The sequence below is a fragment of the Acinetobacter legionensis genome, assembly GCF_057165765.1.
Genome location: NZ_CM169896.1, coordinates 2,133,846 through 2,249,188 on the forward strand (window position 1 = coordinate 2,133,846; position 115,343 = coordinate 2,249,188).

The 115,343-nt window shown below is 35.8% G+C and carries 113 protein-coding genes and 3 pseudogenes (2 of these 116 cut by a window edge); 53 read left to right on the forward strand and 63 right to left on the reverse strand.

The annotated features are described in order from the left end of the window. Positions 1–620, forward strand: partial view of an alpha/beta hydrolase gene (locus tag AC2G3J_RS09740; protein WP_483771023.1) — the 3' portion only. It extends 298 nt beyond the left edge of the window; only the last 620 of its 918 coding nucleotides appear in the window; its start codon lies beyond the left edge, outside the window; the stop codon is at positions 618–620. Between the two features lie 428 nt (positions 621–1,048). On the opposite strand, the gene AC2G3J_RS09745 is transcribed toward AC2G3J_RS09740, so the two are convergent. The 4 genes from AC2G3J_RS09745 to AC2G3J_RS09760 form a co-directional block, all read right to left on the reverse strand. Continuing rightward, positions 1,049–2,254, reverse strand: coding sequence for an NAD(P)/FAD-dependent oxidoreductase (locus AC2G3J_RS09745; protein ID WP_336951123.1), 1,206 nt, complete (start codon positions 2,252–2,254; stop codon positions 1,049–1,051). A gap of 158 nt (positions 2,255–2,412) precedes the next feature. Further along, positions 2,413–2,961: an RrF2 family transcriptional regulator gene (locus AC2G3J_RS09750; protein ID WP_483771024.1), complete on the reverse strand. Its 549-nt coding sequence runs from the start codon at positions 2,959–2,961 to the stop codon at positions 2,413–2,415. A 196-nt stretch (positions 2,962–3,157) separates the two neighbouring features. Beyond that, the gene (locus AC2G3J_RS09755; RefSeq protein ID WP_419328901.1) at positions 3,158–4,177 is read right to left on the reverse strand and encodes an MBL fold metallo-hydrolase; all 1,020 of its coding nucleotides are present in this window, start codon (positions 4,175–4,177) and stop codon (positions 3,158–3,160) included. Positions 4,178–4,321: 144 nt separating this feature from the next. Next, positions 4,322–4,891: a TetR/AcrR family transcriptional regulator gene (locus tag AC2G3J_RS09760; protein ID WP_483771025.1), complete on the reverse strand. Its 570-nt coding sequence runs from the start codon at positions 4,889–4,891 to the stop codon at positions 4,322–4,324. 414 nt (positions 4,892–5,305) lie between these two features. On the opposite strand from AC2G3J_RS09760, the gene AC2G3J_RS09765 reads away from it, so the two are divergent. Further along, complete coding sequence (locus AC2G3J_RS09765; protein WP_483771026.1) at positions 5,306–5,644, forward strand: hypothetical protein; 339 nt, start codon at positions 5,306–5,308, stop codon at positions 5,642–5,644. 300 nt (positions 5,645–5,944) lie between these two features. Here AC2G3J_RS09765 and AC2G3J_RS09770 read toward each other — a convergent pair. The 5 genes and pseudogenes from AC2G3J_RS09770 to AC2G3J_RS09790 form a co-directional block, all read right to left on the reverse strand. Beyond that, positions 5,945–6,055: pseudogene (locus AC2G3J_RS09770) on the reverse strand (CysB family transcriptional regulator); the annotation flags it as partial. 67 nt (positions 6,056–6,122) lie between these two features. Further along, on the reverse strand, positions 6,123–7,475 hold the full coding sequence (gene gorA, locus AC2G3J_RS09775; RefSeq protein ID WP_483771027.1) for a glutathione-disulfide reductase: 1,353 nt from the start codon (positions 7,473–7,475) through the stop codon (positions 6,123–6,125). A gap of 40 nt (positions 7,476–7,515) precedes the next feature. Further along, on the reverse strand, positions 7,516–8,523 hold the full coding sequence (locus tag AC2G3J_RS09780; protein ID WP_483771028.1) for an alcohol dehydrogenase catalytic domain-containing protein: 1,008 nt from the start codon (positions 8,521–8,523) through the stop codon (positions 7,516–7,518). Positions 8,524–8,938: 415 nt separating this feature from the next. Next, entirely contained in the window at positions 8,939–9,937 is a 999-nt protein-coding gene (locus AC2G3J_RS09785) for an NADP-dependent oxidoreductase (protein ID WP_483771029.1), read from the reverse strand. Positions 9,938–9,986: 49 nt separating this feature from the next. After that, entirely contained in the window at positions 9,987–10,790 is an 804-nt protein-coding gene (locus AC2G3J_RS09790) for an oxidoreductase (protein ID WP_483771030.1), read from the reverse strand. Between the two features lie 228 nt (positions 10,791–11,018). Between AC2G3J_RS09790 and AC2G3J_RS09795 the strand changes: the two genes are divergently transcribed. From AC2G3J_RS09795 to AC2G3J_RS09810, 4 genes are read left to right on the forward strand one after another with little or no spacing between them, the layout of a single operon-like run. Then, complete coding sequence (locus tag AC2G3J_RS09795) at positions 11,019–12,032, forward strand: alpha/beta fold hydrolase (protein WP_483771031.1); 1,014 nt, start codon at positions 11,019–11,021, stop codon at positions 12,030–12,032. Positions 12,033–12,069: 37 nt separating this feature from the next. Beyond that, positions 12,070–12,933 carry an alpha/beta fold hydrolase gene (locus AC2G3J_RS09800; protein ID WP_136143774.1) on the forward strand — a complete coding sequence of 288 codons (864 nt, stop codon included), beginning with the start codon at positions 12,070–12,072 and terminating at the stop codon, positions 12,931–12,933. Between the two features lie 51 nt (positions 12,934–12,984). After that, the gene (locus AC2G3J_RS09805; protein ID WP_136143775.1) at positions 12,985–13,371 is read left to right on the forward strand and encodes a helicase; all 387 of its coding nucleotides are present in this window, start codon (positions 12,985–12,987) and stop codon (positions 13,369–13,371) included. A gap of 8 nt (positions 13,372–13,379) precedes the next feature. Continuing rightward, a complete protein-coding gene (locus AC2G3J_RS09810; RefSeq protein WP_483771032.1) occupies positions 13,380–14,633 on the forward strand; it encodes an NADH:flavin oxidoreductase/NADH oxidase family protein in 1,254 nt (417 codons plus the stop codon). Between the two features lie 50 nt (positions 14,634–14,683). Here the strand turns inward: AC2G3J_RS09810 and AC2G3J_RS09815 are convergent, their stop codons facing one another. The 3 genes from AC2G3J_RS09815 to AC2G3J_RS09825 all read right to left on the reverse strand — a co-directional run bounded on the left by AC2G3J_RS09815 (position 14,684) and on the right by AC2G3J_RS09825 (position 17,460). Further along, entirely contained in the window at positions 14,684–15,124 is a 441-nt protein-coding gene (locus AC2G3J_RS09815) for a winged helix-turn-helix transcriptional regulator (RefSeq protein ID WP_346312865.1), read from the reverse strand. Positions 15,125–15,406: 282 nt separating this feature from the next. Then, the gene (locus tag AC2G3J_RS09820; protein ID WP_483771071.1) at positions 15,407–16,792 is read right to left on the reverse strand and encodes a heavy metal sensor histidine kinase; all 1,386 of its coding nucleotides are present in this window, start codon (positions 16,790–16,792) and stop codon (positions 15,407–15,409) included. Then, the gene (locus tag AC2G3J_RS09825; RefSeq protein WP_087012929.1) at positions 16,789–17,460 is read right to left on the reverse strand and encodes a heavy metal response regulator transcription factor; all 672 of its coding nucleotides are present in this window, start codon (positions 17,458–17,460) and stop codon (positions 16,789–16,791) included. The genes AC2G3J_RS09820 and AC2G3J_RS09825 overlap by 4 nt, the downstream gene beginning before the upstream one ends. A gap of 106 nt (positions 17,461–17,566) precedes the next feature. Between AC2G3J_RS09825 and AC2G3J_RS09830 the strand changes: the two genes are divergently transcribed. The 3 genes from AC2G3J_RS09830 to AC2G3J_RS09840 all read left to right on the forward strand — a co-directional run bounded on the left by AC2G3J_RS09830 (position 17,567) and on the right by AC2G3J_RS09840 (position 18,880). Next, positions 17,567–18,055 (forward strand): GlcG/HbpS family heme-binding protein, encoded by a 489-nt coding sequence (locus AC2G3J_RS09830; protein WP_171304210.1) that lies wholly within the window; start codon positions 17,567–17,569, stop codon positions 18,053–18,055. A 10-nt stretch (positions 18,056–18,065) separates the two neighbouring features. Further along, the gene (gene uraH / locus AC2G3J_RS09835; protein ID WP_087012925.1) at positions 18,066–18,467 is read left to right on the forward strand and encodes a hydroxyisourate hydrolase; all 402 of its coding nucleotides are present in this window, start codon (positions 18,066–18,068) and stop codon (positions 18,465–18,467) included. A gap of 158 nt (positions 18,468–18,625) precedes the next feature. Then, positions 18,626–18,880 (forward strand): TIGR03643 family protein, encoded by a 255-nt coding sequence (locus AC2G3J_RS09840; protein WP_087013149.1) that lies wholly within the window; start codon positions 18,626–18,628, stop codon positions 18,878–18,880. A gap of 32 nt (positions 18,881–18,912) precedes the next feature. Here the strand turns inward: AC2G3J_RS09840 and AC2G3J_RS09845 are convergent, their stop codons facing one another. Then, positions 18,913–19,020 (reverse strand): DUF2256 domain-containing protein, encoded by a 108-nt coding sequence (locus tag AC2G3J_RS09845; protein WP_087013147.1) that lies wholly within the window; start codon positions 19,018–19,020, stop codon positions 18,913–18,915. Between the two features lie 399 nt (positions 19,021–19,419). On the opposite strand from AC2G3J_RS09845, the gene AC2G3J_RS09850 reads away from it, so the two are divergent. From AC2G3J_RS09850 to AC2G3J_RS09885, 8 genes are all read left to right on the forward strand, one after another. After that, positions 19,420–19,968, forward strand: coding sequence for a lipocalin family protein (locus AC2G3J_RS09850; protein WP_087012923.1), 549 nt, complete (start codon positions 19,420–19,422; stop codon positions 19,966–19,968). A gap of 134 nt (positions 19,969–20,102) precedes the next feature. Continuing rightward, positions 20,103–21,089 carry an acyl-CoA desaturase gene (locus tag AC2G3J_RS09855; RefSeq protein WP_483771033.1) on the forward strand — a complete coding sequence of 329 codons (987 nt, stop codon included), beginning with the start codon at positions 20,103–20,105 and terminating at the stop codon, positions 21,087–21,089. Further along, a complete protein-coding gene (locus tag AC2G3J_RS09860) occupies positions 21,086–22,369 on the forward strand; it encodes an NAD(P)/FAD-dependent oxidoreductase (protein WP_483771034.1) in 1,284 nt (427 codons plus the stop codon). Before AC2G3J_RS09855 ends, AC2G3J_RS09860 begins: the two co-directional genes overlap by 4 nt. A gap of 9 nt (positions 22,370–22,378) precedes the next feature. Then, the gene (locus AC2G3J_RS09865) at positions 22,379–23,167 is read left to right on the forward strand and encodes a DUF1365 domain-containing protein (RefSeq protein WP_483771035.1); all 789 of its coding nucleotides are present in this window, start codon (positions 22,379–22,381) and stop codon (positions 23,165–23,167) included. Beyond that, positions 23,164–24,369, forward strand: coding sequence for an SAM-dependent methyltransferase (locus tag AC2G3J_RS09870; protein ID WP_004981573.1), 1,206 nt, complete (start codon positions 23,164–23,166; stop codon positions 24,367–24,369). Before AC2G3J_RS09865 ends, AC2G3J_RS09870 begins: the two co-directional genes overlap by 4 nt. 24 nt (positions 24,370–24,393) lie before the next feature. Further along, positions 24,394–25,173, forward strand: coding sequence for a DUF1295 domain-containing protein (locus AC2G3J_RS09875; RefSeq protein WP_346312868.1), 780 nt, complete (start codon positions 24,394–24,396; stop codon positions 25,171–25,173). An 8-nt stretch (positions 25,174–25,181) separates the two neighbouring features. After that, positions 25,182–26,231 carry an SAM-dependent methyltransferase gene (locus AC2G3J_RS09880; protein WP_483771036.1) on the forward strand — a complete coding sequence of 350 codons (1,050 nt, stop codon included), beginning with the start codon at positions 25,182–25,184 and terminating at the stop codon, positions 26,229–26,231. Between the two features lie 35 nt (positions 26,232–26,266). Further along, complete coding sequence (locus AC2G3J_RS09885) at positions 26,267–27,589, forward strand: sensor histidine kinase (protein ID WP_483771072.1); 1,323 nt, start codon at positions 26,267–26,269, stop codon at positions 27,587–27,589. Between the two features lie 17 nt (positions 27,590–27,606). On the opposite strand, the gene AC2G3J_RS09890 is transcribed toward AC2G3J_RS09885, so the two are convergent. From AC2G3J_RS09890 to ribA, 4 genes are all read right to left on the reverse strand, one after another. Continuing rightward, entirely contained in the window at positions 27,607–28,293 is a 687-nt protein-coding gene (locus tag AC2G3J_RS09890; RefSeq protein WP_004981566.1) for a response regulator transcription factor, read from the reverse strand. Positions 28,294–28,304: 11 nt separating this feature from the next. Continuing rightward, positions 28,305–28,802 (reverse strand): chalcone isomerase family protein, encoded by a 498-nt coding sequence (locus tag AC2G3J_RS09895; RefSeq protein WP_483771037.1) that lies wholly within the window; start codon positions 28,800–28,802, stop codon positions 28,305–28,307. Beyond that, complete coding sequence (locus tag AC2G3J_RS09900; RefSeq protein ID WP_483771038.1) at positions 28,778–29,350, reverse strand: nuclear transport factor 2-like protein; 573 nt, start codon at positions 29,348–29,350, stop codon at positions 28,778–28,780. Before AC2G3J_RS09900 ends, AC2G3J_RS09895 begins: the two co-directional genes overlap by 25 nt. Before the next feature lie 138 nt (positions 29,351–29,488). Then, positions 29,489–30,088 carry a GTP cyclohydrolase II gene (ribA, locus tag AC2G3J_RS09905; RefSeq protein WP_483771039.1) on the reverse strand — a complete coding sequence of 200 codons (600 nt, stop codon included), beginning with the start codon at positions 30,086–30,088 and terminating at the stop codon, positions 29,489–29,491. Between the two features lie 153 nt (positions 30,089–30,241). On the opposite strand from ribA, the pseudogene AC2G3J_RS09910 reads away from it, so the two are divergent. Next, a pseudogene (locus tag AC2G3J_RS09910) lies at positions 30,242–31,058 on the forward strand (IS3 family transposase); the annotation flags it as partial. Between the two features lie 54 nt (positions 31,059–31,112). Here the strand turns inward: AC2G3J_RS09910 and AC2G3J_RS09915 are convergent. After that, positions 31,113–31,349: a VF530 family protein gene (locus AC2G3J_RS09915; RefSeq protein WP_004720475.1), complete on the reverse strand. Its 237-nt coding sequence runs from the start codon at positions 31,347–31,349 to the stop codon at positions 31,113–31,115. Between the two features lie 622 nt (positions 31,350–31,971). On the opposite strand from AC2G3J_RS09915, the gene AC2G3J_RS09920 reads away from it, so the two are divergent. From AC2G3J_RS09920 to AC2G3J_RS09935, 4 genes are all read left to right on the forward strand, one after another. Continuing rightward, positions 31,972–32,358 (forward strand): RidA family protein, encoded by a 387-nt coding sequence (locus tag AC2G3J_RS09920; RefSeq protein ID WP_336951128.1) that lies wholly within the window; start codon positions 31,972–31,974, stop codon positions 32,356–32,358. A gap of 45 nt (positions 32,359–32,403) precedes the next feature. Then, positions 32,404–33,585, forward strand: coding sequence for a diaminopropionate ammonia-lyase (dpaL, locus tag AC2G3J_RS09925; RefSeq protein ID WP_483771040.1), 1,182 nt, complete (start codon positions 32,404–32,406; stop codon positions 33,583–33,585). A 52-nt stretch (positions 33,586–33,637) separates the two neighbouring features. Next, complete coding sequence (locus AC2G3J_RS09930; RefSeq protein ID WP_483771041.1) at positions 33,638–34,798, forward strand: M20 aminoacylase family protein; 1,161 nt, start codon at positions 33,638–33,640, stop codon at positions 34,796–34,798. 229 nt (positions 34,799–35,027) lie between these two features. Continuing rightward, on the forward strand, positions 35,028–36,308 hold the full coding sequence (locus AC2G3J_RS09935) for an aromatic amino acid transport family protein (RefSeq protein WP_483771042.1): 1,281 nt from the start codon (positions 35,028–35,030) through the stop codon (positions 36,306–36,308). Positions 36,309–36,349: 41 nt separating this feature from the next. On the opposite strand, the gene AC2G3J_RS09940 is transcribed toward AC2G3J_RS09935, so the two are convergent. Next, a complete protein-coding gene (locus tag AC2G3J_RS09940) occupies positions 36,350–36,817 on the reverse strand; it encodes an Lrp/AsnC family transcriptional regulator (protein ID WP_002065492.1) in 468 nt (155 codons plus the stop codon). Positions 36,818–37,545: 728 nt separating this feature from the next. Between AC2G3J_RS09940 and AC2G3J_RS09945 the strand changes: the two genes are divergently transcribed. Then, the gene (locus AC2G3J_RS09945) at positions 37,546–41,754 is read left to right on the forward strand and encodes an NACHT domain-containing protein (protein ID WP_483771043.1); all 4,209 of its coding nucleotides are present in this window, start codon (positions 37,546–37,548) and stop codon (positions 41,752–41,754) included. A 161-nt stretch (positions 41,755–41,915) separates the two neighbouring features. On the opposite strand, the gene AC2G3J_RS09950 is transcribed toward AC2G3J_RS09945, so the two are convergent. After that, complete coding sequence (locus tag AC2G3J_RS09950; RefSeq protein WP_483771044.1) at positions 41,916–45,668, reverse strand: CHAT domain-containing protein; 3,753 nt, start codon at positions 45,666–45,668, stop codon at positions 41,916–41,918. Positions 45,669–45,747: 79 nt separating this feature from the next. After that, positions 45,748–46,248 (reverse strand): hypothetical protein, encoded by a 501-nt coding sequence (locus tag AC2G3J_RS09955; protein ID WP_348924760.1) that lies wholly within the window; start codon positions 46,246–46,248, stop codon positions 45,748–45,750. A gap of 85 nt (positions 46,249–46,333) precedes the next feature. Between AC2G3J_RS09955 and AC2G3J_RS09960 the strand changes: the two genes are divergently transcribed. Next, positions 46,334–46,543: a helix-turn-helix domain-containing protein gene (locus AC2G3J_RS09960; protein WP_483771045.1), complete on the forward strand. Its 210-nt coding sequence runs from the start codon at positions 46,334–46,336 to the stop codon at positions 46,541–46,543. On the opposite strand, the gene AC2G3J_RS09965 is transcribed toward AC2G3J_RS09960, so the two are convergent. From AC2G3J_RS09965 to AC2G3J_RS09985, 5 genes and pseudogenes are all read right to left on the reverse strand, one after another. Beyond that, entirely contained in the window at positions 46,532–46,969 is a 438-nt protein-coding gene (locus AC2G3J_RS09965; RefSeq protein WP_348924759.1) for a hypothetical protein, read from the reverse strand. The genes AC2G3J_RS09960 and AC2G3J_RS09965 overlap by 12 nt on opposite strands. Position 46,970: 1 nt before the next feature. After that, positions 46,971–49,288, reverse strand: a pseudogene (locus AC2G3J_RS09970) (hypothetical protein). Continuing rightward, entirely contained in the window at positions 49,278–50,858 is a 1,581-nt protein-coding gene (locus tag AC2G3J_RS09975; protein ID WP_483771046.1) for a tyrosine-type recombinase/integrase, read from the reverse strand. Before AC2G3J_RS09975 ends, AC2G3J_RS09970 begins: the two are co-directional and overlap by 11 nt. 11 nt (positions 50,859–50,869) lie before the next feature. Then, positions 50,870–52,216: a site-specific integrase gene (locus AC2G3J_RS09980; RefSeq protein ID WP_483771047.1), complete on the reverse strand. Its 1,347-nt coding sequence runs from the start codon at positions 52,214–52,216 to the stop codon at positions 50,870–50,872. 184 nt (positions 52,217–52,400) lie between these two features. Next, positions 52,401–53,300, reverse strand: a complete 900-nt coding sequence (locus AC2G3J_RS09985; protein ID WP_336951132.1) for a LysR family transcriptional regulator — start codon at positions 53,298–53,300, stop codon at positions 52,401–52,403. 99 nt (positions 53,301–53,399) lie between these two features. Between AC2G3J_RS09985 and AC2G3J_RS09990 the strand changes: the two genes are divergently transcribed. Beyond that, on the forward strand, positions 53,400–53,840 hold the full coding sequence (locus tag AC2G3J_RS09990; RefSeq protein ID WP_419328894.1) for a CidA/LrgA family protein: 441 nt from the start codon (positions 53,400–53,402) through the stop codon (positions 53,838–53,840). Then, complete coding sequence (locus AC2G3J_RS09995; RefSeq protein WP_419328893.1) at positions 53,840–54,535, forward strand: LrgB family protein; 696 nt, start codon at positions 53,840–53,842, stop codon at positions 54,533–54,535. The genes AC2G3J_RS09990 and AC2G3J_RS09995 overlap by 1 nt, the downstream gene beginning before the upstream one ends. A 54-nt stretch (positions 54,536–54,589) precedes the next feature. On the opposite strand, the gene AC2G3J_RS10000 is transcribed toward AC2G3J_RS09995, so the two are convergent. Both AC2G3J_RS10000 and AC2G3J_RS10005 read right to left on the reverse strand, forming a co-directional pair. Next, positions 54,590–55,753 (reverse strand): MFS transporter, encoded by a 1,164-nt coding sequence (locus tag AC2G3J_RS10000; RefSeq protein WP_483771048.1) that lies wholly within the window; start codon positions 55,751–55,753, stop codon positions 54,590–54,592. Positions 55,754–56,325: 572 nt separating this feature from the next. Continuing rightward, positions 56,326–56,727 (reverse strand): copper chaperone, encoded by a 402-nt coding sequence (locus AC2G3J_RS10005; RefSeq protein WP_483771049.1) that lies wholly within the window; start codon positions 56,725–56,727, stop codon positions 56,326–56,328. Positions 56,728–56,860: 133 nt separating this feature from the next. Between AC2G3J_RS10005 and AC2G3J_RS10010 the strand changes: the two genes are divergently transcribed. Beyond that, positions 56,861–57,433, forward strand: a complete 573-nt coding sequence (locus AC2G3J_RS10010; protein WP_483771050.1) for a multicopper oxidase domain-containing protein — start codon at positions 56,861–56,863, stop codon at positions 57,431–57,433. A gap of 386 nt (positions 57,434–57,819) precedes the next feature. Continuing rightward, positions 57,820–59,007 carry a benzoate/H(+) symporter BenE family transporter gene (locus AC2G3J_RS10015; RefSeq protein WP_483771051.1) on the forward strand — a complete coding sequence of 396 codons (1,188 nt, stop codon included), beginning with the start codon at positions 57,820–57,822 and terminating at the stop codon, positions 59,005–59,007. 101 nt (positions 59,008–59,108) lie between these two features. Here AC2G3J_RS10015 and AC2G3J_RS10020 read toward each other — a convergent pair whose 3' ends face one another. After that, positions 59,109–59,879, reverse strand: a complete 771-nt coding sequence (locus AC2G3J_RS10020; protein ID WP_483771052.1) for an alpha/beta fold hydrolase — start codon at positions 59,877–59,879, stop codon at positions 59,109–59,111. A gap of 347 nt (positions 59,880–60,226) precedes the next feature. On the opposite strand from AC2G3J_RS10020, the gene AC2G3J_RS10025 reads away from it, so the two are divergent. Together AC2G3J_RS10025 and AC2G3J_RS10030 are read left to right on the forward strand one after the other, a co-directional pair. Further along, on the forward strand, positions 60,227–61,432 hold the full coding sequence (locus AC2G3J_RS10025; RefSeq protein ID WP_336951245.1) for an amino acid aminotransferase: 1,206 nt from the start codon (positions 60,227–60,229) through the stop codon (positions 61,430–61,432). Positions 61,433–61,790: 358 nt separating this feature from the next. Then, positions 61,791–63,359 (forward strand): ATP-binding cassette domain-containing protein, encoded by a 1,569-nt coding sequence (locus tag AC2G3J_RS10030; RefSeq protein WP_419820440.1) that lies wholly within the window; start codon positions 61,791–61,793, stop codon positions 63,357–63,359. Positions 63,360–63,418: 59 nt separating this feature from the next. Here AC2G3J_RS10030 and AC2G3J_RS10035 read toward each other — a convergent pair whose 3' ends face one another. Together AC2G3J_RS10035 and AC2G3J_RS10040 are read right to left on the reverse strand one after the other, a co-directional pair. Continuing rightward, positions 63,419–63,727 carry an I78 family peptidase inhibitor gene (locus AC2G3J_RS10035; protein ID WP_336951249.1) on the reverse strand — a complete coding sequence of 103 codons (309 nt, stop codon included), beginning with the start codon at positions 63,725–63,727 and terminating at the stop codon, positions 63,419–63,421. A 157-nt stretch (positions 63,728–63,884) separates the two neighbouring features. Further along, positions 63,885–64,994, reverse strand: coding sequence for an S-(hydroxymethyl)glutathione dehydrogenase/class III alcohol dehydrogenase (locus AC2G3J_RS10040; protein ID WP_483769926.1), 1,110 nt, complete (start codon positions 64,992–64,994; stop codon positions 63,885–63,887). Positions 64,995–65,185: 191 nt separating this feature from the next. Here AC2G3J_RS10040 and AC2G3J_RS10045 point away from each other — a divergent pair, with 191 nt between their 5' ends. Further along, positions 65,186–66,664: a phospholipase D family protein gene (locus tag AC2G3J_RS10045; RefSeq protein WP_419820441.1), complete on the forward strand. Its 1,479-nt coding sequence runs from the start codon at positions 65,186–65,188 to the stop codon at positions 66,662–66,664. A 48-nt stretch (positions 66,665–66,712) separates the two neighbouring features. Here the strand turns inward: AC2G3J_RS10045 and AC2G3J_RS10050 are convergent, their stop codons facing one another. Then, positions 66,713–67,363 (reverse strand): class I SAM-dependent methyltransferase, encoded by a 651-nt coding sequence (locus tag AC2G3J_RS10050; RefSeq protein WP_419328884.1) that lies wholly within the window; start codon positions 67,361–67,363, stop codon positions 66,713–66,715. A gap of 79 nt (positions 67,364–67,442) precedes the next feature. Next, the gene (locus AC2G3J_RS10055) at positions 67,443–68,840 is read right to left on the reverse strand and encodes an aminotransferase-like domain-containing protein (RefSeq protein ID WP_483769927.1); all 1,398 of its coding nucleotides are present in this window, start codon (positions 68,838–68,840) and stop codon (positions 67,443–67,445) included. Positions 68,841–69,008: 168 nt separating this feature from the next. Between AC2G3J_RS10055 and AC2G3J_RS10060 the strand changes: the two genes are divergently transcribed. The 3 genes from AC2G3J_RS10060 (at position 69,009) to AC2G3J_RS10070 (ending at position 70,430) form a co-directional block, all read left to right on the forward strand. After that, positions 69,009–69,872: a DMT family transporter gene (locus tag AC2G3J_RS10060; protein ID WP_419328920.1), complete on the forward strand. Its 864-nt coding sequence runs from the start codon at positions 69,009–69,011 to the stop codon at positions 69,870–69,872. 159 nt (positions 69,873–70,031) lie between these two features. Then, positions 70,032–70,166 carry a hypothetical protein gene (locus AC2G3J_RS10065; protein ID WP_419328882.1) on the forward strand — a complete coding sequence of 45 codons (135 nt, stop codon included), beginning with the start codon at positions 70,032–70,034 and terminating at the stop codon, positions 70,164–70,166. Positions 70,167–70,286: 120 nt separating this feature from the next. Beyond that, positions 70,287–70,430, forward strand: coding sequence for a hypothetical protein (locus tag AC2G3J_RS10070; protein ID WP_483769928.1), 144 nt, complete (start codon positions 70,287–70,289; stop codon positions 70,428–70,430). 98 nt (positions 70,431–70,528) lie between these two features. Here the strand turns inward: AC2G3J_RS10070 and AC2G3J_RS10075 are convergent, their stop codons facing one another. Beyond that, positions 70,529–71,119 carry a uracil-DNA glycosylase family protein gene (locus tag AC2G3J_RS10075; protein WP_483769929.1) on the reverse strand — a complete coding sequence of 197 codons (591 nt, stop codon included), beginning with the start codon at positions 71,117–71,119 and terminating at the stop codon, positions 70,529–70,531. Positions 71,120–71,323: 204 nt separating this feature from the next. Beyond that, a complete protein-coding gene (locus AC2G3J_RS10080; RefSeq protein WP_419328880.1) occupies positions 71,324–72,025 on the reverse strand; it encodes a hypothetical protein in 702 nt (233 codons plus the stop codon). A 526-nt stretch (positions 72,026–72,551) separates the two neighbouring features. On the opposite strand from AC2G3J_RS10080, the gene AC2G3J_RS10085 reads away from it, so the two are divergent. Then, on the forward strand, positions 72,552–72,911 hold the full coding sequence (locus AC2G3J_RS10085; RefSeq protein ID WP_483769930.1) for a hypothetical protein: 360 nt from the start codon (positions 72,552–72,554) through the stop codon (positions 72,909–72,911). A 128-nt stretch (positions 72,912–73,039) separates the two neighbouring features. Here AC2G3J_RS10085 and AC2G3J_RS10090 read toward each other — a convergent pair whose 3' ends face one another. The 7 genes from AC2G3J_RS10090 to AC2G3J_RS10120 form a co-directional block, all read right to left on the reverse strand. After that, positions 73,040–73,354: a hypothetical protein gene (locus AC2G3J_RS10090; RefSeq protein WP_419820444.1), complete on the reverse strand. Its 315-nt coding sequence runs from the start codon at positions 73,352–73,354 to the stop codon at positions 73,040–73,042. Between the two features lie 88 nt (positions 73,355–73,442). Then, positions 73,443–74,156, reverse strand: a complete 714-nt coding sequence (locus AC2G3J_RS10095) for an SGNH/GDSL hydrolase family protein (protein ID WP_096734084.1) — start codon at positions 74,154–74,156, stop codon at positions 73,443–73,445. Between the two features lie 117 nt (positions 74,157–74,273). After that, positions 74,274–74,546, reverse strand: coding sequence for a hypothetical protein (locus tag AC2G3J_RS10100; protein ID WP_336951264.1), 273 nt, complete (start codon positions 74,544–74,546; stop codon positions 74,274–74,276). Between the two features lie 101 nt (positions 74,547–74,647). Further along, positions 74,648–75,391: an SDR family oxidoreductase gene (locus tag AC2G3J_RS10105; protein ID WP_483769931.1), complete on the reverse strand. Its 744-nt coding sequence runs from the start codon at positions 75,389–75,391 to the stop codon at positions 74,648–74,650. Between the two features lie 43 nt (positions 75,392–75,434). Further along, positions 75,435–76,133, reverse strand: coding sequence for a histidine phosphatase family protein (locus tag AC2G3J_RS10110; protein ID WP_483769932.1), 699 nt, complete (start codon positions 76,131–76,133; stop codon positions 75,435–75,437). Next, positions 76,130–77,251, reverse strand: a complete 1,122-nt coding sequence (locus tag AC2G3J_RS10115) for a phosphotransferase family protein (RefSeq protein WP_483769933.1) — start codon at positions 77,249–77,251, stop codon at positions 76,130–76,132. Before AC2G3J_RS10115 ends, AC2G3J_RS10110 begins: the two co-directional genes overlap by 4 nt. Positions 77,252–77,384: 133 nt before the next feature. After that, the gene (locus AC2G3J_RS10120) at positions 77,385–78,623 is read right to left on the reverse strand and encodes an acyl-CoA dehydrogenase family protein (RefSeq protein WP_483769934.1); all 1,239 of its coding nucleotides are present in this window, start codon (positions 78,621–78,623) and stop codon (positions 77,385–77,387) included. 106 nt (positions 78,624–78,729) lie between these two features. Here AC2G3J_RS10120 and AC2G3J_RS10125 point away from each other — a divergent pair, with 106 nt between their 5' ends. The 3 genes from AC2G3J_RS10125 (at position 78,730) to AC2G3J_RS10135 (ending at position 81,459) form a co-directional block, all read left to right on the forward strand. After that, positions 78,730–79,647, forward strand: a complete 918-nt coding sequence (locus AC2G3J_RS10125; protein WP_105712666.1) for a LysR family transcriptional regulator — start codon at positions 78,730–78,732, stop codon at positions 79,645–79,647. 218 nt (positions 79,648–79,865) lie between these two features. After that, entirely contained in the window at positions 79,866–80,207 is a 342-nt protein-coding gene (locus tag AC2G3J_RS10130; RefSeq protein ID WP_419329127.1) for a helix-turn-helix transcriptional regulator, read from the forward strand. A 13-nt stretch (positions 80,208–80,220) separates the two neighbouring features. Next, the gene (locus AC2G3J_RS10135; protein ID WP_483769935.1) at positions 80,221–81,459 is read left to right on the forward strand and encodes a type II toxin-antitoxin system HipA family toxin; all 1,239 of its coding nucleotides are present in this window, start codon (positions 80,221–80,223) and stop codon (positions 81,457–81,459) included. 327 nt (positions 81,460–81,786) lie between these two features. Here the strand turns inward: AC2G3J_RS10135 and AC2G3J_RS10140 are convergent, their stop codons facing one another. From AC2G3J_RS10140 to AC2G3J_RS10175, 8 genes are all read right to left on the reverse strand, one after another. After that, complete coding sequence (locus AC2G3J_RS10140; protein ID WP_004720571.1) at positions 81,787–81,894, reverse strand: hypothetical protein; 108 nt, start codon at positions 81,892–81,894, stop codon at positions 81,787–81,789. A 107-nt stretch (positions 81,895–82,001) separates the two neighbouring features. Beyond that, on the reverse strand, positions 82,002–83,006 hold the full coding sequence (gene cydB, locus AC2G3J_RS10145) for a cytochrome d ubiquinol oxidase subunit II (RefSeq protein ID WP_483769936.1): 1,005 nt from the start codon (positions 83,004–83,006) through the stop codon (positions 82,002–82,004). Next, complete coding sequence (locus AC2G3J_RS10150; RefSeq protein WP_419329125.1) at positions 83,006–84,442, reverse strand: cytochrome ubiquinol oxidase subunit I; 1,437 nt, start codon at positions 84,440–84,442, stop codon at positions 83,006–83,008. Before AC2G3J_RS10150 ends, cydB begins: the two co-directional genes overlap by 1 nt. Beyond that, a complete protein-coding gene (locus tag AC2G3J_RS10155) occupies positions 84,433–84,651 on the reverse strand; it encodes a hypothetical protein (protein ID WP_483769937.1) in 219 nt (72 codons plus the stop codon). Before AC2G3J_RS10155 ends, AC2G3J_RS10150 begins: the two co-directional genes overlap by 10 nt. Positions 84,652–84,741: 90 nt before the next feature. Next, on the reverse strand, positions 84,742–85,179 hold the full coding sequence (locus AC2G3J_RS10160; protein ID WP_419329124.1) for a DUF2946 domain-containing protein: 438 nt from the start codon (positions 85,177–85,179) through the stop codon (positions 84,742–84,744). A 683-nt stretch (positions 85,180–85,862) separates the two neighbouring features. Then, entirely contained in the window at positions 85,863–86,465 is a 603-nt protein-coding gene (locus AC2G3J_RS10165) for a nitroreductase family protein (RefSeq protein ID WP_483769938.1), read from the reverse strand. Positions 86,466–87,161: 696 nt separating this feature from the next. Next, positions 87,162–87,653 (reverse strand): hypothetical protein, encoded by a 492-nt coding sequence (locus tag AC2G3J_RS10170; RefSeq protein WP_004821426.1) that lies wholly within the window; start codon positions 87,651–87,653, stop codon positions 87,162–87,164. A gap of 200 nt (positions 87,654–87,853) precedes the next feature. After that, positions 87,854–88,750 carry a LysR substrate-binding domain-containing protein gene (locus tag AC2G3J_RS10175; protein WP_056511052.1) on the reverse strand — a complete coding sequence of 299 codons (897 nt, stop codon included), beginning with the start codon at positions 88,748–88,750 and terminating at the stop codon, positions 87,854–87,856. Between the two features lie 128 nt (positions 88,751–88,878). Here AC2G3J_RS10175 and AC2G3J_RS10180 point away from each other — a divergent pair, with 128 nt between their 5' ends. After that, on the forward strand, positions 88,879–89,559 hold the full coding sequence (locus AC2G3J_RS10180) for a hydrolase (protein ID WP_056511050.1): 681 nt from the start codon (positions 88,879–88,881) through the stop codon (positions 89,557–89,559). A 129-nt stretch (positions 89,560–89,688) separates the two neighbouring features. Here AC2G3J_RS10180 and cpaB read toward each other — a convergent pair whose 3' ends face one another. After that, positions 89,689–90,396 carry a metalloprotease secretion chaperone CpaB gene (gene cpaB, locus AC2G3J_RS10185; RefSeq protein ID WP_224965454.1) on the reverse strand — a complete coding sequence of 236 codons (708 nt, stop codon included), beginning with the start codon at positions 90,394–90,396 and terminating at the stop codon, positions 89,689–89,691. After that, positions 90,396–92,192: a metalloendopeptidase CpaA gene (gene cpaA / locus AC2G3J_RS10190; RefSeq protein ID WP_419360432.1), complete on the reverse strand. Its 1,797-nt coding sequence runs from the start codon at positions 92,190–92,192 to the stop codon at positions 90,396–90,398. The genes cpaB and cpaA overlap by 1 nt, the downstream gene beginning before the upstream one ends. A gap of 578 nt (positions 92,193–92,770) precedes the next feature. Here cpaA and AC2G3J_RS10195 point away from each other — a divergent pair. Then, positions 92,771–93,694 (forward strand): metal-dependent hydrolase, encoded by a 924-nt coding sequence (locus AC2G3J_RS10195; RefSeq protein ID WP_483769939.1) that lies wholly within the window; start codon positions 92,771–92,773, stop codon positions 93,692–93,694. Positions 93,695–93,853: 159 nt separating this feature from the next. Here AC2G3J_RS10195 and fumC read toward each other — a convergent pair whose 3' ends face one another. Both fumC and AC2G3J_RS10205 read right to left on the reverse strand, forming a co-directional pair. After that, a complete protein-coding gene (fumC, locus tag AC2G3J_RS10200; protein ID WP_483769940.1) occupies positions 93,854–95,248 on the reverse strand; it encodes a class II fumarate hydratase in 1,395 nt (464 codons plus the stop codon). A 156-nt stretch (positions 95,249–95,404) separates the two neighbouring features. After that, entirely contained in the window at positions 95,405–96,409 is a 1,005-nt protein-coding gene (locus AC2G3J_RS10205; protein ID WP_419820451.1) for an SDR family NAD(P)-dependent oxidoreductase, read from the reverse strand. A gap of 69 nt (positions 96,410–96,478) precedes the next feature. Here AC2G3J_RS10205 and tusD point away from each other — a divergent pair, with 69 nt between their 5' ends. From tusD to AC2G3J_RS10225, 4 genes are all read left to right on the forward strand, one after another. Beyond that, entirely contained in the window at positions 96,479–96,847 is a 369-nt protein-coding gene (gene tusD / locus AC2G3J_RS10210; protein ID WP_004720599.1) for a sulfurtransferase complex subunit TusD, read from the forward strand. 43 nt (positions 96,848–96,890) lie between these two features. Continuing rightward, positions 96,891–97,241, forward strand: a complete 351-nt coding sequence (locus AC2G3J_RS10215; RefSeq protein WP_336951300.1) for a hypothetical protein — start codon at positions 96,891–96,893, stop codon at positions 97,239–97,241. Between the two features lie 20 nt (positions 97,242–97,261). Beyond that, positions 97,262–97,546 (forward strand): DsrH/TusB family sulfur metabolism protein, encoded by a 285-nt coding sequence (locus AC2G3J_RS10220; protein WP_419820452.1) that lies wholly within the window; start codon positions 97,262–97,264, stop codon positions 97,544–97,546. Positions 97,547–97,647: 101 nt separating this feature from the next. Further along, a complete protein-coding gene (locus AC2G3J_RS10225) occupies positions 97,648–97,959 on the forward strand; it encodes a TusE/DsrC/DsvC family sulfur relay protein (protein WP_483769941.1) in 312 nt (103 codons plus the stop codon). Positions 97,960–98,048: 89 nt separating this feature from the next. Here the strand turns inward: AC2G3J_RS10225 and AC2G3J_RS10230 are convergent, their stop codons facing one another. The 3 genes from AC2G3J_RS10230 to AC2G3J_RS10240 form a co-directional block, all read right to left on the reverse strand. Next, the gene (locus AC2G3J_RS10230) at positions 98,049–99,347 is read right to left on the reverse strand and encodes a hypothetical protein (protein WP_483769942.1); all 1,299 of its coding nucleotides are present in this window, start codon (positions 99,345–99,347) and stop codon (positions 98,049–98,051) included. A gap of 418 nt (positions 99,348–99,765) precedes the next feature. Then, positions 99,766–100,245, reverse strand: coding sequence for a winged helix-turn-helix transcriptional regulator (locus AC2G3J_RS10235; RefSeq protein WP_336951305.1), 480 nt, complete (start codon positions 100,243–100,245; stop codon positions 99,766–99,768). 250 nt (positions 100,246–100,495) lie between these two features. Further along, positions 100,496–101,713, reverse strand: a complete 1,218-nt coding sequence (locus AC2G3J_RS10240) for an alkane 1-monooxygenase (protein WP_336951307.1) — start codon at positions 101,711–101,713, stop codon at positions 100,496–100,498. Between the two features lie 191 nt (positions 101,714–101,904). Here AC2G3J_RS10240 and AC2G3J_RS10245 point away from each other — a divergent pair, with 191 nt between their 5' ends. Next, positions 101,905–102,825: an AraC family transcriptional regulator gene (locus AC2G3J_RS10245; RefSeq protein ID WP_336951309.1), complete on the forward strand. Its 921-nt coding sequence runs from the start codon at positions 101,905–101,907 to the stop codon at positions 102,823–102,825. 116 nt (positions 102,826–102,941) lie between these two features. Here AC2G3J_RS10245 and AC2G3J_RS10250 read toward each other — a convergent pair whose 3' ends face one another. The 3 genes from AC2G3J_RS10250 to AC2G3J_RS10260 all read right to left on the reverse strand — a co-directional run bounded on the left by AC2G3J_RS10250 (position 102,942) and on the right by AC2G3J_RS10260 (position 105,864). Further along, positions 102,942–104,816, reverse strand: coding sequence for a SurA N-terminal domain-containing protein (locus AC2G3J_RS10250; protein ID WP_483769943.1), 1,875 nt, complete (start codon positions 104,814–104,816; stop codon positions 102,942–102,944). Between the two features lie 129 nt (positions 104,817–104,945). Beyond that, positions 104,946–105,218, reverse strand: coding sequence for a non-specific DNA-binding protein Hbs (locus AC2G3J_RS10255; RefSeq protein ID WP_004720620.1), 273 nt, complete (start codon positions 105,216–105,218; stop codon positions 104,946–104,948). 160 nt (positions 105,219–105,378) lie between these two features. After that, positions 105,379–105,864 carry a phasin family protein gene (locus AC2G3J_RS10260; RefSeq protein WP_419327510.1) on the reverse strand — a complete coding sequence of 162 codons (486 nt, stop codon included), beginning with the start codon at positions 105,862–105,864 and terminating at the stop codon, positions 105,379–105,381. 267 nt (positions 105,865–106,131) lie between these two features. Here AC2G3J_RS10260 and AC2G3J_RS10265 point away from each other — a divergent pair, with 267 nt between their 5' ends. The 8 genes from AC2G3J_RS10265 (at position 106,132) to fdx (ending at position 112,386) form a co-directional block, all read left to right on the forward strand. Then, positions 106,132–106,785 (forward strand): hypothetical protein, encoded by a 654-nt coding sequence (locus tag AC2G3J_RS10265; RefSeq protein ID WP_336951315.1) that lies wholly within the window; start codon positions 106,132–106,134, stop codon positions 106,783–106,785. Between the two features lie 150 nt (positions 106,786–106,935). Continuing rightward, positions 106,936–107,409 (forward strand): Rrf2 family transcriptional regulator, encoded by a 474-nt coding sequence (locus tag AC2G3J_RS10270; RefSeq protein WP_336951317.1) that lies wholly within the window; start codon positions 106,936–106,938, stop codon positions 107,407–107,409. A gap of 1 nt (position 107,410) precedes the next feature. After that, positions 107,411–108,628 (forward strand): IscS subfamily cysteine desulfurase, encoded by a 1,218-nt coding sequence (locus AC2G3J_RS10275; RefSeq protein ID WP_336951319.1) that lies wholly within the window; start codon positions 107,411–107,413, stop codon positions 108,626–108,628. 110 nt (positions 108,629–108,738) lie between these two features. Further along, a complete protein-coding gene (gene iscU / locus AC2G3J_RS10280; protein ID WP_004720629.1) occupies positions 108,739–109,125 on the forward strand; it encodes a Fe-S cluster assembly scaffold IscU in 387 nt (128 codons plus the stop codon). Between the two features lie 45 nt (positions 109,126–109,170). Beyond that, on the forward strand, positions 109,171–109,491 hold the full coding sequence (iscA, locus tag AC2G3J_RS10285) for an iron-sulfur cluster assembly protein IscA (RefSeq protein ID WP_034610390.1): 321 nt from the start codon (positions 109,171–109,173) through the stop codon (positions 109,489–109,491). Positions 109,492–109,591: 100 nt separating this feature from the next. Continuing rightward, entirely contained in the window at positions 109,592–110,107 is a 516-nt protein-coding gene (gene hscB / locus AC2G3J_RS10290) for a Fe-S protein assembly co-chaperone HscB (protein ID WP_336951322.1), read from the forward strand. A gap of 65 nt (positions 110,108–110,172) precedes the next feature. Then, positions 110,173–112,032, forward strand: a complete 1,860-nt coding sequence (hscA, locus tag AC2G3J_RS10295; RefSeq protein ID WP_419327508.1) for a Fe-S protein assembly chaperone HscA — start codon at positions 110,173–110,175, stop codon at positions 112,030–112,032. 15 nt (positions 112,033–112,047) lie between these two features. Then, complete coding sequence (gene fdx, locus AC2G3J_RS10300; RefSeq protein ID WP_336951326.1) at positions 112,048–112,386, forward strand: ISC system 2Fe-2S type ferredoxin; 339 nt, start codon at positions 112,048–112,050, stop codon at positions 112,384–112,386. 100 nt (positions 112,387–112,486) lie between these two features. Here the strand turns inward: fdx and AC2G3J_RS10305 are convergent, their stop codons facing one another. The 3 genes from AC2G3J_RS10305 to mfd form a co-directional block, all read right to left on the reverse strand. Next, positions 112,487–113,935: an adenylate/guanylate cyclase domain-containing protein gene (locus AC2G3J_RS10305; protein ID WP_336951328.1), complete on the reverse strand. Its 1,449-nt coding sequence runs from the start codon at positions 113,933–113,935 to the stop codon at positions 112,487–112,489. A 53-nt stretch (positions 113,936–113,988) separates the two neighbouring features. Further along, positions 113,989–114,423, reverse strand: coding sequence for an HIT domain-containing protein (locus tag AC2G3J_RS10310; RefSeq protein ID WP_336951330.1), 435 nt, complete (start codon positions 114,421–114,423; stop codon positions 113,989–113,991). Between the two features lie 229 nt (positions 114,424–114,652). Further along, positions 114,653–115,343: the final stretch of a transcription-repair coupling factor gene (gene mfd, locus AC2G3J_RS10315; protein WP_336951475.1), read on the reverse strand. 2,771 nt of this gene lie beyond the right edge of the window; only the last 691 of its 3,462 coding nucleotides appear in the window; its start codon lies off the right edge, out of view; it ends in the stop codon at positions 114,653–114,655.

The window sequence follows — 115,343 nt, forward strand, 5'->3', positions numbered from 1 at the left end:
CAACATTACCTTATGTCGACAATAACCGTATTGGTGCGATGGGGATTTGTGCAGGTGCCGGTTATACCGCAAATGCAGCAATCAATGATCGTCGTATCAAAGCTGTAGGTATGGTGAGTGCAGTCAACATTGGCCAAATGTTCCGTAACGGATGGGAGAACAATGTCAAAGACGCAGATGCAATTCCCTATATCCAAGCAGGTACAGATGCTCGAACTTCAGATGCGAGTGGTGCAGAGATTGTAACTATTCCGCTTGCTCCATTGAAAGAAGAAGATGCACCGAACGAAGAATTGCGTGAAGCTTGGGAGTATTACCATACTCCACGAGCAGAACATCCAAATGCACCGGGTTTTGCAACAGCACGTAGTTTAACCCAAATCATTACTTATGATGCATACAACAAAGCAGAAGCCTTCTTTACTCAACCTTTACTCGCAATTGCAGGGAGTAACGCGGGCAGTAAGTGGATGAGTGAAGATCTAATTAATCGTGCAGCGAGTACAGATAAACAGCTCTATGTCGTTGTAGGGGCAAACCATATGTCACTGTATGACAAATTGAATTTTGTTGATGAGGCAATTGGTCAACTTGTTCCATTCTTTACGACAAAACTTTAATTACTCTGCATTTAAAGTAATTCAATAGGTCACTTTAAAGTGGCCTGTTTTTTATTGAATGTTTAGAGTAACGCAAGGAAACGTGTTTGGTTTGTGATAAATACAACGCGCGGAAAGGGTGTTGAAATTGTGAAAGCAGCGGTTCAGCAAGGGGACTCTGTAATTGCTAGAGGTCAAAGTTAACGTCCCAGTGATCATATTGAACTTGATATTTGCGTTGAACAGCAGTAGATATTTGGATAAAACGTTTCAGGTGCATTGATATTTTACAGGATAAAACACATTTTCTGCTAAAAAAACGGCTTTAGCGATAATAAAAGAGTTTAAAAACTCATAACTTAATGTCTCAAAAAAACTAAAAGCAAAACCATCACTAGTTTTGCTTTTGGGAGAGTTAAATAAAATGATCTGCTTTAATAAAACTAATTTTAAGGAACAATTACAAAATCAGGATTTGCTATAGCAAAAACAGCTTCACGATCTGCAACTGGCGGATAAATCCATACCGTATTAATTTCTTGTTTAATTTTTTTCGCCTCATGGCGCACAAATTGAACTTTTCGATCCCATCCTTCAGTGTAAAGTGCTCCCCATGGGCCTAAGTCGACACAAGTCACATACTTTGGTTGGCTATACGCATGTAATGGCAAATCAACCAATTCTGCTGCAGCATTGTAACCCGCTACACGGCCTAGGCTCATGGCATGCTGACATGACATCACGTTAAAATTACCTATATTGTCGGTTGGAACTTTTACAGTATCACCCGTCACAAAAATATTTTTTGCCTCTGGTGCATGTAAATAAGCATCACCTAAAATACGACCTAAATTATCTTTTTCACCTACAATTTGAGAGGTCAGCGAGTTCGCTCGCATGCCCGCAGTCCAAATGACAGTTTCTGCTTCAATTCTTTCACCGTTAGAAAGTGTTACCCCAAAAGCATCAAGTGCAGTAACCCGTAGTCCAGCTTTACCTTCAATGCCAAGTTCGCTCAGCGCTTCTCGAATTACCGCCGCAGCTTCGTCACCCAATGTTGCACCAATTTCTGCTGATGAATCGACTAAAACCACACGAATATCAGTTTCACCTAAAATGCTACGTAGGCGCTCAGGCATTTCGGTCACTGTTTCAAGCCCAGTCAGTCCACCGCCTGCAACCACGACGGTATTACGTGCTGCATTTGCAGGTTTATTGGCTAAGCTTTTAAGATGTTGGTCAAGTTTTTCAGCATCTTCTAATGTACTTACGCTAAATCCAAATTCAGTCAGCCCCAGTATAGGTGGCATAAAAGTAGTACTTCCAGTTGCCAGAATAAAACGCTCATAGCTTAAAGTCTGTTTATCGCCGTGAGTTGTGGTAATTACAAGATTTTGGGCAGTAGTATCAATTTCATTTACCCAGCCAGCCACATATTTAACGTCTACTATACTTAATAACTCTGAAATATCAGGGTACATATTTTCAAGTACAGCTTCATAAAGTCGAGGACGAATATCCACATTTGGACTAGGGGAAACCATCATCACTTCAATGTTTTGTTGTTGAGAAGTCAAGTAAATTGCTCGTTGTGCGGCAAGTGCTGCCCATAACCCAGCAAAGCCAGAACCTGCAATAATAATACGCTTACTCATTTGATTATCCTTTTGATAGATTTTTCGGACATACAAATTCCTGCTCATCCCAAAATTTTGGGTGAGTGAATCCTTTCTCTGACTGTCCGAAAAATCTGAGAAGGCATTTAAAACGTTTAGAGAAGTTTTACCTTAGGAATGAAAGCCCTATAAGCTCATTAGTCGGGAGTATCCCGTGATATTTTACTTTTCCGCATTTTTGCTGTTCTTCCTTCTATGCGTTTATTAATCCAGCCATTTACATCACTAAAAAAAACGTCGGGTGCATAACGACCAAAACGGTCTGCAATATCACCAAGTGTGTGAGCACCTAAAGCATCTCGCATGGCTTTTTCAGCCTGTAACATAACTGCATGTACTGCACATACACCACTGGTTGCCCAATCGGGTGGGGCATTGTTAAAGACCGCACATTTACCACGAACTTCTTGGCACTCAAAAAGCGATTTTTCACCTTCGATTGCATTCACTATATCTAAAAAAGTAATTTCTTGAGCAGATCGAGCGAGTAAATATCCGCCGCGAATACCTTCTTGAGCAACAACAAGACCTGCCTTTTCAAGTTTAGGAAAAATCTTGGCCATAAAACTCGGAGAAACTCCTTGTAATTCAGCAAGATCCTTACTACTTAAAGGTTTATCTTCATTGTTCACAAGAAAAAGAAGACAGTGAATCGCATACTCGACGCTACTAGTAATATAAGCCATTTAATTTCATAATTGATCAATTACAAACACAGACTAATGTAGTCTGTGTTTTAAGTCAACAATAAAACTAAGACAAAGTTAGTCCTAGTTTTATGAAAAGAAAATATAGATTAAAATAATAAGGCTATATCACTGAATATAAATACATTTAAAAGAGAATTAAAGGACGTAAATAATTTAAAAATGATCGAAAAAATTATGAACGCCACCAATAATTTTCGACATTTGGCTCGTTTAAGTTCAATACTTCACCCATTTGAGGCGTACTAATCGCTAATTGGTTTTGATGAGCCAAAGCCACAATCCGTTCAAATGGATCATCCCAAGCATGAAGCGCCAAGTCAAAAGTCCCATTATGTACAGGCAACAAATGACGTCCTTTTAAATCGATATGTGCTTGTAACGTTTGCTCAGGTTGCATGTGAACATCTGGCCATTCTGGATCATAGGCCCCAGTTTCTAGCATGGTAAGATCGAAAGGACCATAACGATTTCCAATCTCTTTAAACCCATCGAAATAACCAGTATCACCACTAAAAAACACCCGTAAATCATTATCAATAATTACCCACGATGCCCAAAGCGTTGCATTGCTATCACTCATACCACGGCCTGAAAAATGATGGGCAGGGGTGGCGATTAGCTCAAGACCATCCACATGGATTGTTTCCCACCAGTCAAGTTGCTGGACCTTTTCTGCTGGCACCCCCCATTTAATCAGTGCGTCACCGACGCCAAGTGGTGTTAAGAAGTGTTCAACTTTGTCTTTGAGTTGGATTACTGCATGGTAGTCGAGATGGTCATAGTGGTTATGCGACAAAATCACACCTTTAATGGCAGGTAAGTCCGCAATACTAATTGGTGGTTGGTGAAAACGCTTAGGGCCAATCCACTGAAAAGGCGAGGCACGCTCAGAAAAAACAGGATCGGTTAACCAAAATTCATTACGCAATTTTAATAAAATTGTCGAATGCCCAAGACGAAATAGAGAACGGTCTGGGGCACTCATCAGTTGTTCTTTTGATAAACTTAACACAGGAATTTCTCGATTTGGCACCGTATTTTTGGGTTTGTTAAATAAAAATTTCCACATTAAGCCTAGCGTTTTTCCGAAAGAATGTGTGTGCAAATTCGGCTGTGTATTGCTAAATTTCCCATTGTGTTGCTGTGATGACATGAAGGGAGAAGGCAAGTCTGTTGCATTTGAAATTGTCATTTTATTTTCCTTGAGTGGAATAACTTATGTCTGTAAATAAGAACTTGAGATAAGTACTTATTTTGATTTACTTAAATGAGTATTTAATCACTCATTAATTAATTTAAAAATAAGAATGTTGCACATTCTTATTTTAGTCTTTATCTAGATTGAAACTGCATGCCAAAACGCTTCAAAACCGGACTTCCGATAAAGATCAGCTTGAGAAGTGTCTTGGGCAATAAAGTTGAGTGTGACTTCAGCAAGTGCACCCAAAATCGAACCGATAAACAAAGGTGGATAATCTCTTAATTTGCCATTATCAATATGTTCTTGAATAGTCTTCGTAAAATCACAAAAAGTTTGCATACCAATGTGTTTACTCTGTTCTGTAATTTGTTCTGAAGTCGACAACTGCGCCATCACTTTACGTTTGAGTGGGGCATCTAAACTCCAGTCCAGATAGCTTTGCCATATATAAAACATTTGGGTTTGTAGGCCTGAGTTGTTCGGATAATTCAGCATTATGACCTGACGCAGCTCGGCCTTTAGCGAAAGGTATAATTGGTTGAGTAATTCCTCTTTATTACTGAAATAAGTAAATAAAGTACCTTCTGCCACACCAGCAACTTTGGCTATTTTTGAAGTAGATGCACGCTCTCCAAGTTCTGCCAATGTTTCAATAGCAGCATTTAAAATCGCATTACGTTTATCTTCACTACGAGGACGGGCCATAGACAAATATATTAATTGAGTGATTACTCAATCATACATAAAAATAGATAAAGCGCAAGATATATATTTTAAAAGGGATGGGCTTTTTCAAGATCATAAGCTATAGCATCACATATACGGATCCACTCAGCAAAGTTAGAACTATAACGAGTATTCATAATTATAGTTTCCGCAACCGATAAGACACGAGAAATTATTGATCAGTGTAGGGGAACAGATGGTCAGTTAATGCTTCTATTGAATAAAGCTATTTTTAAGTCGTTGATCTATATCTTAAAATTTAAATCACGGGTAACTTTTCTGAGATATGTTTAATCCTGAATATCTGCTGTTACAGCATGTGTAAATCGCTAGATTCTCTCATTAGATTGTTTCAATATAGATCCAGACACTCAAATTTACAGGACAATCATCATGATATTGAGATATCGTATATTTTTAAAATATCTTGCTATTTTAGGTTTTATGGCAAGTTCTGCTGTAACTAGAGTAGCTTTCGGAAGTTCCGAGAAGGCATGGAACAAGCATGATCAGGAAATAAAAGCGGCTTGTATAAAAGCCAGTCAACTTAAAAGTGCCAAAACAGTGAGTAATATCATGCTTTTTGATGATCGTGTTGGATATTCGGCACTCTTGATTCAAGGAAAATATCCGCAAGCACATATGAAAAACAAAACAGGACAAGAACTGTGTTTATGGAATAAGACATCGAAGAAAGCTTATTTAACTGAAGCAAGCATGAAAGTACATTGAAGTCATAACTATACAAAGTCGAGTAGCGATCTGATTTCTGCATATCTTAAATTATGTTGCTTAAAATAGTCAGCAACGTGAATAAAATTATCTAGATTCACGTTGCTGAGCTGTGGCAACAATATCGACAGATGACACATAAGTTGTCATTTCTGATTAAATAATATCAATGAGTTATAGAATTTAGTGACAATCAATGACATTAGTTAGTGACACATAAGCTGTCATTTATTTTATTTTGTTATTCAATATCTTAAAGTAAATATTTCAGAAAAATAAAAAGATATAATAATGAAAGAAGACTTTTTTACTTAAACCAGATTGAGATGTTTTTAGAGCATGTGCTGTTTGTGATAAATTGAGATTATGTTGAGCGAGTTCTCTAATAATTCTAAGTTGTTGAAAGTTCATAATTTGGATATAGAATATAAAAATAAGAGCAAATATATAAATAAATGCTCTTTTAGATGATCAATGATTAACGCATTGTGACGAATTCTTCAGCAGAAGTCGGATGAATTGCTAAAGTGTTATCGAAGTCTTTTTTAGTTGCTCCCATTTTTAAAGCAACAGCAAAGCCTTGCAGAATTTCATCCATACCGTATCCAATACCATGAATTCCGACCACTTTCTCATCAGTTCCTACACAAATTAATTTCATTTTTGTGAGTTGTCGATGTTCTGTTATCGCTGTATACATGGATGTAAAGGAAGAACTATAAATTTTGATGGCATCTTTACCAAATTTTTCTATCGCTTGATCTTCGGTTAATCCAACTGTTCCAATAGGTGGGTGACTAAACACCACAGTCGGAATATTTTCATAATCTAAATGTTCATTTGGCTTATTGTTAAATAAACGTTCAGACAGTCTTCGACCCGCTGCCACAGCAACTGGAGTTAACTCGACTTTACCTGTAATATCACCCACTGCATAAATGCCAGACTGTGTTGTATTTTGATATGCATCAACATGAATAAAGTGATTCTCGTTCAATTGAACTTGAGTCTTATTAAGATTGATCGCTTCAGTTGCAGGTTTTCTACCAATTGCCCAAATCAAGCAATCTACGGTATGTTCTATACCATCTTCTAGGTGTAATACAAGTGAGTTGTCTTCAACTTTAGTCACTTTGTTAATCTGACTATGAGTATGCACGTTAATATTTTCACTGCGCATATTCTCTAATAGTGTTTTACCAAGGAAATGATCTAATCCACGCAAAGGCTGATGTTTACGAATAAATAATTGTACATCCGAACCCAATGCATAAAGAACACCTGCCAACTCCACAGCAATATAGCCAGAACCAACAATAGCAGTCCGCTTCGGTAAGTGCTCTAATTCGAAGAAACCATTGGAATCAATACCATATTCAGCACCGTCAATTTCAGGTTTGAATGCTTGAGTCCCCGTAGCAATTAAAATATGGTCAGCTGTGTACGTTTCACCATTTACTTCAATTGTTTGAGCATCTAAAAATTTTGCAAAACCTCGAATGACATCAACATTATTTTTAGCTAGTCCTGTGTCATACGATGTATGTATTCGGCTGATATAGGCTTGTCTGTTTTCAACTAATTTCTTCCAGTTAAAGGATTTCAATTCTGTATTAAAGCCATAGTCAGGACCATATTTATGAATCGCATCGGCAATTTGAGCTGAATACCACATCACTTTTTTAGGAACACAACCTACGTTGACACAGGTTCCACCAATATCACCCATTTCTATCAGTGCACATTTCTTACCATACATGGCAGCACGATTGACTGATGCAATACCGCCACTGCCTCCGCCAATCGCAATATAATCATAGTGTTTAGACATAAATGAAATTCCTGTTTTTTAGATTTAAAAAGTTAAAGACTTAAGCATTCATTTGAATGACAAATCTAAACTTAACATCTCCTGCTCTTAAACGTTGTAAAGCATCATTAACACCTACTAACGGTACAGTTTCTATTTCAGGAAGAATATTTGCTAATAGACTAAAATCGAGCGTTTTTTCTGAATCGTGAGGTGTTCCTGTTAAAGAGCCTTGAATAATATTCTCTCCAACGACTAATTTCCCAGAAGATAGTGAAAGAGGATCTTTTCCTGCACCTAATAGAATGAGTTTTCCTTTAGGTTCTAATCCAGCCATTAAAGGAGATACAACAACTGACGCATTACCAACGGTTGTTAAAATGAGCTTAGCACCTCCTAGTTTCTGTAATTCGGCGATAGTATCTTGGGTATTGGTATCAATATAAATATGTGCACCAAGTTTTTTGACATCATCTGAGATGTCATCACCACGTCCGATTGCAACAACTCTAAATCCCATTTTATGGGCATATTGCAGTGCCAAATGACCTAGACCACCGATACCTTGAATTGCAACTAAATCGCCAGCTTGAGCACCAGATTTTTTTAAAGCATTGAATGTTGCCAGACCAGCACAGAGTAGGGGGGCAGCATCAACAGAATCTAGACCTTCAGGAATTGCAACTAATCCTGTTGCTTTTGCAAGCATTAACTCTGCATAACCACCATCTTGATTGCTACCAATATACGTTTGATTTGTACAGTGGACAAAAGCACCTTGACGGCATTGATCACATTCATTGCAATGTCCACCTAATCGGCCAACACCGACACGCTGTCCCATTTTCCAAATCGTTGGTACATTTTCGCCTAATGCAATAATGCGTCCAATAACTTCATGACCAGGTACACGCAATAATTGATTTTCACCTGAAATATCAGATAGATCTGCGCCACACATACCACAAGCTTCAACTTTAATAAGAACTTGATCTTTTAATGGCATAGATATTTCTTTCTTTACCAGCTCTAGCTGTCCAGTTTCAGAAACTTGTAAGGCTTTATACATATTTAATGTGCTCAGAATATAAGTGATATCTAAAATAGACTTGAGCCATTTTGTAAACAAAGCATATTTTCTTTTTAGATTAGAAAGAAAATGTTTCGATGAAAAAGCAAGGCATTGACTAATGCGAAAGCGCAAAATGCTGTAGCAACAACAGTGTTGTGTAGGCTACAGTCTTAGATATCTTACTTAACTTATGTTCACCTGAGTTCTAGTTCATAATAAATTATTAAAATTTATCTTTTAGTTTCAATTGTTTATTTGGATAAATTAATTTACTTAAAAGAAGATGGTTCATGAACCTAAAATTTTTATTAAAAATAAGCTTAAAACCATAAGTTCTTTCATTCGATTGAGGCCTACTCTCGTTTATTGAGGAAAAAGCATCAAAAGATGCCTTTTTCTCTTTTCCCTGAATTTATTCTGCAATTTTTAAGACAACTTTACCTTTTGCTCGTCCAGTATTCACATATTGGAAAGCATCTTTAATCTCTGTAAATGTATATGTCTTATCAACGATTGGATTTATTTTCCCAAACTCTACTAATTTTGAAATTTCAGATAGCTGCTGACCATTCGGCTGCATAAACAAAAATGAGTAAGTAATTCCTCTCTTTTTGGCTTTATTCCGGATTGACCAACTTAAAAGAGGAATAATACATTTTAATAACCAATTTGCATGAATTGCTTCTACGAAATCACGATCAGGTGGACCAGAGATACTGATAATTCGACCACCACGTTTAAGAACATTTAGAGATTTCTCTAAAATTTTTCCACCTTGTGTATCTAAGACTACGTCATAGTCTTTAAGCACTTGTTCAAAATCAGTTGTTTTGTAATCAATGATAATATCTGCTCCTAATGCTTTGACCCATTGTGCATTTTTACCACTCGTCGTTGTTGCAACACTTGCACCTAAGTGTTTCGCAAGCTGAATAGCAATTGAGCCAACACCGCCTGAACCAGCATGAATCAATACTTTTTGTCCTGCTCGAACTTTCGCAATTTCGACCAAAGCCTGCCATGCAGTCAAAGAAACAAGGGGAAGAGAAGCCGCGAGTTCCATAGAAATATTTTTAGGTTTTAGCGCAAGTGACGATTGATGTACGACCGTATATTCGGAAAAAGCACCATTCAGATCTGTCTTGGCATACACTTCATCACCGACTTTGAACTGAGTAACATTTGCTCCAACTTCAACCACCGTACCTGCAAAATCATTGCCTAAAATAAAAGGAAATTGAACGGGCAGAATTGCCTTAAATTCACCTTCTAAAACTCTTAAGTCAAGTGGGTTAATACTTGCGGCATGAACTTTAATGCGTACATCATTTTCTGTTAGAACTGGTTTGGATTGTTCATCCAGTTGTACATCATTGATATTGCCGTAGCGGTTAATGTAGGCTGCTTTCATATTAGGACCTCTGTTTTTTGAATTTTGTTTTAACGTTTTATAAGCATCATTAAACTTTCAAGCTGCGTTGAATTAATGTGTCAAAGATCTTTACTGGGGCAAATTTTCGTAAATTTTTCAAATGTTTTGCTGCCTTGCCTGAAGTATAGCGGGGTAATATGTTTTGACTGTTGATAACCGTTAAAATGGTCTTAGCAACAACACTCGGATCATCTGACTTATAAATTGATTTTATCATTTGTTGATGTAACTTCTCACGAATGTGGTCATACGCTGAGACTTTTGCATCTGCTTCAAGTAAGTTTATTCCTAATGAGGTTTTGGTGTAAGCAGGTTCAATAAGAGAAACACGAATGCCTTGAGACCTTAACTCATGATCTAAAGACTCTGAATAACCCTCAAGTGCATGTTTTGAAGCAGAATAAAGCGCACCAAACGGTGTTGGTAAAAGCCCTAAAATTGAACTGATATTGAGAATAAGTCCAGATTTCTGTTCACGCATCACAGGAAGTACTGCACGGGTCATTCGGACAGCACCAAAAAAATTGGTATCAAAAATAGCTTGAGCTTGTTGCATCGAACTTTCTTCAGCGCCAGCTGGTGCAATGGCAAATCCTGCATTATTGATCAAAACATCAATTCGACCTTCATTCTGAATTACTTTTTCTATTGCATGATTCACCGAATCATCATTATTTACATCTAGCTCAATCAGATGGAATTTATATTTCGATGCACTATTTGCACGTCGACTCGTACCATAAACAATAAATCCTGCCTCATGTAAAAGCTCTGCTGTTGCTAAACCAATACCAGAAGATGCACCTGTAATTAGAACTACTTTACTCGTCATACCAAATTTCTCACTTGTAATATATTGGTGATTGGATAACCAATTTCACCTTGATGTTTTGATCATAATCTAAAATTAAAATAGTTACTACTAAAAAGATAGTGACAGTGTAATTTTTGGGGAGTATATTAAGTACTAAATAAGTACTGACTGTAAATATATGCCGTTAATCTCAATAGATTGCTCATAAAAAACAGTTAAATGAATAGAATGTGAGGAACAAAACAAATGAAATTTCTATTAAATACAATTGCGATAGGATTAACGGTGGTCTCTATCTTTAGTTCCCCATTAACTCAGGCAGAGACGGTGGCATCTATTTCTTTTCGTGACCCCGTGACTCAGGCAAATAAAGTGTCATCTAACCTCGTTGTCAATCAGCAAGCTGCTCAGAACCCTCAGCAAGATACAAATTGGAAGAATGTACCGACCCAAATTATTAATGCAGGCGGAGTTAACTTCGCTTACCGAGAATATGGTCAACAAAATGGTGGAACGCCTATAATTTTTCTCAATCATTTAGCTGCTGTCTTAGACAATTGGGATCCAAGAATCATTGATGGAATTGCCGCGAAACATCACGTGGTGGTTTTTGATAATCGTGGTGTTGGTGCTTCTACGGGTGAACCCGCAAAGTCAATTGAACAAATGGCAGATGATGCTATTACTTTTATTCAAGCGAAAGGATTCAAAAAAGTCGATTTATTTGGTTTTTCAATGGGCGGCATGATTTCGCAAGAGATTGTTTTAAAACAGCCGCAATTGATCCGAAAAATGATCCTATCGGGAACTGGCCCCGCTGGTGGAACAGGAATCAGTACAGTCGGGCGAGTTTCTAATTGGGATTTAGTTCGTGGTATGGCGACTCGCCAAGACCCTAAAGTCTATTTATTTTTTACTCGGACAGAAAATGGTAAAGCTGCTGCAAAAGCATTTGTGCAACGTATAAATGAACGTACTGAAAATCGTGATAAAGAAATAATGCTTTCTGCCTATCGTGCCCAGCTTAAAGTCTTAAAAAAATGGGGAAGTAAAAAACCTGCTGACCTTTCAGTTATTCAACAACCCGTCTTAGTGGCGAATGGTGATCATGATCGGATGGTTCCAACGGTGAATACCTATGACTTGGCAAAACGCCTTCCAAATAGCTCGCTCATCATTTATCCAGATGCAGGACATGGTGGAATCTTTCAGTTTCATCAAGATTTCGTCAAGCAATCGCTCACTTTCTTAGCGAAATAGATTCCAACTTAACCATGTATAAAAAAGGATAAAGACGATGACTACGATTACACACCAAACAGCCGAGACTCAATTCATTGAAGTCGATGGAGCAACTTTTGCATATCGTCGCTGGGGGAATCCAGATACTCAACAACCACCTTTATTTTTTCTGCAACATTTCCGTGGTGGTTTGGACAATTGGGATCCGTTAATTACTGATGGGTTAGCAGCAGGGCGAGAAATCATTTTATTCAATGGTCGTGGTGTTGCTTCATCCACTGGTCAGCCACGTAACCGCATTGAGGATATGGCTGATGATGCTGCCGCAGTGATTCGTGCATTGAATTTAAATCAAGTCGATCTACTCGGTTTTTCACTAGGAGGATTTCAGGCACAGGATTTGGTACGTCGTCACCCTGCACTGGTTAGAAAATTAATGCTTTTGGGTACAGGCCCAAGAGGAGGAAAACCACGTGGTGATGATCCAGATGTACCAGCGTTGGTCTTGAAGCATGCAACCAGTGCTGTACCTTCTGAAGAAGACTTTCTATTTTTATTTTTTGGTCGATCGCCAAAAGCAATTCAAGCAGGTCGTGATTTTTGGCAACGTCGCCATCTGCGTAAAGATCAGGATCCCGCAAGTTCAGTCGATGTGATGCAGGCTCAGATTGAAGCCAATATGCACTTTTTACCGAAGCTTGATGAACAAGATCCATTTGCGCATTTGCGTGAGATTAAACAGCCGACTTTTATTCTGAATGGTGTGGATGATGTAATGATTCCGACGATTAATGCCTATCAGATGGCACTAAATATTCCAAATGCACAGCTATTCATTTACCCAGATGCTGGGCATGGCGCACAGTTTCAGTATCCAGAACGATTCGTTAAGCATGCCATACAGTTTTTAGATGAGTAATCGATCAGAATTTCCTTAGAGTTTTTATATATTGATGAACTGAGAAATAAAGTGATGAAATTTAAATTATTACTGTGGATGTTGACTAAGCTATTACAACGAGCTGTGAAAACCAATCCAAGATGTGCTGCATACGTGAAAGATAAAAATGTCACATTCCAAATCCAAACGACAAGTGGTGAAGGGCGTTATTTTGAAGTCAAAAATGGCAAGATAAAGTCTTATGCTGGACAAACTAAATCTCCAAGTTTTACTTTTACCTTTAAAACAGGTAGTAAGGGTTTTACAGTGTTGTCAGCTAAAGATAGTGTGAATACATTTTTAACAGCGCTTAGAACACAGGATCTTGTGATTACTGGAAACTTTGTAGATGTGATGTGGTTTCAAAGTCTAGTGGACTTTATTCAACCTCATTCTAAATTATCTTCAACTGTGTGAGCGAAGCTATGACTCATTTGCCATTAAAAACGAATCTCCTAAATCAGCCTTTAACTTTACCGAATGGTGTGGTGATTCCAAATCGTTTGGCTAAAGCAGCAACCAGTGAAACCTTAGCCACCTATTCCAATAATCCAACTGAAAAGCATATACGTTTATATCAACGCTGGGCGTCTTCAGGGATTGGCATGATTATCACGGGTAATATTATGATTGATCGACGTGCCTTAGGTGAACCAGGGAACGTTGTGATTGAAGATGAGCGTGATTTCGAAATTTTGAAGAAGTGGGCGAAAACTGTTACAGAGCAAGGTTCACAATTGTGGGCACAATTGAATCATCCGGGGAAACAATCACCAAAAGGATTAAATGCTCGTAATATTTCTGCATCAGCAGTGCCATTTGGTACTGAAATGCAGTCTTTATTTGCTACCCCAGATGAAGCAACTCATGACGAGATCATAGAGATCATTCAACGCTTTGGTCGTAGTGCTGTGATATGCAAAAATGCTGGATTTAGTGGTGTTGAAATCCATGCTGCACATGGCTATTTGATTAATCAGTTTTTATCTCCATTACACAATTTAAGAACTGACGAGTGGGGTGGTACACCTGAAAAACGTCGTAAGTTTCTAATGGACGTTTATACAGAAATACGAAAACAGGTCGGTGCAGATTTTCCTATAGCCATAAAACTTAATTCAGCTGATTTCCAAAAGGGTGGATTTACTGAAGAGGATTCTTTAGAGGTTATTAAGGCATTAGCAGCCGCAGGGATTGATCTGATTGAAATTTCAGGTGGCACCTATGAGTCTGGTGTAGCTAAAGCACCACAAAAATCTTCAACGATTATACGTGAAGCATTTTTTATTGATTTTGCAGAAAAGGTTAGAGCACATGTAAAAACTCCCTTGATGGTGACAGGAGGTTTTAGAAGTGCGGAGGGGATGAGTCAAGCGTTAGAATCTAATGCATTTGATGTTGTTGGAATTGCAAGACTCATGGCGATAGACCCTGATGCTCCCAAATATTTGTTAGCAGGAACCAATAGCAAACAAGCGGTTCAACCGATTAAGACTGGCATTAAAAAAATCGATAGTCTTGGGATTATGGAAGTGCTGTGGTATACCCAACAACTTAGCCGTATTGCTCAAGGTAAAGCACCAAAACCTAAAGAAAGCGGTTTATGGGCATTTATTAAATCTGTTTTACGTAGTGGTTGGGGAACGTATGCGACACAACGGACCCGGATAAAATCATAAACCACTCGTTGAACCTATAAAAAAGCACCCAGAAAGGGTGCTTGTTAGCATTATTCACCTTGTTGGCGAATAAGTCGTGTACCAATTTCCGCACCAGTTACCTGATCAATTACGATTGGTTCAATTTCAGTACCATTTTCAGCATCAAGAAACTTAACCATTTCTTCAGGATGCTCATAAGGTTTGTGTTTACGTCCCCATGCTCCAATTACAAATAGGACTGGTAGAAAATCTTGGCCTGCTTGAGTGAGTACATATTCTTCACGTGGAGGATGTTCTGAATATTGTCTTTTTTCAAGCAATCCTTCATCAACCAAAACGGATAAGCGTTTAGTTAGCATTGTAGGCGCAATACCTAAGCTTTTACGAAATTGATCAAATCGAGTAAAACCAGCATGTGCATCACGCAAAATTAACATGCTCCAAGCATCGCCAAGAACTGAAAGACTTCTTGCGATTGGACAGACTTCAAGATTGGTATTTTTACTCATAAGAATTAATAAATTTGAAAGTTACTACTAAAACAATAGTAACATACTCTGACTTATTCAACTATGCTTTACTTTTTAAAGAAAAGTTATTCATCAATAACTTCTGTTTTTGCTTTATAAGTTCTCATAAATTTTATTATGTAAAACTTGATATAAAAAGGAATAAAACCCACCATATCAGTATTAATGAACTAAATTGCAAGTGTTATCTATATAACAATCAAAAATTTACACTATATTCATAGTGGTGAGATAAATAATTATTAAAAGATAAAAACTAAATTATAGAGCTTTAGGAAAACACAATTCAAAGCATATACCTTCGGAGCTATTGAATGCATGATATGTTCCCTGATGAAGAGTCATGATTGAAGCTACAATAGATAGACCTAATCCACCAGTTCTATGATAAGTATTTCTACTGGTATTACACTGATAAAATCTTTCAAAAAGATGATCCAAATACTCAGAGGGAATTTCTAATTGACTAGTGGTAACTGATAATACGAGCATAATGGTGTTGTTGATTAGTTTTTTATTGCTGTTGATATAAATAGTTTTGTGGTTGCCTCCATGAATCAGTGCATTTGAAATAAGATTATAAAGTGCTTGTTGCACTAGTTCTAGATCAGCCCACAACTCAGATGCCTCTAGCCTGAAAACAAATTTACATGATTGTTCTTCTGCTTGATATTGCAAAATATTGCAAACATTTTCTAGTAATGATTGAACTTGAATCTGTTGCTTGTGTATGAGAACGTTATGAGTATCTGCGCGGGCTAAAAATAACATACTATCAACCATTCTTTTTAAACGTTGATAGTCTTCTAAGTTTGAAATCAAGAGTTCTTGATACTGTGCGGGACTGCGTTCACTCATAATTAAAATTTCGGTTTGACCGATTAAATTGTTCAATGGGGTTCTAAATTCATGTGCAATGTCTTCAGAGAAACGATTTATTTGTTCATACCCCATTTCAATTCGCTCGAGCATGGCATTGATATCTGATGCAAGCTGTTCAATTTCTTGTGGAGGACTTGTCACATTTAATCTTTGCTCAAGTTTGTGAATATTAATCGCATGAGTCTGCTTTCGTAGAGATGTTAAAGAGTTTAATCCCACACGACTTGCAATCGCACAGAGAATAAATATAGCTAACAGACCTGTAAAAACATAAATGAAAAGTTTTTTTTGAAATGGCGAAAGAATCGCTAGCCTTTCAGACCACTGTTTTCCAGCAATTAAAACATAAGGTTGTTGATTGATTTTGATGGTTTTCCAAGCAATACGGGTTGGGTAGGCATGAGCAGATAAATCACGAAATTGAATTTGGGGTTCATGAGTGAATTGAGGCAGCGGAATAGAAAGCGGATTGATATTAATGAGAATATGATCGCCCCGAATCAATAGAAACAAATTATCCTTATTTCCCAACATATTTTGATACAGCTTCGGGCGAGCGATAATCTGTTCGATATTGCTACTATCTTGAAGCAAAATTTCCAAGCGCTCAATTCGCTCAACCAAAGCCCGATCTTGTTGGGTAATTAAAATCTGGTTGATGCCTAGATAGGTCATAAATGCTACAGTACACAAGACTATTGCAGCGCAACTTGTGACCAATAGCGTTAATCGTAGTTCTAGCGAGGGAATTGGTTTCAACATTATTTTTCTACCGAAACTCTATAACCGAGACCACGAACAGTATGAATTAATTTTATTTCATGCCCTTCATCAATTTTACTGCGTAAGCGCCGCACCGCTACATCTATAAAGTTCGTATCGGTATCAAAATTAATATGCCAAACTTCAGAAGCTATTTGCCTGCGCGTAATAATTTCATTTTGATGAAGGAGTAGAAAGCGCAAAAGATTAAATTCTTTTTTGCTAAGTTCTATCAGCTGATCATTACGCCAAACTTTGTGATGAATCGGGTCCATTCTTAAGTTACCAATCTCTAACTCATTTTCCTGCAAATACAGTTGCCGCCTAAGCAAACTTTTAATTCGAGCCAGTAATTCAATATAAGAAAAAGGTTTGGCTAAGTAGTCATCAGCACCCAATTCTAGACCTTTAACCCTATCGATAATCTGGTCTTTTGCAGTTAAAAAAATCACGGGAATATTGGAAAATTGTCGCAATATTTTCAATACCGCCCAGCCATCGATATCGGGCAGCATTACATCTAATATGACCAAACTATATGAATGCATTTTTAATTTTTCCAAGCCTTCTAGTCCTGAATGAACACATTCAGCTGCATAGCCAGATTCACTTAAACCCTTAACCAGATATGAGGCGATCTTCACTTCATCTTCGATAATAAGAATACACATTTTATTCAGACTCATTTTGAAGATGACAACTTTGTAATGTAATTGTCATGCTTCAAATCATTCAGGTTGTATAAGATTTTTTAAAAATTAATTCAGGGCAATCATGATGAACAAACTCAAAGGGCTTATTGCAACAGTAATGCTGATGAGTAGCAGTACTTTTGCACAAACGATTCAATTGAATCAAGTTTACTCACTTGATTTTAAAGCAGCACAAACTCTTGTTGATGCTGCGATGACTGCGTGTCAAAAAATACAACATAACATTGCTGTAGTGGTGGTTGATCAAGGCGGAAATACCTTGCTCGCGAGCAGGAATGAAAATGTCGGACCACATAATTTGGGGGCTGCCGAGAAAAAGGCTTTTACCGCTTTATCGACTAAAACAACTACCTTGTTATTGAGCCAAAATGCTCATGAAAACAAGGATACAAAAAATTTAACGACCTTATCAAATTTACTGTTGTTAGGCGGCGGTTTCCCTGTGCGCTATGAAAACAAAGTGGTCGGTGCCATCGGCGTTGCGGGAGCAGGGGGCGCAAAAAATGACCATTACTGCGCTGAAACAGCTGTTCAGTCTATTTTCAATCCTTAAGGAATCCATCATGTTTAAAAAATTATTGCCACTCTCAACGCTATTATTGACCTCAATGACTTTTGCACAAACTAACCCCTTAAGTGTGCATGTGTTGAATCTGGAAAATGGGCTGCCTTCGGCTCAAGTCGAGGTGGTACTCGAAAAAAGTACTGGGAATAAATGGGTAAAGTTAAATCAGCAATATACGGGTTCCAATGGCCGTATTACTGCACTTTTTCCTGAAAATCAGAAGTTCGAAGCAGGCACTTATAAAGTCACATTTAAAACAGAAAACTGGTTTAAAAAGAACAATCAAAATACTTTCTTTCCTGAAATCCCTGTCATTTTTAAAGTGGATGGAAGTGTCAGCCATTATCATATTCCTCTACTTTTAAGCCCTTATGGATATTCGACTTATAGAGGCAACTAAGATTTAAAAGGGCTAGTCTAACTAGCCCTTTTATTTGTGTTTAGTCCTTAAATTAGAGAAAAATCACAAAAAATTCATGATTGTATTGTTATGATTTTAGTCAGATTAGAGTTGATAAAGCTTATTGACGCTTCATGATGATTAAAAACGAGAATGGTATGAATCAATTTTCTGAAGAAGACATATCCAGAATTATCGAAATGGCTTGGGAAGATCGAACTCCTTTTGAAGCTATTCAACGTGAGTATGGTTTAAATGAAGCAACTGTGATTCGTTTCATGCGAAAAAACTTGAAAGCATCTAGTTTTAAAATGTGGCGTGAACGCGTGACCGGCCGAAAAACCAAGCATCTGCAGCTGCGTTCACCCGATGTGATACGGGCCTATTGTTCACGGCAATACAAGCGTTTCTAAGTATTTGATTTTGACTACCGTCTTGACTCACGTTAACATCGTTCAGAACGATATCGTACTTCCTCCCAGCAGCGGTACCATTTCTTGAGCCAAGTAAAAGGGCGTATGGCGGTAAAATCAGGGCAATTTTTGAGGATGATGGGCTAGATAAGTGGCTTACTCAACAACTTCGGCCATCAGGATCACATCGCGGGTACGGTCCAGTGCTTTAAGCGTAGCAAGCTGATAACGCATAGCCATTCCAGACCCGATGAAAGAGAGAGCAGTGTAAATCTAGACAGTTCAATTTTTGTGAAAATACAGATTCCCAAAAAGCTATCTTGTCAGATACGGATCAACGATTGTACAGAAACCATCATGATTAGAATAAAGCCCTATTTATCTATAAAAATTTCAAGCCATGTGATGAATGGAGCACCTAAAGTTAAAAAATTATATTTTCTGAAGCATACATTAATAAATTTCGATATCTAATATTCACGCTTTGTTCACATCTACTTGGTTTATCTTAATGATGAAATCAAAAATAAGGCTTAAAAATGAATACTCTATTCAAGTCATTTTTTACAGCTGCGACGCTGGCTATAATCAGTTTGTCTATGACTGCTCAAGCAGAAACTGTTACACCTCAGGCTGTAGATGAAGTTGATATTCAACAATACGCTGGAAAATGGTATGAAATTTCTCATTTACCGATGTATTTTCAGCGTAAATGTATAGCTAATATCAACGCAGAATATAGTGTTAATGAGGATCAGACAGTGAATGTATTGAATAGTTGTCGAACTGCCAATGGTGAGATGATAAGTTCTGAAGGAGTTGCATATCCGCAAAATAGGGGGAATAGCAAATTAAAGGTCAGCTTTTTGCCTAAAGGTTTAAGATGGATACCCTTTACTAAAGGTCATTACTGGGTATTACGAGTAGACCCGGAATATAAAGTGGCACTGGTGGGTGGCCCAAGTAATAAATACCTATGGATTTTGTCACGTGAACCGCAACTAGATGAAGCAACTTATCAGTCATATATAAACACTGCGAAAGATTATGGCTATGACGTGACAAAACTTATCAAATTGCCTCATTAATCTGCTAACCTTTTGCCGAACTGATAAATCTCTCAACAGTTCGGTTTTTTTATTTACTTCACATAAAATTCATACCTGACTGATTACACTCATCAAATAGAATAAATACAATCGCTCGAAAGTAGGATGAGTCCATGTTGAAAACTCTGATGCGATGGATAGACAGTTGGTCCACACCCACAGCGCCCGAAACACTGACGGCTGAAAACAGCAAGATTCAGTGGCAGCGGATTTTACCCTTTATTCTGTTGCATCTGGCTTGTCTAGCAGTGTTCTGGGTGGGAGTGTCGTGGTTTGCAGTGGGCTTTATGCTGCTGTTCTACCTGATTCGTATGTTTTCCATTACGGCTTTTTTTCATCGCTATTTATCGCATAAAACCTTTCAGACCTCGCGTCCAGTGCAGTTCCTATTTGTATTACTAGGCACCATGAGTGCACAGCGTGGCCCCTTATGGTGGGCAGCCCATCATCGTTATCACCACCGCTATACAGATTCTTCACAAGACCCGCATTCATCTACCCACGGTTTTTGGTATAGCCATGTGGGTTGGTTTCTGAATGAATATAACTTTGCCACGCGTAAAGAAGTCATCAAAGACTGGCTGAAATATCCGGAATTAATCTGGCTGGACCGGTTTAGTCTAATTGTGGTGCTGTTGACCGCGGGTGGGATTTATGTGCTAGGAGAATGGCTAGCAATAGCTTGGCCGCAACTGGGGACTTCCGGCTTGCAATTACTAGTCTGGGGATTTGTGGTGTCCACCGTGTTGCTGATCCATGCGACCTTATGTATCAATTCACTGGCGCATCATTACGGTAGCCGTGATTTTGACACTGATGATCAAAGCCGCAACAATTTATTCTTGTCTATCATTACTTTGGGCGAAGGCTGGCACAACAATCACCATTATTATGCAGGCAGTACCCGACAGGGCTTTTACTGGTGGCAGATTGATGTGACCTATTACCTCCTAAAAATTATGTCTTGGCTCGGGATAGTCTGGGGCTTAAAGCCAATTCCAAAACGGGTCTATGACGTCAGTAAAATTGCTCAACTTAGAAAACAGAAAAAACTCACCACGACGGGCGCTCACACGATTCAATCGAAGGAATTACAATGAAAATCGCGATTATTGGTTCAGGTATTTCCGGTTTGTATGCGGCCTGGAAATTAAGCAAAGCACATGAGGTCACGGTCTTTGAAAAAAATAATTACTTTGGCGGCCATACCGATACCCATCAGTTGAATATAGATGGCGAACAGGTTGCAGTGGACAGTGGCTTTATTGTATTTAATGAGCATAACTATCCACTGTTCTGTGCAATGCTCAAAGAACTCGGGATTCAATCGCAAAGCAGTGACATGGGCTTTTCGGTCAACAATCAAGTCACTGGCTTGCAGTACAATCCTTCAAAAAAATTCTCGCTGTTGTTCCGACCGCAAAACTTCTTTAACGCTGATTTTCGCGTGATGTTGTCGGATCTGTTCCGTTTCTATGCGGCGAATAAAGATATTGATATTGAACAGGTCGATGCACAGCTCAGTATTGATGCATATCTCAATCGACATGACTATTCCGAAGCCTTTCGTCAGGAACATCTCTATCCTATGTGCGGGGCGCTATGGTCCTGTCCAGTAGAGCAAGCTGGACAGATTCCGTATAAATTTGTGGTGAGCTTTTTTCAGCACCATCGTATGTTGCAGCTGAAAGAGCGACCTTCGTGGCTTACGGTCAAGGGTGGATCAGCTCGTTATGTTCGTGCCATTCAGGCCCAATCGAATATGACTTTCCGCAAGACAGGTGTGCTTCATGTATCCCGTAGTGCCAATGATGTAGTGATTGAAACTGGACAGGGCAGTGAACGTTTTGACTGGGTCATTTTTGCCAGCCATGCTGATGATAGCTTGAATTTACTTACAGACCCGTCAGCGCAAGAGCGGGAAGTACTTGGCAAGTTTCGTTATCAGGATAACCATATGGTGGTGCATTCCGATACTCATATCATGCCCAAATCCAGACGCCAATGGGCCAGCTGGCATGTACATGTGACACCTAGTCGTGTAACCGAATCAACTCCATTCCAGCATAGTAGCATGCATTATGGTTTCAGTTACTGGATGAACCAGTTGCAAAACCTGAATTGTAAAACCCAAATCTTTGCCACACTCAATCCTAACTTTAACCTTGATCCGAAAAAAATATGGGTAGAACGATATTATCGTCATCCAGTATTTGATGCTGCCGCGATTGAGGCACAACAACGTTGGGCTGAGGTTAATGGTCAGAACCGGACGTCATACTGTGGTGCCTACTGGGGCTGGGGCTTTCATGAAGATGGAGCGCGTAGTGCTTCATGGGTTGTAAATCAGTTGCTGCAACACACTGAGCAAGCGGCTTAGGAGTACAGAATGCAAATGTATCCACTGGCTATCGCTTCTACCGAAATTCGCCATCGTCGCTATTTGCCCAAATCGCATGCTTTTGAGGTGAAGCTTAGCTATTTATGCTTTGATCCGGATCAACTGGCAAATTTTACCCAAAAATCTTGGTTCTGGTCTTCTAGTTGCTGGAATTTATTGACCTTGGATGAACGTGACTTTCTGAACATGGAATATGGCTCGATTCGGCAGAAAGTTGCACGGTTACTGATCAAGCACGAAAACTATCATTTACCACATGCTGCATCTATTCGTGTACTGGCTTTACCACGCACACTGGGTTTTCGTTTTAATTCTGTGGTGTTTTATTTGATCTTTGATACGACCGATCAACTGATTTTTATACTGAGTGAAATCACCAATACACCGTGGAATGAACGTCAGGTGTACATTCTCGATTGTCGGCACAATGTAACTAAACATACGCCTTACCAGAGCCACCAGTTTGACTTTAAAAAGGCCTTTCATGTGTCACCATTCATGCCGATGTCACTGGATTATCGTTGGCGTTTTAGCTTTTCAGAACAGCAAAATGTGATTCACATGCAGCTGTTTGAACAAGAAATATTGCAATTTGATGCCACGATGAAATTTAAGCTGCAAGCCATCACACTTCCTTCACAGCAACATCGATATGCTGTATTAAAAGTTCTTGAGCCCTTTAGGATGGTGAGCGGGATTTATCTACATGCTTTGCGCTTATGGAAAAAGAAAATTCCGTTTTATCGGCATCCTAAAAAAGAAAAAGGAAAGACATGACTATGAAAACACTGTTAATGGGAGAGCATACCGAACTGCCGATAGTCCTACGCCATATGCTGAAATTGCGTCATGGTCAGCTAATATTTAAAGGTATCTGGAATGGTCTGGTCGGGGAAAATTACAGTGACTTGCATGCAGTAATTCAAGTTCACGACCAACGCCTTATCGATTTGCTGTTCCGTAATGGTGTACTGGGGGCAGCAGAAGGCTTTATTCGTGGTTACTGGAGCAGTGAAGATCTGGTCAACGTAATTCGTATTCTAGCACGTAATCGTGATGTGCTTGATCGGATGAATCAAAATGTAGTGGCAAAAGCCAGCCAGTTGGTACTCAAGGCTTGGTATAAATCCCGCAAGAATTCGATTGATGGTAGTCGTCAGAATATTGCTGAGCATTATGACTTGAGCAATGATTTTTTTAAATTGTTCTTAGATTCCAGCATGATGTATTCCAGTGCGGTGTTTAAAGAACCCTGTATGAGCTTGGAACAAGCTTCAGATTATAAAAAAGAACTGATCTGCCAAAAACTTCAATTGCAACCGATGGACCATTTGGTTGAAATTGGCAGCGGCTGGGGAGGCTTTGCCATTTATGCGGCTCAGCATTATGGCTGTAAGGTGACCACCATTACCATTTCCAAAGCTCAGTACGATGAAGCACTCGCCCGAGTTGCTGAAGCAGGGCTGTCTCATCGGGTGTCTGTACAGCTTCAGGACTACCGTTTACTCGAGGGTAAATACGACAAATTGGTGTCCATTGAAATGATTGAAGCAGTTGGTGAGCAATATTTACCAACTTATTTCCGAAAATGCCGCGAGCTCCTCAAGCCGAATGGTCTAGCCTTGATACAGGCGATTACGATTGAAGATGCACGCTATGTTAAAGCTTTAAATACGGTAGATTACATTAAGCGTTATATTTTCCCCGGTAGTTTTATTCCATGTATCAGTGTGATGACGCAAACGGCTTCTGAGCAAAAACTTCGTCTCAAACATCTGGAAGATATTGGTCAAAGCTATGCACAAACCCTGAAGTGTTGGCGCCAGCGTTTTCTGGAGCAGCGTGATCAAGTACTGCAACTTGATTTTGATGAGCGTTTTATCCGCATGTGGGATTTTTATCTGTGTTATTGCGAAGGTGGTTTTAGGGAGGGTGTGATCAGTGATGTTCATTTGCTGTTTGAAGCCAGTGCTTACTAAGCAGAAATAAAACAGGAGGGCGACATGCTGCTAGATTTATTTTTGCTCAATGTCTTCATCATGCTCTGTAGCTGGGTGTTGGTGACCTATAACCGCAGAGCAGGGCTAGTCGATGTCGCTTGGAGTTTCAGTATTGCCCTTAATGTGATTATTGCCGCTTGGGTGATTGACAGTGCGCCGATGTTGGTTCGGTTATTTCTGGGACTGGCGAGTGGGATCTGGTTTTCACGGCTGACTTGGCATCTGTTACGGCGCTATGCCAATGAAACCCAAGAAGACACGCGTTATGCCAACATGCGCCGAGCGATGGGGGATTATCAGCATCTTGGTTTTCTGGTGTTTTTTATATTCCAGGCAGGTTTGGCTCTACTGTTTTCTTACCCAATACTGAAGTTGTTAAGTATCTCGACCGAGCAATGGAATGACTGGACTTTGGTCACTGTGATTGTGGCGGGCATGATCATGCTCTCGGCTTTGATAGGTGAAAGCACTGCAGATCAGCAACTTTACCGTTTTAAGCTAGATCCACAGAATCAAGGTAAAACCATGGATCAGGGCTTGTGGAAATATTCGCGCCATCCGAATTATTTTTTTGAATGGCTGCATTGGTTTGCCTATCCAGTGCTCGGTCTGGCAGCAGGATGCTATGGATTATGGATTTATCCACTGCTGATGTGGCTATTCCTGTACTACTTTACGGGGATTCCTTTTAGTGAAAAACAGGCGCTCGCCCACCGTGGTGACAACTATAAAGACTATCAACGACGAACTTCAATGTTTATTCCGTGGCCACCCAAAGAGTAGGTAAATACATGGACTTTATGATTCAAAAAACCTTAGAACTGATCGAAAATGGCAAGGTGCCAGACCCAGTGATTCGTGCTGGTATTAAAATCTTGAGCAAAAAACGTTTGGCACAAGAAGGTCGGTTTGACCCCGCATTGGCAGCGCAGCGCTATATGGATGTGCTGACCATGCTGAAAAACAGCGAAATTGCCATTGAGACAGACAAAGCCAATGAGCAGCATTATGAACTGCCGACCGCATTTTTTCAGGCAGTACTCGGTAAGCGTTTGAAATATAGCGCGAGTCTATTTGAACATGCCGATATGACGCTAGACCAAGCCGAAGAAGCTGCCCTTGCCTGCTATTGCCAGCGAGCACAACTGAAAGACGGGCAGGATATTTTGGAAATTGGCTGCGGTTGGGGTTCTTTCAGTCTATATATGGCCGAGCATTATCCAACGGCCCATATTACAGTCGTGTCAAATTCTTCAACGCAGCGTGAGTATATTCAGGAACAAGCCCGTTTAAAAAAACTGGATAACCTTAATGTGATCACTTGTGATGTCAATGTGTTGCAACTTGAATCTGCGTCATTTGACCGTGTGGTATCGGTGGAGATGTTTGAGCATGTACGCAACTATCAAAAACTGTTTGAAAATATTAGTATTTGGCTCAAACCAGATGGCTTATTGTGGTGTCATATTTTCTGTCATCGTTTCTTGCATTACCCGTTTGAAGTCAAAAATGAGTTTGACTGGATGTCGCAATATTTCTTTAGTGGTGGTTTGATGCCAGCAGCCTCAACTTTCCTACATTTTCAGCAGCATTTACAGCTAGAACAGCACTGGCAATGGGCGGGTACGCAGTATGAACGTACCGCAAATGCTTGGCTAGAAAATATGGATAGTAAACAGGCCGAGCTAAAGCCCTTATTTGAAAAAACTTATGGCGCGGATGCCGCAATCTGGTGGCAGCGCTGGCGGATTTTCTTTATGGCCTGTGCCGAGCTATTTGGTTATGACCATGGACGCGAGTGGGTCATTGGCCACTTTCTGTTAAAGAAGAAAGCCGTATAATTGAACAATGGGATTGGCCAGCGGGGAATGCATCAATGTTAAAGCTGTTTAGGGACAAACGTGATCATCCTCTGGGTGAGGTGTTTAACCGCTACTACTGGCTGCAAATCGGATTCATTGCCTTGTCTGTGGTGATTGGGATTGGCCTCAGTGCCTGGGTGATTAAAGGTTCTTTGCTCAGAACGGCGCTAGAACAGGAAATGTCACACTACTGGCAGCGATTAGAACGTAATCCTGCCGCAGAATTGCCCGATACCAAAAACCTGTATGGTTACCGCTGGAATACTGTGTCTCCCTCCCAATTTAAGAATATGTCACTTGAGCAAGGGGTGAATCGGCATTTTGTCGATGGTAAGGAACGCATGACCGTTTATGGCGAAAAAGATGGGCAGCATGTCCTGTTAGTCTTTGGCGAAAGCAATGTCAATAAACTGGTCTGGCTGTTTGGTCTGGCACCACTGATGGTCAGCTTGTTTGTACTTTATAGTATGTTATGGTGGTGGAACCGTCGTGCCCGGCGTTATTTTTCTCCCATTACCAGGCTTGCCAACGCACTGGAACATATTGATTGGGAAGATTATAAAAATCAGGCTTCACCGTTTCATGACATCCGGACTGATTCAAATCTGGAAGCGGAATATCTGAAGCAAGCGCTAGAAAAATATCATCAGGTATTAAGCGAGTTTATTCAGCGTGAACGTGAATTTACTGGTGATGTCAGTCATGAGCTTCGCACACCACTTACCATCTTAAAAGGCAATGTGCAGTTGTGTCAGGCACGCTATGGGGACAATAAATCATTTACTCGCTTGAACAACACCATTGAAGACATGCAACTATTAGTTGACACACTACTGGCTATCGCCCGCAATACCACCAATACTTTAACCGCTGAATCGACTATGCTTTCTGAATGTCTGGAAAATGTAGTTCAGGATCTGGATAGTGTTAGCCATAACAAAGGCATGCGGATAAATTTTCAAAAAGATCTAAACGAACAGCCACGTAAACTTTACCCGTCGATGACCAAAATGGTATTTGGCAATATTTTGAGGAATGCACTGAATTATTCACAAGGCACAGAAATTGATGTCATTTTGCAAAAAAATACAGTATTGATTGCAGATAATGGTGTCGGCATTCCTTTACCGAATAATTCAAAGGTACAAGAACTGTCGGGGCAGCAATTGCAATTAGAGATCAAAGGTCATGGCATTGGACTGCAATTGGTACAGAAGTTGTGCAAGCAGCTTGGCTGGCGAGTGGAATTGTTTGATCGGCAGTATTATCTCAATACCCATCAGGATGTTGATCTGGCGATGACGACTGGACTGATTGTCGTCGTGTATTTAAATTAAGGCTGGGCTTCTAGAGCTTAAGCTTCTAAAGTGATCTTTAACCCTACACCAGATATGGTGTGAATTAGTTTTTGCTCAAAAGGCTTATCGACCATTTTACGCAAATTATAAATATGACTACGCAGGGCATCGCTTTCAGGCTCTTGATCCCCCCAAAGCTCTATCATAATTTCCTGTTTAGTCAGAACTTTAGGCGAATGACGCATCAGTAGTTTGAGCAGTTTGAATTGAATGGGGGGCAGTTCAATGGTTTGTCCTCCACGAGTCAGTTGCTGTGTTGCAGGGTCCAGAATAAGATCATGAATTTGAAGACGGCTAGAGGAGACTTCACCCTGTGAACGCTTGATCAGAGCTTTGACTCGAACCACCAGCTCATTAAAGTCAAATGGCTTGACTAGATAATCATCCGTGCCTGAATTGAAACCTTTGAGTTTGTCATTCAACGTATCACGTGCGGTGAGCATCAGCACAGGGAGGTCCATACCTTCTTTATTTCGTAGCCATTCACATAGTTCATAACCCGAACCATCAGGTAAGTTAATATCTAAAAGTAAAATATGATAGCGTTGCTGCTTGAGCAATTGGCGCGCAGCATTTAGGTTTCGAGCATGATCGACCACAAAACCATGCTCTTCTAGAAACTCGCATAGGGTAGATGCCAGTTCGTAATGATCTTCAACCATCAAAATAAAATGTTTAGACATAACTGTAGAGACTACTTTATTAATTGCTGTTTTAATTTAGCACTAAATGGCTGAGGACCTAGCCATATATTAAAATATTGCTGGGCTAATGGGTTCTGGAGTTGTCCCTGCACTTTCTGGTTTAAGTATAGGCTTAATGTGTGTGTGGCATGGCTATATTTTAGTTGGTATAGATCTCCTGAGTTCACTGGACGATACAGATCGGTGATTGGATTGAAAACAGCCTGAATCTTTTGATCTTTGATATTACGTTGGAGTAGATGTCTGGCTGCACGTTTGAATGCCCATTCTGGAATATTCTGCGTATAGGTAAAATCCATCTGCATGTTTTGTCCTTGCCAAGGCTGATTACAGTTTTGCGCAAAGTAACTGGCCACACCGACCTGTTTTTGTCCCACCATTAGTGGGCCATTACCACATTTATTTAAGTTCTTCGCATGCGCCCAGGAACCAAAACTCCCGAGCATCAGTACAGTGGTTATGGCTACTTTTTGAAAGGCAGTACCCATGAATAGGTTCCTCCTACATATGGCAAAGAACGATACAGACCATTGGCCGGATCCCAAAAATCTTGTTGGAAAATAATCTGATGGTTTTGGTTGACCTTTATTTCACTGATGCCAAATGAATCCATTGTTCGTGTCTTCCCTAACATTTTAAAATCATAAACCATATGCCAATGTACATAGGCAGAGTCTTGATTATATGAAGTATTTAATAGACTGACAGTTACATTACTCACTCGCTGGTTCATACCGTGAAAATGTTCAAGCAGTTTTTTACGCGATGAAAATTGCGACAGAGTATCGTTAATAAAAAGCTGATCTGCATACAGTGCTCCAGCATTTTCAACGAATTTAGGTGTGCCCAAGGTATTAAATGCCGAAGTGAAGCGGGTACCGATTTCTAGTGCTTTTGCATCATCTAAGGGTATTCCCTGAATACTCGCTCTGGCATTTGCATAATCAGAGGAGTAACGAGGAACACTTTTACATCCTGACAGGAAAAGCACTGGTAAGGATAAGGCAATTGCCATTAACGTTTTGACTTGATTCATGTTCACTGTCCATCTTCACAGTTTATTTTTATACTTTAGGTGAGTTAAGGTGAATAGAATGTGAAGATGAAAGTTAAATGTAATTCATATAATAGAATTTTTATGACTATTCAAACAGTTTTTCTATTATTAAATATTTTAAAAGTCACTATTATCATACATATGTGACATACGTTTTTGCTTTGTTTCTAAATAATCTTTGTTAAAAATATTTAAGCCAACTTTTAAAGGAATACGTTCAACAACGTTGATTCCAAAATCAGTTAAAGATTTAATTTTAAATGGGTTATTTGTGATTAATTTTACATTTTGTATTTTTAAATAACCTAACATAATGGCACACATGTCATATTTACGAGCATCTGCAGGTAAATTTAATAATAAATTTGCATCAAGAGTATCATGACCTTGATCTTGAAGTGCATAAGCTCGAATTTTATTGGTTAGACCTATGCCACGGCCTTCTTGGCGTAAGTATAAAATGATACCTTGGCCTGCTTCATTGATCATTTTCATAGTTGAATGTAATTGTGGGCCACAATCACATTTTAGTGAAGCAAAAGCATCACCTGTTAAGCATTCTGAATGAATTCGGACTAGTACAGGTTGAGAAATAGTATTAATTCCTTTGACAAGAGCAATATGTTCTTCACCAGTACTTTGATCTTGAAACGCTATAATTTCAAAATCGCCAAAAGCAGTAGGTAACTTTGATTTAGAAATAAATTCTATAGCCATTTAACTATACCCCTGTATTTTAAAAATTAAACTATTACTTTCCATTTAAAAATAGTTCTTAGATAGTGAATTTTATGTGAAAATACAAGAGTATTTAGTGTGTGAAGTAAAGTTCAAGAAAAATCACTAAAGAGTCACTTAATAAAGAGCCATATTAAAAGAGGCCGTGGTGTACTTCGCAAACCAGTCCAAATGAGGCACCTCTTTATTCGGGACAACCAGCATATATGGCCTGTTCGTCGTTTATGTTCATCACAGTAGTTATTATGCATGCTTAAAGCAACCCACCAGTAAAACTGCGAGAAAACAGCAACAGCTTTCATGATTGATTAAATAGTTCTAGCTGGAATCTGACGGAGTCTATGGCTATCGTAAACCTAGAGCTTACACTTGTACTCTAGCTGTCATTGCCGCAAACATGTTAGACCGACAAATTTAACCCAACTCATCCTAATCAGCTGTGGGTTACTGACATGAGAAGCACTGCTTCGTAAGGTATCCGTACTCATGAAAGATGGCTATATCTAGCAGTTGTGACTACCTATTTTCACGTCTTGTTGTTGGCTCGTCTATGAGGTCGAGATTCACAACAGATATGGTATTAGATTTACTGATGGATTTGTGGCGAAGGAACCCAAAGAACGCTGATCAATTCTGACCAAGATAGCACGTTCACCAGCCATGAATGGCAGACATTTCTTAAGCATCATAATCTTGAAAGCATTAGGAGCAGACGACTTGCGCAGTATACTGCTCAGGTCATGAGAATGTTGTTGCTGAAAGCTTCTTTTCGTTGTTAAAGAGAGAACCTATCAAGAAGAAGATTTATTTAAATAGATCTGAGGCTAGAACCGTTATCATTGAATATATTGAGATGTTTTATAATTCAAAACGCAGACACGACTCCAATGGTCAACGTTCTTCATTAAATTATGAAAAGGCCCATAAAAATATGGTTTTGTGTGTATAAAATTTTGGTGGCTATTCACAACTAATTAAAATAATGAAGCTAGGGTTTTGAAAGCTACGATTTCTGTTTGGCTTTTTGGCGTAAGACATACAAATATAAGCTTTCTACTTTTTCACGTGCCCATGGTGTAGTACGTAAGAATCGCAATGATGACTTAACACTTGGATCTATGCAAAAACATCTAATTTCAATTTTACGACTTAAGCCTTCAAAGCCATCGTAGTAATCCAATAATTCATCCAAAATGTCAGCAAGTTTTTTGCCGTGTAGAGGGTCATTGGAGGCGTTCATAATAGATCAACCATATTTTGGGAGACCACCATTATAACCTGAGCTACTTGAAAAATGAGAGGGTTGGAATTTAAGCGTAATTAACATAGAAAACTACAGCTTATCTTACTATTGATGTGTGCTGAAATTACAGGAGACTTCCACTTGAGTGGTTCAAGACAACTGTTGTACTTGAACGAGTGAAAGTTACATTATAGGTTCTCGAAATAGATAAAAAAATTAATTTTTTAGCCAAAACCAGATTTATGTCACAAAAGTGACTAAATCTTTCCTAATTAAAAAAATACAAGAGAACTTAAGGTTGAAATTTTTTTTCATTACCCCCCTTCAAAAGTAAATTTTATTGACCTAAAAGTACTCAAATATATAAAAAAAATGTTTTTTAATCTTATCAGTTCATTGTCTTTGACTTTGGATATTTCGCAGCTCATTCTACTTTCACTAAGCGATGAAATGCTTATAGGCTCAGGACTAGAAGATGTTGAGAAAATATCTTTTGTAGTAGTTATTGAACAAACATAAGCATGATAATCGACAGTTTTATCTCAGAAATATTATGGAATATCCCTCTTATAAATTTGGATTTACTTCAAATTATGAAGAGAGTGCAAAGAGGATGAAAATGAAAGAAATTATCTGTTCTACAAATGCACCAGAAGCAATTGGTCCATATTCACAAGGTATTGGATTTCAAAATTTAATCTTTACCTCAGGGCAATTACCTTTGATTCCGGAAACAATGCAATTTCCTGAAGGTGGTATTCGTGAGCAAACACATCAATCATTACTCAATGTTAAAAGTATTTTAGAGGCTCAAGGTTCTTCGCTTGAATACGTGATCAAAACAACATGCTTTTTAGCAAATATGGCTGATTTTTCAGAATTCAACGAAATATATCTAGAGTTTTTCGGAACAAATAATCCACCTGCACGCTCATGTGTCGAAGCTGCTCGTTTACCTAAAGATGCACTTGTTGAAATTGAAGCTATCGCTTTTAAACCTGAATAGAGTTAAGGACCATTTTTTCACATGATTTAAAGAGCAAGATAGAGCATGTTTAGTATTAGTAATAACGAATTGTATTCAGGAAAGAGTAGCCCACTTTTTAATAAGGAGATCGCCTGCAAAGTCCGTAATTTGCATCGTAAAATAGAAGGTTATCAACCCACTCCTTTAATCTCATTGGAATATTTAGCTAAAAAGTTAGGTTTAAAAAACATTTTAGTTAAAGATGAATCACGACGCTTTGGTTTAAATGCATTTAAAGTTCTTGGTGGTTCATATGCGCTAGCTAAATTACTTGCTGAAAAGTTAAATATTGATATGAATCAGTTTGATTTAAAAAATATTAAAACTTTGCTGAAAGAACCCGTTGTATTTACCACTGCTACAGCCGGAAATCATGGGACAGGCGTTGCTTGGGCTGCGAGAGAAATGGGGCAAAAAGCAGTTGTGTTTATGCCTAAAGGTGCTGCAAATACAAGTGTAGAAAGAATCAAAGCGTTAGGTGCAGATTGTATCGTCACAGATGTGAATTATGATGATACCGTTCGTTTAGCTAACAAGACAGCCCATGAAAATGGATGGCTTCTTGTGCAGGACACGGCATGGGATGGTTATGAGACGATCCCGACATGGATTTCTCAAGGTTATATGACTATGGCTGATGAAGCCGTAGAACAACTCAATGAATTTAAAGATTTAGTACCTACCCATATTATGCTTCAAGCAGGTGTAGGGGCGATGGCTGGTGGAATTCTAGGGTATTTGGTTGATGCACTTGGTATCCAAAATTTTAAAGCCATTGTTTCAGAACCTGTTACAGCCGATTGTGTTTATCAATCTGCACAAGATAAATCTGGACAGCTTATTGCAGTCGATGGCGACTTAAATTCAATTATGGCTGGTTTGGCTTGTGGTGAGGTCAATCCAATTACATGGCCGATCTTAAAAGATTGTACGTTTGCTTTTGCAAAAGTCGAAGATTCTATTGCTGCGACTGGAATGAGAATTTTAGGTAATCCATTAAAGGGTGATGAACCCATAACGAGTGGCCCTTCTGGTGCAATTAATCTAGGATTACTTTATGCACTTAGTAACAACCCAGAACAGGCATGTCTAAAAGAAAGTTTAGGTTTAAATGATGAATCAGTTGTACTGATTTTTAGTACGGAAGGTGACACAAATACCGATCTATATAGAAAAGTGGTGTGGGAAGGAAGTTATCCTTACTAACCATAGTGTTATTTAATCAAATATAGATCGTTTAGATAGACAAGGAATTAGTATGAGCTTAATAAGTTTTGAAGAACAGTTACACCGTTGGAGACACGAACTTCATTCTAATCCCGAAACGGGTTTTGAAGAAATTACTACAGCGGAATATATTGCTCAACAACTAAAGAACATGGGTTTAGATGTTCATACCGGAATTGGTGGAACAGGTATAGTCGCGAACTTAACCGTTGGGAATAATCCTACTGTTATTGGCCTACGTGCTGATATGGATGCGTTGAATATCACTGAAACGACCGGTAAATCTTATTGCTCTAAAAATCATGGAAAAATGCATGCTTGCGGTCATGATGGTCATATGAGCATGCTGTTAGGTGCCGCTAAATTATTAACTGATAATCGTGATTTTAATGGAACGGTTAGATTTGTTTTTCAGCCCGCAGAAGAACATGGCCGCGGTGCAAAAGCCATGATGAGTGAGGGGTTGTTAGAACGCTTTCCAATCGATGAGTTTTATGGTGTGCATAATTGGCCAGGCTTACCAGCGGGTAGCATTTGCACGCGCGTGGGTGGAATTATGGCAAGTGAAGATAATTTCACAATTAAAATTAAAGGCAAAGGAACACATGCAGCTCGACCTCATATGGGCAAAGACCCTTTAGTGATTGCAGCCGAGATTATCTTAGCTCTCCAGACTATTATTTCACGCAACCTTGATCCAAGCGTTCCTGCCGTGATTTCTTGTACAGAAATTCATACTGATGGTATTCGTAATGCAATTCCTAGCAATGTTGTTATTACAGGAGATACGCGTAGTTACTCCCCAGATGTACAGGCAATGTTAGAAAATAGAATGCGTACCATTTGTGAAAGCATTTGCAAAATGCATGACGCCGAATGTGAATTTGAATATACACATGAATTTTCCCCAACCGTCAATCATGCGACTTGCGTTAATACTGCCGTTAACGCAGCAATGAATATTGTGGGTGAATCAAAAGTAGATGCAAATGTTCAAGCTATGATGGCTTCAGAAGACTTTGGAGCATTTATAGAAAAAGTACCAGGTTGTTTCGCTTTTATCGGAAATGGTGTTGAAGAAGATGGAAAGGGATTTATTCCTCTTCATAACTCTAACTATGACATTAACGACGATATATTAAGCGTTGGTGCCCAATATTTTGCTGAAATTATCAGAACCCGTTTGCCTTAATAAAAGGAAGAAATACAAAACGTATTTCTAATGATTTAACAGAAGGAACTGTTATGTCCATTTAATGCAGAATAACGTTAAACAAATTGAATTATAAATGAGGAGTAAATTTTTGAAATTTACTCCATGGGTAACTATATTCAATTTTTATAATGAGATATTTCACTGTTCTGCATTCTAAGGCATTTCCATTCCTCGAAAACCTAAATAAGTTTCAGAGGCAAGAATTATGTCAAACATTTTAAATCAGACGAAAGGATATCTGGATAGTAATAAATGGAATTCGCAAGATACTACATGGATGTTAGGGTTGTTTGGAACAGCAATCGGAGCTGGTGTTTTATTCTTACCCATTAATGCAGGAATTGGCGGTCTAATTCCATTGTTAATTACTATACTGTTAGCATACCCAATTACTTTTTTTGCCCATCGTGCATTTGCTCGATTCATTTTATCATCGAGTAAACCAGAGAGTGGTATTACTGGAGTAATTTTAGAGTATTGGGGAACTACTGCTAGTCGTATTTTTAATTTAATTTATTTTTGGGCAATTTATACGATTTTATTAGTATATGCAGTAGCAGTGACAAATACAGTTGAGTCTTTCATAACTCACCAATTGCATTTGGTTGCACCGCCACGTGCTTTATTGTCATTTATATTAATTTTCATTTTGTTATTTATTGTCCGTTTTGGTCAAGATATTACAATAAAGGTAATGAGTATTTTGGTATATCCATTTATTATATCATTAATTTTTATGGCTATTTGGTTAATTCCTCAATGGAATACTGCCATCTTTGAAAATTTTACGTTAACTTCAAATAATCATAATAATATCTGGATGACGTTATGGATGACATTTCCGGTTTTAGTCCTTTCATTTAATCATTATCCGATTATTTCACCTTTTGTAGTCAAGCAACGTAAAACATATGGTGAGATAGAAGCTGATAAAAAATGTGCACAAATTCAAAGATATGGTTATATCTTGATGGTGTGTGTTGTCATGTTTTTTGTCTATAGCTGTATATTAAGTTTATCTCCTCAAGACCTAGCATCTGCAAAAGAACAAAATATTTCGGTTCTTTCGTATCTTGCTAACCATTTTGACACTCCTGTAATCGCATGGGCTGCTCCTCTAATTGCTTTCATTGCCATTATGAAATCTTTTTTAGGACATTACATTGGTGCACATGAGACATTAACAGATATCATTTCTGATCAATGTCAAACGAAAGAAATTAAGCTAACCAAAGGAACTGTCGATAAAATTATTTTTATATTTATGATTTTGACCTGTTGGTTTATTGCTTATAAAAATCCAAGTATTCTCGATATTATTGTGAGTATTAGTGGGCCTACCGGAGCAATCTTAGTTTTATTACTCCCTATGTATGCTATACATAAGATTCCTTCACTCGTAGCATATCGTAATAAAGCTAGTAATGTTTTTGTTACATTGATTGGGATAATTACAGTTTCTGCAATTTTTTATAGTTTAGTCTAATGAGTAAAAGGGCAAAGCAAATCACTGCTTTGCCTTTTTATTTAAATAGGAATTGAAAGTGAAGCTTTATCTTTTTTCATAGCTACCAGTGTTTTAAAACGTTTTACATTATTATTTTTTATAAATAGTTTTTCAGAAATATCAGTATATTGATCCATGTCTTTGACTTGAAAAATTAAAACAAAATCCCATTCGCCAGCGACATAATAAGACTGTTGAATGTATTCACAGTTTGAAAATAACTTTCTTGTAATATCCAAATGTTCAAGCTGTTCACTTAAAATTTCAACCATAGTAATAATAGTAATGGGTAGACCTATAAAAACTGGCTCAATATTGGCTGTATAGGATTTAATTACTCCATCATCACTTAATTTTTTTAAGCGTCTATTTACTGCGGCTGTAGATAAATTTACGCGTTCACCTAAATCTTTTTGAGCAATTCGGGCATCTTCCTGAATAATCTTAAGGATTTTTAGATCAAATTGATCAAGTTGAACTTGTGGCATAATTTACTCTACTAATTCGAATGAATACGCAATAAAATTTTGTATGAGTACTCATTTAATCAAAAAAAATCAAGTTAAAGAAATATTATATCATTTGTCGGCAAATATTATGGATATATTAAAATGGATGATGTTAAGTCATTGCAAAAGAAACTTTCAATTGATGGTGAGCTTCTTATTAAAAAAATAATGAATTAAGTGAAATAGGTGTTGATTCGGACGTTGCGGGACGGATACGTATTTTATTAACCAATAATGAAAAGAAAGGCCGAGACTTAATTGTTAAGTGGATAAAGGAACTTGTTCTAAATATAGAATTAGTAGTCAAAAGGGCTTACCGTGAAGCTGGAGCTCTTTCATTACGTCCAATCGTTGTTGCTACTTTTACTAATGAGGAAGGCTCTCGATACCAACCAGATATGAAAAGATTCTTGGTGTATACCGGTGGAATACCAGTCCAAGAGATGCTGAGCTGTGGCAACAATAGCGTTGTGTAGGTCACAGTCTTGGATATCTTATTTGACTTATGTTTACCTAAAACTAAGTTCATACTATACTTATAATATAAATTCATAAGATTCAATCATTTAATATTCCATTCTAAAAAAGACTAAATAAAGGTTCATGAATCTAAAGCAATTAACTATTAAAGTTTTCCTTAACATACTAAAATATATAAATAACTTGATGATTACATATATTTTAGCTACAACCAATTAAGGTATTTAATGACAATTCAATGGAATAAATTAAGATCTTTTAACGGCTCTCAATACAATGCATTTGAGGAGTTAGTATGCCAATTAGCCAATGCCGAGAAAATTGACAACAAGAAAAAATTTATTCGAATTGCTGCACCAGATGGTGGTATTGAATCCTACGCGGAGTTAGATAGTGGTGAAATTTATGGATGGCAAGCAAAATTCTTCCAAAATTCATTTACAACTTCGCAATGGCAACAGATAGAAGCCTCATTCAAAGAGGCATTAAAAAACTATCCTACATTGACTAAATACTATATTTGTTGTCCCGTTGATCGAAACAATGCTTTCATTGATGGAAGAAATTCTTTTCTCCAAAAATGGGAAACATATACCGCTAAGTGGGCTCACGAAGCTGTGGAAATTGGTCGACATGTAGTGTTTGAGTATTGGGGAAGTTTTGAGCTAAATGATCGACTCAATCAAAAACATAACGTCGGCAAAAGAAACTATTGGTTCTCTGAACATGAGTTCTCATTAGATTGGTTTAGTAACCATAATCAGACAGCATTAGCAAATCTTGGGAATCGTTATACACCTAAAATTAATGTTGATCTTCCAATTTCAATAAATTTAGAAGCATTAACGAGAAGCAGTGTCTTCAAAGAAAAATTTACGAGAACCTGCCATATTTTATTAGCCGAGTTACATGAGTACTCTCAAAAACTAAAAGATGAAATATCTATTTTTGAGAGCTTAAAGTTAGTAATTCCTAAACTGAGACAAGAACTTGATCTGAATCAGTATGACTTATTAAGACTAATTCCTACTGACTTTCTTAAAGTTAATATTGAAAATACGTTAAATATTATAAATAAGCGCAGAGATCAACTATGGGATATAGAAAAGCGTAATGATAGCGAATCTTACCTGTTAAATAACTTAAATAAAGTATCAGAAGCTATTGTTGATTTGAAATCAGAGATCTGTTCTGAATCTACGCAGCTTTTCAATGGGAAAACTTTAATTTTATCTGGTGAGGCAGGACAAGGTAAATCACATCTATTGGGTGATTTTGTTAAAAACAAAGAAAAAATTAATGGGCATTTGTTTTTTCTTGGACAAGAATTTGTAGAAAAATCCAATATTTGGTATCAAATTTTAAATAAAAATCTAAGAATCAATTTACTTGAGAAAGATTTTTTATCAACTTTAGATACTATTGCCGAATTAAATAATGAGCGGTTTATACTTGTTATAGATGCTTTAAATGAGGGTGAGGGAAGAGCACTATGGTCTGCTCAGCTCAATGGCTTTCTACAGTTAGTTTCTCAATATCCAAGAATTGGTTTAATAGTTTCAATTAGAAATACATATAAGAAGATCATCTGTTCTCAGTTATCAAATGAATCCTTGGAACATATTTGTGAAATTCGTCATAATGGATTTCATGATATGGAATTTGATGCTTGTAAAATTTATTTTGATTATTACAAAATTGAAACCCCCAAAATACCATTGTTAAATCCAGAATTCTCCAATCCTTTATACCTGAAGTTATTTTGTGAAAGCCTAAAAATTCAGAACCTTAAGGCAATACCAAAGGGATTTAATGGCATATTTAATTTAATCAATTGCTATATAAAGGGCGTCAATCAGATTTTATCTGATCGACTAGATATAGATTCATCACTTAAGTTGGTGTATCAAGCAATTGATATAATCATTGAGTCTCAATTAAATCAACAATCCAATTCACTTAGGTATCAAGATATACACAGAAAAATTGCGAAAGCCTTAAGCAATGACATCTCTGATCACCATGCAAAGCAGTTTCTAGATCTTATGGTTAAAGAGGGCATAATTGCAAAAAATATCCCATATAGCGATGAAGAAGAAATAGTTTATTTTACATATGAACGGATGGGAGATTACCTTACTATTGAGTATTTAACTAATAAATATACTGACTTTGCCAGCTTATTAGAATGGATTGAGTCAAGTGAAAATAAGATATTGAATTTAGATAATTTCTATTACAACAAAGGTCTTTGGCAAGCCTTAAGTGTAATAGGTCCTACTAAATATAATATTGAATTGTTTGATTATTTCAGTTTTGATGATTACCACTTATGTGACTTTAAAAATTTAATTATTGAAAGCTTAGTTTGGCGCAATCCTAAAGAACTTAATCAAGAAAAGATTAGAAATTTTTTAAATACGGGAGCACTTTCTAATGAGAATTGGCATACTTTTTTTGATACTTTATATCAAGTAATAGCTGAAGTTGATCATTCTTTTAATGGACTTTATTTGCATAAGCTTTTATCCAAAAAGTCACTATCGTATAGAGACTCATATTGGACGAAATTGATCACCAAAGATCTTTACAATTGCCCTGCAATAGAGCGATTGATCAAATGGTGTATTAATGCTCCTAATCATTCAATAATTAGTAAACCTTCAATGGTGAATATTGCAATTGGTATATCTTGGCTCTTTACAACAACGAAAATACAGTTACGCAATGAAGTTACATTTGCCTTATCTTCATTGTTAATCGACCGATTAGATGTCTCGGTGGATCTTATAGATTATTTTTACAACACAAATGATCCATATGTTTTAGAACGGGTATTGTTAGCAATTTATAGTTCGATACTTAGTTCAAGTAATTTAGAAAATCTTCCTGAAATTGCAGACAAAATAGATAGGTTGATCTTTCAACCTAAAGAAGGTGAAGAAGTTTATCCAAATGTTTTAGTTAGAGATTACGCAAAAAATATTGTTCAATATTATTTATACAAGCACAAAGGGTCTTTAGATCAAATTGTAGCTGATGCAATAGCTCAGAGAATTACTCCACCATATAATAGTAAAATGCCCCAACATCTTCCTACTATTTCGGAAATAGACGAAAAATATAAACCTAATGATAAAGATCCGAACTTCAAAGATTATTATTACTCAGCAAATAGAATTTTAAGTTCAATGACAACAGAATATGGTCGTGGTACATGTGGCTATGGTGATTTCGGTCGATATACATTTCAATCTAAGTTTCACCGTTGGGAAAATGTGGTGAATGTAGATCTTCTTAGCAACTACGCATGTGAGCTTATTTTTGAAAAATATGGTTATGATGTTGAAAAACATGGAAAATTCGATAGAAATACAGGATACACATCTAGATATGAAAATAACGTTGAACGTATTGGGAAAAAATATCAATGGTTAGCGCTTTATGAAACTTTAGCTAAAGTTATTGATAATTATCAATATCCTATTAACTATTGGAACTACGACGGTGAATTAGTATGGTTAAAAAATATAAATGATCTTCATATTCGAGAGATTGATCCAGTATTTAAAATACATGTAAATCCGACTGAAGATAAAAATGAAATAAACATCCCGAAAATAAATTTCGATGATTGGGATGGAGATTTATCAACTTGGGTGATAAAGGAGGATCTACCTGATATCCATCCAATGATTGAGTTTGAATTGAACGGTGAGAAATGGCTTGTATTAGAACGTAACTTAGATTTTACTGAGCCAGAAGAATTTGGTGTCCATGATGAAAAGAATAAGAAAAACCTTTGGCTACAGATTAGAAGTTATTTCATTCCAAAATCCAAATTTCGAATAGCATTTGATTGGCTTCAAGAACAACACTTTATGGGTAGATGGATGCCTGAAGCTAACGAATTCCATGACTTACTTTGTAAAGAATATTATTGGTCTGATGCTTATAGAGAACAGATATTTGAAAATGAATGGAAAAAACTAGAAAGATGGGGCAATAATTCACCTCATAATGTAGATGTTATGCCTACAGCAGAAAGACATTCTTGGGAATCAAGTGGCGAAGAAAATGCTTATAGTTTCTTAGCACCTTGTAATTTATTGATCGAAAAACTTTTAATTAATTATGCAGATACATTAGGGTATTGGAATGATACGGATGGAAATTTAATTGCTTTTGATCCATCTGCTACGAGTTCAACATATAGTAAAAATGTCTTAGCAATAAGAAAATTAGATCTAATGAAATTTCTTAAAGAAAATAACTTAAAAATTTTTTGGACTGTGTTAGGAGAAAAGTGGTACAGAGGATCAAGCCATGGACGCGATGAAATTCCAAAATATAGATTAGAGTTTTCTAGTTTAATAGAAATATATTGTGGAAAGTTAAAAGGTGAGCCTAAACTTATCATCAAGAATTTTAAGTAAAGTTGGATTAATGATTTTAAATTAATCTATTTAACGTTCAAATATATTTTTAAGCTTAACCTGGCAGTCTATATTATCAATTAACTGCCAGATTATGTTTTAGATTGTATATTTTAAATCATGAAAAAATATTAAGTATTAGATAGGTTAAATATCATAATCTAATATTTTTTAAAAGGGTTTCCAAAAACGCTTAATGCAAGATATTTTGATGGATCATTATTCCCACTGTAGAATCTTCTATTTGTTTCATAAACAGCTTGAGCTACTGTTAATTTATCATGAATCCACTTGTTTAAGAAAACCTCAAACCAATATGGGGTCATCATAGCATTTAATGGCCAAGGTGAGGCAATGACGGTTTCACAACCATGTTTTAGTAATTCTCTTGGTAAACCCATCGTAGAAGATAAGTAAGGATGATTATCAAACCGACCAGCATTGCAAACAAAAAGTATAACTAATTCATTACTGGATAATTTTTGGGAAAAATCTTTGTAATGAATATTTATGGAACCCTCATCACTTATTGAAGAAAAAAGATTATTTTTATGATTTGTTCCACCATGAGCTGTGACCATAATCATTTTTGAATGATTTAAATTTTCAGGGATAAAATGACTTGTATCTAAATGTATACTAAAATTATCCAGAATATGCTCTTCAATATATATACCTTCTAAAGCTTTTAAAGTCATACTATCTTTAGAATCATCATTAGAAATCCAAGCTTTCATATTTTTATATTGATTATCACTATGTATCGTATTATTTAACCATGTAAGTGAAGGGGTTATAGATATAGGAAACTCTGTACCAATGAAGCCTTTAGAACTTAAAAAAATATTAGGGACCAATGAGTGAATTTCTGTATCAAAAATGAAAATGGTTTCACGATTCAATTCTACATTTATCCCTAATGATTCAATTGAATCAAAGAAAAGATTTGGATCGCTATTCATATCAAAGAAACCATATTCTTTTGGAAATTTTTTAGACCATTTTATAAATTCCTGTATTGAAAAATCATTCTCTATTTTAATATCAATTGATATACTTTCATTTTTTGTTACATGAGCAAGTATTAATTTTTGGTTCTGATTTAACCCCATGTATATAATATCAGTAATGTTGGCTACGTTCTCCAAAACAGAAATAAATTCATCTATATTTTCAAATAATTTAATCTGAGCATCAACGCTTTTTGAGTTTATATCTTTAATGCTTTGCTCAGAAAGCAGTTCAAGACAAAATAAAATCTCATATTTATTTTTTTCATTAATATTATTTAGATAGGCTTTCGATATTATTCCCAATTGGTTAAGATCTGTAGCTAAGTTTTCAGCGTAACTTCCTTTTATCTTTTTATATAAAGAAAAAATTGAATTAAAGTCCTCAAATAAAATAGACGAAAAAATTGAATTTAATGTGTTTTTTTCAAAATTTAAACTCTGAAAGAATGTTTCAAATTTATTTGTGTTTACATTATATGTTTTTAATATTTTATATATTTGAACAGCCAGTACTAATGATGGGTTGGTATCAGAACCAGAACTTAGTTCTTTCTTATAAAAATCTAGAACTTCTTCTAATAATTTTTCTAAATCCTCTAAATTTGACAAAACATGAAGCAATAGTTCTTTAAATTTAAAATTCAGACGCATAAAAATTAGCTCTGACTCTATAGAATTAAAAATATTAATATCGAATTTTTTAATATTAGATTCCATAACTTCTAATACTTTAGTGGCTTTATCATTAAATCTAAGATCTCTAAATAACCTACACATTAAAATTCCTGTTAGATAATAATAATTAATAGGAATACATCCTTCTTTTATTGAAAGAGCAAGACAAACTAGAGCATCATTAAAATTTGATAATCTATGAGAAATATCAGCAAAACCTAATAGTCCAATTCTTTTTCTTTGATTAGAATCTGTCAATATTAATAAATATTGTGAAAAATTTCTAATAGTTTGAATATCATAAATATGTAACAATTTACATAGCGAGATTCTTAAAAAATCAAGATCCCAATTTTTAAAATATGATACACGGGATAAATTATAAATAAAGTACAGTTCCTGATTGTAAAATTGTATAAATTCATCAGAAGGTATATGCTCATTATTAAACTCATCGATTAAACCATAGGAGTGTATACGTAGTAAATCATTTATAGTTTCTTGTTGAATCTGTGGATTTTTAAATAAATGATAACTCCCATCAAATATTACTATTTTACTTTCAAATAATTCATTCATTAACAATTCAGTATTTTCTTTAATAACATTTAGAGGGGTACTGATAGACTCCCTATCCAATTCAGTATTAGGCTGTAAGGAAAAATTACCTGATATAAATTTTTTTAGAAGAAATTGTAATATAAAAGCAAAACCGTAGCCATTATTTTGTGAAAATTCTACCAAATCAATCAACTTCTCCTTAATTGTGTTTATGGAAATATTACCTGCATTATTAAAGTCTAATAGATACTCAAGAGAAAAAAATAAAAAATTAAATATTTCATCATCTTTATCTAATTTGTCTGATATTTTTAAAAGCTCTTTAGTAAACAAATTATATTCTGAGTATGTTTTCTCTGAATTTAATAAAATTGAAAAATTTTGTAGTAAAACAAACCACCCTTGAAAGTCTTTTTTATTATTCAAATATTCTCTCGTAATTACAAATAAAGAATGCAAATATTTTTCATTAAGATTAGAACTCACACCTAAAGTATAAAAATAATAAAAATTATTAGATAGTATTTGATAATTCTCAGATAAAAATTTCAAATAACTTACTAAATTTTTTTCAAATGAATTACATAAAGCAAAATTATAAGCCTTTTCAAAATCTTTAGATTTAATAAGACTATTTATTTTATAAAGTTTTGATCTTTCACTATTTGGAAATATTTCTAAAATTTTATCAGATACCTCTTCATACAATTCAATACTTAAGTTTTCACATAATTCTGAAATATCTCTTAAACAGATATAGTCATCTGATAAAGAAAAGGCTCTTGTTAATAATTCAATTGTAATTTTTTTATTAAATTGTTTTTTTGCTACTTTTGCTAGTGATATACATTCATGTGCCGATAAAATATTAATATTAATTTTTTCAAAAATTTCATTAATTTGCTTTTGGAAAATCCCTTTTTCATCCTCAAATTCTGAGTAAATTTGTATTTTTAAAAAATCTTTATTGTAGGTATTATCTAGACTATCAATATATTCATTAATCTCTAAAAATGATTTTTTTTCAATAATTTCTTTAAGTTTTTTAATTATATCAAGCTCTTCATTAATTAATGAGTTAGTGAAACCTTGAATGCTTAGGTTTTCTATTTCTTGTAAAGGCTCTAAAAAGTCGATTTCTATTGAATATAGATCTGTATCAAAAAACAGATAGTTGTTATTTAAATTATTATTGAGATATATTATATTGTTCACTAAATTAAAATAGGGGATTTCCATCCTTTCTAACTGTCTATTTTTTAATACTTTGAGGACTTCTGTATTTTCAATAGAATTTGTATATTTTTCAATATTAAAAATTACTATAAATGAATTTTCATTATTTTTAATTATGCTTTCTAATTCAGCTATTTCATAAGTTTTTGTTTTAATAAAATTTATATCAATTTCATCTGAAAATTTTTCAAATAAAGATTTATCCATTGATGAACTATTTTCAATAATTACTACTTTTTTATAAATAAAACCTCCATTTTTATAACGAATTAATAATGCAGAATGCATAATAATATATTCTAAGTATAAATTTATATCTTTTTCATTTCCCGAAAAAAGCAAATCAATATTTCCTGGAAGAGGGAGGTTTTGTTCATTCTTTATTCTATTTTCAAAAAGTTCTAAAATTGCCTTATTAGTATCACTCATCATATATCTCTATAAATACATTTATGTTTAATTGAATGTTATTGATTTTATTATAAAAAAATTATTTTTAAAATATTATTTAATTTTTTTCTTGAAAATATTGAATTAAAGAATTAATAGCCTTGATTTTTATTTTCAAGCTATTAATTTCTTTGCTTTTCATTTGTCGCAATTGTTCAATTTTAAACTGGATATCAGGAAATTGACCTTTTAAATCATGTAATGCTTCAATTTCTTCTTCTAGTGCAGTGATTTCGCCCTCAGACTCTTCTTTTTTCAAATTTAGTTCTTGGAGGGTAGATGTTGGCTCAATGCAAAACTGTGATCGTAGATCATGCAAATTTTCTGCTTCGGTATAAGTGGTTTGTCCATATCTACTTTTTTCAACATCAATGGTTAAATAACCATCTTTAACCAATCGAAGTATCAACCGATAAACACTTTGATAGTTAACATTACTATCTACTACTTTCAAAAGTTTAACTTTATCCCAAAAATCTACAGTTTGCCATGACTCAATATTATAGCTACAGAATACACGTGAAAGTTCTTTGAACATTGGTAAGTTTTGAATTTCCATATTCAGCACTCAAATAATGAGGATTATAGTCCGTGGATTAAAACACTTCAATTCCTGATAGTTCTTGTATTTACGATTGTCACCTATGAATCAAGAACTAGCATTGTCGATTGGCTCTAAAATCAGAGAAACTCGGAAAAATAAATATATTAGCCAAGAACAATTAGCCTTGTTAACAACGATTGATCGTAGCTATTTAGGGCGAATTGAAAGGGGTGAAATCAGTATTACGGTTGAAAAACTCTATCAAATTTCACATACACTCAATGTTGATCCTAAAATCTTACTCTCGTGATAAATATTTTTTGAGAAGGTGAGGAGCTAGTAGATGATCTATCTTCAAGTTAGTTCTTAACTTTACCTCTTCAATAATACCTATAAGTGTTTCTGTATTTTGATTAAGTTGTGACTCCAAATCATCAATTTGTGTGCGCAGATTTTTATTGGTATCTGTAAGAGCTTGTCTTGTCTTTTTATTCACATAAAGTTGTTGTTCTTTAGTCTTTAGGTGTAGTGGAGAAATCTGCTGTGATACATACAGAGATATGAGCTTCTTCCTTTCAGCCGAACTTAATGTACTTAGCCCACCTGAGATAAAGCCCTTAGCTGTTAGACGATTATGAAGAGTTTTGTGCGAAATAGGGGATTTTTCAAAGCCTTCAATCAACATCATTTGCAATTCTTGTTCGATGACTTCGTCTAATTGTTTACCACGTAACATATCAGGCTTCCTTAGTCTCAATTTTTTGCTGTTCTATAGCGAACAGTTCACTTAAGGTTGTTGGTAATTTAGTGATAGCATCACCATAAGGAAAAACAGGAATAGGCGTTAAATTCATTTGCCTATCAAGTGCTTTTGTTTTTAAATCACTTAAATAAAGTAATTTTTGACGTAAATCCTCAAGCATTTCTCTATAAGATAAATCATGGACTACGATTTGCTCTATATGTGCAAACTCATCCAGCAACTTATTCAAAGTATGCTGTAGGGCTTCTAATTCACCTTTACGGCCAGTTAAAGCAAAGTTTCCACATTGATCACCTGGGCTAGACGTTTAGGGCAATCATGTACAGCGACTTCACGCATACATCCACCAAAAGGCAAGGGGTGTAAACAAGCATGGCGTTGGACTAGGGAGTCTGCTAATGAATTATCTTCTTTAGCCAATTCATTAAATGACTCTGCGATATCTTGAAAATATTCATCAAAGAAAGATTCCTTTACATAATTCGCTACTTCATTTTTCGAATCAAATGTTTGTAAATTCATTTTTAGATTATTTTCTAGATCCAATTGGTCTGAAAAGTACATCAATCCATCATTTTTAATAGAATCTACTGGATAGTCTGGCTTTAGGTTTTGTTTATCATTTTCGCAAAGTGCCAATTCATGTTTTTCTAGTAAACTAGCTGTGACTTTACGTTGTTTTAAGGCTAAGTGTTGATAATATTGGTTTTGCTTGATGTCTACACGCCCCATGAGCATTGCTTGTAAATGTTCAGCTAAACCACTGAGAGCAAGAAAAGTATTGATATTGTGGCGTGGTATATGTGAGGATAATTTCGAGTGCTCAGTCTCATTTTCTAATAAATTATATTTCATAAAAGCTGAAATATTACGACTATTACCTAAAAACCCATTTATTGCAAAAAGGTTTAAAGGAATTACATTCGTCTTATTAAAAAATGATCTATCAAGTGTTGCAGACCTATATTCATGTAAAAATAGGATATCTTCAAATGCAATTTTTTCTATTTTCCCTTCATAATTAAAGACATGATCAATAGGAAATTCAGAATCATAATCTGCTATTCCCCCTATGAATTTATTAAGATCATCTTTTAAAAAATATTTTTTTCTCTCAGAACCTATCTTAAGTTCTTTATAAATTGGAATATTTTTAAGTGTTTTAATAATAACTTCACGTTGTCCAGCTCGACCTCTATATGTATCTTTAACACCAAAAATCGTACCAATCAGATCATCTATTTCGACATAAGCTTCACCAATTTCATCAATAGATTTTGGTAAAAAATCTGAACATTTTTTTGACCTGATATAATAAAGATGCACTCTATATTCTTCTGTAAGACCTAATACCGACTGAAATATTGTCTCAACTAAATTTGCAGATAATGGTTCAACCCAGTGAATTCTGAAGCCAGCTCCTTTCGCACCATGGTATTGAATTCCTAATGTGTATTGCTTGATACCATCTAGGGTTAGGTGCTCCTTAGTTACTGGATCAAGTATAGGTTGCTTGATCAATGCATCTGTTTTTAGAAGAATAGCTTCCGTTGAACGCAAACCAGTGACAATGAGTAATAATAAAAGATTCAGAACGATTTTTTCACCATTCGTTTCACACAAACTAATTAAGGACACAATATTGATAAATGTCCGAATAGAAATCAGCTTCTCTTTATCTAGACGATCTTCATCAAGCTCTAGTTGATCTATTAAAGCTTTGGTTTTCTTAGCATTTGGGGTTCTATTCTGACTGTTTATATATAGGTATTTTTGAGAAAATTCTAAAGCTTGTTCAGTAAAACCGTAGTGATTTAACATCTCCTGTAATCTAAGGTATGTACCAGCATGATCAGGAAGATTCGTTTTACTTGAATTTTCTGCCAAAATTTCAAAAGACTTATTTAATATTAATGTAGATAAATGGCAGGGATGTATACCCTCAATGTTTTCAGCATATAGTGCGCTGTACCAACGCTTAAGTATTAGAAATTCTGCATATAGCTTTTGGGGCGATGCTTTAGAGTTAGATTTTCGATAGCTAAGTATTAATACTGATTTAATAAATTCTTGAAAAATGGGATCAATGGTATTGTTTTCGATACCTTTCAATTTTTTAATCGTGCAAAAAGTGAAATGTGTTTTACCACTTCTTGATAACAGCCAACCAGATCCTACCGTACCACCATACCAAGAGGGATCGTTCCACTCCCATTTAAAATTAGATTGTAAATTTTGATTAAAATATTCTTTCTGTTCATTGATGAATGCATTATATTTTTCAAGATTCATAATGATCTTCCTTACGCATCGCACAACGAGCAATTACAGATTCAAGTTCAAATTTTGTTGATTCATGAATTCTGATTAAAGGATTTCTAGAAACACCAATACCATCAGATAGTCTGATCAGATCATTAATTTCATTTTGAACACTTTCTAGAACATTACTATGATTGGCATCAATAAAAGGATGAAAATACATGCAACCATAGCAGTTACGTACAGGTTGAAATAAACATTTGTCTTTGTAAGAACACCCACCAATATCGTAATGAATTTTGCTACCAATATTTCCAAGAACTTTTTTTTGATTCCAATCTTTTTTATAAATTAGTCTTCCAGTCATGAGCATGGCGATCATTTGTCTGTACAGAGAATTTTTACCAAGTGCTTGTGCTCTAATTTGAGCTAATTCAGGAGTAGAAAAAATATAATGTCTAGCAGTTACAACAGAAGAGTGACCTAAGATATATGCAATTTCTTCAGCAGAAGACCCTGCCATTGCCAAAATATAGCCAACATGATGCCTAAAATCAGAAAATGAGTACTTTTGCTTTATCATCTCATCTGCAAGAACAGCTTCTTTGTACTCTTCGGGAGCAAAATCAAATAATTGTGTATTAATCGCTTTTGAGCAAAAACGTGCAGAATTTTCGCCTAAATCAAATAACTTATCTTTTGGACTTAAGTTAAATCTTTCGATATAAGCAATAATGATTTCAGCAACTTCTTCTGGTAATTTCACTGCGATCTTTTCATGTAAATAACGTGCTTGTTTTGCATAGGGAATTAGTATGCTATAGCGATGAAAATGATCAGTAGTGCGTGTGGTATCTATTTTTATGTCTTCAGCAGATAGCTTTGCTAATTGTACAGGTCTAAGACCAGTTACATACACCAAACCAAGTATTGATGAGTAAAGTAGTGTTTGTTTATCGACACCCTGAAAATCATCTTTGATCGCTTGGTTTAACTTGATAAAGCCTTGTTGAATCATTGAAATGAGAGGGTAATCAATCGCATCTTCGTATTGCTGGTAATATAATCTTGAATTAAATGCTTTAGGACGTTCAAGAAATTCCAACTCATATTCCTGATCAAGATCAAAGCATGAAAAATTCTCGAGAAATAGTAGCTTCACCAAAAACTTAAAATGATAGTAGTATGTAGAATTATCGGCTTTTGCTAAATCAATCAATAAAGATTTCGCATTCTGATAATCAAGCTTTAAGCTTCTAGTTTTTAGCGACTTGATTGCAAAAGTGTAAGCCTGTAATTTAGCTTCAAGTGCAGATGGTGTATTTACTTGAATGTAATTAGCAAGAAAAAATTTAGCCAATTTTTTCTCTGCCGTACTGAAGTTAGAGAAGTTTAAGTGAAGTTTTTTCCCTGAATAAGAAAAACTCCAAACATCGTTAGATGTTTGAATGAACTTGCTATCAAATTTATCAGCTCTATGAAATCGAATGATTGTCGGTAAGTGTAATGACTCTATGAGCCTAAGGTCAGCATCGTGGAAAATAATAAATTCACTAGGATTATCATCAATTTTTTCAAAATCTAGACTAAGTTGGGACATATTTTTATCAATCAAAATTTAATACTGGAATCTATGATCCGAGCCAAGTTCATAAAATTAGCACGTTCTACAATAAAGCGTTTACCATAATATATAGGCATTGTAATCGTAGGTGACCAACCACCTAAGGCTCTCAGATCATCTTGTGCCTTTAGCAGAGCATCATTTACACTTTGTTTGAGATCAGAGTGACTAACATTTTCTTTCTTATACTTCTCAAAAGAATAGCTTAACATCATATAAGCCCAGGAATGTCTACATACGTGTGGAGTTAGACGTTCTATTGAGTCATAAGCTGAAGTATCAAAACATTCAGGTAGCAATGCTTTTAATGACAAATCTACCTGATCAAATATCTTTTTAACACTGGCATAACTTAAAGCAGAGTAGGGAGGCTTTAAGGAAGTAAATAAGATTTGTGAAGGAATTTCTTTTCGTATTTCATTTATATAAATTTGAAGAATTCTATAATCTCTCTCCTGTAGTTTAATTACTCGGTACGAGTATTCATTCTTGATTTTTGGTTTTTTTGATCGATCATCGAATTCATCATCTGTATTTGTAATAATTAGACTAAAATTATGATTCTGAATTGATTTTTTAATAGAATTGGTTGTTAGTAGCATAAGCTCACCAATTCTAAGACCATAATTAAGCATGAGATGTATGATCAGAAAGTTTCTGAGTTGTACGTTTTTTGACTTAAATGGGTTTAAAATATTGTATTTATTAGAATTGCTTGGTGAGATAATTAAATACAATCCTTTAATCATCTCATCATTCATACTTTTGAACGAATAATTGATTTCACTTTTAATTGTTTTATTAGACTTTGAAAAGTTGTTTATAATTTTTTTCTTTATAGTCATATATTTATTTAAATTTTCTTTAATTTTTTTGATTTCCTTCAGTGAAAGTTGTGGCTGAGATTGGATAGTTAGATATTCATCAATCAAAAAGCTGTAAAACTTTAGAAAAGATCTAATTCTATGGCCAATTGTAGTGTAGTTAGTATGTTCTGCATTTCTTAATCTTATAAGATTACTTTCAATTTTTCTTTTATTTTCTAAATAGATAATGAAGTTATCAATTTCACTTTGAATGATTTCAAAATTATAGGACGACGAATAGAAAGATTCACAAAAGGACGTGGCAAACTTTTCAAACCAAAAACCATACCAAAATTTTAATGCTATCAAATCTGCATGTTGCGTAGAGATACTTTGAAATCTAAGAAATTTCATGGTGTACAGCATAGGGTACAAACATGGACAAGATGAATCCAGATCAAATAAAAGAATAATTTGATTTTCGTTTGAGACTTTCTTTTCTAAATGAATTGTTTTTAAAGCAAACATAGTAAAGTTTATGAAGTATTCTTGAGGTCAACATAACATATTTTATGATTGAAATAGAAATTAGTTAAGTTATTGAATTATAGTTTAAGAAGGAAGAATATGAAGTTACTGTTAGGTGTATCTGATTTAACATAATATACATTATGCGAAATCAAATAATAAGACTTTAAAGCTATCAATTAATCTAAAAATGAATTTTATCTCGATGCATTTCTACAATCATTAACCAAGCTTTGGTTGCTGGACTCATTGCTACAGTCGTATTCCAAGCCATACTCAATGTCCAATGTAATTTAGGCTCATTAAGGATTGCTGAACAAAACTTCCCCTGATCTAGCTGATCACAATAAATTTTGGGTAATATAGCGATCCCCATATTAAACTCCACCATTTTGGTGATAAAGTCCCACTGGCTACTTTTACATACGACTTTTGGTTCAAAACCTACAGAATTTGCAGCCTGTATAATCATCTTATTTAATGTAAAAGAATCAGCGTAAAGTAAAAAAGTTTCTTCTTTAAGTTCATGCAAATTTACTGAATCTCGTTGATTCCAGTGTGAATTTTTCTTTGCTAATAAACACATTGGTGAATCTATCACAGGAATTGCCGCAAAACTTGGCCTTAAATTACCGAGTAAAATTCCAACATCAATACTTTTATCAGCAATTGCTTCCTCAATACCATTGGCACCGACTTCTAAGAATTTCAATTGAATATCGGGATGATTTTGGTGAAATAAAGCAATTAAAGGACTAAGTAATACCGAACCTAGTGGTGGTAAGCCTATGGTTAATTTACCTTTTTTTAACTGCTGTACTTGATTTATATTATCAAATATTTGCTTTTGTTCATTTAAGATATTTAAAGCATGTTGATAAATTAATTCACCAATATAAGTAAGCACAACTTCCCTTTTTCTTCCAGCTTCACCTTTTTTAAACAAAGCTATACCAAGTTCTTCTTCTAAATGTTTAATTGATTTACTGATTGTAGGCTGTGACATAAACAAACGATCAGCAGCCAAAGTAAAACTTTCACAATTGACAATTTCTACAAAAATTTTAAGATTTTTAATGTCCATTAATTATTCCAAAAACGCATAATTATGATTTAATTATTCATAATATGATGTGATGTTTGCAACTAAAATAACTCATCTTTTTAAAATATCTGCAATAAAATGTCTACGAGTACTCAAAGCCATCAAATTTCATCAATCTATAAAGTCACATTGCAAATTGGGCTTTTAATTTTGATTTGGTGGATTGGTTCAATCATTCAAAAACAATTTAATTTACCTATTTCGGCAGCTGTGATTGGCTTATTTATGGTTTTGATTGGGCTCATGACAGGTATTTTTAAGTTAAATTGGATTAAATCAGGCTCAGATTTCATTCTAGGTGAATTGGTACTATTTTTTATTCCTTGTTTTATCGGGTTAATGAAATATAAAAACCTATTTATGACTGAGGGTTGGCAACTGATTGTGGTGGTTGTACTGGGTACAATTTGTGTGATGGTATTTACTGCTTATAGTGTGCATATAGGTTTTAAACTAGAGCGGAAGTTGAAACAACGTCATGTTCATAAAACCGTACATGTATTACAGGGAGATAAATAATGTCTGCCATTTCAATATTTTGCCTAGTGATCACATTAGTTGCGTATGTGTTGGTCAAAAAACTTTATCGTAAATTTCCATATTTAATTTTATCTCCAGCAATTTTGGTTCCGATTGTTTTAATCATCATTTTACTGTCAGCACATGTTTCTTATGATGCTTATATGCTTGATAGTCAGTGGATTATATGGATGTTAGGGCCTGCAACTGTTGCCTTTGCAATCCCAATTTTTGAATATCGCCAAATCATTAAAGAACATCTCATTTCAATTTCAATGGGTGTAGTCATTGGTATGCTTGCTGGAATGATCAGTGCATTCTACCTTGCCAAGTTATTTCATTTTGACCAAACAACAACCTATAGTCTAATGGCTCGTTCAATCTCTACACCATTTGCAATGGAACTAACAACCCATATCGGCGGTTCTGTTGAACTGGTGATTTTATTCACCATGATTACTGGGGTGACTGGTATGTTAATTGGTGATTTGATATTGGGTGGATTAAGACTGAAATCAAGCTTTGCGCAAGGTGCGTCTTTGGGTAATGCAGCACATGGTTTTGGTACAAGTAAAGCTTATATGCGTGATAAAGATGAAGGTGTTATTGCTAGTTTAACCATGGTTTTAGCTGGTATTTTTATGGTATTGGTTGGACCTTTTATTGTACATCTCATTGTCTATTTACTAAATTAATCCGTACAGTATCGATTTGGATGTGCTGAATCTCTTTTCTGCAAAGAGATTCATTTATCTTTGAATCGTTTGTAATGTTTTAGGTAAAAAATTAATCAATAGCAAACCAAGCAATGCTGAAAGTCCAGCAAGGATAAAAATATATTCTCCTGATAATTTTTCCCAATATTGCCCAGCTAAAATACTGCCTGACGCAACACCAAGTCCCCACATGGTACTATATAGCGCTTGTCCTCTGCCCTGTTGTTTGGCTGCAAAGTTCTGCAAAATGACCCGCATTGCAATAATATGAAATAAACCAAAACTAAATGCATGAAACGTTTGAGAAATAAATTGAATAATGAAAATTTCTGAAAATAAACCTGCCAAAATAAATCGAATACTGGTCATGATTAAACAAAGCGCGACTAAGCTTCGCCATGAAAAACGATTTAGGAAGAAATTTGCATAGTTAAACATGATAATTTCAGCAATCACACCAACTGACCATAAAAAGCCAATCTGAGTTGTACTGTAACCAGCAAGCTTTAAATAATTACTATAAAAACTATAAAATGGTGCTTGTGCAAAAAGCATAATAAATTCAATGATAAAAAATGAAAAAACCACAGGTCTTTTTAGGATGGGAAGCAATGGCTCTAATATTTTTTGTGCACTTGGTGCTGCGCTAGGTTCCTTAATCGAAAAGGACCAAATAAAAGCTGTAAATGCAATACATAACAACATCATCGGTAAATATTGAATTGCAATAAATTCTAAAATCGCACCGATACTAAATACGCCAATAATAAATCCAATAGAGCCCCATTTTCTAATTTTTCCATACAATGCTGTATGTTGATTACCCAGCCAAAACAGCGTTACACCTTCAAATTGCGCAAGTATGGCATTTTGAAAGAAGCTAAAAATCAACATCAGAAATGCAATTGATTGCATATTGTTGGGAATAATAAAAATCAAAAACCAGATTGTAGCTTCCATCCAGGTTGCCACACGTACCCATAACATTCGTTTGCCCGTTTTGTCTGCGATAAATCCCCAAATAAAGGGTGCAAATATACGGGTTAAAATGGCTATAGAGGACAGTAATCCTATTTCTTGATAATTAAATCCTTGATCTTGAAGATATAAGCTCCAATACGGTAAAAAAGTTCCAACTATTGAATAATACCAAAAGTAGAATCCACTCAGTCTGTATTGGATTGGCATGGCTTGCATATCGTTGCATTCACTTGGATTTTCAAACAGTTAGAAGAATAAAGCGTTGTATAAGTTTGTACTCAAAAGCACTCATCCGTAGTTCAACTGTATACTGCTAAAAAATATTATTTTTTCAAAAACCCATAATACTCTGTTATATATTTAATGTCTTTTAATAAAAATATATTTTGCTTATTTGGTAAAATTACTAGATTCGTAACAGACTCACGAGGCACTAAATTTAACGCAAAACACCTAACACCTTGATAATTGTCAAAGATTGAGCTGTTAATCTCGATATTACTAGACCTACATTTAGGTTGGTTATTGTAAAAAAAGATCATGGATATGCTGCATATATATTTAACAGCCAATAACTCGGAAAAAGAAATTTAGACTTATTATATTGCAAATCATTGTTTTACCTTATAAGTATAGGAAGCTATCAAATTATATTTAGATTAGTTTGTTATGATCGATATTCAAATAATACAGTAAATTAAATCTTAAACAAAAAGTATTGTAAATTAATAAGAATAAATTATGCTCTCTAAGTCTATATTTAGTGATTAAAAATTCAAAATAACAATTTAAAAATATTGGCACCCCCAAATTTCTCTTCGCTTGGGTTGAATTTGTTCCACTAGTAAAAATAAAGTAAATAAAGGCATTATATACATCATTGGCTCCATCCACGCTATACATAACCACATAAATGGCCAACAAGCTCCTACGCAGTACCAGGCTTTTTTAATTCCAAATTTAAAATTATCAATACCAGACTGAAGCCCAAAAGGATTAATTTTTGCAGGAAGATGACAGCGATTTAGACTGATTTTTTTATATGGAGTTATCTGCCATAGAACTAAAACAACAATAATAAAGCATGCCAATATTATTTGGTTATGTAATAATTCATTTAAATAATGTGTCAAAATTGAGAGTAAAATACCAATAAGTGTCCAAAAAAACATATAGCCGATAAAAAACAATATTAAACTTAACTTCCTTTTTCTCTTAAAGTTCTTTTTCTGAACATCCTCTACAGATAAAAAAAGTAATGGTCAACAGCTTGATGGTATTACACAAAAACAAATTAAATCTGATTTGGATAATAATTTAATCATGGCTTTTACCCCATTAGATTTTTTACAAAAAATTGAAAGTAGTAATAGCGACATCAAAATAGGTCAACAACAGCTTAATTTTAATATTAGTAAAGTCTTTGGTATAAGTAATGAAAAATTTAACGCTGATTTAGCACTTCCTTATGGCAATAATTTAAACCGCTATTTAACTTTAAATGGGATTGATGAATGGACCTTAACATCTACTCTTGCGAGACATCCTTTCCATATTCATGTGAATCCTTTTCAAATTCAATCCGTATATAAGGTTGATGGTTCAAACAATCGTATAGGTGGAGATATAACTTTAGAGAAAAATACTAATCCTTTATTTAATGGTTTAAATGGCGTATGGAAGGATACTCTTTTTGTTCCAACGGGTTATGAGATTGTGGTCAGAACCAAGTATGAAAAATTCACAGGAGACTTTGTATTACACTGTCATATCTTAGATCATGAAGATCAAGGCATGATGCAAAATGTCCGTATTTGTGATCCGAATGATAAAGATTGTAAAACAAGACCATTTGGATCTGTCGTACCTGCAGGACTTCATTCACATGCACATTAAATGTATTCGTTCAGTTCTGATCAGACATTGATATTGAAAAAGAGAAAGTTACCCATTTTGATAAAGGTGTCGAATCTTAATCAAACAAAGGTAACTTTCTTATGTTTTATACTAACAATCAAACCATCAAGCACAAAGTAGGCTTACTCAATTTAATAACAATTTTGTTCCAGCAAAAATTACTTCTTAAAATCAAATCATAGTAGATAAAACATAATAAAAACATTCTTAACGCCTTCACCTTTACCAGAGTTAAGTAAAAAGGCAGAAGATAAAGTCATATTAGCAAACTGGTACCTTAAAAAATATTTAAAGTGTATCTTATAGCAATACCACATTAAAAATACACTCTACTACTTCTTTTTAAAATCTTAGGGGTAGAGTTTATGTCTTTTCAGCATCATTCTAATGATTTTCTTCCCCCCATTATGGCAGGTTTAATTTCGGTCATCGTTAATTATGGTGGTACCTTTATTTTAATCTTCCAAGCTGCGCAGATGGCTGGTCTTAGCCCTGAACTCACTGCCTCATGGGTATGGTCTATTTCTATTGGGGTTGGTATCACAGGAATATTATTAAGTTGGTATACCCGCGAACCCATTATCACTGCATGGTCTACGCCTGCCGCTGCATTTTTAATTACGACGCTTGTAACTGTGCCATATTCCGAAGCAATTGGTGCATATTTACTTTCTGCACTGGGATTTGTGATCTTGGGAATTACGGGCTATTTTGAAAAATTGATTCGTCTAATTCCAGCGGGTATTGCATCTGGTCTCTTGGCAGGTATTTTATTGCAATTTGGGATTGCAGCCTTTACCAATATGACAATTGATCCTTTTTTGGCGATTTCATTATTTTTGATTTACCTCATCACCAAGCGTTTTTCTGCAAGATTTTCCATTATTAGTGTCTTGATTTTTGGCTTTATTTTCTTACTTTTACAATCACGGATTGATTTCTCTGGATTTGAACTAAAATTAGCCTCGCCTATTTTTTCCACACCAACTTTTTCTATAAACTCGATACTGAGTGTTGCCTTACCTTTATTTTTAATTACCTTAACAGGACAATATATGCCAGGTTTACTGGTTCTTAAAAATGATGGTTTTCACACCAATGCTAAACCGATTCTTATCGTGACAGGCTTAGGTTCGTTCCTCATGGCTCCATTTGGTTCACATGCGTTTAATCTTGCTGCAATCACTGCTGCAATTTGCACTGGAAAGGAATCCCACGAAGATCCTTCAAAACGCTGGATTTCAGGGATTGCCGCAGGTGTGTTTTATATTTTTGTTGGAATTTTTGGTGTAACGTTAGCAGCTGTCTTTGCAGCGTTTCCAGTCGCTTTTATAAGTACTTTAGCAGGACTTGCATTATTAGGTACAATTGCTGGAAGTCTTGCAAATGCGATGAGTGATATCGTTTGCCGAGAAGCCTCACTTATTACCTTTCTCTCAACGACAGCCAACATCACTTTGTTTGGTGTTGGGGGTGCATTTTGGGGTTTGGTTTTAGGTCTAATTTCATATCTTGTACTCAATGGAAAATTCAAAACCAAGACACTTTCTTGACCCTACAGGACTAAAGAACTGATAGTGTTCATAAAATAATCATTTATAAACAGCATATTACCTTTAAATATGCTGTTTTAATTTATTCAGAGCCTAAAACCTCATTTTATAAACCCAGAGATCATTTGATTGACTACAGCCGGTTTTTCAGCATGTAACCAATGCCCGACTTGTTCAATGACTTTAACTTGGCTATGACTAAACTGGGTTTCGATTGCAGAAAAATGTTCAACTTTTGAGATATAGGGTGAGTTTCCACCTTTAATAAACAATGCTGGAATAGGATTCACCTGCTGATTTTCCCAACTTAAAATATCGGCATAATGATTAAATAAAGCTTGGACATTAAACAGCCATTTTCCCTTACTGAATGATTTTAATAAAAATTGAATCACCATTTCTTCTTTTAAATACTGACGCATAATCTCTGTTGCTTCTTTACGAGATTCAATTTGTGCATTTTCAACCGCAAATAAGGCTTTAAAAATTTGATCATGGTGATTTTCTTGATATGCAAAAGGTGTCATATCCAAGACAATCATTTTTTGCATACGATCTTGCGCTAAATCTGCAAGTTTCATTGCAATTTTTCCACCCATAGAATGTCCAATCGCGATAAATTTTTCAATATTTAAATGATCAAGTGTTTGCAAAACATCCTGAGCCATCAATTGATAATTCATTTCATCTGAATGTGCAGAATGACCATGATTTCGAATATCAATTTGCAATAAGTTGAATTTGCCTTGAAATTCACGTGCAATAATGCCCAAATTACTTAAACTTCCAAATAACCCGTGAATCAATACCAGTGTGGCTTTTTGAGTTCCATGGCTATCTTGAGCTTGATCGTATTGATAATTCAGTAACATTAAAAACCATCCAGAATTTAAATATTGCGTTTGCGCTATGATGACAAGAAGCGAAATGTAGAACAATAGTTTTATCATTCATTAACAATACTGCGACTTAAAAACAATCAATATCTTAACTATCTCTCTTCCAATACCGCACTTGATACATTGTTTAAGTTTTATCTTATTTATCCTCTATTTTGTAGTGAATACACATTTGGCTATAAATATAGACAAATGTGCGGTGGCCTTAATTTAAAGTTGAATAAATAATAAAAAATAAACCTCAATCTACTGTTGAGTCGGGGTTTGAATTACCTATATTATCAGACTTGATTTTTTCGATTGATTTAGGACTTTAGACCATGTTTCAACATGTAGATCCTTATGCAGGTGATCCAATTCTTTCTCTAATGGAAGCCTTTGGTAAGGATGAACGGACACACAAAGTAAATTTAAGTATTGGTCTTTATTATAATGAGGACACAATTGTTCCTCAGTTAGACGCTGTAAAAGCGGCTTTGAAAAATATTGAACCAAGCAATGACAAGGTAAAGCTTTATTTACCGATGGATGGTTCAAAGTCATATAACGAAGCAACCCAGAAATTGGTTTTAGGTGCAGATAGCCAAGCACGTAAAGATGGCCGTGCAGTGACCATTCAGACCCTAGGTGGTTCTGGTGCACTTAAAGTTGGTGCAGATTTTCTAAAAAAATACTTTCCTGAATCTGATGTTTGGGTGAGCCAACCGACGTGGGAAAACCATATTGCGATTTTTAATGGTGCGGGAATCAATTCACATTTCTACCGCTATTTTGATGCAGCAACCAATGGTGTCAATATTGAAGGCATGTTAGAGGATTTACAGCAAATCCCTGCAAAAGGCATTGTTCTCCTTCACCCTTGTTGCCATAACCCAACAGGCGCAGATTTAACACCTGCTGAATGGGATCGTGTGATTGAAGTACTGAAAGCACGTGATTTAATTCCATTCCTCGATATTGCTTACCAAGGTTTTGGTCAAGGCTTAGAAGAAGATGCTTATGCAATTCGTACTTTAGATAAGTCGGGATTGAATTTCATTGTTAGCAATTCTTTCTCTAAAATTTTCTCACTATATGGTGAGCGTGTTGGTGGTTTAAGCTTTATTTGTGATGACCAAGCAACTGCACAAAAAGTTTTAGGTCAGCTTAAAGCAACTGTACGCCGTATCTACTCAAGCCCACCTACAACGGGTGCCTTAGTGGTTGATAATGTATTGAATGATGCAACATTAACTGAAAAATGGCATGCAGAACTTAAAGAAATGCGTGAGCGTATCATCCAAATGCGCGAACTATTAAAGGCAAAATTAACTGCTGCTTTACCTGGTCGTAATTTTGATTACCTTACAGAACAACAAGGCATGTTTAGCTATACTGGTTTAACTGCTGAACAAGTGGATATATTGAAAGATCAATATGCCATTTATTTGCTACGTAGCGGCCGTATGTGTGCAGCGGGCTTAAATTTAAAAAATATTGATTATGTGGCAACATCTGTTGTAGAAGTGATTAAAGCAACTGCTTAAATAAATTGATAAGCGTTGATTGGTTCAATCCACTGCCACTTAGCTCCCTTTCATAAGGGAGTTAAGTTTTTGAGATAATTCTTTTTTAAATGAGCATTTTAAAAGCTTAACATTGACATACAGATTTATTTTTATACAATAAGTATTCTTATCCCCTTTCTTAAAAGAGCAACGCCAATGAAGTAAGTCATTTTCTCATCATTATTTATTTAATTTTTGATGTGCAAAATAGATTCTACTCAAGGCTACACTTATCTTTTGGTTCTGATACTTTCTTTACGATAAATTAAATAATCTACTGTTATTTAAAGCTTTTATTACATACTATTTTGTGCATCCTCTATATGAGGATCATTTAATGCAACAAGCATGTATCATTTCAAATTTGAGTTTGGCATTTCCCACTCAAACAATGTTTACTCAACTGAATTTTGTGCTTTTTCCAGGGCAAACTTCTGCTGTGATTGGCCGTAATGGTTTGGGAAAATCATTACTTTTTAAATTATTACACTTACAACAGCATTCAGATTTAGCCTATTCAGGTCAAATTGCGTGGCATATCCAACATGATTATTTAGCACAATTACAACGATTAAATGCCAAAACCATAGCTGAAGCTTTAGATATTACTCATCTACACAATGCTTTTGAGCGTATTGAAAATAGTAGTGCCAGTTTTGAAGATTATGATTTGGTTGAAAACTGTTGGGATTTACCACAAAAATGGCAACAAATTTTAAGCAATGCACAACTGCCGCTTGATTTAAATTTTCCTGTTAAATCCTTAAGTGAAGGTCAAAAAACTAAGCTGGCTTTGTGTCGCTTATTTCTAAAACAAGATCATTATCTACTTTTAGATGAGCCAAGTAATCATTTAGATGCCATGGCAAGAAAATGGCTAATTGAATCGATTCAGTCACATAAAGCGGGGGTTTGTATTATTAGTCATGATCTTCAATTGCTAAATCAAGTTCAGCATATTTATGCTTTAACCGCAAATGGTTTACAGCATGTTAAGGGCAATTATGCAGATTATTTTAAACAGCACCAACAACAAGTCCATGCATTAACTCAGTCTATTCAACAAGAAAAACGTGAATTTAAACAGTTAAAGCAACAACAGAACGAGAGTTTAATGAAAGCACAAAAACGTCAACGTAAAGGTGCTCAATTGCGTGACTCGAACTCTCAAGCCAAGATTCTTCTGGATTTTAAAAAAGAGCAAGCTGGGCAAAGTTTTGGGAAATTACGTGCACAGCAAATTCGCCAAGCTGATGAAACACAAAGCAATTTACAGGAGAAACAAACAGCTTTAGAAAAAATTAAACCACAACGATTTCACTTTCAATTTCAATCATTTAAGCAAGGTGAAATATTAAGAATTCACGATTTACAATTGCCTTATGCTACAACACAGAAAATAAATTTGTCACTCCAAGCCGGTGAAAAAATCCAGCTTAAAGGTGCGAATGGCGTGGGTAAATCCACCCTATTAAAAATAATTGATCAATCACAATGTACTGAAATTTTCTTTATAGGACAAAGCTTATATTTGGATCAAAATTTTAGTTTGCTCAATGATGATCTTTCTGTGATCGAGAATTTAGCTGAATTTAATCCAGATCTGCCAGAGGTTGAATGGCGAAATTTATTAGGTCAACTGCGGATCCGCCGTGAAAAAGCACTCTTAAAATTGGGCCAACTCAGTGGCGGTGAAAAACTCAAAGTTGCATTACTGGGAATAAGTCACAATCATCAAAATATAGATTTATTGCTATTGGATGAACCTGAAAATCACTTAGACATCGAGTCACGAGAATTACTTGCACAAGCCATTCAGCAATTTAAAGGTGCTGTCATTCTGGTTTCTCATGATGATTGTTTTGTTGTTCAAAGTGGAATAGATGAGAAATATTTACTGAGTTAAATGGTAATGATTGAATAAATCAGTATTTATTCAATCATTTAATACTTAAATTTGTGTCATTAACCACAAGCCGCTTGGGTAATTTTTTTGGTCGCAGGATCTACTGTTACCGTCACACGTTCAATACGATAATCCATGGTTACACCTTGATTTGGCGCAACTTTACGTACGATTGATGCTTGTGTAAGCTGCTTAATTTTCGCTTCAGACATATCATTTTGTCCAATCAACTGAGTCGCACGTTCAGCAACACATGTGGTTTGAGTGTTTTGCGCTGTTTGATCTTCCGTTGAATTGGTTTGAAGCGAAGAGCATGCTGATACAGTTAAAGCCATGATACCAAGACCTAAAATTGCAACATTTTTCATAAGACGACCTATTTTGATTTTTTGCTTTAAAGCCATAACATAACAAAAAAAGATAAGCTTAGAAAATTAATATATAAAACTCATACATTTATCATGCAAATAAAAACCAGTGATTCATGATTTATCACTGGTTTTTGGTAGTTCTAAATATTTAAGCTTAAAAATTAATCACCGTACGGATTGATTTACCTTCATGCATTAAATCAAATGCTTCATTAATTTTATCTAAGCCCATTGTATGGGTAACAAATGGTGCAAGTTGAATATCACCTTTCATCGCATCTTCAACCATACCCGGCAATTGTGTACGGCCTTTTACCCCACCAAATGCAGTTCCTTTCCATGTACGACCAGTCACAAGCTGGAACGGACGGGTTGAAATTTCTTGACCTGCACCTGCTACACCAATGATGACTGATTGTCCCCAACCACGATGAGCACATTCAAGCGCTGAACGCATCACATTGACATTACCGATACATTCAAATGAATGGTCTACACCCCAGCCTGTCATTTCAACAATCACTTCTTGAACAGGTTTGTCATAGTCTTTTGGATTGACAAAATCAGTCGCACCAAACTCTTCTGCCAATTTAAATTTTTCCGGATTGGTATCAACAACAATGATACGGCCTGCTTTCGCTTGGCGCGCACCTTGTACAACAGCCAAACCAATACCACCTAAACCAAATACAGCAACTGAATCGCCTTCTTGTACTTTTGCCGTGTTATGGACTGCACCAATCCCTGTCGTTACACCACAACCCAGTAAACAAACATGTTCAGGATTTGCTTCTGGGTTAATTTTAGCCAATGAAACTTCAGCAACAACCGTATATTCACTAAAAGTTGAACAACCCATATAGTGATAAATCGGTTCACCATTATAAGAAAAACGTGTCGTTCCATCAGGCATAACCCCTTTACCTTGTGTAGCACGAACGGCTGTACATAGGTTAGTTTTGCCTGATTTACAGAATAAGCATTCACCACATTCTGCCGTATATAGAGGAATCACATGATCCCCCGGTTTCACTGAAGTTACACCTTCACCAACTTCAACAACAATACCAGCCCCTTCATGGCCTAAAATTGCTGGAAATACACTTTCTGGATCATCACCTGATAAAGTAAATGCATCTGTATGACAAACCCCTGTATGGGTAATTTTAACAAGGACTTCGCCTTTTTGTGGAGGAGCAACATCAATTTCCACAATTTCTAAAGGTTTTCCTGGACCAAATGCAACAGCAGCACGTGATTTCATAGCTAAATATCCTAATAGGTTTGTGTTTTAACAGTTGGACTACAGTAACCTTTTTCTATTTACAGATTCAACCATTAACTTAATGATATGATTTAGTAAAATTTAAAGTACTCATTGAAAGAATGAATCATTCAAAGACTTCACTTGCCTTGGTTATTTTGGCTTTTTCAATCACTGGATGCAGTTTACCTATGAATCAACCAGAACAAGAACAACAAGTTAAAGTATATGCAGATCATTGGATCAATGAGCCTCAAGCAAAAAAAATGCTTACTCAAGGGCTAACTGCATATTTAGCCATGAATGATGCTTTCCAAAGTATCGCGTCACGTATCCATCTGATTCGAAAAGCCAAATATACTCTTGATTTACAATATTATATTTGGGCGGATGATTTTATTGGCAATTTAATGCTACACGAGTTGTTAAAAGCTGCTGATCGCGGTGTAAAAGTCCGACTATTGATTGATGATCAAAATGGAACAAAAATAGATCGACAATTAAGTGCATTGCTGACACATCCAAACATTTCGATCAAATTATACAATCCTTATAAATTTCGGCACTTTCGTGTAATGGATTATATTTTTAGAATGAACAGAATAAACCATCGAATGCACAATAAATTAATTATTGCTGATGGCGCAATTGCTGTAACAGGCGGACGAAATATTAGCAGTGAATATTTTGATGCTAGTGAATCTTTCCAATTTACCGATATGGATATTTTATTTTTTGGTAAAGCGGTTAATCGTGCAAATGAAGTTTTTACCGACTTTTGGAATTTTCAACTCACCTATCCCATTGATCAATTTATTCATAAAGGTTCTGAACAAGATTTATTAACTTTACGAAAAAGCTTTGAACGACTTGAACAAGCTGAACATACAGCAGATGAAAAGGTAAATCTTGAGCAGAAAGAACTTGCCAATGAGCTTAATCAAAATAAAATCAATTGGGCTTATGCCGATTTTTTAGCAGATTCTCCAAAGAAAAGTTTAGGACAAGCGCGCGGCAATGAATTAATTTCACATCAAATTCACCAGCATTTGGGTGATCCTGAACAAGAAATGGATTTGATTGCTGCTTATTTCGTTCCTACAAAAAATGGAACGAATTTTATTAACCAATTCCCTAAACAAAATGTCAAAGTGAGAATTCTAACCAACTCTTTTATGGCAAATGATGTTGCGCTTGTCCATGCGTTTTATCAAAAGTATCGAGTTGACCTGCTTAAAGGCGGAGCTAAGCTTTATGAATTTAAACCTTATATAGAACGTAACCGCCGTACTTGGTATGAGGTCCTCACAGGAAATATCATTCCAAAAAAAGGCAAAAATAAATCGAGTTTGCATGCAAAATTTATCAATATTGATGACAGAGTCTTTATTGGTTCATTTAACCTAGATCCAAGATCATTCAATATCAATACTGAAGTTGGACTGATCGTTCAGTCAGATCCTTTACAAGAACAAATTTCAAATCTATTGGATCAAACCCTATTGAGGGTTGCTTATGAGTTAAAACTTAATTCACAAGGTGAGCTAATCTGGTTAGATCATCGTGTTGATGGTAATGTGATCGAATATAAAGTTGATCCTGAAACTACGCGATTCCAACGATTTATTATGTACAGTGTGTCATATTTACCACTTGAATGGATGATGTAAGTTTAGTGTAATGACAAATAGCATACTAATTCGCTAAAAACATCATTATTATAAATAACATTCGAATAAACAGAGGCCTTTGATCTCTTTAACCAATTCTATGTCAGTAAAGCCCGCATATTTTAAGCTTTGGAAATGTTCATGTTTCGACATAAATAAGTCACTATCGCTCATCGCGTCCGACGCAAAAACATGGTCACAGACCAAGTACATCGCATCACTTTTTAATAGCGTTTTCACTTGTTGATGAAATTGATTTGCATAGCTTTTATGGCGTAACTCATGTAAAGCTTGATGAATAATGATTGCATCATACTGTCCAAGCTGATCACGCCAATCTTCATTTTTAAAATCAGCAATCAGATATTGCGCCCGGTCTAGCTCAGAAGAAAGTAGCTTACTTTTGGAAAGCTCGTTCATTGCATCAGAGAAATCTAGCGCCGTATATTTAATCTCAAGGCAATGACTGAGTAAATGTTTTGCTAGAAAACCAGGACCTGAACCTATTTCTAAAATATTGAACTGTACGTTTTGATCAGTTTGATGCTGTTTCTCTCTGGCTGCTTTTTGAATTAAATTCACATAATAATCAAAAAAATCATAACGCCAAGGTCGTTTTTCATTGGCATCATTTGCCCATTGCAAAGCATCTTGCGGGTTTTTCAAATCAATTGGACTCGGTACATCCTGAACACTCATTATAATTATTCCACTGAAATCAATATAAATTTGCTTACTATTTACCCATATTTTAAAGCAATAGGGAAAAGGATTTTCGCTAACTTTGTAAGTTATTTATTTTTAACTGCTGAATAGAAATTGCTAAGATATCAAAAACTTTTTTATCTACACATTGTGCAACATTAAAGCGCATAAACTGTCCTGCATTTTCAGCTTGGCTAAATGAATTACCTGGTGCTAGAATTACGCCCTGTTTGAGACATAACTTTGATAATTCTGCAGCTTGTATACCATCTGGTAATTTGCACCATAAAAAAATCCCCGCTGTTGGAACAATCCACGGTTTTATACCGAGTTGCCCCAACTTTTGCATCATTTCATTGCTGACTTTCAGCAAATGTTTCTTTAACCAATCTAAATGTTTAGGATAACTGCTGTCCATTAAAGCCTGATAAATAATTTCTGAATTTAAGTGACTATTGCTAAAGTTGGTCGCAATTCTTAAATCGATCAATTGATCAATCAGCTCAGATTCTGCAATGATATAACCGCAACGAATCGCTGCTGAAAGAGTTTTGGTAAAACTGCCAATTTGAATGACATGCTTAAAACCTGCTAATGAAGCATAACGTGGTGCTGGTGTATATTCAAAATCAGCAAAAATTTCATCTTCAATAATCAATAAATCAGTTTTCTCAACCAGCTTGGAAATTTGATAAACCGTTTGTAGCGAAATCGTGGCCCCTGTTGGATTATGGATCCCTGAATTGGTTAAATAGATTTTTGGCTTTAAATTCAGTGCTTGTTCAAATTTTTCTACGTCTGGTCCCAGTTCTGTAAACGGAATTGGAACGGCTTTTAAATGATGTGCCTTAATCAAGGCGCGGAAATTAAAATAGCACGGATCATCGATCAAAATCACATCGCCGGCTCTAAGTAAATGTCTGAAAATTAAATCAATGGATTGCGTTGCTGAGTCAGTAATAAGAATTTGATTCAGTTTAAATTTTAAATCATACAATTCTTTTTTTCTGGCAATAAATTTACGCAACTCCAAATGTCCATGCGGTGTTGCATAATCAGTGAGCATGCTGATTTCAGACTTGGCAGCTTGTTTTAACGCTTTACGGATCGATTGTTCAGGCATCCAAGTGGTGGGTAACCAACCACAACCCGGTTTTAGCACATCAATCTTCGCCTCTAACGACTGCCTTGAAATCCACAATGGATCTATTTCACGTTGATACTGTATTTCAGTGTCAATCATTTGCATTGGTTCTGCTTTACCTAACACATAATAACCAGAACCAAGACGAGATTCTAAAACACCTTCCGCAACTAATCTGGCATAGGCTTCAACGATCGTGGAAACAGAACAGTTTGTTTGTATAGCAAACTGACGAACTGAAGGTAAGCGTGAACCTGCAATTAAACTTTTATTGGAAATTTGATTTTTAATCATCAGCACTGTTTGCTCAATTTTAGTTTTTGCCATTTATAAACCATATATTTAAAAAATAAGAAATACGAGAAAATTTGTTAGATTGAATAGAATTGTACTGGTAAAAATAGCATAACAGTTCTTTAAAATTGTACTGCAGTGTACATATATATTTCCAGTAAATAGCGCTTAAATAATCATAAATTTACTGAGTAATTGATGATGGATAAAACAAATATTGGCTGGCTGAATGGTTTTATTGGTGTAGCAATTTTTGCTGGCTCTTTGCCAGCAACACGTATAGCTGTCATGGGATTTAGTCCAGAATTTTTAACCACAGCTCGAGCAGCCATTGCAGGAAGTATTGCTTTAATCTGCCTGTTTATTTTACAGCAATCAAAACCCTCTTTTGTCCAATTTAAATCATTGGTTATTGTCGCTTTAGGTGTGGTGATTGGTTTTCCATTATTTACGGCCTTAGCTTTACAAACAGTTTCTTCTGCACATGCCATTGTCTTTGTTGGTCTATTGCCTTTATCGACTGCAATTTTTGCAGTTTTACGCGGGGGGGAAAAACCTGCTACACAATTTTGGTTATTTGCTTTAATTGGCAGTGCGATTGTGGTTGGATTCATGTTTTATGAAAACCGTAATTTAAGTTTTAGTGTGGGTGATCTCTACATGCTTGCATCAATTGTCGTTTGTGGACTGGGTTATGCCGAAGGTGGAAAGCTTTCAAGAGAATTGGGTGGATGGCAAGTGATTTGTTGGGCTTTAGTAGTTGCATTACCCTTGATGCTCATCTCAAGTCTATATTACTTACCTACAACCTTTGCAAATATCCATTGGCCAGAAACCATTGGTTTAATCTATGTGTCACTGTTTAGTATGTTGATTGGTTTTATTTTTTGGTACAAAGGCTTAGCGTTGGGCGGAATTGCCAAAGTTGGACAAATTCAATTAGTACAACCATTTATTGGTTTAATGCTTTCAGCGGTTCTATTGGGTGAACACGTAAGTTTTGCGATGATTGTTGTTTGTTTTGCAGTTGTGATCTGTGTTACGTTGGCAAAACGATTTGCATAGAAAATGATAAGGTTTAAGCATTTATTAACTATATGTGTATATCGATTTAATTAAATATAAGGGAATAAATGCCTAAGCTTGAACAAAAACAGTCAGTTACTAATATGGTTTATTTTGCTAATTTTATTCAAAATGTGGACGCTTTAAGAAGGAAAAAACATGCTGGATTACCAGCTTTACCAAAAAATAATAAAAACCACTTCAACTGTTCAACCTGCCTCAATGCATGGTTCGATTACAACTGTCGATCAATTGGGGCAACTCAATATAACGACTATACGAGCCATATTCTGAAAAAATTCAAACTGAATTATTTTTCGATACTTATAGTGAATCATTTAAAGAAAACATTTCTAACCATAGCAAAGCGTAATTATAAACTGTGAATAGCAATCGTTTTTTTGGTTAAAATCTATGATTCTAGGTAAATTTTCAGATTTCCCTGTTGTTCGTTTAATTATCGAAATTGGTGAACTAGATATCGCCACTGCTGAAGAATTAGCAATGATTGAACAGCGTATCAAACCACTCTCATGGACTAAAGGGAGCCAATTTTGATTTGGTCTAGTTTTACCCATGTTCGAGATTTTAACGTAACTGGTTTTAAATGGGTTCAATACCCAACCATGATGCCAAATTATGAGTTTTAAACTTACTTAAAGTAAGCCTATTTCTTTAAATAAGTTCTTATATGCCTCTGCCTTCTTATCCAGTGCTAATGGATACGCTCTTGATGAAGAAGGCATCCGATATAAACATATCTCTCGTTCAGCAAATATAGCTTGTGAGGATTGCCCTATCTGTGGCTTTTCAGTTTCTTCAGGCATAGATAACATCAGGGTATCTGTTGCCTTATCTCCAGTGGTCATGATGCTGTTACATTCAGGAATTTGCGCTAAAAGCTGTGATAGGTCTGTGGGGGTTTTAATCTGTAGGAATTTATCTGAGGCATTCCCTTTTAAGCGAATAACTTGATACGCCGTATCAAAAATTGCGATACCTTTTTCGATTAAGAATTCGCGAATGCGTTGTTCTTTAAAATTTTTATTGGGTAAATCTAAAAAGTGGTCTTTATTTTCAAAGAAAATAAGCCCAAAAATCCGCCACATATCATTTTGATAATTCGGATAATAAAAATCCATCTTCCATCTGTTTTGAGGCGGTGGAAAGCTACCAAGCATCAACAGCTTAGCATTTGAAGGAAGAAATGGTTTAAGTGGGTGGGTTTCTATTTCGATATCAGTCATTTATAAATAAGAAATAATCTAAGAATTATACTGTTATCTTAACATTTTTACTTGCTAAGCATGGGTAGTTGTTTATAATTTTATATTAAAGATTTTAAATCGTAAATTTATCCATTTTCTTTTAATTAACCAACTTAATCGATTGTTGTGCTTATTCAATAAAACCACCCGCAGGTGGTTTAAATACAACTTACACAATAAAAATCAGTAGCCATTCGCGCTTAACTTAACTCTAAAAGGCTCTGTTTGATTTCTCATCATTTCCTTCATCTCAGCTGTGATCTCAACACCCATCTCTTCAAGCATTAACAAACCAAATTCTGAAGTGCTCTCTGCAAAATTTTTGTTATCTATTAACATTTGAGCAAGCTTTACATTTTTAGGAAAATCAGGGAAAAACTCATTAAAGTCTTTTTTATCTTCAATTCCAAAATAGATAAATCTTCTCCATTCATTAGTTTGAATATCGCGTATAAAAATTATGTCAGCTTCAGTCTGCATACTTTTTTTGAATAGTTCATCTTGTGATTGTATAGGCACAACACAAACTTCGCCTACACTTGAAATATAATTTAATTTTGGTTTTAAAAATGTAGAATCTATATTTTTATAAGATCCATCTTTGGCTAAATCTTGCTGTAATTGAATGTCTTTTCTGTACTCAGCATCGCTGATCCATTCGCCTGAAGAAAAAGTCTGTCCTTGATGCTTAGGTTTAAGTTTTCGATCATATTCAATCTGGTCATAATAACTGATCACATCATCAAGTGAACCATTTTTTAGTATTTCTATTTCCTTGTCCCCTTGCTTATTAAAAATTTCATAGCTTTTTTCACACTGTAAGTTCTCTGCAAAGGAGAAACTTGATGCTAAGGTTGTTAAAGCAATAATGAATAATTTTTTCATGAAATACCCTCTTAATATTTTGGGGATAAGATACTCAGGTTGAGATCAGAAATAAACCTTACAAAAAATTTATTTAACACAACACATTAGCTGATTTTTTCAACTTGACCACTAAGCTATTATTTTTAAATAAATTTTAACAACATTCCGACAAAACTATTTTGCATCAAATCTCTTTATGAAGGGTCAATTCTTTATTGCTGCTGTGATTACTGATTTTAAAAAATTACTAGAAATTTCATATATAACAGAGCTTTAATCAATATTCTTAGCGCTAATAAAAGTCGTTGCGTCAATTCCACCCCATATAAAAAATACAAAACGTGGCGATGTGCTGTTTTTAATCGGAAATTTCAAATAAAATCATTAAATATCTTGAATTTGTAACAATTTCAAGATATGGTAATAAAAATCATTGCATATCTCGGTAATATATTTGATAGTTAAGGTTCTTTAAGATTTATCTAAATATTAACTGATTTTATACAACCGAAAACTTTTTCTTAACATTAAAAATCAATTCGTTATGAACATTAAACTTTTTACAGCATTATTCTTGATCATTGCCCTGTCTGCTTGCAATAAAGAGCCTAAGCAGCATACAACTGCGCAAACAGATCGACCAACCCTCACTGCACAATTTGAACAATCAGATGAAATGATTAGTAAATATCTTGATCAACTTGATGATCCAAATACAACATTGGATGATAAGACCAGAATCGTATGTCAAGATTATCCTAAAGAATACAAATCGAATTACATGCCAAATTTACTTAAATTAAATCCAGAGAACTATACTGAAGCTAAATTACTTTCAGACTTAGATATTGCTTTAAACTATTACAAAGAAAAAGAAAATATTCAGTGTAAAGATACAAAATAGTGATGGTCATTTATCAAGTTTTAGCGCTTACAATTTTTTAAAAAATTTAGATTAAATGTTTGTTTTATATAAATAGTTTAAGTGTTTGGTATCTAATAAAAAATAGGGAGCTTAAAAGCTCCCTATTTTTAGTTCTTTTCACGGTAGTATTGATGTTTTCTTTTTGAATGATGTTTCCAGTTTTTTCCACCATAGCAAAAAAAAGGTGGATGTTCATTCGTCCAAGAGCACATTAATGCCCTACCACGTCTGCGTCTTAGTTTAAGAGGATAGGATTTATACTCAATCTCGTGCAAGAAAAAACTACTTTTTTCTTGTTTAACACTGTAGTGGCGATACCAAATATCTTGGCGATTTGGAAAAATTTCATCATCATAATCGCCAGTTAAACCTTTTTTAACAACGCTTACATATTGTTGTTTAAGGTGTTTAAGCTTATCCATATTTCTCTCATTAGATAGTTAAAACCTAATAGAGAGTTTTCGCGTAATAATTCATATTTTATGTTCTTTTTGAATTTGATTAATTTTATCACATGAATTTGCTAAAAATACACTGTGAAATTTGTTTTGCCCAAATTTGATAAATTTCCTGACTCGGATGAAAACCATCACGTGCCATTTGTAAATTTAAAGTTTTAAAATGGGCTAAATCAAAACGAATCAATTGATAATTGATTTTATTTTCGATGAATTGGGCTAACTTCTGATTCATTGCACTCGAATACTGTCCAAACAGCCATCCCAGTGGATTTGGTAATGCTGGAAACAGATTCATTGGGGGAACACCCGTGACTAAAATCATCTTTGGTAAAAACTTAGCTTCAATTTCTGTATAAAGCCCCCTTTGTTGCTGAATCCATTTTTGTGGTGAAATAAGTTTTGTGACATCGTTTACTCCAACCGATGTAATCACAACATCAAACTGCTGATTGTCTAATTGCTTGGTTCTTTGCAAAATTTCTAAGGTGCTATCCCCTGTTTTTGCTTCTAATTGATAAGTGACTTCAAAATTAGAGGTTAATTCATCGAGTAAACACCCCAATAAGGCTTCACGTTGATCTTCAACCCCCACACCTGCGGCAGCAGAGTCACCCAAAATTAAAATAGATAGTGCTTTTCCTTGTCCTATAACACCTTTTCGCAATCCTTGAGGTTCAGCTAATCGGGGTGTATTTTTCTTGACGCGATAACCTTGAAGGATTAATGCGGGAACGAGAACAATGGTAGAAATTTTTAAAAGCATATTTGAATACCAATCCAACAAAGCTATCTCAAAATCAGTCAGAGTCGAATATAGCTTGTCGCAATATTAAAATCATAAAGTTCAATGTCGATTTTACTTAATTGTATGGTCAAGTCGCTATTGGGCTAAATCAACAAAATTTAAGGCAAAAGCAAATATGAATGTACCAATAAATTCAAAAACTAAAACCGCATACTTTCTGCTTTTGCTCATCAAATAGGCATTATAGGTCCCGATTAAAATAATACCAAGATACATTAACTTTTGAATATCATCGATTTGCATCAGGCATTGTTGAATTTCACAGTGCTTTTCAAAAAAGAAGAGATACAAGATACGCGCAAGAAAAACTAAAAAGCTGGTTAGGAAAAAACCCACTACGATAAACATGTTAAAATTCTCATTATTTTTTATCCAGTTAGATTTTAAAGCTTTATCTATGCATTGCAATAAAAAAGACCCTTACTGGGTCTTTTAAAACTAAATAAAGCTCAACCGAGTTTATTCACAATTTTTAATGGCAATATTTTCATGGCTAGTCCTATCGGTAACCAAGGCCATTGTGGTACATAAGCTTTAACAGGTTGTTTTTCAATTGCTTTAACCAATAAATAAGAACCTGTTTCAACATCGACCTCAAATGGCAGTTTTTTTGCCCCTTCATTAATTTCAGTACGAATATAACCAGGGAAAATCGTAGAAACTTTAATTTTCGTGTCAATTAACTCAGCACGTATCCCCTCCGCTAAAGCAGCTACACCCGCTTTACTTGCGCCATACGCGGTCAAGTGTTTAGGCATACCACGAAGTGCACTCATAGAAGAAATCACAACCAGATGACCAAACTTTTGCTCACGGAATATTTCAACAGCAGCTTCACACTGTGCCAATGCAGAAATAAAATTGGTTTCTACAGTTGCACGGTTAATCTCAAATTTACCATTGCCAATACGACGACCATCACCAACACCTGCATTGACGATAATACGATCAAGCTTACCAAAGTCCTGCTTAAATGCTCGAAAGACTTGAAAAACTTGCTCATAGTTAGTCACATCTAAAGTTTTGGCAATCACTTTGATACCATATTTAGACTCCAACTCTTGTTTTAAGCTTTCTAAACGCTCTAAACGACGCGCACAGACGGCTAAGTTATAACCTTTTTGCGCAAATTCTCGTGCCATTCCTGCACCGATTCCAGAACTTGCGCCTGTGATTAAAATTGTTTTTACCATGACAAATTCCTTAAACTGTTTTTATATTTCTTAAAGTGCGACTTTAAATCCACGTCAATAGTTGCGGATCTTCAGCCTTAATAAAATGATGTTCATTCAAGCTCAATAATTGCGGTTCATTTCCCACCAGTCGTAATGTGGTTAAACTGGTATTGGCAATTGCCCAATTCAATGCAAAGGTTTTATTGGCGCTTAACTCCAAGAGTTTTCCTGCAACAACTGAAATAACACCGCCAGAAGTAAATACAATTGCATAGCGAGGGTTGGTTTTTACCAGCTCATCACATAAATTCTGTAAGGCCGTTTCTACACGGTTTTTAAAATCTGGCCAAGATTCGTCATACTCATGGTGATATTCACCACCAGTCCAACGGTCAATTGCCCCTTCAAAAATTTTTGCCAAATAGGCACGTGGACTTTTTTCTTTGGCAACATCCTGTTTAAGTAGATGCGGTTGATTAAAACGCGGATCATATTGAGCAAAAACTTGTTGATGGTTAAATTCATTCCAATGATGGTCCGTCACAATTTGAGCATCAGAAAAACTTTCAGCCAAAGCAAAACTTGCTGTTTGCTGATGGCGTAACATTGAACCTGCAACCACACAAGGCTCTTCTTTCAAAATTTTATCGAGATATTGCCCCAATAGTTTGGCTTGTAACTCGCCATTGGGTGAAAGCTTGTCATAACTCTCTGCACCAAATGATGCTTGTCCATGACGAACGAGGTAGATTGTGGTCATTTTCCTAAAATTTCCTTAAATTTTTCAAGATATTTCCGTGCAACTTCATTGGCTTCAATTTTTTGTAAACCGATGAGCTTTAAGGCACGAATATGTAAGGCATGAATCACAATCCAAAAATCTTTAAAAGCAGGATTATCTGTTTGTTTATGATAGTAACGATAATAAATTTGCTGTGCGATTACAGCTAAACGGAAAATACCAAATACTTCGTAGAATGCCCAATTATCGGGTTTTAATCCGGTTTTTTCTAAATAATATTCAACCACTTCTTTACGGGTAAGCATCCCTTTTAAATGTGTAGGCTGGCGACGGGTTGATTTAAAAATTTGATTGTCTGTATCTTCCACCCAATAGGCCAAAGCAGAACCTAAATCCATGAGAGGATCACCAATGGTTGCCATTTCCCAATCCAATACACCAATCACTTGGGTTGGGTTTTTAGGGTCAAGAATGACATTATCAAAACGCCAATCATTGTGAATCAAACACGTGTTTGAGTCAGCAGGAATATTTTCATTAAGCCATTTACGTACAAATTTAAAACTCGGCACATTGATGGTGTGCGCCTTTTCATAACGTGCATCCCAACCTTCAACCTGACGACGGCAATACCCATCACCTTTTCCAAGTTTTTCTAGTTCGGTGCCTTGATATGGAACTTGATGTAATTCAATCAGCTTGTCCAAGACATTAATACACAATTCATGCACTTGCTGTTGAGTAAAATTCAGTTCAGGGGGCAGTTTGGCACGTGGAATAATCCCTTCAATGCGTTTCATCACATAGAAGTCACAACCGATTACGGATTCATCCTGACACAGCGCGACCATTTCAGGAAGAACTGGGTAGTATGGTGCAAGCCATTTTTGTACATGATATTCACGCGCCATATCATGTGCAGATTTCGCCTTTGTCCCTTTGGGTGGACGACGTAAAATTAAATCAGCATTGTCATATTTTAAACGATAGGTCCAGTTTGAAGCTCCGCCAGAATATTGAGTTACTTCTACATTGCCTGAAATTTCAGATCCATTTTCAATGAGCCAATTTCCGACAGCACGAATGTCCAGCTCCTCTCCTTCACGTATACTTCCACCAATATCAATGACTGACATATTATTTCCCTGAATCTTATGTTTTAAACCATACATCTATAAAGAATGATACTTTTAACTAAAAACTTCATTTGCTCACTACTTTATATATAACACCTCTAACATAAAGCAGTTATTTTTTATCAGCAAATTGTTATTTTTTACGCGAGCCATAACCTCGTTTTTTTAATTCTAATTTTGCAATCATCCCTTTATGCACTTCATCTGGGCCATCCGCTAAACGTAAACTGCGGGCTTGAGCAAAGAATCCTGTTAAAGGTGTATCTCGTGATACGCCCATGCCACCATGAATTTGAATGGCCATATCAACTACTTTTTCAAGAACTGAAGGTGCAACAACTTTAATGGCTGAAATCTCGGTAAGCGCAGCCATAGTCCCTTGAGTATCCATTTTATAAGCCGCATACAGGGTTAACAGTCGTGCTTGATCAATCGCAACACGAGCATCTGCCACACGTTCTAAATTTCCACCTAATTTAAGCACTTCTTTACCAAAAGCAGTTCGACTCATTCCTCGATCAATCATTAATTCTAATGCTTTTTCAGCAGCACCAATGCATCGCATACAATGATGAATACGACCCGGACCTAGACGCCCTTGTGCAATTTCAAACCCTTGTCCAGCACCACCAATAAAATTACTTACAGGTACACGAACTTGATTAAAACTAATTTCGCCGTGCCCATGTGGCGCATCATAATCACCAAACACGGGTAACATACGTTCAATGGTCACACCTTGAATATCCACAGGCACTAAAACCATGGAATGTTGATGATGACGATCTTTGCTTTCATCAGGTGTATGCGCCATAAAGATAATAATTTTCGCATTTGGATCTCCCAAACCTGAAGACCACCATTTACGACCATTCAATACAATTTCATCACCATCTACCACTGCAGTTGCCTGCATATTGGTTGCGTCCGATGAAGCAACTGCTGGTTCAGTCATACAAAATACTGAACGGATTTTTCCTTCTAATAACGGCTTAAGCCATTGTTGTTTTTGTTGATCTGAACCATAACGCCATAGCACTTCCATATTGCCACTATCTGGAGCATTACAATTAAATACTGTGGGTGCGATTAAACTACGGCCTGACAGTTCTGCAATATGGGCATATTCCTGTACAGATAAACCTGCACCCCATACTGGATCTGGTAGAAACATGTTCCAAAGTCCAGCAGCTTTTGCTTTATTTTTCAGGACTTCAAGTTGTGCTGGCCATTGCCATTTTGTCCAATCACCACCTTGATTAAGATGATGGACTTCATTCCAAAAATCAGCTTCTACAGGTTCAATTTCATTTTTAATAAAGGCTTTGGTACGTTCTACAAATTCTTGCGCACGTGCTGAAAGTTCAAACATGCTTATCTTCCTGTAAATATATGGATAAATATTTGAATAGTGTCTCTTTACTTTACCTTAGCTGAAAACCTATTATGAACCAAATGATTTAATTCAATACCTCACTATGAATATGATTCATAATAAAACCAATCTTGATATGTCGATTTTCAATCATATTGATATTAATTTATACCCACTTTTTATCACCATTTATGAGCAAAGAAATATTTCAAAAGCGGCAAAGATTTTATGCATTACTCAGTCTGCTGCGAGTCATGCTTTACAAAGACTTAGGCAGCATTTGCAAGATGATTTATTTGTTCGCGCTGGGAGTAAAATGCTGCCGACACCTTTTGCTGAACAGATTTATCCATCTGTACAAAATGCTTTATTTGCTTTTCAAAATATCTCCAAACAAAAACAACAGTTTGATCCCAGTTCAGTACAAACCTTACGCATTGCAATACATGATGAAATTGAACCGATTATTTTTCCCAAATTGATTCACCATTTCCAAAAATTGAATTTAACCATTCAGTTTCTAAGTACCAAGCTTGACCGCAAGAATGTAATTGCTGATTTAGCTGCTCAACAAGTCGATTTTGTCATTGATCTAGAACAAAATTATGGTGATAAAATTAATTATCAAAATTTGGTTCAAGATCATTTTGTGATTTGTTCTCAGCATACAAATATCAATTCTGAACTGTATTTTGCATCACCTCATATCGGTGTTTCTTCACGCCGTACTGGTTTGCTTTTAGAGGACATATATTTAAATCAAGCGCAATTTCGTCGTCAGATTTTTATGCGTTGTCAGCATTATTCAACTGCCCTGCAAGTTTTAGCACAATACCCTGATGCGATGTTAACCATCCCAAAGCAGATACTGGCACATTTACAAGTTGATCAAAGTATCAATATTTTTGAGCATCCTATTGATCTACCTGTATTAAATATGGGAATTTATTGGCACGGTGCGCTAAATGAAAATTCTAGGCATATTTATTTAAGAGAAGAAATTTCTAAAATTTTTGCTTAGGCTATTTTATAAACGATTGGATTTAGCATGCGGTTAAGCCGCACACGTACGATCATCCCTATTTCTAATGATTTTCTTCATTCTAGTAGGTGAAATTAAGCCACTTATCTATTCCATTCGACATTTCATACATTGAATTCAAATTATAAAAATAAGACATAAAATCCACCTTAACCATGATAATATACATTTTATGTCATGTTTTGGATGATGTTGCTATGAGAACTTCGGCGCATAATTTTATGCTTGATGGTGTGGAAGACATGTTGACTCAAATTGGGACGAATATCAAAAAAGCCCGACTTCGACGTAATATGACCATTCATGATTTGGCCAATCGCATTCATGTAGATAACCGAACAATCTCACGTATGGAAAAAGGTGATCCAAGTATCAGCCTAAAAAATGTGATTTCAGTTTTAGTAATCTTTGGCCTTGAACATACCCTAGGCTCACTTGCGAATCCTGAGTTGGATGAAGTTGGCTTAGCACTCGAAAATCGTAATAGTTCAGTACGTGCAAGATTAAAAAAACAGTCTGTGATTAGTGATGATTTCTGATAGGTAAATGAACATGGATGAAGTTAAAGGATGTTATGTTTTCATAGATACAGGCTCCCAGCCAACAATTGCTGCGCACTTTTCTTATGAAAAGCCGATTTATCGCTTTCTTTATGGTCAATCATACTTACAACGTGTAGATGCCTTCCCTTTAGATCCACTTAATCTAAGCTTTCAGTCTGATAACAAACCATATGAAACTATTTCTAAAGATGGTTTTGGTGTACTTGCAGATGCAACACCAGACAATTGGGGTAAACGCTTAACCAATGCCTTACACCGTAGAACACCATTAAATCAATTGGAATGGTTACTCGCTTCACAAGGAAATTCAGTCGGCTGTATTGTTGGAAGCTTGTCTAAATCGCATATAAAAAACAATTCAAATATCATCCAATATGCAGAATTAGAAACCTTCATACAAATTACTGAACTTATCGAAAAAAAACGAGATCCGTTTGAGATGAAACTTGAGCAACTCGAATTAAATAAGCTGTTATATAACGGGGCTTCAATGGGCGGAGCCAGACCCAAAACCCTTGTGATGTATAAAAATAAAGAATGGATTGCTAAATTTAATAAAAGTGATGATTTGTTTGATACCTGTAAAGTTGAATATGCTTCGCTGAATATGGCACGAGACATGGGGCTCAATACATGTAATGCCGAACTAACAGAATGTGCGGGCCGCCCTATTCTCTTAGTTGAACGCTTTGATCGAAACTGCCCTGAACGTAAAAAACACTATATAAGTGCCAATAGTTTGCTCAATATTCAGAAAATTCGTATAGGAGATCCTAAAATGTCCTATATGAGTATTGCCAAAGTCTGTAGTCAGATTTGTTTTGACGCTATCAGCAATCAAAAAGAACTCTATAAGCGTATGGTGCTGAATGTCATGATTAGCAATACTGACGATCATTTAAAAAATCATGGTTTTTTAATGTATGACATGAAAAAGCAACATTATGCTTTAAGCCCGCTTTTTGATGTTTTACCTCATGGTATGCCAAGCTCATTTCCAAATGAACATGCTCTGGTTTTAGGCAATGATGGACGGTTTGGAAGCTATGACAATCTTATCAGTCGTAGCAATGCCTTTGGACTAAACCTGGATCAAGCTAGAGATTGTATTAAGGATGTCCGTGATGTTCTCGAAAATAGACAAAAATACCTTTTAGATGCAGGTCTTAAACCCACAGAAATTCGTCAATTAGAACCCTATTTCTATCTAGATATCCTCAAAAACTAAAGTTCAACAATGCCAGCCATTTATACTATGCATCATGAAAATCATTGGCTAGGGTGTGCCGGAGTTTAGTCATCAATCTTTGCCAGAAAATAATCCAAACATGACATAAAATCCAGTTTAAATTAGATAAAGTACTTTTTATGTCATTATAAAAGATAATATCAGATTGCATTCCTATAATTGTGCTTAGGCTATTTTATTATTTTACGATTATTGTCACTGTTGCCTTTACTGCGGTTTATATTTTTATTTCAGTCTATTATCTCAATAGTTAATGAAAAACAAAAAATGAGGAACATAGTTCCTCATTTTTTATTCAGTAAAACCTTAGTAGGCTAATTGAATTAACATTCTAAAAAAACCAGCAATAAGCGCCAATGTTAGAAATCCACCTAGCCATAACACGACAAACCATTGCGTTTGAGATAGTTTCATACTTGCTTACCTCATTTAAACCTTTAAATTTTTACCATGTTGCATGTTTAATCTTGCTTAGGCTATTTTTCACTCAAGCCAAAAGACTAAACATGCTACGTTTAACCTTAGTGATACCCTTCATCACCAATTCGAACTTTGTCTCGAAACACCCAATACGAAAGCCCGGTATAGATCAAAATAATTGGAATTAAAATCAATGCACCAATTAAAGCAAACAATTGACTGCTCTGTGGCGCGGCAGCTTCCCAGATAGTCACTGATGGCGGAATCACATAAGGCCACAAACTGATGATAAACCCAGTATAAGCAAGGAAAACCAAAGCCAAGGTATAAAGGAATGGACTCAGTTCATAACGCTTTTTACATGCGCGAAGTACTAGGAAAGTAAACAGCACCACCAATATTGGTACAGGACTAAAATACATCAATTGTGGTTGGCTAAACCAGCGTGCTGCAATTTCAGGATGTGCCATCGGGGTATAAATACTGACTGCGCCAAAGATGACAAACAAAGCAACGATTAATTTAGGCATCAACTGATACATACGATCTTGTAAATCAAGTTCAGTTTTAAAAATTAACCATCCACAACCGAGTGCTGCGTAAAGTACAACAACACCAATACCTGTAAACACAGTAAACGGCGATAACCAGTCTAAACCACCACCTGCATACATATGGTTTTCAACTTTGATCCCTTGGATATATGCGCCAAGAATCATCCCTTGGAAAAAGCTGGCAAGAATTGATCCACCAATAAATGCTTTGTCCCATAAATGCTTGGTTCGATTGGCTTTAAAACGAAACTCAAAAGCCACACCACGGAAAATTAAAGCAATCACCATAAGAATAACTGGCATATATAACGCGGATAATACAGTCGCATAGACCATTGGAAATGCCGCATATAACGCTGCACCACCGAGTACCATCCAGGTTTCATTACCATCCCAAACAGGTGCAACAGTGTTCATCATCACATCACGTTCGTGTTGATCTGTAACAAAGGGAAATAAAATCCCAATACCTAAATCAAAACCATCTAGTACTACATAGATGAATACACCAATGGCGATAATGACAATCCAAATCAGAGATAAATCAATCATTATTTACGCTCCTGTTCATTGGAATCAACGCTATCTTCAACACTCGTCAATGGGCGTTTAGAGGCCAAAATAACCGCTTCTTCACTATGCGCTACACTTTCTGGTGTGGCGTAGATAAATTGTGGACCTTTGTGCATCAATTTCAACATATAGTAAATGCCGATGCCAAATACGATGCAATACACCACAACGAAAATAATTAAAGTGAGGCCGACTTGTTCCGCAGAAACAGGAGATAAAGCATCTTTGGTTCGCATCACTCCATATACCACCCACGGTTGACGACCAACCTCTGTGGTAAACCAACCTGCAAGCAAGGCAATAAATCCTGATGGTCCCATAGCAAAAGCAAAACGATGTAACCATTTATTTTCATAAAGCTTGCCACCTTTGCGTAGAAACAATGCCATCAAGGCGAGGAGAATCATCAACATGCCCATTCCAACCATGATTCTAAAACTCCAGAACACCACGGTAGAATTAGGACGATCTTCAGGGGCAAACTCTTTTAAGCCTTTTACCTCACCATCCAGCGTATGGGTCATGATTAAGCTACCAAGATTTGGAATACCAATAGCATATTTGGTTTCTTCTGCTTGCATATCTGGAATACCAAACAGATATAGCGGCATGCCCTCACCTTTGTTGGTTTCCCAATGCCCTTCAATCGCTGCAAGTTTAGCAGGCTGATGTTTTAAGGTATTTAAACCGTGATTATCGCCGATGAGAACCTGTAATGGTGCAAGGACCAGAATCATCCACAATGCCATTGAGAACGATTTTTTGATTAGCGCGTCACGGCGTCCTTTCAATAAATGCCACGCAGCAGTTGCAGCCACCAGCAAGGCTGAAACAAGGAATGCTGCAGCAGCCATATGGGCTAAACGATAAGGAAATGAGGGGTTAAACACAATTGCAAACCAATCTTGCGGTACGATAATTCCATTTTCGATGCTAAAGCCTTGTGGTGTTTGCATCCAACTGTTTGAAGATAAAATCCAGAACATTGAAATACAAGTACCAATTGCCACCATAGCAGTTGCAAAGAAATGCGCTCGAGGACCTACCCGCCCCCAACCAAACAGCATAATGCCCAGGAAACCAGCTTCTAAGAAAAATGCACTCAATACCTCATAAGCCAATAATGGGCCTGTCACAGAGCCTGCAACACGTGAAAATTCACTCCAGTTTGTTCCAAACTGATAACTCATCACCACACCAGAAACCACGCCCATACCAAAAGCGACAGCAAAAATTTTCACCCAAAATTTAAATAAATCTTGGTAAACAGGGTTTTGAGTTTTTAGCCAGCGCCATTCAAGCACAGCTAAAAAGCTTGCAAGTCCGATAGAAATTGAAGGAAAAATAATATGAAAAGAAACAGTAAAAGCAAACTGAATACGTGCCAATTCTAAAGCAGTTAATCCTAGATCCATGACATCACCTTATTCATTGGTAAAGTTGGTAAAGTTGGTAAAGATTGAATTTTGAATACATTGATAAACATTTTTTGTTTTACAAACTCAGCATACGCCTGAACATTCAGTATAATCTGTTGTTTTCTTTTTGCTGTATTTTTAAACAATGCTAAAAATAGCATGCAAAGGCTGCTTTCCTGTAAATCGAGGAAATTTTGAAAAATCATGATCATTCTCTACACAATAAATTCGAAATACGACCGCATGGCTTTAAAGCTTTTATTTAAAGAAGCTAAAGCTTTGGATCGGTGAATGTGTTATGCAAAGACTACAGGTGGGGCTCGCCCTTGAGGAATCAGAAACAGGCGTTGTAATTGAAAATAGACATGCTGAAAGTTTTCAACATAGGCCATTAAACGTACTTGAATACGTACTAGGATTTCTTTTACGCCAATTTCTGGTGGCATCACTAAATTGCCATATACCACACAATACTGGCATTGGTGGTTGATGTCATGATGATCATGACTTGAGCTGCTTGCTTGCTGGGCTTGATCTAAATGTAAATAGTGATGAATAAAACTAGATTCTTGCCCATGATGAATATGTGCATGTGTTGGTCGCAATAAAGCTTGAGTGATGTCTTCACAGACCGGAGCAATTTGATACTGCTCAGGTAATAACGGCTGTAAAAAAACCGCAAGCTGTAAAAATACTGTTGCAAATGCCAGCAACAGACCACTGCTTCTTAACACAATTGATTGCTCATATTGAGAGAGATAGAAAAAAAGTATAAGTTTGCTTTTAACTGTAGATCTTTAACTTGAAATAAAGAATCAACTGCATAAAAACCAAGCATATTACTCAACTTTTCTAGCTTTACTATAGTACATTTAAATTTTAAATCAAAGCCTCTTTAGCACTTTTTTGGAAATCGCTTTCTTTTTTAATGATTTGTTTGTTATATAGCAATGATCAATAAAACTTAAAAAAGCATCCATCTTCGTCGAAGCTTTTAAGGAGTAAATAGCACTGATCTAGTTTTCAATCTAGATTCAATTGAAAATCTCATATGCGAAGACTAAATTGGTAAGGATATTTTAATGGGGGTAATTCTGATTTTTCTTGAAATAGCCTGCAAAAGAACTTGGATATAAGTTAAGGCTTTGTATAATCGAATCAATAGATTAATCGGTTTCTTATAAGCGGTTTTGAGCTGCCTAAATGTAAGTTTTTTAAATGAAGATTAAATATTTTTAACAGGAAATTCAGGTCGCACGCTATTTTATCCTTTAGGGCTTTCTGAAATTAAACATCAAGTAAAACTGTTAAACCAATTTTAATGATACATGTTTATCTATGCAAGCAAATTGATTTTACCCTTTTCAATACCAAAGCTTCTTGGCTGTGCAAGCCAAGAAGCTAGGGGAATAAAAAATTATTTAAACACTTTAAAACGCACAGCATCATCGATATAGGCTTTTTCAGCAGCCTCCGCTTCAATTGAACCAAATACCAGCTGTGCACGAAGTTTCCAAGTTTTGGGTATATCCCACTCTGCATGAACTTGTTCATCGACAATTGGATTGTAATGCTGTAAGGAAGCACCAATACCGTCGCTATTTAAAGCTGTCCACGTTGAAAATTGTGCGATTGCTGTAGAGTGTTCAGCCCAAATCGGAAAGTTTTCTGCATAAGCTGGAAATTTTTCTTGTAAGTTTTGGATCACCTCTAAATCTTCAAAGAAAAGAACGGTACCAAAGCCTGCGATAAAGCTGTCCATTTTAGTCTCTGTTTTTAAGGCACTCGCTTCATCTTTGGCATAAGCTTTCAGTTGAACTTTTACAAAGTTCCAGAACTTCTCATGTTCAGCATTAAACAAGATCACTGCACGAGATGATTGCGAATTAAAAGAAGATGGACTTTGCTTGATCGCTTGCTGAATCAAATCAGTAAAATGCTCAGGAGATTGATTAACATTACGTCCAATCGCATAAATTGTACGGCGTTTATGAATTAAATCTAAAAAATTATTCGACATTGCTGAATATCCTTGGATATATCCCCGGGGAAATCCTATACTTTAAAAAAGATTATCAAGATATTTTAAAAAATCATAACAAGTATGAATTGATTAAAATCAAAAGTATTACAACATAAAAAAACTTGCTAGAAATATCTACTTTTGTCATATGTTTCTAAGCAAAAGTGAATTAGGAGAAATATAAGGGGCTGTTGACATTTCATAACTGGCTTGCGTTGTAGGTTAAAATTGAGCATGAGATGTATACATCGTAAAGCATGAAGGATAATAGCGAATCTATTTTCGACTTTCATAACGAAGACTGAGATAATTTTAGCCACAATCAGAAGTTTTATCGTACAAACGCGTAATAAAGAAGATTGAATAAGAAGTACCAACATTTAAAATCAAATCATAAAGACTTGCTAAATGAATGACCTCATTTAAATCATTGTCATCATGCTTAAACAACTGCCGAATAAAATCCAAGCATTAAAAATGTTTCCACTCAAAATTTAGATATCGCAATTGGTTAAAAAATGAAAGTTTTAAATATATTAAGTATCATCAGTTCAATATTTATTCTATTTTTTATGTTTTATACGCTTGGGCCTACAATTTAAAGAACTTAAACAGAGAATAAAAAATAAAAGGCAGTTTTAAACTGCCTTTTATGCATGAATTTGAGCATTTCAATCTATTGCTAATTTTTGACTAGAAATTAGCATTCAGCACTTTGGCGGGTACAGTGTTTTTCCAAATATCTCGCAAAGTAGGTAAATAGAATTTTTCACCTAACTCAACCAATTCAGCGTCAATCAATGCATGTGTTTCATGCATAAATAAGTAGTCCAGTTCAACCGTAGACAATTGTTGCTGCTTTTTTGCAAATTCTTTACGTTTGGCTTGAGCTTGTTTAAGCAATTGATCTGCAAAATTTTTATTTTTATATTGGCTAATCGCTTGTAAACGTAACTCAATCACGCCCCAACCTGTAAGGAGTTTCTTAAAAATCTCAAAATCTTCAGTTGTGGATTCCCAAGTCATTTTATCCAAGTCTTCATCATCAGGAAGTACTGGGAGTAAAATTTCCATTACACTTGGAAAAATCTTTTTGAAATTTAAAATAAATTTAACAGGGTGCTCACCAGGGTAATCTTTAAACTGCACATTTTCCTGAACATCTGTTAAATAAATTGATAACATTAAAAAATCCTTAATTAAAATACTGTTTATTATAACGTTATTGATCATCTTGCAGCCTAAATACAAAATAAAAACAACATGAAAACAGCGAAAGAAATGCATTTTAACAATTATGACAGTTTATTCAATGCCAATTGCAGTATTCACCTGTTGTCGATCAAAGATTCTGGTGGGCGAATAAAGCTGATTCTTGTAAAGAACTAAACCTGGTCAAACTCAGTGACCAAAAACTCGATTAAAGCTTTTACCGATGGTAATAGACCTCTTCTAGAAGTATAGGCCAAATGAATAAGCTCTGGCATCGGTTCCCACTCAGGAATCACTTTAACTAGCCTGCCCGCTTTTAAGTCTTCAGCAATAATTAATTCCGGTAGTTTTGCAATTCCCAAGCCATCTAAGGTCGCTAAATGCAATGCACTTAAATCAGTAGTGGTTAGCCTCGGCTCATCCTTAACCACATATAATTCATTATTAGAATTATAAAGATCCCAATGATATTCAAAGGACAAAGACTCCATCATTAAAATAGGCAATCTTGTTAATTCTCCTGGTGTTTTAATCAAGAAATTTTGATTCAACAAATCAGGGCTTGCGACAATAAATTGTTTTGAAATGGATAGGCTACGTACAATCAAATCACTATCTTTTAAAGGTAAGGGTCTGATTCGAATTGCAACGTCATAACGTTCATTAAACAAGTCTACCTTTCTATTTGTCGCTTCCACATGCAATTTAACTTTCGGATAACGTGCTAAAAATTTATTCAACATTTTACTGACATTAATATGCAATAAATTTGTAGGACAAGAAATTTTTACAATTCCAGTCGGCTCTGCGCTTAACAGTGCGATTGCCTCATCAGCTGATTCAGCTTCCACAAGCATTGCTTTACAGTGTTGTAAATATATGTTCCCGACATCTGTAATCGAAATTCTTTTCGTGGTTCGATTGAGTAGTTTTACTCCTAAACGGTTTTCCAATTCCGCAACTCTTCGACTTAACAATGATTTGGTCACGCCCAACGCATTACTTGCAGCTGAAAAGCCGCCATATTCAATCACTTTGGTAAAATAATACAGGTCATTTAAGTCTTTCATCATATCCCCTTAAATATCGCAACTGTTCTCTACATAAGACAATATGTCATATAAATAGCATAATTCAATGTTTGTCCTACTGTTAGTATTAAAAACAGCAAATGATTGCTTAACTAAGGATATATAAAATGTCTACTCCAGCTAATTTTAATGGCCAAGCCCCAGTGATTGATGTAAATGATTCCGTTATGCTGTTAATTGATCATCAAAGTGGTTTATTTCAAACCGTTGCTGATATGCCAATGACAGAACTACGCCAACGCGCAGCAGCCTTAGCGAAAATAGCATCATTATCAAACATTCCTGTCATTACCACGGCCTCAGTTCCTCAAGGCCCCAATGGCCCACTTATTCCTGAAATACACGCAAATGCGCCCCATGCAAAATATGTCGCACGTAAAGGTGAAATTAATGCTTGGCATAATCAAGAGTTCGTTGAAGCGGTTAAAGCAACAGGTAAAAAGACCCTGATTATTGCGGGTACGATTACCAGTGTGTGTATGGCTTTTCCAGCGATTAGTGCAATTGCTGATGGCTATAAAGTTTTTGTTGTGGTTGATGCATCAGGTACGTATAGCAAAATGGCACAAGAAATTACCTTAGCACGTGTGGTTCAAGCAGGTGCGGTACCGATGGATACAGCGGCGGTTGCTTCAGAAATTCAACAAACTTGGAACCGTGAAGATGCTGCTGAATGGGCTCAAGTGTACACTCAAATCTTCCCTGCTTATCAATTACTGATTGAAAGTTATTCAAAAGCACAAGAAGTTGTGACAAACAAAGAAGTACTTGATTCAGTACGTAAATAATTTTAAATAAATGATGATTTTAGACACCTTTCGAGGTGTCTAAATCTTTGTTATGACGCTGTAATTACTATTTTCATTTTATTGCTACTTCAGGTTTAGAGAATAAATCATGTCTTTAGATTAAAAAAATTAATGTACATGATCCGTCTCCTTTTCCGCTGCCTCAAGTGCGGCAGATTCATTGGCAACGTCATTGACCCATCCATAGCCATTTTTCATCAAAATGGTATAGGTTTTACCATCTGCTGTAATCGTGCCCATGGTAAAATTGTCTTTAATGGTTTGAGTAATATGAAACTTCTCATTATTTTGATCTCCTCCTTCTAGAGAGCCTGACCAACTAACAATATCTTCACCTGGATCTACTTCTATTCGTTCTATAACAGCCCGTCTGTTTAAACCATAGCCTGACACATTAAACACGATTTGATCGCCGACATTCTTCGCCTCTAAGGTATATAGATCATTCCTCAGAAATATTCGCCCATCTTTTTTTTGTGCATCTGTCAAAGGAACGGGATTATGCATAGACACCGTATCGACAGTACTCAAATTGAACATCTGTTGATTGAAAATCCCTGCACGTAATTTGTCCTCATCCAGCGTTACAAGTTTACGGCGAGCATGGCTGTCTTTTATACGTTGCAATACTTGTGTTTCAGTAAGATTTGCATTTAGTTTCGGTGAATTCACTTGATCGATTTGTTCATTTTGTTTAGACGCAATCGCTTTAGCTGTATCAGCTGTCTCCTGTTGACCTGAGATGAACCAAGCCAACAAAGAAACCACCAAAACAGTTAAAACAACGGAAATAATGAGATATATCCGTTTATTCATTATGGATTAACCGCAACTAAAAATTTTGAAATAGCTTCAACATTCTCATTAATTTTTCTTAAGCCATCAAATTTGTCAGTTTCACCTAAACGCACGCCATATTCAGGACTATAGATATCTGGGCTTGAATATAAGCCAATTTGATTTCCACCCATAATGGTACTGCCTAAAGGATGACCAAATCCCCAGTTATAACCTGTGGTTCGATCAAAACTATGTCCTAGCCCCATGTTATGCCCTAACTCATGCCGCATTGCAGTGATACCACAACCATAGTTATGTGATCCGATCATGTTGTACTTGCTAGGTGTGCTATTTACATAGGCGAGACCGCAACCAGAATGATCTGTAATGGTATATATCGCATCAGCACCTGTTCTGGTTCTTTCCGCTTGTACGGTGGCATCTGAACGTCCTAAATTAATCGCATCACCGAGTGTCGTTCCAGGGATTCGATAATCCAAGTATCCGACTTCTTTGTAGTAGGCTTTTGCTTGCGAGTTTTCAAGCGCTTCGTTGGTTAATCTAAGTGCTTCACGGGCTTGAATTTTTGCAGCAGTTGCACCGAGTTTGTCATTGACTACCGGACTATTCACAAGCAATAGATCAATCTGATAGCTATCGGTGTTCCAAACCCCATTGTTGAATATCAAACGGATTTTATCGCCTTTTTTCAAACTTGCACTAATGTTGCTACCTGAAACTGTAAACGCTGTATCCGCAGAATTAGATACGATGACCTTGTCACCCGACTGAGCCGCTGGCAAATTTACAACAGGTGCCCATTGTGCATTATCAGCGGTTATTTCAACAACAGGGGTTTTAAATGTAAAACCTTGTGCAGCGGTGTTTGCAGTGAATACAGTTTTAGGAGACGAAGCCAACACCCAATACGATTTATCTGCAATATAAATGAACTCATAACGATTGCCCTTGTTGATTTTTAGGGTTGCGGTGGTATTGGTATTTTCATTTTCAATCACTGATTGCCAGCTTGCAGTTGAGCTAACAATGATACGATCTCGGTCGTTTGCTGTTTGCGGTAATTTTAATGAAGACACCCACGCCCCATCAGCAAAACGAATTTCTGTTTTAGGTGCAGTTAAATTTTGCAAAGCGGTATTTAATGCCGCAGTATTACCATTGATCACGTTGATAATACGTGTCGGAACAGACAGTGGAACCCATTTACTCAGTTCTTGATTATATTGAAAGATATATGCATCATTTTTATTGACAACCAATGTACTCGGAAATAAAGCATTTTGTGAATTAATTTTTGAGGATTTAAGCGCATTGGACTTAACCACAAGAATCTGGCCATTCTGACCTGTTTGCGGTAAATGAATTATATCAGTCCAAGCAGCATCACTTACAACATATTGAGCCTGTGATTGTTGAAATACTGGAATAGTATTGCCATTTTTTTCAGGCGTAAAATTGGCAGTTTCAGGCGCATAAAACTCCCATTTTCCATTACTAAATTTAAAACGATAACTGTTTCCAGACTTTAGCGTGAGAACGCCTTTTTTTTCAATATTTACATTACTTAAATCAATATCACTGTCATAACCCGCAGTTGATTGAATTGTAATTAAGGCACCTTCTTTTGCTACATTCGGTAAGGAAATATTCTTCACCCAATTGCCATTAGATACACTAAATATCAGATCATCATAGCCTGTTGGGATGATTCCACTCTGGTTATTCTGGTTTGGTGATAGTGTGGTTGCGGCTATGGCAAAAGTGACCATGCCACTTGTAATGAAGACTGTAATAACTTTTCTTTTATTCATGTTATACCTGAGTCAATATTATAAAGTTGAGCTGACACTATAAATTAATTTTTATTGAAAAATAAAATTAAAAATTGTTAATAAAATCTATAAAACCAATAAAACCAATAAAACCAATAACAACCCCAAGCGCTATAAAATTTCAAATATTTGATATATAAAAAAAATTAAAAATAACATCCAAAAAAATGCAGTGATTTAAAAATAAAATTTAGTAAAATCATCAATATAAATCAATCAATAATTCGTGAACTATCATTCTTTTTATTGAATAATCAATGTGTTTAAATCTCAGTGTTAAAAGATAGAAATTTGATATTTTTATAGCTGATTCACCCCATTAAAATTATTTTATATCATTTCATCCACATTAATTATCACATCTTAACTTTCTAGATTTACAATTTAAAAAATAATAATATCAATGATTTAAAATATAAAATTAAACCCTTAAATTAATATTTCCTACTCAAAAGAATAAAAATCATAAAAAAAGTGTCCCTAAAGGATATGGTCGCAAATTATTCTAAATGGTAAAAACTTTTAATCGTTTAACAGTTTCATGTTGGATAACCACAATGATCACGGAAAGTCATCAAATTAAAGCAAGAAAAGTATATTTCGATTTTTCTGAGTCTTCTGTATGTTGGATGCCAGATGATCCATTATGTTCACATATCGCCAATGGTATTAATATGCTTTTGCCTGCCGGTGAATTTTGGTTCTGTAGAGTATTTAATAAAACCCTTCCACATATTACAGATAAAAAATTAAAACAAGAGGTTATTGGCTTTGTCCGTCAAGAAGCTGCACATGCACGCGCACATGAAAAAGTACAAGATTTTTTAAGAGAAAATGGCTATGACATACAAGAACCATTAAATCGTGCCCATCTTGTTTTCAACATTTTATTAGGTGACAAACCATTAGGAATTCCATTTTTAAAAGTAAAGAAATTTGACGAATATTGGTTAATCTTTCGTGTAGGTGTCATTGCAGCGATCGAGCATTTTACAGGTACGATTGGGCAATGGACGCTGGATAGCAAATCTTGGGATAAAGCAGATCCAGCCATGGCTGATTTATTCCGCTGGCATCTCGCTGAAGAAGTAGAACATCGTTGTGTCGCTTATGATTTGTTTGAGCATTTATTACAACAAAAATTAGGTTTTTATGTTTCCAGACAACTCATCATGATGGGAATTTTTCCACTCTTTATTTATTTCCTTGTTGATTTTGCTCGCAGTCTTGGACAACAAGATACTGAACATCAACACATTCAAAAATTAATGCGCCGTGGATTCTTTTCTTTTATTCGAGAGTTTGAAAAAACCGCAACGAAAACAGATCACCTACCAACCATTAAATATTTATGGAAAGCCACTCTACGTTGGACATCTCCAAAGTTTAACCCAATTCATGAAGGTGATACTGAGCAGGCTTTAGCTTATATGTCACGTTCACCTGCTGTTCAATATTTTGAGAAAACGGCGCTCAATTAGAGGCTCATAACAAAATAGAGCGACCATAAAGTTAGCGAGAAACATGGTTAATGTAAGTCTTATACCCCCTCCAAAGTCTAAAAAAGCACCTTAAGGTGCTTTTTTAGACGACTGATGCTTTCTAAATGAATCATCAAAAGTATAGTCGTTTACAGCTCCTTATTTCGTGTTTGGACGTACCATTTTTTCAGGTTGTACCACTTCATCAAACTGTTCAGCTGTAACAAAACCAAGTTCTATCGCAACTTCTTTTAAAGTCTTATCTTCTTTATAAGCAGTTTTAGCAACTTTAGCCGCATTTTCATAACCAATCACAGGATTCAATGCTGTTACCAACATTAATGAATTGTGTAAGAAATAATCAATTTTTTCACGATTTGGTTCAATACCTACGGCGCAGTGTTCATCAAAACTATTACACGCATCACCAAGCAATTGAATCGACTGAACAAGATTATATGCAATCACAGGCATATAAACATTCAGTTCAAAATTCCCCGCTGCACCAGCAAAATTAATCGTTGTATCATTCCCCATGACTTGCGCAACCACCATTGTCATTGCTTCACATTGGGTTGGGTTGACTTTACCAGGCATGATGCTTGAACCTGGTTCATTCTCAGGAATACGTAACTCACCCAAACCACAACGTGGTCCACTTGCTAACCAGCGTATATCATTGGCAATCTTATTTAAACTTGCAGCTAAGGTTTTCAATGAGCCAGAAGAAAATACAGCAGCATCACGACCAGCAAGAGCTTCAAACTTATTGGGATTACTAATAAATGGTAACCCCGTAAGTTTGGCTAATTCTTCTGCAGCTTTGTCTGCATATTCAGGATGCGCATTTAAACCTGTACCAACAGCTGTGCCACCAAGTGGTAACTCATAGAGCCACACCAAAGCCTGTTGTAAACGTTTTAGTCCATGATCCAGTTGTGATACATAACCACTGAATTCCTGTCCTAATGTAAGTGGTGTTGCATCCTGTAAATGAGTACGACCAATCTTAACAATATCGTCAAACTCTTCTGATTTGCGATTTAAAGTATCTCGTAAGCGTTTTACTGCTGGAATAAGCAACTCATTGATTTGAACTGCAGCAGCCACATGAATCGCTGTTGGAAATGAATCATTCGTAGATTGTGCGCGATTGACATGATCATTCGGATGCACAGGCTTTTGTGAACCTAATGGATTACCCAACTTTTGATTGGCAATATTGGCAATGACTTCATTACAGTTCATGTTACTTTGCGTACCGGAACCTGTTTGCCAAACCACCAACGGAAATTGTGAATCCCATTTCCCTAAAATCACCTCATCTGCAGCATCGACAATATACTGTGACAGATCATGCGGAATTTGATTTAAGCTGGCATTGGTTATTGCTGCTGCCTTTTTGACCAGACCCATCGCTCGAATCATCGGCCGTGGCATATGTTCTGTACCAATTTTAAAGTTTTCTACGCTTCGCTGAGTTTGTGCACCCCACATTGCTTCGCTTGGGACTTCAACATCGCCCATTGTGTCATGTTCAATACGTGTTTGCATTTTCAACCTCTTCTTCGTCCATATCTTATTTTCAAGTTAAAGCTTGTTTTGACAACATCTGCGTAAAAACACCAGCTTCAGCGAAGCGATTATGCTAAACAAATCAATTAAACATGTAAATGATAATTATTTACAAAAATAATCTATTCTGGATTTTTACCGATTATTTAAAGTATTTTGATAAAAACGCCATTCATCTTCGATCATTTGTTTAAGTGAGCGCTGAGCTTTCCATTTTAAAACCTCGAATGCTTTTTTGCTGGTAGATGCAACCTGATCCAGTTCATCTAATTTATAAACTGCATCAATTTGATGAATTTGACTTGACGTAACCTCTTCGATCAAGTGAATCAAGTTCTGTATCGAACTGACAGGACCTGAAATATCAAAACTTTGGTAAACATTGCCCTGCTCATGTAGCCAAAGAATAGTGGATCTAATTGCTTCACATAGGTCAAGAACATGTACAAAGCTACGCTCAGTCGTTTTATCCTGAGTATCTGAATTACGTTGTACTTCAATCAGATCACGTTGCTGAGCCGCAACTTGTAGAGCCAAAGGGACAACATTTTTAGGAAGTGGTACAACAAACTCCCCCAAGACACCATGCTCAAATGCACCGACAACATTTGAAACCCTTAAAATGGCAATTTTCCATTCTTCGTCAGTTTTAAATGTGTCTTTAATGATTTCTTCAATCATTTGCTGAGATTTTATATAAGGATTCGGATAACCATAATTAAATACGGTTTGTTCATTCAGTTCTAAACTCGATTGAGCATAAACCATAAGGCTAGAAAGATGTACTAAATTTCTGACACCGGTACGCTGCATCGCGCGTAATAAACTCATAATACAACTGAGATTGTCATTATAATATTCAAGTGGTTTTAAATTTGACTCTTCAATGGATTTAAATCCGGCACAATGGACAACGGTATCTATTGAATATTGTTCAAATACTTTATTTAAAGCGGGAGTATTACGAATATCAATTTTGACAAAGGGAATATACATTCCTGTAATAAATTCTAAGCGCTCTAAGCATTGCAGATTGGCATTGGCTAGATTATCCACAATGACGACCGCTTGCCCTTGAGCTAGCAAACTTAAAACCACATGCGAGCCTATAAAGCCTAAACCACCAGTCACTAAAATCATTGTATACTACCTATCATTATCAAGTTTGAATGTTGCAAACTGTCCATTCTCCAAGTGAATCGCCATCAAATGAGTACTTTATTACTAATCACCGCAGCACCGACTTCAATCCATGCATGGCATGCATTGGGTTTAGCTCAAGCACTGCAAGCTGAAGATCAAGAATTTCGTGTTTTCTTTTATCAAGATGGTGTACAAGTTGCGAACAACTTGCAATGGGTTCCTGACGATCAACGTAATTTATCTGTAGAATGGCAAAAACTCTCAATTCGACTTCCTGTCTGTGTGAGTGCTGCATTAGCGCGGGGGATAACAGATCAAGAGAATGCCAAACGTCACCAAATTCCAGCCGATAATCTTGCAAAAGGTTTTGAGCTTGTGGGTTTAGGCGAACTTGCAGATGCTGTTCAATCTACAGATCGTATCATTCAATTCTAAGTTGATCATCCCATTAGCGTGTTGCATTTAAAAGGTAATTTGTGTGAATACTGTGCTCGTTGTGATAACTCAAGCAAATTTAAATACATTGCAGATACATGAAAGCTTGTCAGCAACCATGGTGCTTGCAACTTTTGGCTGTAAAGTCAAAGTGTTACTTAAAGACGCTGGATTAAGCCTACTTAAATCAGAAATGGCTTTTGACCAATTAAATCACGTATTTAAGCTTGCTTCGAATCTAGTCGATAGCTTTGAATTCTATGATTTAACACCAGTTTTAGTAGAAAATATGAATAAATCCTCGAATTTTGTTACTCAATCACAACAAGAGTTGAAATTTGTAGAACTGAATGCTGAATTTATTCAGTCTTTTGATCATGTGTTGTATTGGTAAGCTGTAGATGGAAAGTTCAAATGTCAGATAAAACACTTTATTTAATTCAATCTTCTTTTATACATACAGACCATATATTGAATCAGTTGGATCAACTGTATGGTTCTCATGATCACATTGTTTTAATGGGTGATGCGGTACTGTTTGCAGCAGATCAGCGCTTAACAAACAAACAGAATCTTTATCTTCTTGAAAATGATGCTGAGATTTTATCTGAATCCATTCCTGAAAATTTTAAATCAATTTCTTACTCACAATTTGCTCAGTTGGTTTTAGACTTTAACCGTTGTATCAGTTTAAAATAGTGGGCTAGGTTGTAAATTATCTTCGATTTTTTAAAAATCAATCTTTGATGTTTTATTGATCAAAAGTTACATTGTTTCGTTTGTTTTATTTAGGTTGTTTTATGAGCTTTGAGTTAGACCAAGATGGACATTTAGTAGATTATACCATTTGGAATGAACAGGTTGCCCAAGAGTTGGCACAAAGTTTAGATCTACAACTGACCCCATGGCATTTTGAAGTGTTGTATGCAATACGTCAATTTTATACCCAGTTTGGTCACTCTCCTGCAACTCGTCCACTGATTAAATTTTTAATGAAAACGATCAACCCAGCAATTGATAATGCTGTTCTACAAGAGAAATTTAATACAGGACTGGTTGCCCGCCATTTAAGCCGTTTGGCAGGTATCCCTAAACCTGCAAATTGTTTGTGATCACTCCATAAAAATTGATCCGTTTAATTCAATATGAGATCAAACCCATCAATATAGCGAGTAAATATCTAAACTGGCGATAGCATAAATTATTTCACTTTCTTCCTGAGCAAATCCCATTGGTATTTGAAAAAATATTTTAGTGTTTGATTTGGATTGACTGCAGTTTTATTTTTTAAATTTACGCCATCCGAATGATCATAATCTAAAAAATTAGCTGTAGTACCCTGTATAAATTGAAAGCTCGATCCTTTGGCTGTAATTTTCTGTGATTCAAACAAATGATCTAATCCAAAACGATGCCCTAATTCATGTACCACGACTTGATTAAATATATTTTGAGGACAGTTAAATAAAGTAACGCTGTCACCACCAGCACCAACTGCATTCTTTATTTCTACAGTTGTGACGAAAACATAATTTTTAGTCGCTAAGTTTTTATCTTGATATTTTTTATAAAACTTAGTTAAGTCACTTAAAAAATAACCCATGTCATTTATATTTAATTTATTCAAAGATATATTAACATCATCGTCTTTGCTACGATATTTGTTTAAATCAAATGTTGGGGCATTTTTTATTTCTACATTAATTAAAGCTTGGTTAAATGAGTTATGCTTTAAAAAATTTTCATAATCATGTGAACGGCTTGGTTTTTTTCCATCAGTTATAACGTCTACAAAGATAACTGATATAGTAGGAATCACAGCATTATGATAGAGCATTAGCTTCCCAACTTTCTCTTGGGTCTCTCCTTTTATTGCTGTTACAATGATTTCTTCATGTTTTTGCAAAGCACCTGTGCACTTAATATTCACTATTTCTGAAGCTAAATAATAAATCTCTTCTTCTCTTTTAGTATCTTCGCCTAAATCTCGCGTCATTTTTTTGGCGTAAATAAAATCTTCGACACTGAACTCTGCTGGTTCAATAATAATATTCGGATTTGAAACTTCAAACTTAATCTTTGTTCCATCATTTTTTAATGAAAAATTATTTTCTGAATCTAATAGTCTCAACTCTAAATTAAGCCTAACCCCTTGATTGACAGGGTTAGAACTATTGTTATCCTCCTGTGAGCTTGGGTACATTGCTAACCATGCAGGGATATATTCTGTGCCAAATGGGCTAATTTTGGTAATTTGGTCTTGAGTATATGTCGCTTTTAATGATTGTATCGAACCACTGACTAAAGCAACTTTGTTTCCAAATTTTGTTGCTGCATTCGGTCTATAGTTGGTTAATTTTTTAAAGTATTCAGGTCTGTACCAATCAAAACCATAACTTCCATCATATATGTTATCTTCACATCTTCGAAAATGAATCGTAAACTTCTGTAGGCACGTATCACAAGTACTTCCGACTGTTGGGCTTGAACCAATTCCCATTCGATTACTCCATATTAAATATTTTATAAATTATTAAAATTTTGCATCAGTTAAATAAGTATATAAAAGTGAATGACTTGATCAAAATTATCTGCTAAAAAAACTCTAAATTCTTTATCAAGCAATAAACCTTATTTTCTAAAATAAGATTACAGTTACTGTTTTTCATACTTTTACTTATTATTTTAAATTATATATTTTTTAAATTGAACAATCACATATTTTATATCTTGTTAACAAAAATTAAAAACAATATCAGTAATTAAAATTTCAAATTACTTGCTACGCTTCATCTAAACATTTTCACAAACACTAAAAATAATAAGTGCACATGTCTTTAGATTTTTATGATTTTTACCAACAACTTAATCTAAAATCAATTCATGATAAATATTAAAAATCATCTAAGGAATAGCAATCAAGCTAATTTTTTCTGCGCTAAGTATTGGAAAAACGCAGACGTAACGATTGGCTTCACCTGTCTCGCATTCACAGCCTGCTGACATTCTGAACATACCAATATCGGAGTAAACTCATGTCCACAGACGCTATGTTGATACACCATAGGCGCACCCAGCCCCTCATCCATCCATTTATCCGCCCATGCCACCATGGTTAATAAAATAGGATATAGATCTAAACCCTTATCAGTTAAGCGATATTCATAACGCTCTTGTCGATCTACATAAGCCACTTTAACCAATATTTCATGCTCAACCAAACGTTTTAGGCGTTCAGACAATACATGTCTTGTCACACCTAAATTTTCTTGAAAATCATCAAAACGACGTAAACCCATAAAAGCATTACGTAAAATAAGCATGGTCCATCGATCACCCAATACAGATAATGTACGCGCAATTGAACACGGTTGATTGCCTATTTCTTCCCATTTCATACGAAGTTCCAAATTACATTTGTAAATTTAAAATACCATTAATGAATACTATGAAATAAACAGAAAAAGAAAGATAGTATTTCAGGGATTTTTTTTACATTCATTGAAATTGAGTTACAAGTGCTTATGCTTTAACAAGGATGACTCACAACTAAAAGTAGCGTTAGTCAACATTTAAAATGCTGGGATATTTTTTAATGCTCAAAAACAATAAAAGCCCAATTCTGGGCTTTTATCTTAAAATTAAATTTTATTTATTCAACAATTTGTCCACGACCCCAAATTTTTTGAAAATGTTTGCTCGGCGTTTTGGATAAATACTGGCCTTATTTAAATCACCCTTGTAATGATCAAATACCCGCTTATCCATGATTTTAAACCACCACGACGGGATCATCGCTGGCAACAGCATACTTGCATAACCGCTTGGCAATTCAGGTGCTTCATCAAAGTGACGTAACGCTTGGAATGGGCGTGTCGGAAAGGCATGATGGTCTGAATGACGTTGTAACTGATACAAGAATAAATTCGTTACGATGTTGTTATTGTTCCAACTATGCTCAGGCATTGTGCGTTCATATTTGCCATTTTCATCTTTTTGGCGCAACAAACCATAATGCTCAATATAATTAATGATCTCAAACAACGTAATACTATAAGCTGATTGAGTTACCAAATAAGGCAAAATACCTTTACCGAATAACCCAACCATAGATGAATGGAATGCTGCGGTCATTGTCCAGCCTTGCAATAACTCATTATCTTTAGACCAAAATCCAAGGCCCTTACGTTTAAGACGATTGGTTTCAATTTCAATCGCTGATTTAAATGAACCAATGACGGTACGTGGTAAAAACTCATAAAGCGTTTCACCCATTTGCGATGAAGCTGGATCTTCAGGTGTAGCAGCGCGTTTATGGTGTCCATAAGGATGTTCGATACGGAAATGGTTATAACCTGATGGAACCAATGCTAAATGCGATAAAATATGATCCATACGGTCATGCTTATGGCTTAACTCATGTGCTGTGTTAATAGCAATACCATTAATTGCACCCATTGAGACACCAAGCAAAATCTTATCTAAAAGAGATGTTTGTTTACGTCCAACCAAATAACATGCATAAACATTGGCGACATATTGGATCGGAATAAAGGATTTGACCAAACGTGAATAATACGGATCTTGCTCAAGTAATTTTACATCTTCACTGGTCGGATTGTTTTTATCCTTACCAATCAATGAATCTATGGCTGGAATAATCACATGCAGTACCAGTGGCCCACCCAATGCAAAAACTTTTTTCAATGGCTTAGGTGCAACATGATATCCCGCTAAAATTCCTAACCCAATCACGGGAAGTGATGGGCTAATCATCCAAAGATAACGCTTTTTATCAAGTGCCAAACCTGACTTTGGTTTTAATTCTTGCAATTGCTGCTCTGTCAGTTGAACTGGTGCATTCATGGCTATATCTTCCCTATCTTTCTACTTAGTTATATATTTATGTAAAATTCAACTTAAAGACAGTTGTAAGCGTCCATAAAACCTATGAAAAAGTCTTTGGCATCTTCAACATAGAGTTTGTCCTTTGCGCACATGTTTTAATAGCATGAAACATTTTTATTATTTGAGAACAGGAAATTTGAACTGAATCTATGGATGCTTTAAGTAAAATTTTTGATGATATTCATCTCAACCATTCAGAATATATTTACCTTCAAGCTCAAGGTGATTGGTCATTTCAGAGCCCAAAACAAGATGCCGTGATCGCGCATATTGTTCTGTATGGAAATGCTTATTTAGAATTTTCACCCAAAATGAATGTTGCACTACAAACCGGTGATATGTTTTTAATTCCAGCAGGTTTAGCACATACTGTAAAAAATCACTTAGACACGCAGTTGGTTAAAAGCCTAAATATAGAATCACTCTTTGATGGATTAAGACAAGACGCAATTGAATTTGGTCAAGGAAGTTCTGAGAAGACATTAATCCTCTCTGTACGTTGCCATATGAATGCAATCATGGCTCGCCCATTGATCAATGCACTCCCACCATATTTGCATATTCAAAATGCCTTGAGTGATGAGGCGCCTGAATGGCTTAAAATTGGATTATATTTTGTTTCTGCTGAAACGCGTAGAACTATAGCGGGAAAAAATAAAATTATGGATCATGTCGTCAGTATTTTGATGATTGAGTGTGTGCGTGACTATATTGAGCAAATGCAAGATCACAATAACTGGTTAAATGCCCTCGTACATCCAGAACTTTCAAATGCACTAGCAGCCATCCACAGTCGCCCAGAACAGAGTTGGACCGTAGAAAGCTTAGCTGAAACTTGTTGTATGTCACGTTCTAAATTTGCCAGCTTATTTAATCAAATTATTGGTGAAACACCTTTAGCTTATTTGCAACAGCATCGCTTACGTCTTGCCAGTCAGTTGATCAAACAAGGACAACTGCCTATTCAACAGATTGCCCACCAAGTGGGATATTCATCTGAAACTGCATTTAGCCAGGCGTTTAAGAAACAATTTGAACTTAGCCCAAGCCAATATCGCAATCAGATCTAAAAAAAGATTAAAGACATACGCTAATCAGATCTGACTGATATAGCTCCTGTACTAATTTTATATTTAATTTCACATAAAAAAAGCGCCGAGGCGCTTTTTTTATCCAAGAAGATCAATTATTTAATTTTTGCTTGTGATTTTAAATAACGCGAATAATCATCTAATAATTGTTCACCACGGAACTTCTGATACATTTGCGTAAGTTGTTGAATTTCAGCTGGATCCATCTGAGCAGTGTCTACTTTTTTCACATTCGCTACAGCCACAACAACTAACTCATTTGGTAGCTTGGCAGTACTGACAGACCACATGCCTGCTTTAGGTACTGGCTGGCTAAAGGCAACACGCTCGATCTCACGCTTAAGGCCTTGTGAACGCGTAAATGTTCCCGCATGGACAAAATTAGATTGGTATTTCGCAGTAACTTCTTGAGCTGGTAATTTTTTGAAATCCGCAATCATGGCATTTAATTTTGCATGGGCAGCATCGAACGCTTTTTGTTCAATCAATTGTGTTTTTACACGTGAAGTTGCTTGCGCTAGAGGTTGTATACCTGCTGGGTGATACTTACGAACTTTAACCCATACCACATCGCCGTTGGCAGTTTGGATGTTACTTGAAGCCGTCGTATTTCCGCTTTTCACATCTTCATTAAATAATTTAGATTTAACAGCAGGGTCAGCAAGAACTGGATTGGTTGTCGTTAAATTCACATTATTCGCAGATTGAATTTGAACTGTCTTAACTGCTTGTGAAACTACATCCAATGCATCACTGTTAACCACTTGCTCATTTAAACTATTTACAGTGTCAGAGAAATAGTTAGCAGATTTATTCTTTAAAACCTCAGCAGTCAATTCAGCTTTTTTTGAATCAAACGATGGTACTGAATCTACGGGTGTATTCACTTCAATCAAGTGATAACCGAATTGAGTTTTAACAGGCTTAGAGACTTGACCATTGCTTGTTGAATTCACAGCTTTATCAAAATCATCACCAAAGGCACCTGGCGCATAGGCAGCAAGTGCACCACCTTTCGCCTTAGAATCAGGATCTTCTGAATATTGCGCAGCAGCTTGAGCAAATGACATACCTGCCTGAATTTTTGCATACACTTCATTTGCAAGTGTCGCAGCTTGCTCAGGCGTACGAGAATCAGTTGTAATCAGGATATGTTTAACATCTCGTTTCAAACCTTGCTTATATTTTTCTGTAAACTGTGAATATGCCTGTTGTAATTCAGCATCAGTCACTGCAGCATTTGGCTGTGTCAATGCCGCAGGGCTTAACACCACATAATCCACATCCACTGAAGCAACTTGTTTGAACTTATTTTGATGCTTGTTGTAATAATCAGTAATTTCCTGATTGGTCACATTAACGTTGGTTTTATAGTCATCAAGTTTAACGCTTGATAAAAATAATTCACGTTGTTCAGATTGCAGATTGGCAATTTGCTGGATATCTAATTTACTAATCAATGCATTATCTGAAATTGTAGAACTTAGAATGCTTAAAGCAAAATCTTGGCGAATATTTTGGATAAATGCTTGGCTTGTTAAACCCTGTGAACGTAAATAGTTTGCATACAATGTATTGGAAAACTTACCATTTTCCTGAAAGGCAGGAATTTGCGCAATTTTCTGTTCAATTTGAGCATCGCTCAAAGTCACACCCAATTTATCAGCTTGCTGTCTTAAAAGACTTTGGCTAATCAGATAATCAAGTGCTTTATTTGCAATAAATTCTTTATTCAATAATGATTCATCCCCATGAACAGCAGGATTTGCCAATAATTGATCTGTATAGCCTTTTGTAACCGTTTCTAACTCTTTTTTAGAAATATCTTGACCATTAACAGTTTTAGCTACGTCTGCTTTTTGCCCACCGCTGAAATAGCCTTCAATACCAACCACAGCAAATGGCGCTAAAAATAACACAAGGAGAACTTTACCAAACCAGCCCCTTATGAGAGTGCGAAACGATTCCATGAGTATTCCAATATTATATTTCGTAAGGATTCTAACTGAAATTGTGAAATGAATGAACGAGCAATCACTGATAATTTAATATATTTCATAAAAAACGCGCCACGAAGGCGCGCTTTCAATAAGCTCAGATTAAGCTACTGAGTCTTTTAAGCCTTTACCAGCTTTAAAGCTAGGTACTTTGCTTGCTTTAATCTGAAGCTCTTCACCAGTTTTAGGGTTACGGCCAGTACGAGCAGCACGGTCTTTAACACTGAATGTGCCAAAGCCGACTAAAGTCACTGTATCGCCTTTTTTAAGCGCTTCACCAATTGAAGCAATAGTCGCATCTAATGCTTTACCAGCATCGGATTTTGACAATCCCCCTTTTTCTGCAATCGCATCGATTAATTCTGATTTATTCATGAAGATTACGTCCTCTTATATCGTTTGTTTAAGTTCCAAGGCTGTAGATCAAAGGCCATGACGACTTTATAGCAATGCTTTGGGGGGAAACGCAAGACTCCAAACCCGCTTTTCACAAAAATTACGACTAAAATTTACGATTTTTTTGGATTAAAGGTAATTATTTCATTTTTTTTAGCAATTGTTCACGTAAGTTTTGGTTATCTTCTGCTAGCGCATCAACCTTATTGTGGAGTTCCAGTATCAAACTTTCCAAATGCTGAAGATCTTTCGCAGTTACCAAACCGATTCTATTTAATGAATGATTTACACTCTGATCTAAAAGCTTTTCAACCTTATCTTTGGTTTCTGCAACAGACTCTTTGGTTTTTTCAGTTACTTTATTGACTGTTTGATCAGTGACTTCAACTGTCTTGGACTCCAGCTCCTCCCCCACTTTGACTAAGGAATCGAATAGTTTGTTGCCCTCTTCTTCCGCTCTTGAGAACGCTCCCAATCCAGCCAACCAGATTTGTTTTGTATATTTTCTGAAATCTAATGCTGACTTTTTATGATTTCTAGGCTTTATTTGAGATTCATTAAATTCATTTTGATCTTGGTAAAGATCAGGTTGTTCCTTGTTACTCTTTTTCATATCTTGCTCCATTTACCCCAAACTCCAGCGTGTAATGACCCATATGACCAAATTAGGTAGAAAATATTGCTATATTATCAAATAAAACTATTGAACCTTTTGCTAAACTGTTCTACAAAGCAAAGTAATTGTTTTTAATGTTAAGGAACACTTGGCAATTCGACAATGCTTATTAAGATAATTTTTATATCATTGTTGAAATATTGTGTTTCATGTCATGGATGAGATTGTTTTATTTTTTAGAGATCGGACTCTCTGTTTTTGCTATAGGAATTTTTTATGAATGAATCGCAACAAAAGCAAGGTCATTCTCGTTTGTTGCTAAACATTGTCATGATTATATTGGAAACCATTTATTCTTTTGTATTAAAGCATGATCGTGTTGTTCGCTTACAGGCAAAAAAATTCGTCGAACAGCAGATTACAATTAAAATGAATAGCTATATTCCTTATTTTGACTTTTATGTTCAATTTACAGATCGTGGTATTCTTTTTGATTTACAGCCTCCAGAGAAAGCCATTGACCTTTCTGTGAGTAGTACACTTATCGATTTCATCCAAATATTTGTCTTTGCTAATCGTCGTAGCATGAAAAAAATGCGCCTGGATGGCGATAACCTCCTCAAGGAACAGTTTCGTGATCTCGTTGTACACTTAACTGCACCTAAATTGCTTTCAGACTGGAAGCAATGGCTAACCAATCCAGATGATGATAGCCAGACAAAAGCATCAAAAAAACGCATTGCTCCTTTGCTTGAAAAGATTGATCAGCAACGTTCTAAGATCAATACACTTCAAGTTGAAGTAAAACAATATCAAAATCGTGTTAAACGCTTGCAGCTCAACCAACAACGTTTATATACGGCTTTAGGCGTATTGGGCTTTCTATTTATAGCATTAGTCGTGTATAATCTTTGGCAAATATTTTCATAAAACTTGAACAAAAATTGAAATTTACCCGCATTTTTTGTTCAAGTAATAAATTCTGACTAAATTAGTCAGAATTAAAATTAAAAATACTTGACTATTTTAGTCAGGATTCATAAAATTCATACATCTAGTCTAAAACATGTGTATCGAATCATGCGCCTAACTACTCGCGGTCGCTATGCAGTGACTGCACTACTTGACTTAGCACTGCAGCCACCTGAACAAACGATTACGCTTGCAGAAATTGCAAACCGCCAAACGATATCTGTCGCTTATCTTGAACAATTGTTCGCTAAGCTTAAGCGTCACGGCTTAGTTTCAAGTGTTCGTGGAGCAAATGGCGGTTATCACTTAGCGCGCCATGCTGAAGAAATTACTGTCTTAGAAATTATTGAAGCTGTAAATGAAACTGTCGATGCGACACGTTGTGACCACAAAGGCAATTGCCAAAATGGTGCAATGTGTTTAACTCACGATTTATGGCAAGAACTCTCTCTCCATATTGCCGATTATTTAGCTAAAATCACCCTTGCGGATTTAGTCGCTCGTGACAATGTACAAACCGTTGCGGTCCGTCAAAATTCAGCACCTCTTGATTCAGCCCTTTTATCGGTTACAGGTATTTGACATGAAACGTCCGATTTATCTTGACTATGCAGCAACTACGCCTGTTGATCCTCAAGTAGCAGAACGCATGATGGAGTGTTTAACCTTTGATGGTACATTCGGTAATCCTGCTTCTCGCTCACATGCTTATGGATGGCAAGCTGAAGAAAAAGTTGAATATGCACGTGAACAAGTCGCAAATTTAGTAAAAGCTGATCCACGCGAAATTGTATGGACTTCAGGTGCTACTGAATCTGATAACCTTGCCCTTAAAGGTGTTGCTCAGTTTTATGGTTCTAAACGCAAACACATCATCACAAGTAAAATTGAACATAAAGCAATTTTAGATACTTGTCGTGAATTAGAAGAAGAAGGTTTTGAGATTACTTATCTTGAACCTGAACCTAAAACCGGTTTAATTACACCAGAAATGGTTCAAGCTGAACTTCGTCCAGATACGCTACTTGTTTCATTGATGATGGTGAACAATGAAATTGGTACTGTGACAGATGTTGCTGCAATTGGTGAGTTAACACGTGCCAATAAAACTTATTTCCATGTAGATGCAGCACAAGCTGCGGGTAAAGTTGAAATCGATCTTTCTACCATGAAAGTTGATTTGATGAGCTTCTCAGGTCATAAGGTTTATGGACCTAAAGGTATTGGTGCTTTATTTGTACGCCGTAGCCCACGTGTTCGTATCAAAGCACAAATTCATGGTGGTGGCCATGAACGCGGTATGCGCTCAGGTACACTTGCAACCCATCAAATCGTCGGTATGGGTGAAGCATTTGAACTTGCTGGAAAATCTTTACAAGCTGAACAAACACGTTTACGTGTACTGCGTGACAAACTTTGGAACGGTTTACAGGATTTAGAACAAGTCTTCTTAAATGGCCACCCTGTATACAATGTTGCAAACTACTTAAATGTTAGTTTCAACTTTGTTGAAGGTGAATCATTGATGATGGCGTTAAAAGATGCTGCTGTATCTTCTGGTTCAGCATGTACATCCGCAACACTTGAACCTTCTTACGTACTTCGTGCCCTCGGCCTTTCTGACGAGTTAGCACATAGTTCAATTCGTTTTAGCTTTGGTCACTATACGACTGAAGAAGACATTGATCATGTAATTAAGATTACTAAAGCTGCTGTTGAGAAATTGCGTGAGCTTTCTCCGCTTTGGGATATGTACAAAGAAGGGATCGACTTAAGTTCAGTTGAATGGGCTGAACATTAAGTTCCTTGAAATCAAAACGCGGCATTTTATTGAAAATCAGTAAAATGCCACCAAATTAGATTGTAGAAATACATATTATCAACGCTGACCCCGAGGTTTGGAGAAGCAACATGGCTTATAGCGAAAAAGTAATAGATCATTACGAAAATCCTCGTAATGTAGGTGTTTTGGATAAAAATGCAGAAAATGTTGGTACAGGCATGGTGGGTGCACCTGCATGTGGTGATGTAATGCGTTTACAAATCCAAGTGAATGACAGTGGTGTAATTGAAGAAGCTCGCTTTAAAACTTATGGCTGTGGCTCAGCAATTGCGTCTAGTTCACTCGTAACTGAATGGTTAAAAGGTAAAACGCTTGACGAAGCACAGGCGATTAAGAACATCGATATCGCAACTGAACTTGCACTTCCTCCTGTAAAAGTACACTGTTCTGTGCTTGCAGAAGACGCAATTAAAGCTGCTGTTGAAGATTACCGTAGCAAGAAAACTAAAGCCTAGTATCTGTTCGTCAAATTTAGCAGATGATTTTTTAACGGAGTTTTCATGATCAATCTAACTGAAAATGCTGCAACTCATATCAGCAATTACTTAAAGAATCGCGGTAAGGGTGAAGGTATTCGTCTTGGTGTGAAAACTTCAGGCTGTTCTGGCTTAGCTTATGTACTTGAGTTTGTTGATGATATCGATACGCATGATCAAATGTTCGAACAGTTTGGTGTAAAAGTTTTTGTAGATCCAAAAAGTTTGGTTTATCTCGATGGTATGGAAATGGACTATGTTAAAAATGGTCTAAATGAAGGCTTCGAGTTTAACAACCCAAATAAAAAAGGTGAATGTGGCTGTGGTGAATCTTTCACTGTATAATCCGCCCTGCTTTTTCTCATGTTAAAACAGTGTCTTGCACTGTTTTAATCACATTTAATTACACCGTTTTCCTGTAAAACATCGTGGATGAGTATCCCCCATGAGTCATTTTGAGTTGTTCGATCTCCCAGAAGCACTCGATATTGATTTAGCGATATTAAAAGCTAATTTCCTAAAACTACAACAGCAATATCATCCTGATAAAGCTGAAAATAAAGACAAAGCTTTGATTAAATCAAGTGAAATTAATCAGGCATATAAAACTTTATCCAATGTAGACAGTCGTGCTGCTTATCTACTTTCACTCAAAAAGCAAGATCATCACTTAGATCAATCGATTAGTGATTTTGAGTTCCTTCAGTCTGCTTTAGAAATTCGTGAGCAGCTTGATGAAGCAACTAATACCGAACAGTTGCATTCTTTAAAAAAAGAAGTGCGACAATGGATTGATGGCTTAGTTCGTGAATTCAAAATTGATTTTGAGGATGAAGATTGGGCTGAAGCGCGTGACACTGTGCGAAAGTTACGCTTTTTTCAAAAAGTCATGAATGATATCGATAAAGCTGAAGATCAGCTTTTAGATGATGAAGATTTTAATTTAGATGATGATTTCTAAATTTTAGATTTGAATATATGTTTTAACCGAATTTGTTTTTAGTATTTATTTTAAGGATGTGACAAATGGCACTCTTGCAAATTGCTGAACCAGGACAATCAAGTGCGCCACACGAACACCGTATTGCAATTGGTATCGACTTAGGGACAACCCATTCTCTAGTTGCTACGGTATTATCAGGCAAAGCCAAAGTGCTGAACGATGAGCAAGGTCGTGTGTTACTTCCTTCTATTGTACATTATTCTAAAAATTCAACCGAATACGGCGATGCAGCAAAACCATTCATCACTGCTGACCCTAAAAATACCATTGTTTCTGTTAAGCGCTTTATGGGCCGTTCCAAAGCGGATGTTAAATTTCAACATCCATACACACTTGTTGGTGCTGAAAATGAAATGCCAGCTTTTGAAACAGCTCAGGGGCGTAAAACACCAGTAGAAATCTCCGCAGAAATTTTAAAACAACTTAAAGACCGCGCTGAACAAAGCTTAAGCAACCCTGTAAATGGGGCTGTTATTACTGTTCCTGCTTACTTTGATGAAGCACAACGTCAAGCTACACGAGATGCAGCTGAGCTTGCTGGTTTAAATATATTACGCCTACTCAATGAACCAACAGCTGCGGCTGTTGCATATGGCTTGGATCAAGAGAGTAACCTAACAACAGATCGTAACTATGTCATTTATGATTTAGGTGGCGGTACATTTGATGTATCTATTTTACGCTTTTCTCAAGGTGTGTTTGAAGTTTTAGCCACAGGCGGTCATACAGCACTGGGCGGCGATGACTTAGATCGTCTTATTGTTAAGTGGGCAAAAAAACAACTCAATATTGAAGTTTTAGATGATGCAGAATATGCGCACTTTATTGTTTCTGCACGCAAAGCCAAAGAAGCATTAAGTGATGCAACATCGGTTGATATTAAAGTTCTGACACATCACCTCACTTTAGATCGCACAACATTTGAAGAAATCATTCAAGTGGCATTAGATAAAACGATCAATGTATGTAAACGTGTCATGCGTGATGCAAAACTTGAACTCGATGATATTCAAAATGTAGTTCTTGTTGGTGGATCAACCCGCTCTTATGCTGTACAGAAAGTCGTGCGTGAAGTATTTAAGCAAGAGCCACTTTGTACTATTAATCCTGATGAAGTTGTAGCGATTGGCGCTGCCATCACTGCAAATCAGCTCATTGGGAACTCTAAAGATGGCTCATTACTTTTAGATGTTACTCCGCTGTCATTAGGTTTAGAAACCATGGGTGGTTTGATTGAACGTTTAATTTCACGTAATACAGCAATTCCTGTTGCACGTCGTCAAGAATTCACCACATATCAAGATGGTCAAACTGCGATGTTAATCCATGTCTTGCAAGGTGAACGTGACTTAGTTGAACATTGCCGAAGCTTAGGCCGTTTTGTATTGCATGGTATTCCACCAATGACTGCGGGTCAGGCACGTATTGAAGTTACTTTTCAAGTCGATGCTGATGGTTTACTTACTGTTTCGGCCAAAGAAACCACATCAGGGGTCAATGCTCAAATCGACATTAAACCTTCTTATGGTTTATCTGAGACAGATACTGAACGTTTACTTTTAGACGGTTATAAATTTGCTGAAGAAGATAAAAATCTTCGCCATCTCAATGAAACCAAAGTTGAAGCTCAACGTGAACTTGAAGCTTTAACACAAGCGTTAAAGGTGGATTCTAAACTTCTCAGCACTGAACAACTGACTGCGCTCACTCAAGCGGCTGAAGCCTTAAAAACTGAGCTTGAAACGAACGATATCAAATTAATTGAACATGCTGTTGAACAGTTAAAAACTTATAGCGATGCCTTTGCAGCAGAACGTATGAATCAACACATTGATCATGCACTCAAAGGCACCAAACTTGATGATTGGTCTAACTCAAACTAATTTAAGGTAACGACTATGCCACGTATTAAAGTACTACCTCATGCAACGATTTGTCCAAACGGTGCTGAGTTTGAAGTTAAACCAAATGCCAATCTATGTCAAAGCCTGCTTGATAATGGTATTAAAATCGAACATGCCTGTGACATGTCAAAAGCATGTACCACTTGCCATGTAATCGTACGCAAAGGCTTTGATGAGCTTGAAGAAATGGATGATATTGAAGCCGATTTACTCGATCGCGCTTGGGGCTTAGAACCCGATTCGCGTCTGTCTTGCCAAGTTAAAATCACTGATGAAGATATGGAAGTTGAAATTCCAAAGTACACGATTAATCACGCTTCTGAAAACCACTAAATTACTTTTCTTATAAGCAAAAAAACCACTCTTTATGAGTGGTTTTTTATGTCTAAGCAATTTTTAATGGCTTAGACATTTCATTTAATATTTAATAATTTTACAAATAATTTGAGTTCACTTCATCTTCAATATTAAGCTTTGCAACGCCTTGAGAGTTGGTAAGTTTTTGCTGAACCTTAATCCGTTCTACCATTTTTTCTAATACTTCAACCAGCTCAGGATATTCAAAGTTTTGTACTTCTTCTAAATTCAGCACTAGGTGGAAGCCTTTATACTCATAATCAAACCATTGCTGATTTTCATTCTTGGTTGCAGAGTATTTTTCCATCACTTGCCAAGTACGCACCTTACCTTGAATCCCTTTCAGCTCAATCGGAGTTTTTGGTGCACAAAGATAATCATTTTTAATCAGCTTATAGGTTTCGTCTGAAACCAAAATTTCATCTATATCCGCAGCATATTGCAAACGCGCTGCTAAATTAGCATCTCGACCAACAATGGTATAGGCCATGCGATGTACAGCACCATAGTTTCCGACGTGACAATAACCTGTACTTACCCCCATTCGAATATGTAAAGCTGCATAGCCCATTTTCACCCAACGTTCACGAAGAAATTTCATCTGCTGACGCATTGCAATTGCCATATCAATACAGTTTTTCGCATCCTGCTCTACCCCTTGTGAATCAGGATCGCCAAAGAAAATCAGGATTGCATCTCCCATAAACTTATCAATGGTTGCACCATATTGCTTGGCAATTTCAGTCATATGACTTAAATAATCATTTAATACAAAGGCCAAATCATCTGGAATCAAAGTTTCTGATAGCTCAGTAAACCCTTGAATATCAGAAAAGAAAACTGTAATTTTTTTACGTTTATATTCAATTTTTGCTTCAGTATCGCCGCGCATAATCGCTTGCCAAAGCTGTAATGGCGCATAACGACTGAGTTGATTTGACAACTCAATATAGCGATTCATTTCATTAAAATAGGTGTTTTTCTTTGTTTCTACACTTTTGATACGACGATTTTGATAATAATTTCCAATATTTACAAACAAGATGATACTAATAAAAGAAAGAACGGATAGTTCAGGGCTAGTTTGCTGAAAATAATCATAAAAACCAAAGATAAAAATAATATTGGTATAAAACACAACAAAGGCAATTAAAATTGCCAGAGAGCCCATCATAAAAGAAATTTTATTATTAATCGCAGTATAAATCAGGGCAAATAACAATACAAAAGTCACCACCAGACTTAAATGAACAGCAGCCAATGCTGTAGAAACAACAATGATATCAATTAAAAAATAGACATTTTTTCGAATTTTAGAACCATATGAATATTCCAGCCAGCGTGATAACTTAGGACTGATAATAAAAATAAAGCCAATGAAAAAAGGCACGTAAAATTGATAACTTGCAATTGGGGAAGTGAAATAATAAACCATAACCAACAAAGCAATGATTAAGTACCCCATAAATCGCTGGAATATTTCAAATTGCTTTGGTTCTTTATCTAACATACGTTCAAATGGCAAAATATTTTACCTCGAATGTCATTTTATTAAACACTTCCTTGTGCTGTTTACACTTAATCCATACGCCAATCGAATGGCATATCACCTTGGCCACGTAACGCCAACATTAACGTTTGACGCATATGTGCTAACACTTCATTGCTATAAGGAACTGCTTGCAGACCAAATACAGGCTTAGGCCAAGCTACATCATTCTGATAACGAACTACATGATGAAAATGTAATTGTGGCACCATATTTCCAAGTGCTGCGACATTCATTTTATCTGCACGAAAAACACGAGACAACTGGCTAGATAACCAGCTAGATTCTCGTAAAAACTGCTCTTGGTCAGCTTGACTTAGTTCATATAACTCAGTGATACCAGGAACACGTGGAATAAGAATTAGCCACGGAAATTGCATATCATTCATTAAACGACATGTTGAAAGCGGAAAATCGCCTACAAAAAAAGTATCTTGAGCAAGTTGTGGATGCAAACTAAACATATCTTTATAAATGACGCAAAATTAAAAGGATGGCTAATACTAACACATCGGTTTTCGTGTGAATATTGGTTATCTTGTGTTTTGGTACAAATAAACACAGTTTGTTTTGAACCTGATCACAATTACACTTTAAAGAATCACAGAATTTTTTCAAGTGATTTACCAGAAAAAATTCATAAGCACTTTCAATCTCATACTGAGCATTATTTAAGCTCAAATTCCAGATAAATTAACGCTTTAATTCTGTCAGTAAATTGTTTAACAAATCCTGAATAAACTGAATTCTTTTGTCATTCTCTTCAAGCATCACCATCACTTTTAAGCGTTGCCCACCGTCCATACGAAACCAAGTTGGATGCTTTTGCATGAGTTGAATAATACTGATCGCTTGCACCGGAGTATCAGGTGAAAATTCGATCACTCCACCGTTAGCTCCTATATCAATTTTAGTAATTTCCAACGCCTCAGCCTTAATCCGAATTTGATGGACACTAAACAGCTGTTTTACTGGCAATGGCGGTACACCAAACCGGTCAATCAACTCCATACGTATATTGTCAAGTTTATCTTGAGTATCGGTATTACTAATACGTTTATAGAACATAAGACGCTGATGTACATCTCCCAAATATTCATCTGGGATCAAAGCAGGCATATGTAGTGTAATTTCTGAAGTGAGTGAAAGTGGTGTATCAAAATTAGGGGTCTTACCCTGTTGAATTGCTTTGGTCGCTTTGGCCAACATTTCCATATATAAGCTATAACCAATTGCATTCATTGAACCACTTTGTTGTTCACCGAGTAGCTCACCAGCACCACGAATCTCCAAGTCTTCCGTAGCCAGCATAAAGCCAGCGCCAAGATTTGAAGCTCTCTGAATGGCATCTAAACGTTTTTCTGCATCACCTTTAAGGCCTTTA

Bases quoted from the DNA above. Each gene is read 5' to 3' on its own strand.
- AC2G3J_RS09745 (WP_336951123.1), bottom strand. From the start codon at position 2,254: ATGAGTAAGCGTATTATTATTGCAGGTTCTGGCTTTGCTGGGTTATGG.
- AC2G3J_RS09750 (WP_483771024.1), bottom strand. From the start codon at position 2,961: ATGGCTTATATTACTAGTAGCGTCGAGTATGCGATTCACTGTCTTCTT.
- AC2G3J_RS09755 (WP_419328901.1), bottom strand. From the start codon at position 4,177: ATGACAATTTCAAATGCAACAGACTTGCCTTCTCCCTTCATGTCATCA.
- AC2G3J_RS09760 (WP_483771025.1), bottom strand. From the start codon at position 4,891: ATGGCCCGTCCTCGTAGTGAAGATAAACGTAATGCGATTTTAAATGCT.
- AC2G3J_RS09765 (WP_483771026.1), top strand. From the start codon at position 5,306: ATGATATTGAGATATCGTATATTTTTAAAATATCTTGCTATTTTAGGT.
- gorA (WP_483771027.1), bottom strand. From the start codon at position 7,475: ATGTCTAAACACTATGATTATATTGCGATTGGCGGAGGCAGTGGCGGT.
- AC2G3J_RS09780 (WP_483771028.1), bottom strand. From the start codon at position 8,523: ATGTATAAAGCCTTACAAGTTTCTGAAACTGGACAGCTAGAGCTGGTA.
- AC2G3J_RS09785 (WP_483771029.1), bottom strand. From the start codon at position 9,937: ATGAAAGCAGCCTACATTAACCGCTACGGCAATATCAATGATGTACAA.
- AC2G3J_RS09790 (WP_483771030.1), bottom strand. From the start codon at position 10,790: ATGACGAGTAAAGTAGTTCTAATTACAGGTGCATCTTCTGGTATTGGT.
- AC2G3J_RS09795 (WP_483771031.1), top strand. From the start codon at position 11,019: ATGAAATTTCTATTAAATACAATTGCGATAGGATTAACGGTGGTCTCT.
- AC2G3J_RS09800 (WP_136143774.1), top strand. From the start codon at position 12,070: ATGACTACGATTACACACCAAACAGCCGAGACTCAATTCATTGAAGTC.
- AC2G3J_RS09810 (WP_483771032.1), top strand. From the start codon at position 13,380: ATGACTCATTTGCCATTAAAAACGAATCTCCTAAATCAGCCTTTAACT.
- AC2G3J_RS09815 (WP_346312865.1), bottom strand. From the start codon at position 15,124: ATGAGTAAAAATACCAATCTTGAAGTCTGTCCAATCGCAAGAAGTCTT.
- AC2G3J_RS09825 (WP_087012929.1), bottom strand. From the start codon at position 17,460: ATGTGTATTCTTATTATCGAAGATGAAGTGAAGATCGCCTCATATCTG.
- AC2G3J_RS09830 (WP_171304210.1), top strand. From the start codon at position 17,567: ATGAACAAACTCAAAGGGCTTATTGCAACAGTAATGCTGATGAGTAGC.
- uraH (WP_087012925.1), top strand. From the start codon at position 18,066: ATGTTTAAAAAATTATTGCCACTCTCAACGCTATTATTGACCTCAATG.
- AC2G3J_RS09840 (WP_087013149.1), top strand. From the start codon at position 18,626: ATGAATCAATTTTCTGAAGAAGACATATCCAGAATTATCGAAATGGCT.
- AC2G3J_RS09850 (WP_087012923.1), top strand. From the start codon at position 19,420: ATGAATACTCTATTCAAGTCATTTTTTACAGCTGCGACGCTGGCTATA.
- AC2G3J_RS09855 (WP_483771033.1), top strand. From the start codon at position 20,103: ATGTTGAAAACTCTGATGCGATGGATAGACAGTTGGTCCACACCCACA.
- AC2G3J_RS09860 (WP_483771034.1), top strand. From the start codon at position 21,086: ATGAAAATCGCGATTATTGGTTCAGGTATTTCCGGTTTGTATGCGGCC.
- AC2G3J_RS09865 (WP_483771035.1), top strand. From the start codon at position 22,379: ATGCAAATGTATCCACTGGCTATCGCTTCTACCGAAATTCGCCATCGT.
- AC2G3J_RS09870 (WP_004981573.1), top strand. From the start codon at position 23,164: ATGACTATGAAAACACTGTTAATGGGAGAGCATACCGAACTGCCGATA.
- AC2G3J_RS09875 (WP_346312868.1), top strand. From the start codon at position 24,394: ATGCTGCTAGATTTATTTTTGCTCAATGTCTTCATCATGCTCTGTAGC.
- AC2G3J_RS09880 (WP_483771036.1), top strand. From the start codon at position 25,182: ATGGACTTTATGATTCAAAAAACCTTAGAACTGATCGAAAATGGCAAG.
- AC2G3J_RS09885 (WP_483771072.1), top strand. From the start codon at position 26,267: ATGTTAAAGCTGTTTAGGGACAAACGTGATCATCCTCTGGGTGAGGTG.
- AC2G3J_RS09890 (WP_004981566.1), bottom strand. From the start codon at position 28,293: ATGTCTAAACATTTTATTTTGATGGTTGAAGATCATTACGAACTGGCA.
- AC2G3J_RS09895 (WP_483771037.1), bottom strand. From the start codon at position 28,802: ATGGGTACTGCCTTTCAAAAAGTAGCCATAACCACTGTACTGATGCTC.
- AC2G3J_RS09900 (WP_483771038.1), bottom strand. From the start codon at position 29,350: ATGAATCAAGTCAAAACGTTAATGGCAATTGCCTTATCCTTACCAGTG.
- ribA (WP_483771039.1), bottom strand. From the start codon at position 30,088: ATGGCTATAGAATTTATTTCTAAATCAAAGTTACCTACTGCTTTTGGC.
- AC2G3J_RS09915 (WP_004720475.1), bottom strand. From the start codon at position 31,349: ATGAACGCCTCCAATGACCCTCTACACGGCAAAAAACTTGCTGACATT.
- AC2G3J_RS09920 (WP_336951128.1), top strand. From the start codon at position 31,972: ATGAAAGAAATTATCTGTTCTACAAATGCACCAGAAGCAATTGGTCCA.
- dpaL (WP_483771040.1), top strand. From the start codon at position 32,404: ATGTTTAGTATTAGTAATAACGAATTGTATTCAGGAAAGAGTAGCCCA.
- AC2G3J_RS09930 (WP_483771041.1), top strand. From the start codon at position 33,638: ATGAGCTTAATAAGTTTTGAAGAACAGTTACACCGTTGGAGACACGAA.
- AC2G3J_RS09935 (WP_483771042.1), top strand. From the start codon at position 35,028: ATGTCAAACATTTTAAATCAGACGAAAGGATATCTGGATAGTAATAAA.
- AC2G3J_RS09940 (WP_002065492.1), bottom strand. From the start codon at position 36,817: ATGCCACAAGTTCAACTTGATCAATTTGATCTAAAAATCCTTAAGATT.
- AC2G3J_RS09945 (WP_483771043.1), top strand. From the start codon at position 37,546: ATGACAATTCAATGGAATAAATTAAGATCTTTTAACGGCTCTCAATAC.
- AC2G3J_RS09950 (WP_483771044.1), bottom strand. From the start codon at position 45,668: ATGAGTGATACTAATAAGGCAATTTTAGAACTTTTTGAAAATAGAATA.
- AC2G3J_RS09955 (WP_348924760.1), bottom strand. From the start codon at position 46,248: ATGGAAATTCAAAACTTACCAATGTTCAAAGAACTTTCACGTGTATTC.
- AC2G3J_RS09960 (WP_483771045.1), top strand. From the start codon at position 46,334: ATGAATCAAGAACTAGCATTGTCGATTGGCTCTAAAATCAGAGAAACT.
- AC2G3J_RS09965 (WP_348924759.1), bottom strand. From the start codon at position 46,969: ATGTTACGTGGTAAACAATTAGACGAAGTCATCGAACAAGAATTGCAA.
- AC2G3J_RS09975 (WP_483771046.1), bottom strand. From the start codon at position 50,858: ATGTCCCAACTTAGTCTAGATTTTGAAAAAATTGATGATAATCCTAGT.
- AC2G3J_RS09980 (WP_483771047.1), bottom strand. From the start codon at position 52,216: ATGTTTGCTTTAAAAACAATTCATTTAGAAAAGAAAGTCTCAAACGAA.
- AC2G3J_RS09985 (WP_336951132.1), bottom strand. From the start codon at position 53,300: ATGGACATTAAAAATCTTAAAATTTTTGTAGAAATTGTCAATTGTGAA.
- AC2G3J_RS09990 (WP_419328894.1), top strand. From the start codon at position 53,400: ATGTCTACGAGTACTCAAAGCCATCAAATTTCATCAATCTATAAAGTC.
- AC2G3J_RS09995 (WP_419328893.1), top strand. From the start codon at position 53,840: ATGTCTGCCATTTCAATATTTTGCCTAGTGATCACATTAGTTGCGTAT.
- AC2G3J_RS10000 (WP_483771048.1), bottom strand. From the start codon at position 55,753: ATGCAAGCCATGCCAATCCAATACAGACTGAGTGGATTCTACTTTTGG.
- AC2G3J_RS10010 (WP_483771050.1), top strand. From the start codon at position 56,861: ATGGCTTTTACCCCATTAGATTTTTTACAAAAAATTGAAAGTAGTAAT.
- AC2G3J_RS10015 (WP_483771051.1), top strand. From the start codon at position 57,820: ATGTCTTTTCAGCATCATTCTAATGATTTTCTTCCCCCCATTATGGCA.
- AC2G3J_RS10020 (WP_483771052.1), bottom strand. From the start codon at position 59,879: ATGTTACTGAATTATCAATACGATCAAGCTCAAGATAGCCATGGAACT.
- AC2G3J_RS10025 (WP_336951245.1), top strand. From the start codon at position 60,227: ATGTTTCAACATGTAGATCCTTATGCAGGTGATCCAATTCTTTCTCTA.
- AC2G3J_RS10030 (WP_419820440.1), top strand. From the start codon at position 61,791: ATGCAACAAGCATGTATCATTTCAAATTTGAGTTTGGCATTTCCCACT.
- AC2G3J_RS10035 (WP_336951249.1), bottom strand. From the start codon at position 63,727: ATGAAAAATGTTGCAATTTTAGGTCTTGGTATCATGGCTTTAACTGTA.
- AC2G3J_RS10040 (WP_483769926.1), bottom strand. From the start codon at position 64,994: ATGAAATCACGTGCTGCTGTTGCATTTGGTCCAGGAAAACCTTTAGAA.
- AC2G3J_RS10045 (WP_419820441.1), top strand. From the start codon at position 65,186: ATGAATCAACCAGAACAAGAACAACAAGTTAAAGTATATGCAGATCAT.
- AC2G3J_RS10050 (WP_419328884.1), bottom strand. From the start codon at position 67,363: ATGAGTGTTCAGGATGTACCGAGTCCAATTGATTTGAAAAACCCGCAA.
- AC2G3J_RS10055 (WP_483769927.1), bottom strand. From the start codon at position 68,840: ATGGCAAAAACTAAAATTGAGCAAACAGTGCTGATGATTAAAAATCAA.
- AC2G3J_RS10060 (WP_419328920.1), top strand. From the start codon at position 69,009: ATGGATAAAACAAATATTGGCTGGCTGAATGGTTTTATTGGTGTAGCA.
- AC2G3J_RS10065 (WP_419328882.1), top strand. From the start codon at position 70,032: ATGCTGGATTACCAGCTTTACCAAAAAATAATAAAAACCACTTCAACT.
- AC2G3J_RS10070 (WP_483769928.1), top strand. From the start codon at position 70,287: ATGATTCTAGGTAAATTTTCAGATTTCCCTGTTGTTCGTTTAATTATC.
- AC2G3J_RS10075 (WP_483769929.1), bottom strand. From the start codon at position 71,119: ATGACTGATATCGAAATAGAAACCCACCCACTTAAACCATTTCTTCCT.
- AC2G3J_RS10080 (WP_419328880.1), bottom strand. From the start codon at position 72,025: ATGAAAAAATTATTCATTATTGCTTTAACAACCTTAGCATCAAGTTTC.
- AC2G3J_RS10085 (WP_483769930.1), top strand. From the start codon at position 72,552: ATGAACATTAAACTTTTTACAGCATTATTCTTGATCATTGCCCTGTCT.
- AC2G3J_RS10090 (WP_419820444.1), bottom strand. From the start codon at position 73,354: ATGGATAAGCTTAAACACCTTAAACAACAATATGTAAGCGTTGTTAAA.
- AC2G3J_RS10095 (WP_096734084.1), bottom strand. From the start codon at position 74,156: ATGCTTTTAAAAATTTCTACCATTGTTCTCGTTCCCGCATTAATCCTT.
- AC2G3J_RS10100 (WP_336951264.1), bottom strand. From the start codon at position 74,546: ATGTTTATCGTAGTGGGTTTTTTCCTAACCAGCTTTTTAGTTTTTCTT.
- AC2G3J_RS10105 (WP_483769931.1), bottom strand. From the start codon at position 75,391: ATGGTAAAAACAATTTTAATCACAGGCGCAAGTTCTGGAATCGGTGCA.
- AC2G3J_RS10110 (WP_483769932.1), bottom strand. From the start codon at position 76,133: ATGACCACAATCTACCTCGTTCGTCATGGACAAGCATCATTTGGTGCA.
- AC2G3J_RS10115 (WP_483769933.1), bottom strand. From the start codon at position 77,251: ATGTCAGTCATTGATATTGGTGGAAGTATACGTGAAGGAGAGGAGCTG.
- AC2G3J_RS10120 (WP_483769934.1), bottom strand. From the start codon at position 78,623: ATGTTTGAACTTTCAGCACGTGCGCAAGAATTTGTAGAACGTACCAAA.
- AC2G3J_RS10125 (WP_105712666.1), top strand. From the start codon at position 78,730: ATGAATATGATTCATAATAAAACCAATCTTGATATGTCGATTTTCAAT.
- AC2G3J_RS10130 (WP_419329127.1), top strand. From the start codon at position 79,866: ATGAGAACTTCGGCGCATAATTTTATGCTTGATGGTGTGGAAGACATG.
- AC2G3J_RS10135 (WP_483769935.1), top strand. From the start codon at position 80,221: ATGGATGAAGTTAAAGGATGTTATGTTTTCATAGATACAGGCTCCCAG.
- AC2G3J_RS10140 (WP_004720571.1), bottom strand. From the start codon at position 81,894: ATGAAACTATCTCAAACGCAATGGTTTGTCGTGTTATGGCTAGGTGGA.
- cydB (WP_483769936.1), bottom strand. From the start codon at position 83,006: ATGATTGATTTATCTCTGATTTGGATTGTCATTATCGCCATTGGTGTA.
- AC2G3J_RS10150 (WP_419329125.1), bottom strand. From the start codon at position 84,442: ATGGATCTAGGATTAACTGCTTTAGAATTGGCACGTATTCAGTTTGCT.
- AC2G3J_RS10155 (WP_483769937.1), bottom strand. From the start codon at position 84,651: ATGATTTTTCAAAATTTCCTCGATTTACAGGAAAGCAGCCTTTGCATG.
- AC2G3J_RS10165 (WP_483769938.1), bottom strand. From the start codon at position 86,465: ATGTCGAATAATTTTTTAGATTTAATTCATAAACGCCGTACAATTTAT.
- AC2G3J_RS10170 (WP_004821426.1), bottom strand. From the start codon at position 87,653: ATGTTATCAATTTATTTAACAGATGTTCAGGAAAATGTGCAGTTTAAA.
- AC2G3J_RS10175 (WP_056511052.1), bottom strand. From the start codon at position 88,750: ATGAAAGACTTAAATGACCTGTATTATTTTACCAAAGTGATTGAATAT.
- AC2G3J_RS10180 (WP_056511050.1), top strand. From the start codon at position 88,879: ATGTCTACTCCAGCTAATTTTAATGGCCAAGCCCCAGTGATTGATGTA.
- cpaB (WP_224965454.1), bottom strand. From the start codon at position 90,396: ATGAATAAACGGATATATCTCATTATTTCCGTTGTTTTAACTGTTTTG.
- cpaA (WP_419360432.1), bottom strand. From the start codon at position 92,192: ATGAATAAAAGAAAAGTTATTACAGTCTTCATTACAAGTGGCATGGTC.
- AC2G3J_RS10195 (WP_483769939.1), top strand. From the start codon at position 92,771: ATGATCACGGAAAGTCATCAAATTAAAGCAAGAAAAGTATATTTCGAT.
- fumC (WP_483769940.1), bottom strand. From the start codon at position 95,248: ATGCAAACACGTATTGAACATGACACAATGGGCGATGTTGAAGTCCCA.
- AC2G3J_RS10205 (WP_419820451.1), bottom strand. From the start codon at position 96,409: ATGATTTTAGTGACTGGTGGTTTAGGCTTTATAGGCTCGCATGTGGTT.
- tusD (WP_004720599.1), top strand. From the start codon at position 96,479: ATGAGTACTTTATTACTAATCACCGCAGCACCGACTTCAATCCATGCA.
- AC2G3J_RS10220 (WP_419820452.1), top strand. From the start codon at position 97,262: ATGTCAGATAAAACACTTTATTTAATTCAATCTTCTTTTATACATACA.
- AC2G3J_RS10225 (WP_483769941.1), top strand. From the start codon at position 97,648: ATGAGCTTTGAGTTAGACCAAGATGGACATTTAGTAGATTATACCATT.
- AC2G3J_RS10230 (WP_483769942.1), bottom strand. From the start codon at position 99,347: ATGGGAATTGGTTCAAGCCCAACAGTCGGAAGTACTTGTGATACGTGC.
- AC2G3J_RS10235 (WP_336951305.1), bottom strand. From the start codon at position 100,245: ATGAAATGGGAAGAAATAGGCAATCAACCGTGTTCAATTGCGCGTACA.
- AC2G3J_RS10240 (WP_336951307.1), bottom strand. From the start codon at position 101,713: ATGAATGCACCAGTTCAACTGACAGAGCAGCAATTGCAAGAATTAAAA.
- AC2G3J_RS10245 (WP_336951309.1), top strand. From the start codon at position 101,905: ATGGATGCTTTAAGTAAAATTTTTGATGATATTCATCTCAACCATTCA.
- AC2G3J_RS10250 (WP_483769943.1), bottom strand. From the start codon at position 104,816: ATGGAATCGTTTCGCACTCTCATAAGGGGCTGGTTTGGTAAAGTTCTC.
- AC2G3J_RS10255 (WP_004720620.1), bottom strand. From the start codon at position 105,218: ATGAATAAATCAGAATTAATCGATGCGATTGCAGAAAAAGGGGGATTG.
- AC2G3J_RS10260 (WP_419327510.1), bottom strand. From the start codon at position 105,864: ATGGAGCAAGATATGAAAAAGAGTAACAAGGAACAACCTGATCTTTAC.
- AC2G3J_RS10265 (WP_336951315.1), top strand. From the start codon at position 106,132: ATGAATGAATCGCAACAAAAGCAAGGTCATTCTCGTTTGTTGCTAAAC.
- AC2G3J_RS10270 (WP_336951317.1), top strand. From the start codon at position 106,936: ATGCGCCTAACTACTCGCGGTCGCTATGCAGTGACTGCACTACTTGAC.
- AC2G3J_RS10275 (WP_336951319.1), top strand. From the start codon at position 107,411: ATGAAACGTCCGATTTATCTTGACTATGCAGCAACTACGCCTGTTGAT.
- iscU (WP_004720629.1), top strand. From the start codon at position 108,739: ATGGCTTATAGCGAAAAAGTAATAGATCATTACGAAAATCCTCGTAAT.
- iscA (WP_034610390.1), top strand. From the start codon at position 109,171: ATGATCAATCTAACTGAAAATGCTGCAACTCATATCAGCAATTACTTA.
- hscB (WP_336951322.1), top strand. From the start codon at position 109,592: ATGAGTCATTTTGAGTTGTTCGATCTCCCAGAAGCACTCGATATTGAT.
- hscA (WP_419327508.1), top strand. From the start codon at position 110,173: ATGGCACTCTTGCAAATTGCTGAACCAGGACAATCAAGTGCGCCACAC.
- fdx (WP_336951326.1), top strand. From the start codon at position 112,048: ATGCCACGTATTAAAGTACTACCTCATGCAACGATTTGTCCAAACGGT.
- AC2G3J_RS10310 (WP_336951330.1), bottom strand. From the start codon at position 114,423: ATGTTTAGTTTGCATCCACAACTTGCTCAAGATACTTTTTTTGTAGGC.